This is a genomic window from Cereibacter azotoformans (assembly GCF_021391315.1).
Lineage (GTDB): Bacteria > Pseudomonadota > Alphaproteobacteria > Rhodobacterales > Rhodobacteraceae > Cereibacter_A > Cereibacter_A azotoformans.
Genome location: NZ_CP090021.1, coordinates 1,326,762 through 1,438,142, shown reverse-complemented (window position 1 = coordinate 1,438,142; position 111,381 = coordinate 1,326,762). Strand labels below are relative to the sequence as shown.

The window sequence follows — 111,381 nt, the reverse complement described above, 5'->3', positions numbered from 1 at the left end:
GACGACACCGCCCGCGGGGCCATCGCGCATCAGGTGCGGCGGCTGGTCGCCATGACGGAAAAGCTCAGGGGCTGAAGCCTTTGGCATGCGCCACGAACCGGAGGGCTCAGCCCTCCCGCCGCGCGAGCCTGTAGCTGCCTTCGGGAAGGTTCAGCGCCGCCGCGAGGTCGCGCACCTGCCCCATCGACAGGGTGAGCCGGACCACCTCGTCCCGGCGCGGATCGACCTGCTCAAGAGTCACCACATCCTCGAAGGCCGAGATTGTGACATCCTCCTGCAGGTAGGATCCGCCCTCGTCGATGAGGGTGATGACGGTCGCATCGAAATCGTGCTCGATGGTGAACATGGGTCGATGGTAGGCCAGCCGGCCGCGGACCTCAAGGGCCGCCGCCCGCGGCCGGCGAGAGGCTGCACCTTTGCGTGACAGCCTCTTCCTCCCGCCCTCGGTTCTGCTAAGGTCCGCCCCGGAAACGAGAGGGGTAAGGAATGCTGCGGTTCGCTTTTGCCGCCGTTCTACTGGTTCTGGCGGGCTGCGCCGCGCCGATGGGGCCGCAGGCGACGGGTGGTCTGCCGGCCTTTCCGTCGGCGCCCGATCCGGGGCCGTTCCTGACCGAAGGGGATGCGCAGCGCGCCTTTCCGGCGGTGCTGGCCCGGGTCGAGCCTGTGGCGGAAGCCATCTGCCTCGAGCGCACGCGCGGCGTGCCGTGCGACTTCCAGATCACCGTGGACGCGCGGCCGGGCCTTGACCCCAACGCCTTCCAGACGCTCGACGCGCAGGGCAGGCCGGTGATCGGCCTCACGCTCTCGCTGATCAGCAGCGCGCGCAACGTGGACGAGCTGGCCTTTGTCGTCGGCCATGAAGCCGCGCACCATATCCTCGGCCATATCCCGCGCCAGCGCGAGACGGCGTTGACGGGGGCGGTGCTGGCCGGTGTGCTGGCGCAGATGGGCGGGGCCGACGAGCAGACGATCCGTTCGGTGCAGCAGTTCGGCGCGAACGTGGGCGCGCGCAGCTATTCCAAGAATTTCGAGCTTGAGGCCGACGGTCTGGGCACCGAGATCGCGATCCGTGCGGGATACGACCCGGTTCATGGCGCGCAGTTCTTCACCCGGCTGCCCGATCCGGGCGACCGCTTCCTGGGCAGCCATCCTCCGAACGCGCAGCGCATCGCCCTCGTGCGCCGGGCCGCCGAGAGCTTCGGATATGTCAGCACCCGCTGACGCTTGATCTGCGTCATGGTGAGACAGTGGCCGAAGCCGGATGTTCGGCGCACAATCGTTCCTGAGGAGGATCGCATGATCGGTTATGTCGAGGCGCCGCGGGCCTGGTCGCTTACGCGGGGCATGGCGCGGGTGGCGGGGGTGAACCTGCCCGACGCGGTGATCGAGGGCTGGCTGAGCCGGGCCGAACTCGCCGAGATGGTGGACCGCTGCCAGAGCTGCACCGCCTCGGAGGCCTGCACCGGCTGGTTGTCGCATTCCGGGCGCTCCACCGTGCTTCCGGCCTTCTGCCGCAACAAGGCCGAGATCGAGGCGTTGGCCTCCTGACGCGACCGGGCGGCAGGGAACATCCCCTGCCGCCGGTCGTTCCCTCCGGCACGGCTGCCCCCATCGGCAGCCCCGAAGGAGGACTTTCCATGACGCACCCCGCCACCAGCTCGAGCAGCATGGTCTCGAGCGCCGACGTGAATGGAACCGCCGTCTACAGCCCCAACGGCGAGCATCTGGGCCATATCGACCATCTGATGATCGACAAGGAGTCGGGTGTGATCGCCTATGCCATCATGGGCTTCGGCGGCTTTCTCGGAATGGCGGAGGATCATCATCCGATCCCCTGGAAGAAGCTGAACTACGATCCGTCGCTGGGCGGCTTCGTGACGGACATCACCCGCGAGCAGCTGGAGGGCGCGCCCGCCCGCGACGAGAACTGGCGCGACGACCGCAACTGGGGGGCCGCGACCTACAACTATTACGGCATCCCGCCCTACTGGATGTGAGCGCCCATCTTGCTGCCGGCGGGAAGCCGAGGCGGCCCGCCGGCCGTTTGGGCGGGTCCGGTAATCATTCGAGATCGGGGGCGATGGGCACCAGAAGGCGCCCGCGCACCTGACCTGCAAGGAATTTCGGCGCCGTCTCGATCACCTCGGAGAAGGGCAGTTCCACCGTCAGTGCCTCGAGCTTGTCGCGGTCCATCTCGGCGGCGAGCCGCCGCCAGGCCTCGCGCCGCCGCTCCTGCGGGCACATCACGCTGTCCACTCCGACGAGGCTGACCCCGCGCAGGATGAAGGGCGCCACATTTGCCGGCAGATCGAGCCCCGCCGCAAGCCCGCAGGCGGCGACGGTGCCGCCGTAGCGGATCATCGACAGAAGGTTCGCCAGAACCGATCCGCCGGCCACGTCGATGGCCCCCGCCCATCTCTCGCGCGCCAGAGGTCTCGGCTTGCCCGTCAGTTCGGCCCGATCAACGAGGCTGGAGGCGCCGAGGCTCTTCAGGAACTCTGCCTCCTCCATCCGGCCGGTCACGGCGGCCACGCTGTAACCCCGGCCAGCCAGCAAGGCGGTGGCGATCGAGCCGACGCCCCCGGCGGCGCCCGTGACCGCCACCTCGCCCGAGCCCGGCCGCACGCCGTTGCGCTCCAGCGCCATCACGCAGAGCATGGCGGAATATCCCGCCGTCCCGAGCGCCATCGCATGGCGCAGCGACATCCCCTCGGGCAGCGGCACGAGCCAGTCCGCGCGGACACGGGCGCGTCCGGCCAGGCCGCCCCAGTGCGTCTCGCCGACGCCCCATCCGTTCAGCACCACCCGGTCGCCGGGGCTGTAGCGCGGATCGCTGCTCTCGGCGACGATGCCCGAGAAGTCGATCCCCGGCACCATCGGAAACGACCGCACCACCGGCGCCTTCCCGGTCAGCGCCAGCGCGTCCTTGTAGTTGAGGGTCGAGTAGGCGATCTCCACCAGCACCTCGCCCGCGGGCAGCCGGTCAGCCGGGATCCGGCAGCGGGAGACACGCTGGCCCTCGCCGTCCTTCTCGATCAGGATTGCCTCGAACATGGGACCTCCGCAGGGCTGGGGAGGGCACGGCCTCCCGGCAGTGACGCAGCTTGACCTCCGGGGCCACCGTTCGGCCGCCCCGGAGCGGGTCTCAGAGCGACCCGGTCGCGGGTTCGGCGGCCGGTGCCGTGGCCGCGTCCGCCGGGGGCGGCAGGATGGGCGCGTCGGGAAGCGGGACGGGCTCTGGCGCGGGCACCGCCAGAGGTTCTTCCGCGAGCGGCTCGGCCGGCGCGGGCTGCGCCTCGGTTGCGGGCCCCTCGGCGGGAGGCGTCGTCTCCTCCCCGGCGGAGGGCGTCACCGCGGGCGTCACCGCAGCGGGCGCCCCGTAGGGCGAGAGCATCGGCAGGTTCGTCAGGCCCGACGGGATGGCCGGCGCCGGCCGCGCGGGTGCCGCGGCCATCGTCACGGGCTTGGCCTTCTTCGGCGGCGGAGGGGGCAGGGTGAGGCCGGTCGGCATCTTGCCGTCCTGCGTCATCACCACGACCTTCGCCCCGTCCGGCACGCGCTCGAACAGGTCGATCACGTCCTGATTGATCATGCGGATGCAGCCCGACGAGGCGTTGTGCCCGATCGAGTTCCATTCCGGCGTGCCGTGGATGCGATAGCCGTAGTCGCGCCCGTTGGTCTCGAGGTACAGCGCGCGGGCGCCGAGCGGATTGGTCGGGCCCCCGGGCTGTCCCTTCTCCCACCGGGCCAGTTCCGGCTTGCGCTCGATCATCTCCGGCGGGGGTGTCCAGGTCGGCCAGTGGCGGCGGTTGGCCACGACGGCCGTGCCGGACCACTGGAAGCCCTCCTTGCCCACCGCGATCCCGTAACGGATCGCCGTGTCCTCGCCGGTGATGAAATAGAGCACCCGCTCCCTGGGATTGATGACGATCGTGCCGGGCGGCTCGTTGCTGGTGTAGGCGACCGACTGGCGCTGATACTGGACAGGCACCCGCTCGGTCGGGATCGCGGGCAGCTGGTACTTGCCGTCCGCCCGGGCCGCGTAGGCACCCTCGAAGAGCTTGGGCTGCGGCGCAGGCTCCTCGATCCTTGTGTTCACCGTGGCTGCGTCGGGCACGCAGCCTCCCAACATACCCGCCGCGATCACCGCGGCTGCAAGTTTCCGTCCGATCAGTTCCATTCCACCGTCCTGCCCCGCGCCCGCCTTTTCCGGCAGGCCGTCTGTCGGCGAGGGTAAACCACTCAGGCGCAATGGTCAAAGTCCGACAGCGGAAGACGGCCGTCGGGCCCGGCCGCCGCTGCGCCCTCCTTACGCTCGGACAGGGCGCGCCGGCCTTGTGGGATCGCGTGCGCGCCCCGAAGTCCCTGCGACGGGTCATCCTGCCTTGCGGGCGGCAGCGCCGGCGCCGGGGGTTCGATGCCCCCGGCGCCGGCACCTCCGCACCGTCCTGCCGGGTTCAGGTGACGGCCGCCCTCTGCCGATAGTCCTCGCGGTCCCAGAGCCGCCCCTCCATCACCTCCGACAGGATCGCGGCGGCGCGCACCACCTCGGCCGGCCCGATGTAGAGCGGGGTGAAGCCGAAGCGCAGGATGTCGGGCGCGCGAAAATCGCCGATCACGCCGCGGGCGATCAGCGCCTGCATGATCGGATAGCCCTCGGGGTGGCGGAAGCTGACCTGCGAGCCGCGGCGCGCATGATCGCGTGGGGTGGCGAGTGCAAGTTCGGGGCAGCGCGTCTCGACTTCGGCGATGAAGAGGTCCGTCAGCTCCAGCGAGCGGGTGCGCAGGCGGGCGAGATCCACGCCGTCCCAGACATCGAGCGCGGCGTCGAGCGCCGCCATCTGGATCACGGGCGGCGTGCCCACGCGCATCCGCTCGACCCCGCGGCCGGGGCGGTAGGCCAGGTCGAAGGCAAAGGGCGCCGCGTGGCCGAGCCAGCCCGACAGCGCCGGCACCGCCCGTTCGCCGTGACGGGGCGCCACATAGATGAAGGCCGGCCCGCCGGGGCCGGAATTCAGATACTTGTAGGTGCAGCCCACCGCAAAATCGGCGCCGTCCTCGGCCACCCGCACCGGCAGCGCGCCCGCGGAATGGGCGAGATCCCAGATGGCGAGCGCGCCCGCCGCATGAGCCTTCGCGGTGATCGCCGCCATGTCGTGCCGCCGCCCCGTGCGATAGTCCACCTCGGTCACCATCACGGCCGCCACCTCGTCGGTAATCGCACCCTCGACCTCCTCGGGCGCGACGAGCCGCAATTCGCGGTCGCCGAGCATCCGGCAGAGTCCCTCTGCCATGTAGAGGTCCGAGGGAAAGTTGCCGCTGTCCGACAGGATCACCCGCCGGCCCGGGCGCATCTCGCAGGCCGCGGCCAGCGCCTGGAAGACCTTGATCGAGAGCGTGTCGCCCAGCACCACCGTTCCGGGCTCGGCGCCGATCAGCCGGCCGATCCGGTCGCCGAGCCGGCGCGGCATCTCCATCCAGCCGGCCCGGTTCCAGCCCGTCACCAGCATCCCGCCCCATTCCTCGGTGACGCAGGCCGCCACGCGCGCCGCCGCGGCGCGGGGCAGCGGGCCAAGCGAGTTGCCGTCGAGATAGATCACGCCCTCGGGCAGGTCGAACATCGCCCGCGTCGCCTCGAAATCGGTCATCGCGCCCTCCATGATTGCGCGACGAGGTAGCGGCAAAAGGCGCAGGCTCGCAAGCCGCCTCTGCTCTTTGCGCGGCCGCCCGGCCGTGGCATGAGGGGCGCGACCCCAAGGAGACCGCATGAAGCACCTCGACCTGCCGCCGGCCTGGCTTCTACTCTGCGTGCTCGCCGCGCTCACGCTCGACTGGCTGGTGCCGTTCGGGATCTTCGGCCTGCCGGGGCGCGTGGCCGGGGTGGGGCTGGGAATTGCGGCGCTCGTGATCGCGGGGCTGGCCGCCCGGCGGATGCGGCGCGCCGGGACGACCGTCATGCCGCACAGCGCACCGTCCGCCCTCGTGACCGACGGTGTCTTCTCCTTCAGCCGCAATCCGATCTATCTCGCCGACGTGCTGATCCTGCTTGCGGTGCTGCTCTGGATCGACGCACCTCTCGGCCTGCCGCTCGTGCCCGTCTTCATGTGGGTCCTGACGCGGCGCTTCATCGAACCCGAGGAGGCGCGTCTGGCCGCCGCCTTCGGTCCGGATTACGAGGCCTGGACGGGCCGCACACGGCGCTGGCTGTGACGCAGCGGCAACGGGTCCGATGGACAAAAACTGCAACTTGCTGCAAGGCGGCAAGCGCCTTGCGCAATTTTCTTGCGCAATGTTAAACAGGCGGGCCGGCGAACGCCCGCCGGAGCCGCGAATAGGGGGATAATCGGTGAAGATCGGAGCACCCAGGGAAACATTCGAGGGTGAGGCCCGCGTCGCGATGACGCCGGACTCGGCCCTCCAGCTGCAAAAGCTCGGGCATCACTGCGTGATCGAGACTGGCGCGGGCATGAAGGCGGGCTTCTCCGACGAAGCCTATGCCGCCGCCGGTGTCGAGGTGCTGCCCTCGGCCCGTGCGCTCTTCGAGGCGGCGGACATCGTCGTCAAGGTGCGGGGCCCGGAACGGCCCGAGGCCGAGATGCTGCGCCGCGGCCAGACGCTGATCTCGTTCTTCTGGCCCGCCCAGAACGCCGAGCTGCTCGAGCTCTGCAAGGACAAGGGCGCCACCGTCGTCGCGATGGACATGGTGCCGCGGATCAGCCGCGCGCAGAAGATGGACGCGCTGTCGTCGATGGCCAACATCTCGGGCTATCGCGCGGTGATCGAGGCGGGCAACAACTTCGGCCGCTTCTTCACCGGACAGGTGACGGCGGCGGGCAAGGTGCCCCCGGCCAAGGTGCTGGTGGTGGGGGCGGGCGTCGCGGGCCTGGCCGCGATCGGCACGGCCGTGAGCCTCGGCGCCATCACCTATGCCTTCGACGTGCGCCCCGAAGTGGCCGAGCAGATCGAATCGATGGGCGCGGAATTCGTCTTCCTTGAATTCGAGGAGGCGCAGGACGGCGCGGCAACCGGCGGCTACGCGGCCCCCTCGTCCCCCGAGTTCCGCGAGAAGCAGCTGGCCAAGTTCCGCGAACTGGCCCCCGAGGTGGATATCGTCATCACGACGGCCCTGATCCCGGGCCGCCCGGCGCCGAAGCTCTGGACCGAGGACATGGTCTCGGCGATGAAGCGCGGCTCGGTCATCGTGGACCTTGCGGCCGAGCGGGGCGGCAACTGCGACCTGACGGTGCCCGACCAGAAGATCGTCTCGCCCAACGGCGTGACCATCGTGGGCTACACGGACTTCCCCAGCCGGATGGCGGCCCAGGCCTCGACGCTTTATTCGACCAACATCCGCCACATGCTGACGGACCTCACGCCGAAGAAGGACGGCGTCATCGACCACAACATGGAAGATGACGTCATCCGCGGCGCGACCGTCACCCATGCCGGCGCGATCACCTTCCCGCCGCCGCCGCCGAAGGTGGCCGCGATCGCGGCCGCGAAGCCGCGGGAGAAGGTGAAGGAGCTGACGCCGGAAGAGAAGCGCGCGGCCGAGCACAAGGCCTTCCGCAAGCAGACCATCAGCCAGGTCACGATGCTGACCGTGGGCACGGCGCTGCTGCTCTTCGTGGGCAACTACGCGCCGCCCTCGTTCATGGCGCATTTCATCGTCTTCGCGCTGGCCTGCTTCGTGGGCTTCCAGGTGATCTGGAACGTCTCGCACAGCCTGCACACGCCGCTGATGGCCGTCACCAACGCCATTTCCGGCATCGTGATCCTGGGCGCGCTGTTGCAGATCGGCTCGAGCAACTGGCTGGTGGTCATTCTGGCCGCCATCTCGGTGCTGATCGCCACCATCAACATCGTTGGCGGCTTCCTGGTCACGCGCCGGATGCTTGCCATGTTCCAGAAGTCGTAAGGAGCCCCCGATGAGCATCGGACTGACATCCGCCGCCTACATCGCCGCGGCCATCCTCTTCATCCTCTCGCTCGGCGGCCTCTCGGGGCAGGAGAGCGCGAAGCGCGCCGTCTGGTACGGCATCGTCGGCATGGCGCTGGCGGTCGGCGCCACCGTCTTCGGGCCGGGCGTGGGCCATTACGTCGTGATCGGTGTCATGGTGATCGCCGGCGCCGTCGCCGGCGCCTATGTGGCCAAGAAGGTCGAGATGACCGAGATGCCGCAGCTTGTGGCGGCGCTCCACTCCTTCGTCGGCCTTGCCGCGGTCTTCATCGGCCTGAACGCCCAGTTCGAACTGGCTTCGGTCGTGAACATGCAGCAGGCGGGCGCCGACACCGCGGTTCTTGCGGGCTTTGCCGAGGTTCTGGCCCACAAGACCCCCGTCGAGATCCTGATCCTGAAGGTCGAGGTCTTCCTCGGCATCTTCATCGGGGCCGTGACCTTCACCGGCTCGGTCGTGGCCTTCGGCAAGCTCGCCGGCAAGATCGACGGCAAGCCGGCGAAGCTGCCGGGCGGACACGTGATCAACGCCGCGACCATCGTCGCCTCGATCGCGCTGCTGGTGGTCTATTTCAACGCTCCGGCCGGCACGGCGGCCTGGACGCTGCTGCTGGTGGCGCTGATCGCGGGCTTCCTCGGCTGGCACCTGATCATGGGCATCGGCGGCGCCGACATGCCGGTGGTCGTGTCGATGCTGAACAGCTACTCGGGCTGGGCCGCGGCCGCCATCGGCTTCACGCTGGGCAATGACCTGCTGATCGTCACCGGCGCGCTGGTGGGTTCCTCGGGTGCGATCCTGTCCTACATCATGTGCAAGGCGATGAACCGCTCGTTCATCTCGGTGATCCTCGGCGGCTTCGGCGGCACGTCGGGCCCCGCGCAGGAGATCGCGGGCGAGATGATCGCCATCGACGCCGATGGCGTCGCGGCGGCGCTGAACGACGCCGACAGCGTGATCATCGTGCCGGGCTATGGCATGGCGGTGGCGCAGGCGCAGGGTTCGGTCTCGGAGCTGACCCGCAAGCTGCGCGCGCGCGGCAAGTCGGTGCGCTTTGCGATCCATCCGGTCGCGGGCCGTCTGCCGGGGCACATGAACGTGCTCTTGGCCGAGGCCAAGGTTCCCTACGACATCGTGCTCGAGATGGACGAGATCAACGAGGACTTCCCCTCGACCGACGTGGCCATCGTCATCGGCTCGAACGACATCGTGAACCCGGCCGCGCAGGAAGATCCGAACTCGCCCATCGCCGGGATGCCGGTGCTGGAGGTCTGGAAGGCCAAGCAGGTGTTCGTCTCGAAACGGGGGCAGGGCACGGGCTATTCCGGCATCGAGAACCCGCTGTTCTACAAGGAGAACACGCGGATGTTCTACGGCGACGCCAAGAAGAGCCTCGACGCACTGCTGCCGCTGGTCGAGTGACCCCTTCGGCCGAAAGGTCCGCGCGCGCTCCGCTCTGGCGGGGCGCGCTGCTTTTTTGGGCAACCCCCGCCCGGCGGACAGGCTGGCCGGAGCGGCGGCGGCGCCCTTTCGTACCCGTGACACGGCAGCCCCTTCCTGAACGCGCCTTGCCCGCCTAGCTTCTCCTTCGCCGACCAGCCGGAGCCCGTCATGTCCCCCATTGCCGATCATCCGCTGCGCTACGCGCTCGCCAACGAGTTGCACGCGCGGCCCTATCCGGCGCTCGAGGCACCCTGCCATGTCGTCTTCATGGCCTTCAAGGAGCCGCTGGATGCGGCCAATCGCGATCGGGGCCGCGACCGGGCGCACCTGTTCGAGATCCTCGACCGCCACGGCACCGCCCACCCCGCGCCGGATTCGACGCATTTCTCGGCGCCGATCGGCCGGGCCGAACTGCGCTGGGAGAGCCATACGGAGTTCGTCACCTACACGGCCTTCGTGCCGGGTCTGCACGAGCGTCCCTTCGATCCGGCCAAGGCCGAGATCTTTCCCGAGGACTGGATCGAGCGGGCGCCCGGCCGGCGGCTTGTCTCGCTCCTGATCCGCATCGAGGAGATGCCCTCCGACGAAGAGGCCACGATCGATCGGTTCGAGGAGTGGTTCGTGCCCGACAGCCTCGCCTGTTCGCGCATCGTGGATGGCGCGGCGGTGGTGGCCGGGGATTTCCGAATCGATCCGGCGGGCCACATGCGCTTTTCGGTCTTCGTCCGGCCCGGCACCGGGCCGCGCCGGATCGGACGGATCGTGACGCGCCTTTGCGAGATCGAGACCTACCGCGCCATGTCGATGCTGGGGCTGATGCGGGCCCGGACCCTGAACGGGCGGCTGAATGCGCTCGACCCCAAGCTGTCGGCGCTCGTCTCGGGGCTGGACGAGATCGAGCATTCGCCGGACGAGGCGCTGCACGAGCTTCTGAAGATCAACGCCGAGATGGAGAGCCTTGCGGTGCAGTTCACCTTCCGCTTCGGCGCGACCGCGGCCTACGAGGCGATCGTGCACGACCGGATCCTGGCGCTGCGCGAAGAGCGGATCAGCGGCCGGCAGACCTTTGCCGAATTCATGGCCCGGCGCTACGATCCGGCCATGCGAACGGTGAAATCGGCCGAGGCGCGGTTGCGTTCGATGGCCGAGCGGGCGCAACGGGCGGCGGAGCTGTTGCGCACGCGGGTGGATGTCGAACGTTCGGCGCAGAACCAGAAGCTGCTCGAAAGCATGGACCAGCGCGCCGACCTCCAACTGCGGCTGCAGCGGACCGTCGAGGGCCTGTCGGTCGTGGCGATCAGCTATTATGCGGTGAGCCTGCTGGCCTATTCGGTCGCTCCGCTGGCGGAGCCGCTGGGCGTGAGCAAGGGTGTGGCGACCGCGGTGCTGACGCCGCTCGTGGTGGTGGCGGTCTGGCTTACGCTGCGGCGGATCCAGCGCAAGATGCATTGACGGATTGCCCTCGGCCACTGGCCCGGGGGCTTCGCGCCCCCGGACCCCCGCGGGATATTTGGGCAGAGTGAACGACGCGCGGGGGGCGCAGGCGGGGGCATCCGCGCGGGGCTTGACCTTGGCTGCCGCCGGGGCCACGCTCGCCGTCTCAGCAGGAGACGACCATGCCCAGCCCGCTCACGCCGCGCCAGATCCTCGAGCGCCTGGTCGCCTTTCCCACCGTGAGCCGGGACAGCAACCTGGCGCTGGTGGACTGGGTCGAGGAATTTCTCGACGAGCGCGGGATTGCGGCCCATCGGGTCTGGAACGCGGACCGCACGAAGGCCGCGCTCTATGCCCATGTGGGGCCCGAGGTCGAGGGGGCGGTCGTGCTCTCGGGGCACAGCGACGTGGTGCCGGTCGAGGGACAGGACTGGAGTTCGGATCCCTGGACGCTGACCGAGCGGGACGGCCGGCTCTACGGGCGCGGCACCTGCGACATGAAGGGGTTCGATGCGCTGGCCCTGGCCGCGCTGGCGCTGGCGCAGGAGCGGGGTGTGAAGCGGCCGCTGCAGCTTGCGCTGTCGTTCGACGAGGAGGTGGGCTGTCTCGGCGCGCCGGCCATGATCGAGGAGATGGCGCGCTGTCTGCCAAAGGGGCGCGCGGTGATCGTGGGCGAGCCCTCGCGGATGCGGGTGGTGACGGGGCACAAGGGCGGGGGCGGGCTTCTGTGCCATGTGCAGGGGCACGAGGTCCATTCCTCGATCATGCACCGGGGCGTCAATGCGATCATGTCGGCGGCGCGGCTGATCGACTGGGCCAACCGGCGCAATGCGGAGGGGGCTGCGGGGCCGCCGTCAGAGGTGGCGGCGCTCTTCGATCCGCCCTGGACGACGGTCCATGTCGGCACGATCCGGGGCGGAACGGCGGGCAACATCACCGCGCGCGACTGCCGCTTCGACGTGGGGTTCCGCGCCGTGCCGGGAGAGACGGTCGAGGACTGGGCCGCGGCCTTCGAGGCGGAGGCGCGGTCGGTCGAGGCGGAGATGAAGGCGATCCACCCCGAGGCCGCGATCTCCATTGGCCGGCTTTTCGGCTATCCGCCGCTCCGGCCGGAGGAGGGGGGCGAGGCCGAAGCGCTGGCGCGGCGTCTGACCGGCGACAACGGCTCGATGGTTGTCAGCTACGGCACCGAGGCGGGGCAGTTCCAGGCCGCGGGCTATTCGGCGGTGGTCTGCGGGCCGGGCGACATCGCCCAGGCGCACCAGCCAGACGAATATCTCGAGGTGGCGCAGTTCGAGGACGGCTGGTCCTTCATGCGGCGTCTGGTCGAGGAGTGCGCAGGGTGATGCATTTTCCGATCTCGATGGCGCTGCCTGCGCGCTTCGCCGGGCCGCTGCCGGAGAGGTGCGACGTCGTGGTGATCGGCGGTGGCGTGATCGGCGTGATGACCGCCTGGTTTCTCGCCGAGCGGGGGCTGCGCGTGGTGGTCTGCGAGAAGGGCCGGGTGGCGGGCGAGCAGTCGAGCCGGAACTGGGGCTGGATCCGCCAGCAGGGGCGCGACCCGGCCGAACTGCCGATCATGATCGAGAGCCTGCGGCTGTGGCAGGGGCTGGCGCAGAGCCTGCGCAACCCGTTCTCCTTCCGCCAGACCGGCGTGCTCTATCTCGCCAATCGCGAGGAGTCGCTGGCGCGTTACGAGGACTGGCTGTGCCATGCCCGCGACCAAGGGCTCGACAGCCGGATGCTGGGCCGGCGCGAGCTGGCCGAGCGGCTGCCGGGGGCGGCGGACCTCTGGCAGGGGGCGCTCTTCACCGCCTCGGACGCGCAGGCGGAGCCCTGGGCGGCGGTGCCGGCGCTGGCGGCCGGTGCGGTGGAGCGGGGTGTCACGATCATCGAGGACTGCGCGGTGCGGGCGATCGACCTCGAGGCGGGGCGCGTGGTGGGGGTTGCCACCGAGCGCGGGCGCATCCGGGCGCCGGAGGTGGTGCTGGCGGGCGGGGCCTGGTCCTCGATCTTTGCGCGGGCGCATGGGGTGGATCTGCCCCAGCTGTCGGTGCTGGCCTCGGTGGCGCAGACCGATCCGCTGCCGGAGGTGCATCCGGGCGCCGCGGCCGACGACGAGTTCGCCTTTCGGCGCCGCGAGGACGGCGGCTATACGATCGCCGGTGGCTCGGAACATGATTTCTTCATCGGTCCCGACGCGTTCCGCCACTTCTTCAAGTATCGCAAGGCGGTGAAGAAGGATTTCCTGAACACGCACTACCGCTGGCTTGCGCCGCGCAACTATCCCGATGCCTGGAACACGCCGCGCACCTGGTCGAAGGGCGCGCCCACGCCCTTCGAGGCGATCCGCGTGCTGAACCCGTCGCCGAACCTGGCCACCCTGTCACGGGCGGCGGCGGCTTTCGGCCGGGCCTTTCCGGGCGTCGGGCGGCCCCGCATCCGCGCCACCTGGGCCGGGATGATCGACACGATGCCCGATGTGGTGCCGGTGATCGACCGGGCGCCGAGGCTGCCGGGCCTGACGATCGCCACGGGCATGAGCGGGCACGGATTCGGGATCGGACCGGGTGTGGGCCGCGTCGTGGCCGATCTCGTCTGCGGCCGCGAGGTCGGGCATGATCTCACGCGCTTCCGCCTGTCGCGCTTTTCGGACGGTTCCGAGATCGTGCTGGGCCCCTCGCTCTGAGGGTCAGCCGCCGGTGTGGCTCATGTGGCGGGACATCTGGCCCGAGACGGTGCGGCGCGAATAGTCGAAGTCATGGCCGCGCGGCTTGCGCGCGATGGCGGCCCGGATCGCCTCTTCGAGCGCCGCATCGTCCGGTGACCGTCGGAGCGGCTGGCGCAGGTCGGCGCGGTCTTCCTGCCCGAGGCACATGAACAGCTCGCCCGTGCAGGTCAGCCGCACGCGGTTGCAGCTTTCGCAGAAATTGTGGGTGAGGGGCGTGATGAAGCCCAGCCTCTGCCCGGTCTGGGCAAGGCGGATGTAGCGGGCGGGGCCGCCGGTGCGGTCCGACAGTTCGATCAGGCTGTAGCGTTCGGCGAGGGTCGCGCGCAGGTCGTTCAGCGACCAGTACTGGTGCAGGCGGGTGTCCTCGCCCATCTCGCCCATCGGCATGACCTCGATGAAGGTCAGGTCGTGGCCCTCGCCGCCGCACCATTCGACCAGCCGGAACAGCTCGTCCTCGTTGAAGCCGCGCAGAGCGACGGCGTTGATCTTGACGCGCAGGCCCGCGGCCCGCGCCGCGCGGATCCCGTCGAGAACCTGGTTCAGGCGGCCCCAGCGGGTGATCCGGGCGAACTTCTCGGGGTCGAGCGTGTCGAGCGACACATTCACCCGCCGGACCCCGCAGGCCGCCAGTTCCTCGGCGTGACGGGCGAGCTGCGAGCCGTTCGTGGTGAGCGTCAGTTCCCTGAGGGAGCGGGTCTCCAGATGGCGCGACATGGCCCGGAAGAAGGTCATGATGCCGCGCCGGACGAGGGGCTCGCCGCCGGTGATCCGCAGCTTTTCCACGCCCAGCCGCACGAAGGTCGAACACAGCCGGTCCAGCTCTTCCAGCGAGAGAAGCTCGGCCTTCGGCAGGAAGGTCATGTTCTCGGCCATGCAGTAGGTGCAGCGGAAATCGCAGCGGTCGGTCACCGAAACCCGGAGGTAGGAGATCGGTCGGGCGAACGGATCGACGAGTGCCGGATTTGTGGGCGCGGGAATCATGTTTGTGAAGGTAGGGCTGCGACGACCTGTCCACAAGCGCCGGCCAGAACGGTTGACGGCATTTCGCCCCAGACTATCGTCGTAGGCATGAACATCCTTGTCCCCGCCTCTGCCGCCCTTCTTCTGCTGGTTGCCTGCGACCCCGTGCGCGAGGCGGCATCTCCGGCGCCCTCGCCGATGGCGCGGCTGGCGGCGGGGGGCGGGGCACTGGGGGGGCAGGGCGTGGCGCCCGCAAGCCTCGACCGCACCACCGAGGCCGAGCGCCGGGCGGCCCTGGCGCCCGCGGCGGCGGGTCGGCCGCTCGGGACGGTGACGGCGGGTCTGGGCGCGCCGACCGAGCCCGGCTTCTGGCTGCGCAGCGCGCTCGTTGCGGCCGAGCAGCCGGGTCGGGTCGAGCTGGAAGGCGGCCGCTCGGTGGCGGTGACGCTCCGTCCGGGCAGCGGGGCGGCGCAGCTGTCGCTGCCGGCCTTCCGGGCGTTGGGGCTGGGGCTGACCGACCTGCCGCTGGTCACCGTCTATGGCGGCTGATGCGACGGCGCGGCGGAGCCCTGTTCAGGGACGCTGATGGCTGCCCAGCACGCGGATGATCTCGGCCGAGATGCGGTCCGGCGTCACGGGCTTGGCCACATACCCCGTCAGGCCGGCCGCGACATAGGCGGCGCGGTGCTCGTCGCCGGCATCGGCCGTCATGGCCACGACCGGGAGGCTGGCACTGGGTCCGGGAAGGGCGCGGATGCGGCGGAAGGTCTCGAGCCCGTTCATCTCGGGCATGTTCATGTCAAGCAGGACCAGATCGACCGTCTCGCGCTGCAGCAGCGCGAGAGCCTCGGGCCCGCTCGTGGCCTCGAGCGTGCGCACGCCGAACAGCTGCAGATAGGCGGCCGCCACAAGCCGGTTGGTCGCGATGTCATCCACCACCAGCACCGAGCGACCGGCAAGGCTGCCCGTGGGCTGCGGCGGGATCGGCTCGCTCGCCTCCACCGGCTGGATCGAGAGCGTCAGGGCAAAGCGCGCGCCCTGGCCCGACTGAGGCAGAAGCCGCAGGTCGCCGCCCATCTGGCGGGCGAGCGCGCGGCTGATCGACAGACCCAGCCCGTTGCCCGGCGTGCGCGCCGAGGGCTGCGAGGGGCTGCGGGGTGCGGTGAAGGGTTCGAAGATCGTCTCGGCCTCGTCGGGTCGGATCCCGTCGCCGGTGTCGCTGACCTCGACCCGCAGCATCGGCCAGACCGAGGAGGAGAGTTCCATCCGCGCCTCGACGCGGATGCGGCCGCTGCGGGTGTGTTTCAGCGCGTTGGACAGAAGGTTCGACAGGCACTGCCGCAGCCGCTGGGGATCGAGCCGGGCCCGCGTCGGCAGATCGCCCGTCACCAGTTGCAGCGCCAGCCCGGCCTCCTCGATCAGCGGACGGAAAAGCTCGACGCTGGTGACGATCTCTTCGCGCGGGTTGACGGTCCGCGGGCGGATCGGCATGCGGCCCTGCTGAGCGGCCGACATGTCGAGGATATCGTCAAGGATCGTCGAGAGCCCCTCGGCCGAGCGGATCAGCACGCCCAGCCGCTCGCGCGTCACCGGGTCCATCGCGCGCCGCAGCTCGGCATGGCCGATTCCGAGGATGGCGTTCAGCGGGGTGCGCAGCTCGTGGCTCATCTGGGCGAGAAACCGGTCCTTCGTGGCATTGGCCGCGATGGCCTCGGCCCGGCCCGCCGCCGTTTCCCGGTGCAGCCGGTTTGCAGCGAGGATCGCGCCGAACGAATATCCCAGCGCGACCAGTGCGCAGAGCGTCGTCAGCGCAAGCGCGGGCAGGTCGTTCTTCGGCAGCCAGTAGAGCGTGTTCGAGACCAGCGTGACGAGGGAAATGGCGGCTGCTCCTGCAAGGCCCATGGGCAGGTGGATGGAACGCACGGTCGCGATATGCAGCATCGTGCAGACCATGAGCCCGACGGCATAGGCCTTCACGAACTGGTCCTCGACATGCCAGAGCAGAGCGGCCGGCATGGCAAAGGCCATCTGCAGCAGGAAGGCCGAGACGATGTAGATCGGGTGCCGCCAGCCGTCCGTGATCCGGTCCGGCCGGGCGTCGATCCGATTGAGGATCAGCTCTCCCAGCACCGTGGCCAGCGCGCAGCTCCCGACGATCCACTCCGGCAGAAAGAGCAGCGACACCGCGAGGGCGAGGGCTATGGCCGGGAAGCGCACCGGAGCCTCGCGCCGCAGGATCGAGGCCTGGCGGGCAATCTCCTGTTCCAGCTCGATCGTCGGAAGGGTTCGCGTCCAGTGCAGGCGCATGGGGCACTCCGGCATGGGTGAGGGCCGGGGCCGCTGGCCCCCGCCGGGGCGTCAGGGCGCAGCGGGGACGAGCCGCACTTCCTGCCGCAGGCGGCCGTCGGTCTCGAAGATCAGGAGGCGGCCGTCCTCCGTCACCACCCCCAGCCAGTCGCGGCCACGGGTGAAGGCTTCGGCCCGTGTGCCCTCGGGCAGTGTCAGCTCTTCGGGCAGGGTGAGGGGCGTCGGCGTCAGGCTTGTCGGCATCCGGGTGACAATCACCGTCACGACCGTTATGACGCCTCCGATCATGGTGAGTGTCAGGATGATGACGAGCCATTTGAGAAACCCGAGGCTGGGCGGAAGTCGCCCTTCCGGTTCCGGAGCCTGCTGCATGGCCATCCTTCCGCCCCACGGGGGCACACTGAGCATCACGATCGGAGAGGATCCTCCCGAACGCCTTGATAAGGCGCTGGCGCGCGAGGCGCCAGAGGAGGCGGCACTGTCGCGCTCGCGGCTGATGAAGCTGATCGCCGAAGGGGCGGTGCGGCTCAAGGGCGTGCCCGTGACCGATCCGAAGGCCAGGGTCCTCGAGGGGCAGGTCTATGAGATCGTGACGGGCGCGGCGGCCGAGGTCGAGGCTCTGCCCGAGGCGATCCCGCTCTCGGTGGTGTGGGAGGATGCCGATCTCGTCGTCATCGACAAGCCGGTGGGGATGGTGGTCCATCCGGCCCCCGGACAGTGGACGGGGACGCTGGTCAACGCGCTCCTCCATCATTGCGGGGCGAGCCTCTCGGGGATCGGGGGCGAGAAGCGGCCGGGGATCGTCCACCGGATCGACAAGGACACGTCGGGGCTTCTGGTGGTGGCCAAGACCGACCGCGCCCATCAGGGTCTTGCCGCCCAGTTCGAGGCCCACACGGTCGAGCGCCGCTATCTTGCTCTGGTTCATGGCGTGCCCGAGCCGTCGGATCCGCGGCTGCGCGGCATCCGGGGCGTCAGTTTCGAGCCGGGCGGCGTGCTGCGCATCGCGACCGGCATCGCGCGCCACCGGACCGACCGGCAACGGCAGGCGGTGACCTTCGAGGGCGGGCGCCACGCCATCACACGGGCGCGCCTGCTCGAGCGGTTCGGCACTCCGCCCGCGGCGGCGCTGTTGGAATGCCGGCTCGAGACGGGGCGCACTCACCAGATCCGGGTTCACATGTCCCACGTGGGGCACGGGCTGATCGGCGACCAGACCTACGGCGGGCGCCGGAAGCTGTCAGCCAAGGCCGTGGGCGCCGAGGCGGCGCAGGCGGCAGAGGCCTTTCCGCGGCAGGCGCTCCATGCCGCGACGCTGGGCTTCTGCCATCCCGTGACCGGAGAGGATCTGTCCTTCGAGAGCCCGTTGCCCGCCGACATGGCGGCGCTTTTGGCACTGTTTCCGCGGATGCAAGGGTAACGCGGGATTACATTCGCGTGATTTTCGGCAACAAAGCTGGTGCGGCGACGGTTCCTTGAACATCTCTCGTTAAAACGTCTGTGGTAGCGCAATCGGTGCTGCCGGGATGGAACGGAACGTGCACCTCCCGGCTGGCCGGGCGGCGCCAGAGGGGGTCATTTGAATGAGCAGCTACACCAGTCTTCCCGCTCCGAGTCCTGAACAGGGCCTCAACCGCTACATGCAGGAGATCCGCAAGTTTCCCCTGCTGGAGCCGGAAGAGGAATATATGCTGGCCAAGCGCTGGGTCGATCATCAGGACAACCGCGCCGCGCACAGGCTCGTCACCTCGCACCTGCGTCTCGCGGCCAAGATCGCGATGGGCTACCGCGGCTACGGGCTGCCGCAGGCCGAGGTGATCTCGGAGGCGAACGTGGGCCTCATGCAGGCGGTCAAGCGGTTCGACCCCGAAAAGGGCTTTCGCCTTGCGACCTACGCGATGTGGTGGATTCGCGCCTCGATCCAGGAGTACATCCTGCGGTCCTGGAGCCTCGTGAAGCTCGGCACGACCTCGGCGCAGAAGAAGCTGTTCTTCAACCTGCGCAAGGCCAAGGCGAAGCTCGGCGCGCTGGAGGAAGGCGACCTGCGGCCCGAGAACGTGGCCCAGATCGCCAAGGATCTCAGCGTGACCGAGGCCGAGGTCATCGACATGAACCGCCGCCTGTCCGCCTCGGATGCCTCGCTCAACGCGACCATCGGCTCGGACGGTGACGGAGCCACGCAGTGGCAGGACTGGCTCGAGGATGAGGACAGCGACCAGGCGTCCGATTACGCCGAGCGCGACGAGCTGGAGATCCGGCGCGAACTGCTGGCGCAGGCGATGTCGGTACTCAACGACCGCGAGAAGGACATTCTCGTGCAGCGCCGCCTGACGGATGATCCGGTCACGCTCGAGGAGCTGTCGGACGGCTATGGCGTCAGCCGCGAGCGTATCCGTCAGATCGAGGTGCGCGCCTTTGAAAAGCTGCAGGCCAGGATGCGGGAGCTTGCCCGCGGCAAGGGCATGACGATCCCCGCCTGAACGGAGACAGGCGCAGAACAAAAATGGCCGGGAGAGATCCCGGCCGTTTCTGTTTCGGCGCCGTCATGGTCCCGGCCGGAGCGCGCGCCGCGGCACGCGGGCCACGCCAGCCGGCGGAGTGTCAGTCCGGCGCGCCGAGCAGGAAGCTCACCTGCAGGCTCGAGTTCAGCCGGTTGAAGGCCGCCCGGTCCTTGAGATCCGAAGCGATCAGCCGCTCCGAGAGCTTGCGCCCGGTCTCGGGATGCAGAACGCCCATCACCAGCGCCGCCTTGCCCATGCGGAAGGGCGCCACGCAGTTGATGAGGTAGAACCGCTCGGCCAGTTCGCGCTTGAGATCCTCGGTCACCGGATGGTCCGGGGACGTGTCGGTCCGGAACGGACGGTCGATCGAGCGCAGGAGCCGCGTCACCCCGCCGCCGTCGGCCGGATCGGTCGTCACCATCCGGCCCTCGATGGCGAGCTTCTTCAGCAGCCGGTCGAGGAGGGGCCCGCGATCCTCCAGCCGGTGCAGGACCGAATGGAGGTAGATCACGTCATAGCCCGTGTCGCGGAAGGCGCCGGACATCACGTCCGCGTCGATCAGCCGCGCGTTCCTGCGCTCGCCGAGCTGGGCCTGCAGCGCCTCGATCCGCGCCGGGTCGTCCGAGACCGCGTGATAGGTGCGCGCCGTCTCGGCCAGCCACGGCGTCAGGGGCGAGCCCCCGCCCACCTCCAGCACCTTCTTGCCCGAAAGGTCGCCCAGCCACTCCTTGTGCACCTCGTAAAGCTGCGCCTCGGCCGCGGGCGAGATGGCCGAGAGGGCGCGGGTCCGGATCCGCAGCCAGAGTTCGGAGGCAAGGGCCGCCCCCTTCTCCAGAGCGCCGCCTACCGGGCCGCTCGCCGGTCCGTTGGGCTTGAGGACGTCGCGCTGCTTGTCTGGCATGGCGGAATGACCCATCAAAAACTCCGAAACGAAAGATGTGCAGGGGGCAAACCCCCGCACGGGATGGTAAAACGAGCGATCGGGACGTCAACCGTCCATGGCTTCCAGCTCGTCGATGAAGCCTGCGATCATGCTCAGGCCCTTGTCCCAGAAGGTCGGGTCGCTCGCATCGAGGCCGAAGGGCGCCAGAAGCTCCTTGTGGTGCTTGGAGCCGCCCGCCGCGAGCATCTCGAAATACTTGTCCTCGAAGCCTTCGCCCCCCTCGGCATAGACGGCATAGAGCGCATTCACCAGACCGTCGCCAAAGGCATAGGCATAGACGTAGAAGGGCGAATGGACGAAATGGGGGATGTAGGACCAGAAGGTCTCGTAGCCCTCCATGAACTCGAACGCATCGCCGAGGCTTTGGGCCTGCACGCTCATCCAGAGGGCGTTGATGTCCTCGGGCGTCAGCTCGCCCTGCCGGCGCGCCTCGTGCAGCTTGCATTCGAAGTCATAGAAGGCGATCTGGCGCACGACCGTGTTGATCATGTCCTCGACCTTGCCGGCCAGCAGCGTCTTGCGCTCGGCCGGGGTCTTGGCGGCATCGAGGAGCTTGCGGAAGGTCAGCATCTCGCCGAAGACGCTGGCCGTTTCGGCGAGGGTGAGGGGCGTGGAGGAGAGCAGCTCTCCCTGTCCCGCCGCCAGCACCTGATGGACGCCGTGGCCCAGCTCATGCGCCAGCGTCATCACGTCGCGCGGCTTGCCGAGATAGTTCAGCATCACGTAGGGATGGACGGTGGTCACGGTCGGGTGGGCAAAGGCGCCGGGGGCCTTGCCGGGCTTCACGCCCGCGTCGATCCAGCCCTTGTCGAAGAAGGGCTGCGCGATCTCGGCCATCCTCGGATCGAAGGCCGAATAGGCCTCGAGCACCGTGGCCTGCGCCTCTGTCCAGTCCACGAGGCGCGGGGTCTCGATCGGCAGCGGGGCGTTGCGGTCCCAGACCTGCAGCTTGTCGAGCCCCATCCATTTCGCCTTCAGCCGGTAATAGCGGTGCGAGAGCTTGGGGTAGGCCGCGACCACGGCGTTGCGCAGCGCCTCGACCACCTCGGGCTCGACATGGTTGGCGAGGTGCCGGCCAGATTGCGGGGTGGGCATCTTGCGCCAGCGGTCGTGGATCTCCTTTTCCTTGGCCAGCGTGTTGTGCACGCGGGCAAAGAGCTTGATGTGGCCGCCAAAGACATCGGCCAGCGCGCGGGCGGCGGCCTCGCGGCGCGACCGCTCGGGGTCGGTCAGCAGGTTGAGGGTGGATTCGAGGTTCAGCTCCTCGCCCTCGATCGTGAAGGTGAGCCCCGCCATCGTCTCGTCGAAGAGCCGGTTCCACGCGGCGGCGCCCACGGTGGACTGGTCGTGGAGGAACCGTTCCAGCTCGTCCGACAGCTGGTGCGGGCGCATGGCGCGCATCCGGTCGAAGACGGGCCGGTAGCGGGCAAGGGCGGGGCTTTCCGCCAGCCGCGACTCGAGGTGAGCGTCGTCGAGCCGGTTGAACTCGAGGCTGAAGAAGACGAGCGCGGTGGTGTAGTCCGTCACCTTGTCCTGCGCGTCGGCCATGAACTTGGCGCGCTCGCTGTCCATCGTGTTCTGGTAGTAGCGCAGCCCGGCGTAGGACATCAGCCGCCCGGCGGTGATGTCGATCTTCTCGTAGGTCTCGACGCAGGCCAGCAGGCCCGCCGCGTCGAGGCTTGCCAGCTTGCCTTCGTAGGTGGCGGCGAAGTCGGCGCAGGCGGACTTGAGCCAGGCCATGTCCCGGCCGAACTCGGCCGCGTCGGGCGCGGGATAGAGGTCGCGCAGATCCCATTCGGGCAGGTTCCCAAGGCCCCCGGCGCTGGCGTTGGCGTCATGGACCGGGCGAGGCAGGGGCAGCGTCATGGGAACTCCTTACGTTCTTTGACTGGGAAGGTGGCGTGGCGCGGGCGGAAGTTCAACCCGAAGCGCACGAGACGGGCGGTCGGGCAGGGTGCCCGCGCGCGACGGCCGGCCAGAGCCGGACCTCATGGCGTGGCGCCGGTGGTGGCGAGGAGCGCGCGCAGGCTCTCCAGCGTGTCGATCTCGGCCGCGGGCTTGTCCTTCCGCCAGCGCACCATGCGCGGAAAGCGCAAGGCAATGCCCGACTTGTGGCGGGGGCTGGCCTGGATGCCCTCGAAGGCCAGTTCGAACACAAGCTCGGGCGGCACGCGGCGCACGGGGCCGAACCGCTCCAGCGTATTCTTGCGCACCCAGTCGGTGATCTGCCGGAACTCGGCGTCGGTCAGGCCCGAATAGGCCTTGGTGAAGGGCACCAGATCGTCGCCATCGCGCACCCCGAAGGTGAAGTCGGTAAAGAGAGTCGCCCGCCGCCCGGCCCCTTGCTGGGCATAGAGCATCACCGCATCGACCGTGTAGGGGTCGAGCTTCCATTTCCACCAGTCGCCGCGCTTGCGGCCGACGAAATAGGGCGAGGAGGCCCGCTTCAGCATCAGCCCCTCGGCGATCCTGGCGCGGGCGGTGGCGCGGATCTGGCCCAGCGTCTCCCAGTCATCGAAGGACACCAGCGGCGAGGGGGCGATGGGCAGGCCCGGCGGGAGGGCGGCCAGAACCGCCTCGAGCCGCGCGCGCCGGTGCGCGAGCGGGGCGGCGCGCATATCCTCGCCGTTCTCTTCCAGCAGGTCGTAGGCCAGAAGATGCGCGGGCGCCTCGGCGAGGAGCTTCTTCGGGACCGTGAGCCGGCCGATCCGCTTCTGGAGCGCGGCAAAGGGCAGGGGAGCCTCGCCGCCCCAGGCCAGCACCTCGGCGTCGATCACGAGGCCGGGGGGCAGGAAGTCGCGCAGGGGGGTGAGGTCGGGAAAACGGTCCGTGACCAGCTCTTCGCCGCGCGACCAGAGCGCGAAGGCGCCCGCGCGATTCACGAGCTGGCCGCGGATGCCGTCCCATTTCCATTCCGCAAGCCAGTCGGAGGGCGGCCCCAGCGCCGCCACATCCTCGACCGGCGAAGCAAGGGCGAACGGGTAGGGTTTCGAGGCATCCGCCTCGGGGTCATGCGCGCCGATCAGCGTCTCGAACCGGATCCGCGCGGGGTTCCAGTCGCCCATCAGACGATGCGCCAGCACCGCCTCGTCAACGCCCGTGGCCTGCGCAAGGGCGCGCGTCATCAGCCCCTGGCTCACGCCCATGCGGAAGCCGCCGGTGATGAGCTTGTTGAAGAGAAACCGCTCGGGCGTAGTCAGCCGGTCCCAGGCGTCGAGGATCGCCGCACGCCGATCCTCGGCGGGGCGGCCGGTGAGCGCGATCAGCATCCGCATCCAGTCGTCGAGCGTCCGGTCGCTGGCCCGCGTGGGTTCCGGCAGGATGAGCGAGATGGTCTCGGCGAGGTCGCCCACGATCGGATGCACCTCCTCGGCCAGCCAGACGGGCAGGCCCGCGGCCTCGGCGGCCCAGCTGCGCAGTTCGGTCGCGTTCACGGCGCGCTTCGGCCGGCGGCCCGAAAGAAGCGCGATCGTCCAGACCCGGTCCTCCTCGGGTGCGTCGCGGAAATAGTCGGCCAGAGCCGCCACCTTGCCGGAGGTGCGTGTGGTGCGGTCGAGCAGGTCGAACAGGGTTGCGAAGCGCTTCATCCGGGCGCATCCCCGCCCTGCACGGCCCCTGCCTCTTCCTCTCCACCCGCCTCGATCAGCGGGCCCGGTTCGGCCTCGGCGGCATCAAGGCTTTCGCCCTCGTATTCGGTGGCGACGATTCCGGCCTCGTATCCCTGATCCTCGAGCCAGCGCCGGAAGATCGCGGTGTAGCCGTGGGTCACGAAGATCCGCTCGGCCCCGGTGGCGCGGATCGCGGTGTTGAGGCCCTCCCAGTCGGCGTGATCGGACATGACGAAGCCCTGCGCGAGGCCCCGGCGTCGGCGCACGCCCCTGAGCGCCATCCAGCCCGAGGCGAAGGCTTCGGCCGCGGGGCCGATGCGGTGGGCCCACGCCGTCCCGAGCGCCGAGGGCGGAGCGATCACCAGCGCCCCCGGATGGGTCTTGCCGTCGATGCCGGGGGTGACGTGGGTGGTGGCGGGCAGCGCCAGCCCCTGCGCCCGCAGGACGGCCGTGGTGGCCTCGACCGCGCCATGGGTGAGGATCGGCCCGATCGAGGGATCGGCCGAGGCCATCAGCCGCTGCGCCTTGCCGAGCGCATAGGCGCCCACGATCGAGACGCGCCCCTCGGCCGCATTGGCGGCCCACCAGCGGTTGAGGTCCGCCGCAAGCTCGGCCTGAGGCTTCCAGCGGAAGACCGGCAACCCGAAGGTGCATTCCGAGATGAAGCAGTGGCAGGCGACCGGCTCGAACGGCTCCGACAGACCGTCGCCCGCCACCTTGTAGTCGCCCGACACCACCCAGACCTCGCCCGCCCGCTCGACCCGGATCTGGGCCGACCCCGGCACATGGCCCGCGGGATGGAATGAGACGGTCACCCCGCCGATCCGCCGACGCTCGCCATAGGCGATCGTTCCGAGCCGGATGTCACCCAGCCGGTAGCGGATCACCGGGGCGGACCCCTCGGTCGCCAGATAGGCGCCGTGGCCCGGACGGGCGTGGTCGGAATGGCCATGCGTGATCAGCGCCCGTGGCACCGGGCGCCAGGGGTCGATGTGAAAGTCGCCCTCGGGGCAGCAGATCCCGCGGTCGGTGAAGGTCAGGAGGGGCTGGCGCGGCATGGGCCTGAGGATAGCGCGCCACGGTGCGCCCGCCAGCGGGACAGATTGCGTAATTTTTGGGCGCTTGTCGCGGCGACGGGCGCGCGCGCGCGGTGCCCTCTTCCCGGTGCCGAATCCCGCTGATTAAACTCGAGGCAGGACGGCGCAAGAACGGTCGGGAGGCGAGGGGACGTGGCGGTGACCACCTGTTTCAACGAAATGTACGAAAAGGGCCGGGTGCGGCCGCCCTACCGCCAGCTCGAGGACTGGACGCGCGCCATGCCGGCCGAGCTGCGCGAGATGAAGCAGGCCGAGGCCGAGGCTCTCTTCCGCCGCATCGGCATCACCTTCGCGGTCTATGGCGAGGGCGGCGACCCCGACCGGCTGATCCCGTTCGACATGTTCCCCCGCGTCTTCACCGCGCGCGAGTGGGCGCGGCTCGAACGGGGGATCAAGCAGCGGGCCCGCGCGCTCAACGCCTTTCTCGCGGATGTCTATGGGCGGGGTGAGATCGTGCGCGCAGGCCGCATCCCCGGCCGGCTCGTCCACCGCAACGCGGCCTACGAGAAGTCGGTGGTGGGCTTCACCCCACCCAAGGGGGTCTATTCGCATGTGGTGGGCATCGACCTCGTGCGGACCGGGCCCGACGAGTTCTTCGTGCTGGAGGACAACTGCCGCACGCCCTCGGGCGTTTCCTACATGCTCGAGAACCGCGAGATCATGATGCGGATGTTCCCCGAACTGTTCCGCGAGAACCGGATCGAGCCGGTGGACAGCTACCCCGAGAAGCTCCGCCGGACGCTGGCCTCGGTCGCGCCCCTCAAGTGCGAGCGCGAGCCCACGGTGGTGCTGCTGACGCCCGGCCATTTCAACGCCGCCTATTATGAACATTCCTTCCTCGCCGACCTCATGGGGGTGGAACTGGTGGAAGGGGCCGATCTCTTCGTCGAGGGTGAGTTCCTCTACATGCGCACGACCGAAGGCCCCAAGCGGGTGGATGTGATCTACCGCCGGATCGACGATGCGTATGTCGACCCGCTCTGCTTCCGCCCCGACTCGATGCTGGGCGTGCCGGGGCTGATGGATGTCTATCGCTCGGGCGGGGTGACGATCTGCTCGGCGCCGGGGGCGGGGGTGGCCGACGACAAGGCGGTCTATACCTTCGTGCCCGAGATGATCCGCTTCTATCTGGGCGAGGAGCCGCTTCTGAACAACGTGCCGACCTGGCAATGCGGCAAGGAGGCGGACCTTTCCCATGTCCTCGCCCATCTGCCCGAACTGGTGGTGAAGGAGGTCCACGGCTCGGGCGGCTATGGGATGCTGGTGGGGCCGAAGTCCACCCGCGAGCAGATCGAGGCCTTCCGCGCGCGGATCGAGGCTGACCCCGACAATTACATCGCGCAGCCGACGCTGGCGCTTTCGACCACGCCCACCTTCGTCAACGAGGGGATCGCGCCGCGCCATGTGGACCTGCGCCCCTACTGCCTCGTGGGCGAGCGGATCGAGCTGGTGCCGGGCGGGCTGACGCGCGTCGCGCTGACCGAAGGGTCGCTGGTGGTGAACTCGTCGCAGGGGGGCGGGGTCAAGGATACATGGGTTCTGGCGGAGTGATCGCGACATGCTGAGCCGGACCGCCGACAACCTCTACTGGATCGCCCGCTACATGGAGCGGGCCGAGACGATGGCGCGCCTTCTGGAAGTGGGCGCGCGCATGTCGCTGCTGCCGTCCGCCCACGGCTACCGCAACGAATGGGACAGCCTGCTGCAGGCCTCGGGCACCGCCGGGGGCTATGCGCAGAAATACGGGCAGGCGCACCAGCGCGACATCGAGAGCTACCTGTTCTTCGACCTCGACAATCCGTCGTCGGTCGCCTCCTGCATCGGAAAGGCGCGCGAGAATGCGCGCATCGTGCGCACCGCGCTGACCGCGCAGGTCTGGGACGCGATCAACACCGCCTATCAGGAGTTGCGCGCGCTGGAGAAATCCCCCCGCGACAAGCTGGAGCTGTCCCGTCTGATCGACTGGACGATGAACAAGGCCGCCATCATCCGCGGCTCGATCGACACGACGCAGCTTCGCAACGACGGGTGGGATTTCCTGAACCTCGGCTACTATCTCGAGCGGTCGGACAACACCGCCCGGCTGATGGATGTGAAATACTACGTCCTGCTGCCGCGGGTCGAGTTCGTGGGCTCGGGGATGGACAACTACCAGTGGGCGACCCTGCTGCGGGCCACATCGGCGCACAGGGCCTTTCACTGGGCCTATGGCGGCGAGGTGACGGCGCGCAAGATCGCCGACTTCCTGATCCTGAACGGGCAATGCCCGCGCTCGCTGACGAACTGTATCGAGGGGGTCTGCACCCATCTCAAGCGGCTTGAGAAGGCGTATGGGCGGCCCTCGCGCCCGAGCGAGGTGGCCGAGACGATCGCGGCCGAGTTGGCGGCTCTCAGCGTCGAGGAGATCATCGAGGAGGGGCTGCACGAGTTTCTCAGCCGCTTCATCCTCGAGGCCGCGAACCTGTCGGGCGTGATCTTTGAAACTTATCTGTCGGGGGATGTGCGATGAGCGGTGCGGTTCTGTCGGAGGCCACGCCATGATTCTGACGGTCGATCATGTGACCTGCTATCGCTACAACCGGCCTGCGCGGGCGCTGGTGCAGAGCCACCGGCTGATGCCCTCGAACTGCGCGGGGCAGAGGGTGCTGAACTGGACGGTGACGGTCACGGACGGGATTGCCGGAGGCACGTTCCGCGACGGGGCGGGCGACTGGATCCAGGGCTGGACCGTGCCCGGGCCGGTCAGCGAGGTGACGGTTGCCGTACGGGGCGCGGTCGAGACATCGGATCAGGCCGGCGTGCTGCGCGGGCACCGGGAACTCACACCGCCCGACTGCTACCTCCGCTCCACCCCCGTGACGCGGGCCGATGCGGCGCTGACGGCGCTTGCGGCCGAGGCCGGGGGCGCCGGCGAGGCGCTCGACCGGGCGCACCGGCTGGCCGATCTGGTCGCCGACGCGATCGCCTACGAGCCCGGGGTGACCGAGGCCCACACCACCGCGGCCGAGGCGCTGAAGCTGGGCCGCGGGGTCTGCCAGGATCACGCCCATGCGCTGATCGCCGTGGCCCGCGCGGCGGGGCTGCCCGCCCGCTACGTCTCGGGCTATCTCTTCACCGAGGCCGGGCGCGACCATGAGGCGGCCCACGCCTGGGCGGAAGTCTGGGTTCATGGCCTCGGCTGGGTGGGCTTCGACGCCGCCAACCGCTGCTGCCCCGACGATCGCTACATCCGTCTGGGCTCGGGCCTCGATGCGGCCGATGCCGCCCCGATCCGGGGAATCGCCCGCGGCCATGGGATCGAACGACTGGAAGTGCAGGTTGCAGTGCAGGCGGTGCAGCAATAGGGTCGCCGCCAAAACCAACGGACAAGGCTGTCATGACCTATTGTGTGGGCCTGCTGCTCAATGAGGGGATGGTTCTCCTGTCGGATACGCGCACCAACGCGGGCTTCGACAATATCGCCATCTACAAGAAGATGTTCGTCTTCGAGGACCCCGGCGAGCGCGTGGTGGCGATCCTGACCGCGGGCAGCCTCTCGGTGACGCAGACCACCATTGCCCGCGTGAAGGAGGCAATGCACGACCCCGACGCCACCGAAGAGACCTCGATCCTCAAGGCCCCGACCATGCTGAACGTGGCCGAGATCATCGGCAACATGCTGGCGCGCGTGCGGCTCGACATCGACGAGAAGCTCTCGGCGATGAAGCAGAGCGCCTCGGCCAGCCTGATCGTCGCCGGTCAGCGCAAGGGCGGCGAGATGCGGATGTTCCTCATCTATCCCGAGGGCAATTTCATCGAGGCGACCGAGGACACGCCCTTCCTGCAGATCGGCGAACACAAGTACGGCAAGCCGATCCTCGACCGGGTGGTCAAGCCCGAGACCTCGCTGGCCGATGCGCAGAAGGCGGTGCTGCTGTCGATGGACTCGACGCTGCGCTCGAACCTGTCGGTGGGGATGCCGCTCGACCTGGCGGTGATCGAGCGCGACGCCTGCCGCATCAGCTCGCGCCGGCGGATCGAGGCGGGGGACGACAATTTCCGCGCCATGTCCGAGGCCTGGTCGCGCGCGCTGCGCGAGGGGTTCACGCAGATCCGGATCTGAGCGGGGCGGCCTCGGCCGCCCGGTCGAAGAGGGCGGTCGCGGCGTCGAAGAAGGCGTCGCGGACCTCGGGGCGGTCCATCATCACCTCATGCTCGGCCCCGGGCACGATCTGCAGCTCTCCGCCCCGCCAGCCGTCCATCCGGCGCCGGATCTCGTCCAGATCGACGACCTTCTCGGCCGAACCCACGATGCAGAGCGCGGGAAGCGGGGGTGAGGGCAGATGCGAAAGGCGATGAGTCTCGGCAAAGGCCGCGCGCAGCCAGTCGAGGCTGGGGCCGGCCAGCCCCAGTTCGGGCACGCGCGCAAGCTGGTCCTGCATCCAGGCGAACATCTCGCGGTCGCGCGTGAGCACGTTCGATTCGAAGGCGGTGGCGACCACATAGCTGCGCGTGCCGGTGCCGGGGACATAGCGATGGCCGAGCCCCGTCCTGCGGGCAAGCGCCCCCAGGGCGGCCGCCACGACCCGCAGCGCCGCATGGACCCGGATGCCCCACATCGGCGCCGAGAAGGAGGCCGAGCGCACCTCAAGCCCCTCCTGCAGCGCGCGCAGGCCGATGCAGCCCCCCATCGAATGGGCCAGCAGGTGATAGGGCTCCGGCAGGCCCTGCGCCCGGACATGCGCGACGAACGCCGCAACATCCTGCTGATATTCGGCAAAGTCGCCGATATGCCCCACCAGAGGGTCGCGCAGCGAGCGGTCAGACAGGCCCTGTCCGCGCCAGTCGAGCGTGGCCGAGGCATAGCCGCGGCGGCGCAGCTGGTCGGCCGCGGGCCCGTATTTCTCGGCATATTCGGTGCGGCCCGAAAAGAGCAGCACGGTGCCCCTGCCGCCCTCGGGCCAGATCACGCTGCGCAGCCGCACGCCGTCCTGGGCGCTGATCCACTGCGCACGGACGCCGTCGGGCCCGCGCGCGATCTCGGTGTGGAAGGGCGCCGCGCTCAACTGAGGGCCGCGCCCACCTTCATCGCCATGGGGATCGACCCCTCGATGGCGAGACGGCCCGACATGAAGGCCATGGTCGGGTTGAGATCGCCCTCCAGGATCTGCTGGAACACGTCCGCCGATGCGGTCATCGTGACGTCAGCCTCGCCATCGCCTGCGCGCACGCCGGCCTCGTCCATCATGATCACCCCCTCATCGGCGATGATGAACTTGGCACTGCCGTCGAAGCTGGACACCTTGCGGCCGAGCGCTTCCACTGCGGCGTCGATCACCTTGCTCATTCCCGGCTGTCTCCATTCTCTGTTTCTTGAGCCCGTGCCTCTGGCGTTTGGCCCGCGGCACGCTACATTCGGACTATGAAAGCGCGGCGACCGTTTCACAACGCTATCGTGGCGGCAATTCTGCCGATTGTCCTCGGATGGACCGCGGCCGATGCCCAGACGGCCGGCGCAGGCGGGGGGCTGGACGAGTTGTTCACCCGGCTGAAGGAGGCCGACGCGGCCTCGGCGCGGCGAATCGAGCGGCAGATCTTCACCGAATGGTCCAGGTCGGGCTCGCCTTCGGCCGATCTCCTGCTCCAGCGGGGGCGCGAGGCCATGTCGGCCGGCAAAAGCACGGTCGCCATCGAGCATCTGACGGCGCTGGTCGATCACGCCCCCGACTTCGCCGAGGGCTGGAACGCCCGCGCGACCGCCTATTTCCGCGCCGGAATGTTCGGACCCTCGATGGCCGACATCGGCCGCGTCCTCACCCTCAACCCGCGCCATTTCGGCGCGCTGGCCGGGCTGGGCACCATGCTCGAGCAGATGGAGCGCCCCGAGAGGGCGCTCGAGGTCTATCGGGCCGCGCTTGCTATACATCCGCACCTCGAAGGGGTAGAGCAGGCGGTGAAACGGCTGGAAGCCAAGGCGGCCGGTCAGGAACTCTGAGGCAGGCCCATGCGCGCGACCGCGAGGGTGACGGCGGTCCTCGGACCGACCAACACCGGCAAGACCCACTATGCGATCGAGCGGATGCTGGGCCACAGGACGGGCGTGATCGGCCTGCCGCTGCGGCTGCTGGCGCGCGAGGTCTATGACCGGATCGTGGCGCAGCGCGGGCCCTCGGTCGTGGCGCTGGTCACCGGCGAGGAGCGCATCGTTCCCGACCGCACGCAATACTGGGTCTGCACCGTCGAGGCGATGCCGATGGAGATCGGCGCGGATTTCGTCGCGGTGGACGAGATCCAGCTCTGCGGCGATCCCGAGCGCGGCCATGTCTTCACCGACCGGCTTTTGCGGGCGCGCGGGCTGGTCGAGACCATGTTCCTCGGCTCGGACGTGATGCGGGGCGCGATCGCCGCGCTGGTGCCGCATGTGACCTTCCTGCGGCGCGAGCGGCTCTCGACCCTCTCTTACGCGGGATCCAAGAAGATCAGCCGGATGCCGCCGCGCAGCGCCATCGTCGGCTTCTCGGTCGATAACGTCTATGCCATCGCGGAACTCATCCGCCGCCAGAAGGGCGGCTGCGCGGTGGTGATGGGGGCGCTGTCCCCCCGGACGCGGAACGCGCAGGTCGCGCTCTACCAGAACGGCGACGTGGATTACCTCGTGGCGACCGATGCCATCGGGATGGGGCTCAACCTCGATATCCATCATGTCGCCTTTTCCTCGACGGTGAAGTTCGACGGGCGGCGGATGCGCCACCTGTTCCCGCACGAGCTGGGCCAGATCGCGGGCCGCGCCGGACGCCATACCGAGAACGGCACCTTCGGCGTGACGGGCGAGGCCGAGCCGCTCGACGAAGGCGTGGTCGATGCGATCGAGAACCACCGCTTCGCCCCGATCCAGCGCCTGCACTGGCGCAACGACCGGCTCGAGTTCGGAACGGTCGAGCGGCTGATCGCCTCGCTGGAAGAGCCGACCTCGAACGAATGGCTCACGCGGGCGCGGGAGTCGGACGACCTCCATGCCCTGAAGGCGCTCTCGGAGGAGCCCGAGGTGCGCGACCGGCTGCGCTCGCCCCATCAGGTGCGCCTTCTGTGGGACGTCTGCCGGATTCCCGACTTCCGCAGCATCTCCTCGACCGAGCATGTGACTCTTCTTGCCCGGATTTTCGGCTTCCTGTGCGAAGGAAAGGTTCCAAACGACTGGTTGGCGCGCGCCATCGCCCGGATCGACCGCCCGTCGGGAGATATCGACACACTCTCGAAACGGCTCGCGTATATTCGGACCTGGACCTATGTGGCGCAGAGACGCGGCTGGGTTGAGGATGAAAGTCATTGGCGCGACGAGACTCGCGCGGTAGAAGACCGCCTGTCGGACGCGCTGCACGGCGCGCTGACTCAGAGATTTGTCGATCGGCGCACTTCCGTGCTCATGCGCCGGTTGAAGCAGAAGGAGAGCCTTGTGGCTGAGGTCAATGACAAGGGTGAGGTGACGGTGGAAGGCGAGTTCGTCGGCCGTCTCGAAGGGTTCCGCTTCCGGCAGGATGCGTCGAACTCGCCCGACGAGGCGCGCACCCTGCGGCAGGCCGCCATCCAGGCGCTGCGGCCGGAATTCCACCTCCGGGCGGACCGCTTCTACAATTCGCCCGACACGGAGATGGATTTCACCGAACAGGGCGGCCTCATGTGGGGCGAGCAGGCGGTGGGCAAGCTCGTGGCCGGCCCCGAGCCGATGCGCCCGCAGGTCGAGCCCTTCGTGGATGAGGACGCCGGGGCCGAGGTCGCCGAGAAGGTGCGCCGCAGGCTCCAGCATTTCATCGACCGCAAGGTGGCGGCGCAGTTCGAGCCGCTTCTGGCCATGAGCCGTGACGAGACGCTGACGGGCCTCGCCCGCGGCTTCGCCTTCCGGCTGGTGGAAAGCCTCGGGGTGATCCCGCGCGAGCAGGTGGCCGAGGATGTCAAGGCGCTCGACCAGGAGGCGCGCTCGGCGCTGCGCAAGCATGGCGTGCGCTTCGGGCAGTTCACGATCTTCCTGCCGCTCCTGCTGAAACCGGCGCCGACGCGGCTGCGGCTCGTGCTCTGGTCGCTGGCGAACGGTCTGCAGGAGTTCCCCGAGAGCCCGCCGCCCGGCCTCGTCACCATCCCGCACATCGCCGACGTGCCGCGGATGCACTACACCCTGGCCGGCTATCATCCGGCGGGCCAGCGGGCCATCCGCATCGACATGCTCGAGCGTCTGGCCGACCTGCTGCGCGCCAAGGACAGCCGTGCGGGCTTCGAGGCCACGCCCGACATGCTCTCGATCACCGGCATGACGCTGGATCAGTTCGCGGGCCTGATGCAGGGCCTCGGCTACCGCGCCGAGCCGGGTGAACGGCCGAAGGTCAAGGCTGCCGCCCCGGTCGCGACGCCCGTTCCCGAAGGCGAGGCCGCGCCCGAGCCGGCCGCCGAAGCCGTCGAAGAGGTGGCGGTTGACGCCGCCGCGGAAGAACACGCCGTCGTCGAGACCGAGCATTTCTACACCTTCACCTGGGCTCCGCGCCGGCAGGATCGCGGACCGCGCCGGCAGGACCGGGGGCAGGGCGAGGGTCGCGGCGGCCGCGCTCCGCGCGCGGCGTCGGGCGAGGCGGCGCCGGCCGAGGGCGCGTCTGACGCACGCCCGCCGCGCGGCGATCGTCCCGAGCGTCAGGGCCATCCGCGCCCGAAGGGCAAGGGCGGCAAACCCGACCGCAAGGGCGGCGAGCGCAACCAGCCGAAATCCTTCGAGTCACGTCCCGCGCGGTCCGACAAGATCGACCCGGACAACCCCTTCGCCGTTCTGGCCGCGCTGCGCGACCGGACCTGATCCGGTTGGCCGCAGCCGACAGAGCCACGATCCGCCTCGACAAGTGGCTGGTGCAGGCGCGCTTCTTCAAGACGCGCGCCCTCGCCTCCGCCCTGGTCGAGGCGGGACGGGTCCGCCTGAACGGCCAGCATGTCGCCAAGCCCGCGCAGCCGGTCGGCGAGGGTGACATGCTCACCTTTCCCCAGGGCGGGCGGATCCGCCTCATCCGGGTGGTCGCCGTGGGCGCCCGGCGCGGCCCGGCCAGCGAGGCGCGCGGCCTTTACGACGACCTGGATACCCCCCCTGCGGCCGCTTCGCCGCTTGAATGATCGGCGCTGCTGCTTTAACAGACCCCGCAAAGACAAGAGAGCAAGGTTCCGTCCATGGCCTACGTGGTGACCGACAACTGCATCGCCTGCAAATACACCGACTGTGTGGAAGTCTGCCCGGTGGACTGCTTCTACGAGGGCGAGAACATGCTCGTCATCCACCCGGACGAGTGCATCGACTGCGGTGTGTGCGAACCGGAATGCCCGGCCGACGCGATCCGTCCCGACACCGAGCCGGACATGGAATCCTGGCTTGAACTGAACCGCAAATATGCCGAGATCTGGCCGGTCATCGTGACCAAGAAGGACCCGCTGCCCGAAGCCGCCGATCTCGACGGCCAGACCGGCAAGCTCGCCACCCACTTCTCGGAGAAGCCGGGCGAAGGGGGCTGAAGCCTGCGGCGCTTCGTCTCAGCTGCGGCTGGCGCCCGCCTGCAAGGCGGGATGATAACGATTTCGTGGAACCCGCTGTGCTCGGCAGAGTTGGAATCGGCCGCTTTTTGTGATACAAGGGTTTCATAAACAAGCACGGAAGCCCGCCAACCATCTCAGAGCTCTTTGCCTGGGGTGGAATTTCTAGCGACAATCCCACTTGCATCGCCCGGACCGGAAGATCCGGGCGTTGGTGTGTCTGTCGCGAGGACGTGAGCTGCCGCATCGAGGAAGCGACTGGATGACCAAGACCAAGAAGCCCGAGTTTCGTCCCAACGAGTTCGTTGTCTATCCGGCGCACGGCGTCGGCCGGATCATCTCGATCGAGGAGCAGGAGATCGCCGGAATCCGCCTCGAACTGTTCGTGATCTCCTTCGAGAAGGACAAGATGACGCTGCGCGTGCCGACCCACAAGGCGACCGAGGTGGGCATGCGCTCGCTCTCGACGCCCGACGTGGTGACGAAGGCGCTCGATACGCTCAAGGGCAAGGCCCGCGTGAAGCGCGCGATGTGGTCGCGCCGGGCGCAGGAATATGAGCAGAAGATCAACTCCGGCGATCTGATGTCGATCGCCGAGGTGGTGCGCGACCTGCACCGGACGGACGATCAGCGCGAGCAGTCCTATTCCGAGCGTCAGCTCTACGAGGCGGCTCTCGAGCGTCTGACCCGCGAAGTGGCGGCCGTTTCGGGCGTGGACGAAGCGGGTGCGCAGAAGGCGGTGGACGCGGTCCTCGTCTCGCGCGCAGCCTGATCTTCTTCGGATGAAGATAAAGAACCGCGGCGCAAGCCGCGGTTTTTTCGTGCTCGACGATCGGGCACTTGGGATCTGTCGGAGGTGGCGCTCCGGATCGCCGGGACGGAAGGTCGCCCGGCGGTGCCGCCGGATCCGTGGGCGATCCTGCCCGGCCCGTCAGTCGGGCAGCGATCCGGTCGTCACCACGAACTCGAGCGAGCTGAGGATGTCGGCGGACAGCGCCTGCCGCGCGCCCTCGGGATCCCGCCGCGTCAGGGCTGCCACGAGCGCCGCATGGTGCTTCTCGGCCGCGCCGGTCGAAAAACGCCGGGCCGCGCGCAGGTCGAGGTTGAAGATCGGCCCGACCTTCAGCCAGAGCCCCTCGATGATCGACAGCAGCACCGGCGAGCCGGCCGCCTCGTAGATAGCGAAATGCAGCTCCTTGTTCAGCCGCAGCGAGTCGTCGCTTCCGCCTTCGGGGGCGAGCGTCGCCTGCCGGAAGGCCGCGTCGAGCCGGCCGATGGCGGCCAGCTGCCCGGCGGTGCAGCGGGTGGCGGCCTCGGCCACGGCATAGCCCTCGATCTCGATCCGGATCCGTGTCAGCTCGCGCAGCTTCGCCACCGTCATCAGCGGCACGGTGATCGCCCGGTTGGCATGGACCGTCAGCGCGCCATCGGCGACCAGCCGCGCCACCGCCTCGCGGACAGGCATCATCGAAACGCCCAGCGCCTCGGCCACGGTGCGCAGCGACAGGCGCTCGCCCGGCTGCAGCTTGCCCGCGATCAAGAGCTGGCACAGTTCGTTGTAGATGCGCTCTCCCATGGTGACGCGCTCGATCTGGCCGATGCTCATGATCGGAGAGTGCTGACCCTGTGACTTCCGCCCCGCCACGTCCTGTCCTCGCGCCAGTGGTGATCCCGCATCGCATCGCCTTGGGGCCAGTTCAAGCGGAAGTGGCGCGGCGGCCTGACGCTCATTCCCGCTTGAACCCGGCGTCAACTCGTGCAACCGTGATCACGGATCGCAGTTATCCTGCACCATTGCATGACCCACCCGAGGAACTCAATGTCCAAGATCATGTCGGCGACAGATGCCATCGCGCTGATTCCCGACGGATGCACGCTGGGCGTGACCGGGACGGGACCGGCGCTTGAGCCGGATCTTCTGCTGGCCACGCTCGAGCAGCGCTTCCTGACCGAGGGCCGGCCGGGCGCGCTCTCGCTCTTCCTGCCGATGCTGCCGGGGGACCGGAAGGGCGAGGGCGGCCTGAACAGCTTTGCCCACAAGGGCATGATGCGGCAGGTCATGGGCGCCTCGTTCAGCCGCGCGCGCCATCCGGCCTTCCTCGACATCATGGAGACCGGCGAGGTCGAAGGCTACATCACCGGCATGGGCACGATGATCCAGATCCTGACCGCGACCGGATCGGGCAAGCCGGGGGTGGTGACGAAGGTGGGGCTGGGCACCTTCATCGATCCCCGCCACGGCGGCGGCGCGATGAACGCGGCCTCGGTCAGCCCGCCGGTGCGGCTGATCGAGATCGAGGGCGAGGAGATGCTGTTCTATCCCGCCCAGAAGATCGACGTGGCGCTGATCCGCGGCACCACCGCCGACGAGAACGGCTATGTCAGCTTCGAGGAAGAGACGAACACGCTGGGCGCGGTCGAGATGGCGCTGGCCTGCAAGGCCTCGGGCGGGACGGTCATCGTGCAGGTGAAAAGGGTGGCGCGGGCCGGCAGTCTCGATCCCCGCACGGTGCGGATCCCGGGGCCGCTGATCGACGCCATCGTGGTGCATCCGGCGCAGACGCAGCTGTCGCCGATGATGGCCGATCCCGCGCATGGCTGGAATCCCTTCCTGGCCGGTGCGCTGAAGCGCCCGCTCGACGACATCCGGCCGCTGCCGCTGTCGGCGGAAAAGGCGCTGCTGCGCCGCGCCGCGCTGGAGCTGCGCGAGGGCGACGTGATCAACCTTGGGGCGGGCGTGGCCACGCGTCTGCCGATCGTCGCGCTCGAGGAGGGCATCCTCGACCGCGTCACCTTCACCAACGAGCACGGCATCTTTGGCGGGCTGATGGCTACGGCCGTCGGCGGCTCCTTCGTGCCCGCCTTCAACGCCGATGCGATCATGGATTCGGTCTTCCAGTTCAACTTCTACGACGGGGGCGGGCTCGACGTCACCTTCCTCGGGATCGGGCAGGTCGATGGCTCGGGCAACCTCAACGTCAGCCGCTTCGGCGCCGAGGTGAACGGGCCGGGCGGCTTCATCAACATCACCTCGAAGACCCGGCGCATCGTCTTCTGCGGCACGCTGACCAGCGGCGGCCTGCGCAGCCGGATCGACGAGGGCCGGCTTCGGATCGAGCAGGAGGGCCGCTTTGGCAAGTTCGTCCCCCGCGTCGAGGAGGTGACCTTCAACGCGGCCGAGGCGAGGGCGCGCGGGCAGGAGGTGCTTTACATCACCGATCGCGCGGTCTTCCGCCTGGGCGAGACCGGCCCCGAGCTGATCGAGATCGCGCCCGGGATCGACCTCGACCGCGACATCCGCAGCCGCGTGGGCTTCGAGCTTGCCGTGTCGCCGCGGCTCTCGGTCATGGCGGAGGCGCTGTTCCGCGAGCCGCTGCTGGGCCTTGCCTCGAGCCTGCCGAAAGGAGACCGCGCGTGAAGATCTTCGACCTTGCGGGGAAGACCGCGATCGTCACCGGCGGGAATGGCGGCATCGGGCTTGCGATGGCGCGCGGGCTGGCCGAGGCCGGGGCGCAGGTCGTCCTGATGGGGCGCGACGGCGCCAAGGGCGCGGCGGCGGTCGGCGCGCTCGAAAAGGACGGTCTGGCGGCCCATTTCGTCGAGGTGGATGTCACGGCCGAAGACCGGGTGGCGGCGGCGGTCGAGGAGGCCGCGCGGATCGGCGGGCGGATCGACATCCTGGTGAACAATGCCGGCATCGCGATCCGCAAGCTGCCGCAGGACTACACGCTCGAGGACTGGCACAAGGTGCTGGACACGAACCTCACCAGCGCCTTCCTCATGTCGCAGGCGGTCTATCCGGCGCTCTGCAGGGCGGGGGGTGGCAAGATCATCAACATCGCCTCGGTGCTCGCCCTGCTGGGGGCGCCCTTCTCGGTGGCCTATTCGGCCAGCAAGGGGGGCCTCGTGCAGTTCACCCGCGCGCTCGCGACGGCCTGGGCGCCGGACAACATCCAGGTGAACGCGATCCTGCCCGGCTGGATCGAGACCGAGCTGACCGTGCAGGCGCGCGCGCAGGTGCCGGGGCTGAACGATAACGTCCTGTCGCGGACGCCCGCGCGGCGCTGGGGCGCGCCCGGCGACTTTGCCGGCCCCGCCGTCTTCCTGGCCTCCTCCGCGTCGGATTTCGTGACCGGCGCGTCTCTGGTCGTGGACGGTGGCTTCACCGTCCAGGGCTGACGCCGCGGCGTCCCCGCCGATGCGAGGGGCGACCATCGGCTCGGTCAGCAGGGCGCTCCGCACGCCCGCGATACCGAGGCTGGTTCTGGCCTTCGACACCGGGACGGCGGCGGTGAAGCTGACGCGCGTTTCACGCCCGACGCTCCGGCGGGCCATGAGGCGGCCGCGGCACGCCTGCCCGACGCCGATTGCCGGGGCGCAGGATCCCTTTGCCTGTCGAGGAGAGACCCATGAACGACCATGCGCCCCCCGAGGTGCTGACCGAGGAGGAGCTGCGCGCGACCTGCCTGCGCCTGCGCAACTGGGGCCGCTGGGGTCCCGAGGATCAGCGCGGCACGGTCAACCATGTGACGCCCGAGATGGTGTTCGCGGCCAGCCGGCTCGTCCGCACCGGGCAGAGCTTCTCGCTCGCCATGCCCTTCGACCAGAACGGGCCGCAGACCGGGCGGCGCGGACGGCACAATCCGGTCCACTACATGATCCAGTCCGGCACGGACGCCCATTCCGGCTGCCAGGACGCCGACGGGCTGCGCTATGCCGACGATGCGGTGCTCATGCCGACGCAATGCGGCACGCAATGGGACGCGCTGAGCCACGTCTTTTATGACGAGCACATGTACAACGGCTTCGACCTGCGGCTGGTCAGCTCGCGCGGCGCCGAGCGCTGCGGGATCGAGCATGTCAGCGACCGCATGGCCGGGCGGGGCGTGCTGCTGGACGTGGCGGGGCATCTGGGCGTCGCGGCGCTCGAGGACGGCTTTCCGATCCGCGCCGCCCTGCTTGAGGCGGTGGCCGAGGCGCAGGGAACCGTCGTGGGGGCGGGGGATTTCCTGCTGGTCCGCACGGGGCAGCTCGGGCGGTGTCTGGACAGCGGCGACTGGGGCACCTTTGCGGGCGGCGCCGCTCCGGGGCTTGCCTTCGACACGCTGGACTGGATCCAGGAGAGGTGCCTCGCCGCCGTCTGCAGCGACACCTTCGCCGTCGAGGTCCGCCCCGAGGCGACGCGGACCATCCGCCGGCCCTGGCACTGGGTCGCGATCCCGAACATGGGCCTCTCGGTCGGCGAGATCTTCGTGCTCGATCCGCTGGCCGAGGCCTGCCGCGCCGACGGGCACTTCGATTTCCTCTTCGTCGCGCCGCCGCTGCCGATCACGGGCGCGGTGGGCTCGCCCGTCAACCCGATGGCGCTGCGCTGATCAGAAGCCCACGATCCGGTCCGGCAGCCAGGTCGCGGTGCCGGGCAGGGCGGCGACGATGGCCAGCACCACGAGTTGGCAGAGGATGAAGGGCAGCACGCCGCGATACATGTGCGCATAGCCCATCTCGGGCGGCGCGATGGAGCGCAGGTAGAAGATCGCCGGCGCCATCGGCGGGGTCAGATAGGAGGTCTGGATCACCACGATGGCCATGACCCCGAACCACAGCGGATCGATGCCGAACTGGGTCAGGATCGGCAGGAAGATCGGAATGGTGATCAGCACCACCGACACCCAGTCGAGCAGCGCGCCGAGGATGAAGATCAGCAGAAGCAGGAAGGCCGTGACCAGCGCCGGCGACATGTCCGAGGATTGCACGATGCCGGTGATCAGCTGCTGCCCGCCGAGCACCCGGAAGATGCTGGTGAACATCGTCCCCCCGGCCACGATCAGCAGCACCATGCAGTTGATCCCGACCGTCTGGCGCAGGGCCTCGTAGAAGCGCCGCCAGGTGAAGGTGCGATAGGCCAGCGCCAGAAGCACCGTGCCGAGCGCGCCGATGCCCGCGGCCTCGGTCGGCGAGGCGATGCCGGCAAGGATCGCGCCGATGGTCGAGACGACGAGCAGGATCGGCGGGATCAGCGCGGCGAGCGTCATGCGCAGAAGCGCGAGCCCGCCCGGCTCCTGCCCGGTCACCCTGCGCGGCGGGGCGCTCTCGGGCCGCAGCCGCGCGCGCAGGTAGATGTAGCCCAGAAACAGCATGACCATCAGCGCGCCGGGCAGGATGATCCCCGCCATCACCTTGCCGATCGAAAGATTGGCCGAATTGGCGTAGATCACCACCACGATCGAGGGCGGAATGATCGTGCCGAGCGATCCGCCGGCGCAGATCGTGCCGGCGATCAACCCCTTGTCGTAGCCCGCCCGCATCATGGCCGGGATGGCCATCAGCCCCACCAGCGCCTCGACCGCACCCACGATGCCCGTCCCCGCAGCAAAGAGCGCGCACATCGCGACCGTGGCCAGCGCGAGGCCCCCGCGCACCCGGCGGAACAGGAGCGACATGACCTCGTAGAGCCGCTCGGCCACGCTCGACCGTTCCAGCATCGCGCCCATGAAGATGAACATCGGGATCGCGGCCAGCGTGTAGTTCGTGGTGATGCTGTCGAGAAACCTGAAGGCCTGCGAGGCAATCGTCGGGCCGAAGAAGAGATAGCCGAAGCCGAACGAGACGACGATCAGGCTGAAGGCGACCGGCAGGCCGAGAAAGATCAACAGGAACAGCGCCGGAAACATCAGGGCGGACAGGATCGGATCACCCATCGCGCCGCACTCCGGGGGCGGTCATCGCATCGGTCGGCATGGAGGTTCCTTTGTCGGAGGGGCAGGGTCAAAGCCGGTAGAAGCGGACCGCGTTGTCGTGGAACAGCGCCTGCTGCTCGGGCAGCGGGCGCGGCGCGAGGATCTCGAGGAAGGCGTCGAAGAGGGTGGCGAGGCTGCTCTTGAGGCCATCGACCGGGAAGTTGCTGGCGAACATGCAGCGGTCAGGGCCGAAGATCCCGATGGCCTCGTTCACGATCGGGCGGAGGCTCTCGACCGTCCAATGATGATCGACCATGCCGAGACCCGAGATCTTCAGATGCACATGCGGCAGCGCCGCCAGCGCCGCCATCCCGTCGCGCCAGCGCGCGAGGCCGCCGCTCTCGCGCTCGATGGGCATTCCGCAATGGTCGATGACAAGCGGCACCTCGGGCACCTCGGCCGCGATGCGGGCAAGCTCGGGCATCTGATGAGGATAAAGCTGGGCGTCGAACGACAGGCCCTGACGCGCCAGCGCCTCGTAGCCGCGCCGCCATGCGGGATCCGTCAGATAGTCGCCGCGCGGCGCCCATTGATAGGCAGGCGTATCGTGATGGCTGAGCAACATGCGGATGCCGCGCATGTTCGGGCTTGCGCAGTGGCGTTTCAGCTCGTCCTCGACCCCCGGCGCGTCCAGGTCGGAATGGGCGACGATGCCATGGGGAAAGCCCTCGGGCTGCGCATCCGCCACGGCCTGCGCGTAGCGCGTCTCGCCCACCGGATCGGCGGGGTTCCAGCCGCATTGCAGATAGACCGATTTCTCGACCCGGAAGGGCGCCACATCGGCCAGGTAATCCTCGATCCGGTAGTTGCGCCGCAGAGGTGCCGAATTGCCATAAACCCGCTGCCGCGGCGGCCCCTCCTGCAGCCAGGGATAGCTGTGGGCATCGAGATCCCAGATGTGGTGATGCGCATCGACCTTGGGAAAGGCCCGGCGGCGCTCTTCGGTCGTCATGTCGGTCCTCCTCCCGAGCAGGTGGAGGCTAGCAGATTCGTCTTCCGCAACGCAATCGGTTGCGTGGCGGATCTGCCGATTTTCGCGCGCCGCTGGTGAACGCCTCGAAGAGCGCAGGCTTAAGGTATTTGAAATAAGGATATAAAAGTCCACTCAATGCGGCAGGGACGAAAGTGCTCTCGGGGTCTGTTCAGGTGGATTGGGTCGTGCTAGCGTATCAATGCAAACGGTTGCGTAGCCGTTGCAGGGAGGAACACAGATGACAGGTTTCACGAAGTGGCACAAAGCCACGCCGGTGGCCGCGGCCATCCTGCTGCTGGCGGGACCGGCTTCGGCGCAGGATCCGGTGACGTGGCGCATGACCCATGCCTTTGCCGAGACATCCACCTTCTACCAGCTTTTCGCCTTGCCCTTCGCCGAGCGCGTCGCCCAACTGACGGACGGGCAGGTGGTGATCCAGCCCTATCCGGCGGGCGTCATCGCGCCCTCGTTCGAGGCCTATGACGCCGTTCTCGACGGGGCGGCGGATGCGGTGCAGTCCTCGGCCGTCAACATCGTGAACCGCGATCCGGCGAATGCGCTGTTCAGCACCTTTCCCGGCGGCATGGGGCCCGAGGCGCTCTGGCAGTGGATGTGGTATGGCGGCGGCAGGGAGCTCCTGGCCGAACACCGGCGCGAGACGATGGACCTGCACGCGCTGCCCTGCGGGATGGGCGCGACCGAGCTTTTTGCGCAGTCCCACAAGCCGCTGAAGACGCTCGCCGGTTTCCAGGGCGTAAAGTTCCGCACCGTCGGCTCCTTCGCCGATGTGCTGACCGCCATCGGGGCCGCGCCCACGGTGGTGCCGGGCGACGAGGTCTATACGATGCTCGAACGCGGCGCCATCGACGCGGCCGAATGGGGCAGCCCCTCCGAGAACCTCAAGGCGGGGCTTCACGAGACCGCGAAATACATCATCTATCCGGGCGTCCATACCAACGCCTTCTTCCAGGAGTTCGCCGTCCGGGCCGAGCTGTGGGACGCGCTCTCGCCCGAGCTGCAGGGCAAGGTGACGGCCGCCTGCGAGCTGTCGTCGATGGACACGCTGGCCGCCTTCGACGCGCTCGACCGCAAGGCGTGGGCCGAGTTGAAGCAGGGCAACAACGAGATCGTCCGGCTCGATGACGAGGTCGTGGAGCGCATCCGCGAAGAGGGCCGCAAGTGGATCTATGCCCGCGCCGACGAGGGCGATGCCTCCGGCAATCCCTGGGTGCGCAAGGTCGCGGAGTCCTACTTTGCCTTCTACGACGACTGGATCGGGAACACCTCGTTCCGCGCCGTCGATCATCGCGCCGAGCCTTCGGCGGACTAGGCCCGGGACGCACCGGGGAGGATGTCATGACGGGATTTTTCACCATCGCGGACCGTCTTGCCGGCCTCCTGGTCGCGGTCGCCACGGTCATGCTGGCGGCCCTGATCTGCGTCAGCCTCTACGAGGTCTTTGCGCGCTACGTCCTGGCGGCGCCGACGGTCTGGGCCTTCTACGTCCCGATCGCGCTCGGCCTCTGGGCGCTCTGGCTGCAGTGCCTCGCCACCTGCCTGCGTCTCGGCCTGCAGGTCGCCCGTCCGGCCTGAGGCGGCACGCGCCCCCTTCCGCGCGCCACTCAGGCCCGCACCGGCCCCCTTGTGGGTGGCCGCTCTCCCCGCGCGGCCCTGTCCGCGACCGATCAGGATCCGCAAGACCAAGGAATGAAGATGCATATCCACCTGCCCGAAGACATCGTCCAGCTGCGCGATACGGTCCGGCGCTTTGTCGATACCGAGGTCGAGCCGCGCGCCGCAGAGATCGACCGCACCAACACGATCCCGACCGGAATCTTCGACACGGCACGCGAACTGGGGCTGTTCGGCCTGTCGATCCCCGAGGAGTTCGGCGGACTCGGCGAATGCGAGCTTGCCAGCTGCGTGGCGCTCGAGACGCTCAGCCGCGGCCCGGGGGGCGTGACCTTCTATGTCGCGCCGAACGCGCCCGCGGCCGCGATCCGCCACGCCGGGACGCCAAAGCAGAAGGCGGACTATCTCGAGCCGCTGGCCGAGGGGCGCAAGTTCGCCGCCTTCTGCCTGACCGAGGAGGGCGCCGGATCGGACGCCGCCGGGATCCGCACGCGGGCGGTGAAGCGCGGCGACACATGGGTGATCAATGGCACCAAGATGTGGGTCAGCCGCGCCGCCGACGCCGAGGTCTTCCTCGTCTCGGCCGTGACCGATCCCGAGCGCAAGCCCAAGCCCGGCATCACCATCTTCCTGATCGGGCGCAGGCCCGGTCTCAGCACCGGCGCGCCGGACGTGCAGATGGGCGGCCGCGGGTCGGGCAGCGCCGAGGTCCGGTTCGAGGATGTGGAAGCGGGCGAGGACGAGATCCTGGGCGAGCTTCATGACGGCTTCGGCGGGCTGAAGTTCGTCCTGGGTCGCGCCCGGCTCTGGGCCGCGGCGCGCGCCGTGGGCGTGATCGGCAAGGCCGCCGAGCTGAGCATCGACCATTCCCGGACGCGCCGGCAGTTCGGCCAGCCGATCGGCGAGTTCCAGATGGTCAAGGAAAAGATCGCCAACATGGTGGCCGATCTCTACGCCGCGCGGCTGCAGCTCTATCAGGCGGCGAGCCTTTTCGATCAGGGGATCGATGCGGCGCAGGAGGCCGCCTACGCCAAGCTCTTTGCCAGCGAGGCGGCGGGCCGGGCGACGGACGCCTGCGTGCAGATTCACGGCGCGATGGGCGTGGCGGTGGGCTTTGCCGCCGAGCGGCTCTATCGCGACTGCCGCTCCTACCGCATCCTCGACGGAACCTCGGACATCCAGCGGCTGATGATCGCGAGCCGCGTGCAGAAACGTGGACTGGGCGAGAGCATCGCTCCGGGAGGTGTGGCATGAGCCTGGCGCTGGACAGGGCGGAGACGCGCGAGACCGACGTTCTGGTGATCGGCGCGGGGGCCGCGGGGCTGAGGGCGGCGCTGGCCGCGCGCGAGGCCGGGGCGCGGGTGCTCCTGGCCAACAAGGGGCGGATCGGCGTCTCGGGGGCGACGGCGGTGGGGCTCGCCTCGTCGGCGGGCTTTGCCATCCCCGACGGCGCCGGCGATCCGCTGGACAATCCCGATGTGCATTACGACGACATCATGACGGCGGCTCAGGGCTGCGCCGATCCGCGCCTCGTGCGGATCCTGGTGGACGAGGCGGCCTCGGCCGGGGCCGATCTCGACCGCTGGCGCGTGCCCTTCATCACCGATCAGGCGACGGGCCGGCCGCTGATCGCGCAGGGTGACTTCGCCTCGCGCCCGCGCAACCGCAAGATCTATCACCACGGCAAGCCCATCGCCGTCGCCCTGCGCCGGGAATGCGCGAAGGCCGGGGTCGAGTTCATCGAACATGCGATGGTGCTGACGCTTCACACCTCGGACGAAGGGGCCGAGGGCGCGCTGCTGATGACCAAGGACGGCACTCTGGTCGACATCCGCGCGCGGGTCGTCGTGGTGACGACCGGCGGGGCGGGGCAGCTCTTCCGCTACAGCCTGATGCCCGCCGACATCACCGGCGACGGCTATGCGCTCGGCTATCGCGCGGGCGCGCGCATGTCGAACATGGAGTTCATGCAGGCGGGCTTCGGCACGATCAAGCCGGCGCTGAACATCATCATGGCCTGGTTCTGGGCGGTCAATCCGCGATTCACCGACCGTTTCGGCAATGACGTGATCGAGCCCCACCTGCCGCCGGGCGTCTCCTTCGCCGATGCGGTCAAGGACAAGGCGCGCCACTATCCGTTCAGCGCCTCGGACCGCTCGCGCTGGATCGAGATCGCGGCGCGCCTGGCCATCGATGCGGGCCGGGCGACCGACCTCGACGGCTTTTACCTCGACCTGCGCCATGTGGACGGCTCGAAGCTGACCGAGAAGGGCTACAGCCAACTCTGGGCGGTCTCGCGCCAGTGGCTGCTGCGCAAGAACATGGACATCACGAAAGAGCCCCTGCACGTCGGCCTGATGGGTCACGCCATCAACGGCGGCATGATCATCGACGAGGGGGCGCGGACCACCGTGCCGGGCCTGCTGGCCGCCGGCGAAGCGGCGACCGGGCCCTATGGCGCCGACCGGCTGGGCGGCAACATGCTGCTGAATTGCCTCGTCTTCGGCAATCGCGCGGGCCTTGCCGCGGCCGAGGCCGCGCGCGCGCGCGCTGGTGGCCGGGGGGCGGAGGCGCGGCTTGCCGATGCGCTGGCCGGCCTCAGGCGGCGCAGCGAAGGGCAGGGAGCCCCGATCCGCCGCTCGCACGAGGCGATCAAGAAGACCATGTCCGACAATGCGCTGATCATCCGCACCGAACAGGGGCTGAAGATGGCCGAAGAGGTCCTGATGGCCGAACACGAACGACTGGACGCCGGCGCCTACGCCGCGCGCACGGTGCGCGACCTCTGGCGGGTCTATGAGGCGGAAAACCTCGTCGATGTCGGGTTGATGATGGTGACGGCGGCGGCGATGCGCGACGAGACGCGCGGCAGCCACTACCGGGCCGATGCGCCCGAGAAGAAGCCGCACTGGGACCGCTCCATCGTGATCGACCGGCGGGACGGCCTGCCCGCGCTCAGCGTCGAGAAGCTCGGCCCGGCCGAGGCGGCATGAGCACGATCCGCCTCCATTGGCCGTCCGAGGGCGTGGCGCTGATCGAACTGGCGCGGCCGGAGGTGTTGAACGCGCTCGATGCGGCCGCGAACCGCGCGCTGCTCGGCCATCTCGAGCAGCTCGAGGAGGCGGGCGAGGTCCGCGTTGTGGTGCTGGCCGGCGAAGGGCGGGCCTTCTCGGCCGGGGCGGATCTGGGGCACATGCGCGGCCTGTCAGGGCCGGCGCTGCGCCGCTTCATCGAGGCGAGCCGGCGGCCCGCCGACCGGCTGGCGTGCTCGCCGCTGATATCGGTCGCGGCGCTGCACGGCCATGTGCTGGGTGGGGGCGCGGAGCTGGCGCTCGGCTGCGACATCCGCATCGCCGCGCCCTCACTCTCGTTCGGCTTTCCCGAGATGGGTTTGGGAAGCCTGCCCGGATCGGGCGGGATGCAGCGCCTGCCGCAGATCGTGGGACATGCGCGGGCGCTGGAGCTTGTGGCACTCGGGCAGAGGCTCGGCGCGGAGGAGGCGCTGGATCTCGGGCTCGTCACGCGGCTGGCAAGCGCGGACGGCAGCCTGCGGGATGAGGCGCTGGCCCTCGCCGCGGCGATTGCCGCCCGCCCGGCCGAGTCGCTCCGCTATGCCAAGGCCGCCATGACGCTCGCCGGGCTCCCGGAAGCGGCCGGAGCCTTCCACGGGCTCGTGAGCGCCACGCGGCAGGCGGACCCCGCCTATCGCAGCAAAACCGCAGCGTTCGATCGGGAGGACGGACAAGGCACATGAAGGGATTTTCCAAAGGTCTGAGCGTGCTGGAGGCCCTCTTGTCGCGGGTCATCCTCGGCTTCTACGCTCTCGTCGTCTGCGTCGTCGTCTTTCAGGTCGTGAACCGCTTCTGGTTGCACCTGCCAATCATCTGGCTGTCCGACCTTGCCATCATCAGCTTCATCTGGCTCGGGTTCCTGACAGCCGCGCTGGCGGTGCGGCGCGGCGGGCATTTCCGCATGGCACTCATGCTCGACCTCGCGGGCGAGGGGCGGATGCGCCGCGGGCTCGAGCTGTTCTCGCACCTCGTCGGGCTTGCCATGTTCGGGCTGCTGGCCGTCACCGGCTGGCAGATGGCGGTGCGTGGCCTGCGCGAGATCTCGCCCGGCCTGCAGATCCCGATGAGCTGGGCCTATGCCTCGGTCGTGGTCGCGGGCCTGCTGGCGGTGCTGTTCCTTCTCGAGGCCATCGCGCTCGAGCTGGCCGGCAAGGCCCGCGCGGCCGGCCCTGATCCCGAACGGGAGGAGTGATCTTGGACCCGATTACCCTCGTTTTCGGCAGCCTCGTGGTGTTTCTGCTCTTCGGCGTGCCGGTGGCCTATGCGCTTGGAATGTCCTCGCTTCTGGTCATCGTCTGGGCCGACCTGCCGCTCTCGATCTTCGCGCAGCGCGCCTACCAGTCGCTCGACAGCTTCGTGATGCTGGCGGTGCCCTTCTTCCTGCTCGTGGGCCTGCTTATGAACAGCGCCGGCATCTCGGCGCGGATGCTGGAGCTGGCCGGGGCGATGTTCGGCCGGACGCGCGGGGCGCTGGCCAAGGTCAATGTCGCCGTCAGCATGTTGTTCGCGGGCCTTTCCGGCTCGTCGGTGGCGGATGTGGCGGGGATGGGGTCGGTGCTGATCCCGGCGATGATCCGCGAGGGCTATCCCCGCGCCTTTGCCGTGGCCGTGACCGCGGCCTCGTCCACCATCGGCATCATCATCCCGCCGAGCATCTTCATGGTGGTCTATGGCGCGGTGGGTGATGTCTCGATCGGCGCGCTCTTTCTGGCCGGCGCCCTTCCGGGGCTCCTGATCGGTGTCACGCAGATCACCTTCTGCCACCTGCTCGCGATCCGCCAGAACCATCCGGTCGGCCAGCCCTTCTCGCTCGCCCGGCTGGGCCGGGCGGCGCAGCGGGGCGTGCTGCCCTTCGGCGTCACGGTGGTCATCATCGGAGGCATCATCGGCGGCATCTTCACCGCGACCGAGGCCGCTGCCGTCGCCGTCATCTACACGCTGCTGCTGGGGATCTTCTACCGGACGCTGAAGCTGCGCGGCCTGATCGACTCGTTCCACGGGGCTGCGGTCCATCTGGGGCCCACGCTGCTCTGCGTGGCCACCGGCAGCGTCTTTGCATGGGTGCTGGCCTTCCTGCAGGTGCCGAACGAGGTTTCGCGGATGGTGGCCTACCTCGATCCCTCGCCCTCGATGGTGCTCATGTTCATCATGGTGCTCTTCGTCATCGTCGGCACCTTCGAGAGCGGCGTGGCCTCGATCATCATCTTCCTGCCCATCGTGCAGCCCATCGCCGCGGCGGCGGGGCTCGATCCGGTGCATGTGGGGGTGATCGTCTGCATGACGCTGGCGCTGGGGCTGATCACGCCGCCCTACGGCCTCTGCCTGTTCGTCGCGGCCAGGATCGGCGGCATCTCGGTCGAACGCTCGTTCGTGGCGGTGCTGCCCTGGATCGGCCTGTTCCTGGTCGTCGACGTGATCTGCGTGCTGCTGCCCGATCTGGTGCTGTTCCTGCCCCGACTTCTGGTGCCGCAGTTCATGGGGATGCCGCAGTAGCGCCGCAACCGAAGACGACCGGCGCTCCGGGGAGGGGGCGTCGCATCACACGGGAGGAAGAACGATGAAGACATGGAAGCTCTGCGCGACCGCCCTGATGCTGGCGCTTGCGCCCATCGGGATGGCGCAGGCGCAGGTGGTGCTGAAGCTCGCCTCGAACGCGGTGCGCAGCGACCCGCCGCGGGTGGGCGACCAGATCGCCTTCGAATGGCTGCAGTCGGAACTCGAGAGCCGGACGAACGGCGAGGTGACGCTCGAGATCTACTGGGGCGGCGCGCTCGGCGCCGAGGCGCAGCTTGTCCAGTCGCTGGAGACCGGGGTGATCGACATCCTGCCGAATTCCGGCTCGAACGCCGCCTCGACCCTGCCGGAGGCGGGGCTCTTCAGCACGAGCTACCTGTTCCGCGACTTCGACCATTACCGCGCGGTGGCCAACGATCCCGCCTTTTTCGACCGGCTGGCCGAGCTTCAGGCGGCCCGCAACGCGGGCTACCGGCTGGTGGGGCTGGGGGCGACGGGCTCGCGCAACCTCTACAACCGCACCCGTCCGGTGGCGACACCCGAGGAGGCGGCCGGGTTGAAGATGCGTGTCCAGTCCAGCCCGATCGAGTTCCGCATCTGGCAGACGCTGGGCCTGATCCCGACCGCCATCCCCTCGACCGAGATCTACCTGTCGCTGCAGACCGGCGTGGTCGATGCCTCGGAAAGCTCGATCCCCTTCATCATGTCGAACAAGTATTACGAGGTGGCGCCCTACATCACGCTGACCAATCACCAGATCAGCACGCATCTCTATTTCCTGAACGACGCCTCGCTTCAACGCGTGCCCGAGGAGCATCGGCAGGTGCTGCTCGGCCTGCTGCGCGAGACCGGGAACCGGCACATCGATGCGACGGCAGACCTCAGCGAGACGATGCTCGAGGAGCTGCGCGCCCAACCCGGCGTGACCGTCACCGAGGCCGACACCAAGGCCTTCGCGAACCGTCTGGTGGAGCTTCAGGACGAGGTGGCGGCCGAGCTGGGCGTGACGGACCTGCTCGCCACCATCCGCGCGCATTGACCAGCCAAGGGAGGAGACTGACATGAAAATCCTGCGTCGAACCATCACGGGCGCCGCGACCGGGCTGCTTCTGGCCCTGCCGGGCGTGGCCCTCGCCGGGACAACCCTGCGGGTGGCCAGCGAGGAGGCCTTCGCCACACCGGCCAAGGTTGCGGCCCAGTCCGCGCTGGAACATGTCGAGAAGACCCTGCCGGATGCGACCGGCGGCGCGGTGAGCGTGCAGCTCTATCCGGGCGGCGCGCTTGGCAGCGAGAAGGAGCTGATCAAGGCGCTGGCCGATGGCACGGTCGATGCGATGGTGCTCTCGCCCGGGAACGCGGCCGGCATCGTGCCCGAGGTGCAGCTGTTCAGCGCGAGCTATCTCTTTGAAAGCTATGACCATGCCCGCGCCGTCATCAAGGACGATGCGTTCTTCGAGGCGCTGGCGCAGATCATCGCCGAAAAGCAGGCGGGCTTCCAGCTGGCCGGGATCGGCCTGACCGGCACGCGCAACTACTACAGCCGCAGCCGGGCGGTCGAGACGATCGAGGATCTCTCGGGCGTCAAGATGCGCGTCATGTCCTCTCCGACCGAGTTCAAGGTCTGGAGCGAGCTGGGCACGCTGCCCACCACGATCCCGGCGCCCGAGATCTACACGTCGCTGCAGACCGGCGTGGTCGATGCCGCCGAAAGCAGCCTGCCGGCCATCTCGGGAAGCAAGTATTACGAGGTCGCCCCCTACATCTCGCTGACCCAGCACCAGTTCAACCTGCATCTCTTCCTCGTCTCGGACATTGCGATGTCGCGGCTGTCCGAGGGTCAGCAGGCGGCGGTTCTGCAGGCGTTCCGCGAGGCGGGGCATATCGAGATCGACGAGGCGATCCGGCTGAGCGACGAGGTGCTGGCCTTCCTGCGCGAGCGGCCCGGCGTGACGGTGACCGAGGTCGATACCGCGCCTTTCGCGCAGAAGCTGCGCGCCGTGCAGGATGAGGTGGCCACCGGCCTCGGCGTCGAGCCGCTGCTCGAGATCATTCGCAGCCACGGGACCCAGGGATGATCGCTGCCGGGGATCAGGGCGACAAGGTGATGCCGGCCGAGCGGGCCATCGCGATGGTCCGCCCGGGCTCCACGCTCGGCGTCGGCGGGGCGGGTGGGGTGCAGGAGCCCGACCTGCTGATCGAGACGCTCGCCCGCCGCTTTCGCGAAACGGGCGAGCCGGGCCGCCTGACCGAGTTCCACGCCATCCGCTGCGGCGAGATCGACGGGCGCGGCACGAGCCTCTTTGGCGCCGAGGGTTTCGTGAGCCGCATGTATGGCGGCTCGTTCTGGCCCGCCGGCACGCCCGCGCTGGTCCGGCAGATCCACGAGAACCGGATGGCCGCGTGGAACTTCTCGATCGGGGTCATGTATGGCCTGCTCGAGGCGGCGGCGGCGGGCCGGCCGGGCCTCTTGACCGAGGTGGGGCTCGATACCTTCGTCGATCCGTTGCAGTCGGGCGGGGCCCTGAACGAGGCCGCCGCGCGCGAGCCGGCCGTCGAGCGGGTGACGGTGGGCGGGCGGCCGATGCTCTTCTACCGGACGGTGCCGATCGACGTGGCCTTCATCCGCGGCACGACCGCCGATCCCTGCGGCAACGTCACGATGGAGGAGGAGCCGGCCAACTGCGGCGCGCTGGCCCTTGCGCAGGCGGCGAAGGCGAACGGCGGACGCGTCGTCGTGCAGGTCAAGCGCCTCGCCCCGCGCGGCGCGCTCGATCCGCATCTCGTCCGGGTTCCCGGCATCCTTGTCGATGCCGTCGTGCTCAGCCCCGGCCAGCGGCAGACGACCCATGTGGAGTTCGACCCGACGCTGGTGGGTGCTGCCCGCCTGCCGCTCGAGGCGGTGCCGATCCCGCCGATGTCGGCCGACAAGGTCATCCTGCGGCGCGCGCTCCTGGAGGCGCGGCCGGGCGAGACGCTGGCCATCGGCTTCGGCGCGCCGGGCTTCATACCCGCCATCGCCGTCGAGGAGGGCGTCTTCGACCGCGTGACCTTCTCGGTCGAGCATGGGGTGATCGGCGGGATCAACGGCTATGCCTGCGGCGGGCGCACCTTCCCCTGCGCCCACAACCCCGAAGCGATCATCGACGCGGCCGACCAACTGCGCTTCTTCGCGGGCGGCGGGCTCGACCGGGCCTTCCTCGGCGTGGGCGAGGTGGACGGGCAGGGCAACGTGAACGTCAGCCGCTTCGGCGACCGCATCCCCGGCGCGGGCGGCTTCATCGACATGACGCAGGGCACGCGGGATGTGGTGTTCTGCATCCGCCTCGGCGACCGGGGCCGGCGCAAGTTCGTGCCGCGGGTCGAGCAGATCACCTTCAGCGGCCCGCGCGCCCTGCGCGAGGGGCAGAACATCCTCTACATCACCGAGAAGGCGGTGTTCCGCCTCCGCCCCGAGGGGCTCGTGCTCACCGAGATCCGCGAGGGGCTCGATCCGCGCCGTGACGTGCTGGACCAGATCGGCGCCGAGGTGCGCGTGGCCAGCGACCTGATCCCCATGCCCGACATCTGCTTCCGCGACGCCCCAATGGGCCTCGCCGATCTCTGGACGACCGAAGAAAAGGAAAAGACGTGACGCGACCCTTCAAGCAGAGACTGCGCGGCAAGGAACCGCTCGTGGGCTGTTTCGTGATGGCGGCCTCGCCCACCCTCGCCGAGATGTGCGGCTATGCGGGCTTCGACTTCGTGATCCTCGATCAGGAGCACGGGCCCGCGGATGCCGAGACGCTCGAGAACCAGATCCGCGCCGCCGAGGCGAGCGGCATCGCGGCGCTCGTCCGCGTGCCGTGGGGCTCGCGCTGGCTGATCCAGCGCGCGCTCGATGCGGGCGCCGAGGGGATCGTGGTGCCCCATGTCACCACCGCCGCCGAGGCCGAGGAGATCGTGCGCTTCTCGCACTACCCCGGTCGCGGGGTGCGGGGGCTGGCCACCACCGCTCGCGCGGGGCGTCACGGCAACGTGAGCGTGGCCGATCACCTGCCGCAGAGCCTGCAGCGGACCTGCGTGATCCTGCAGATCGAGGATGCCGAGGCCCTGTCCGAGGTCTCGGCCATCGCGGGCGTGGATGGGGTGGATTCGATCTTCATCGGGCCGGCGGACCTCTCGGCCTCGCTGGGCCACCCCGGCCAGCCGGGCCATCCCGAGGTCGCCGCCGCCATCGAGGGCGTCATCCGCGACACCGAAGCCGTGGGTGGACCCGTGGTCTCGAGCTTCATCCGCGACGCCGAGGACGCGCGATTCTGGCGCGAGAACCGCGGGGTGCAGGTGCTGTGCCTGTCCACCGTCGCGATCTTCACCACGGCGCTCAGGGGTCTGGCGCAGGCCCTTGTCGTGCCGCATGAGACCAGAGAGGAGGCGCAGGCATGAGCGTGACCGGCCATTTCGAACCCGTGGTGCTCGGCTGCTGGTTCGAGGATTTCTCGGAAGAGGTCGAGCGCCTGAGCCCCGGGCGGACGATCACCGAATCCGACCTGATGGCCTTTTCGGGTCTGACCGGCGACTACAGCCAGGTCCACACCGACGAGGAATTCTGCCGCAACACCGAATTCGGCACGCGGATCGGCCACGGGCTGCTGGGTCTGTCCATCGCGCAGGGGCTGATGTGGCGCACGAACTACACGCAGGGCACGGGCGTCGCCTCGCTCGGCTGGACGAACTGGAGCTTCCGGAGGCCGATCTTCATCGGCGATACGGTCCGGGTGCGCTGGAGGCTCACCTCGAAGCGCGAAAGCGGCAGCAAGCCCGGCATGGGGATCATCCATGAATGGTGCCGCCTGATGAACCAGAAGGACGAGGTCCTGCAGGAGGGCGAGCACATCACCCTGATCCGGAGGCGCCCGGCATGAGCGATCATCAGTTCGTCCGGATCGCCCGCGAGGGGGCGGTCGGAACCCTCACGCTGAACCGGCCGGAGGTGCTGAACGCCTGCAACCCGGCCACCCACCGCGAGATCCAGCGGGCCATCGACGAGTTGGAAGCCTGCGACGAGGTGCGCGTCCTTGTGCTGCGCGGCGCGGGGCGGGCCTTCTGCTCGGGCTCCGACCTGCGCGAGGTGGGCGTCATGAAGGGGCGCGAGGCGCAGGCCTACATCCGCCTCGACTTCTCGACCAAGACGCGGATCGCCACCTGCGCCAAGCCGGTGATCGCCAGCCTGCAGGGCCATGTCGCGGGCGGCGGCTTCGAGATGGCGCTGGCCTGCGACATGCGCCTCGTGGCCGATGACGTGCAGTTCTCGCTGCCCGAGATCCGGCTGGGCACGATCCCCGGCTCGGGCGGGTTGCAGCGCCTGCCGCAGATCGTGGGCCTTGGCATCGCGAAGGAATGGGCGATGACCGGGCGCCGCATCGGTGCCGAGGAGGCCCATCTGCGGGGTCTGGCCAACGCCGTTCATCCGCCGGCAGAGCTGCAGGAGCGCACGATGGCCTTCGCGCAGGAACTGGCCCAGCGGAGCGCCACGGCGCTTGCGCTCTGCAAGGTGGCGCTCGATCCCGCGCCGCCCTCGCCGGACGGGCTGGTGGGCATCTATCATCGTCTCGCCTCGCAAGCCTGTCACGAGGATCCGGGCTATCACCGCGAGGCGAGGCGCTTCCGCAAGGGCGCCGTCCCATGAGCTGCCGGCCGGAGCCGGGCAAGGGATCAGTTGAACCGTGACCTGTCGAAAGCTATGCGGGCCGAAGGACGGGGTAGAAATGCAGTAAGAGGAAGCGGACGGCATGAAAGTCGTGGGAGGCCCTTCGGCCGGACGGATCGCCGAGATCGCAGGAGTGTCGAAATCCACCGTGTCCCGCGCGCTCTCCGGGCATCCCAGCATCTCGGAGGGCACGCGCAAGCGGATCCTGAAGATCGCCCACGAGATCGGCTACGAGCCGAACGCGATGGCCAGCAGCCTCGTCACCGCCCGCAGCGGGGTGATCGGCTTCGTCATCGGCGAGATGGAGAACCCGTTCTACCAGGAGCATATCGAGAAGGTCGCGCGGATCTCGGCCGCCGCCGGCACGCAGCTCATGCTGTTCCAGGTGCCGCAGGACGGCGAGCTGGCCGATGTGGTTCCGGCGATGGCGCGCTACCGGCTGGAGGGCTGCATCGTCATCGCCTCCGTCCGTACGAACGCGAAGTCGCTGACCGCCTGCCGGCTGCACGGCATTCCGGTCGTGCTGATCAACCGGGTCGTGCACGACGGCTCGGCCTCGTCGGTCCTGTGCCACAACGAGGCGGGCGGGCACGAGCTGGGCCGCTTCCTGCTGGCCGGCGGCCACCGGCGCATCGCGATCATCTCGGGGCGCGCCGATTCGATCGTGAACCGCGACCGACTGACCGGCTTTCGCGCGGCCCTCGCCGAAGCGGGGGTGCGCGAGGTGGCCGAAGTGAACGGCGATTTCCGCTTCGAGGCCGCCTATCAGGCCGCGCGCGAGCTGCTGTCCGCGGAGCCGCGCTGCGACGCCATCTTTGCCGTCAGCGACCTGATGGCCTGTGGCGCGATCGACGCCGCCCGCGATCTTGCCGTCCGGGTGCCGGACGATCTGTCGATCGTCGGATTCGACGGCATCCGCACCGCGGCCTGGCCCGCCTACCGCCTCACCACGGTGGCGCAGCCGGCCGATGCGATCCTCTCGCGGGCCGTGGCGCTCATCGCCGCGCGCGATCCGAACCGCGCGCCCGAGATTTCCTACATCAACGGGCTCTTGAAGGTGCGCCGCTCGGCCAGGGTGCCCGCGGGCTACGCGCCCGAGCCGGAATATCTCTGATCCGCTGCGGGCTCAGGCGCTCAGGCGGGCCGGGGAACGGCAGTCGGCCCATGCGCGGACGGCGTCCCCGAACGCGCTGAACAGCGGGCGCGAGACCGGATCCGCCGCGGCATTCCATTCCGGGTGCCATTGCACCGAGAGGGTGAAGCCCGGCGCGCCCTCGACATAGATCGCCTCGGGCGTCCCGTCGGGGGCGGTGCCGTCGATCACGATCCTGCGCCCCGGCCGCGCGATCCCCTGGCCGTGGAGCGTGTTGGTCATGACCTCCTTCGCGCCCATCAGCCGGTGAAAAACTCCCCCGGCCGTGAAGCGCACCGGATGGCGCAGCGCGAATTTCTCCTCGATCGTGCCGTCCGGGGGCATCCGGTGGTTCATCCGGCCGGGCAGGTCGCGGATCTCGGGATGCAGGGTGCCGCCCATCGCCACATTCACCTCCTGAAACCCGCGGCAGATGCCGAGGAACGGCTGGCCACGCTCGACGCAGGCCCGCACCAGCGGCAGGGTGATCGCGTCGCGCGCCCGCTCGAACAGCCCGTGGGCGGGCGTCTCGTCCTCGCCATATTCCGAAGGATGCACGTTCGGCCGCGCCCCCGTCAGCAGGAAGCCGTCGCACAGATCCAGCAGCTCCTCGACCGTCACGAAGTTCGGGTCTGTCGGGATGATCAGCGGAAGACAGCCCGACACGAGCGCCACCGCCTCGCTGTTCATCGTCCCCCCGGCATGAACGGGGTAGCTCTCGTTCAGGAGCGAGGAGTTGCCGATGATGCCCACGACCGGGCGGCGGCCGGCAGGACGGGGCATGGCGGTGCCGAGGATCTGAGTGTCGGGGATCTGGGGTCGCATGAGGAAAAAGATAAGGCGCACGGTCGCGATGGTGAAGGGCCGGACCGCCCGGAACCCCCGCATCCATGCACAGAACGCCGCGCTCTTGTGCGGCCTGTGCTTGCGCTGCCTCCGAACCGGCCCTTCGGGTCACGGGCTCGTGACTTGCGTTCCTGCGGGGGAAGACGGGTTCATCGGATCCTTCACAAGGAGGATTCCATGCGCTCACTGATCCTGATCGCCCTTGTTGCCGCCGGACCGGCCTTCGCCCAGATGGACCATTCCGCCCACGGCCCGTCGGCCGGGTCGGGCTCCAGCCTGGCCTATGAAGAGGCGAACCGGGCGATGCACGAGGCCATGAGTGTCCCGCTGACGGGCGATGCGGATGTGGACTTCATGCGCTCGATGATCCCGCACCACGAAGGCGCGGTGGCCATGGCGCGGGTCGCGCTCGAGCACGGGTCGGACCCGGAGGTGCGCAAGCTCGCCGAAGAGGTCATCCAGGCGCAGGAGGCCGAGATCGCCTTCATGAAGGACTGGCTGACCCGTCACGGGCACTAGCCCGCCCACGGACGCGGACGGGGCACTTCCGTCCGCGCCCTTCTCGCGGTCAGAGGCCGGGCGCCGCCCGAACTGGCCTGTTCTGCGCCGCCCGCAGCCTCGCGGGCGCGCACCATCAGTCCGGGACGGCGCCATGGCTGCCCGGCGTCGCGCGGACCGTCAGGGCAGGGGCTGGATCAGCCGCGCCTCGGCGATCAGCGCAATCAGAACCTCGACATGATGGGTGACCGAGTAGGTGGCGTCCCCCGCCTGCCGACGCGCCTCGAGCCTCCGCTCCTCCTGCAAGAGCGCCGTCACCGCCCGTTCGGGTCGCTGGTCCTCGACCAGTCGGCGCAGGTCGCGCTCGCGCCGGTAGTCCGCCAGACCCAGCCGCGCGGCGCGCATCAGGAGTCGGGGACGGCGGATCTCGGCAAGGAGGCTGCGGATTTCGGTCATGGGATTCTCCTCTGTCTCTGTCGGGGGATCGACAGATTGAGTCAGTGCAACTCTGCGTTGCGCCCGCGACCGATTCAGCGTGCGGAGGTTTCTCGAATGTTTAGGAATTAGAAAGAATTATCAACAACACCGCAGTTGTTAACGAACAGGTAACCAATGCCCCTGACGGTTGCAAAAGTCCAAGGCCGGATACTGCCATCACGCCGGCGCCACGGGATGGAATGATGCAGACCGATCTTCGCTTGTCACCGACGCTGCCCGCCTGGCTTCCCGAGCCGGTGCGGCTCTATCTCGATCACACCGAGGAAGGCCTTTCGCTGCGCGCGCTGGCGCGCCGCGAGGGCTGTCACGCCTCGACGGTGATGCGCCATGTGCGCCGCTGCGAGAACCGGCGCGACGATCCTCTGGTGGACGAGGCGCTGGCAGCGTTCGGGCGATCTCTGGGGCGCGGAGCCTTCCCAGCCAGAAAGGACAGACCCGACATGACGGCACCGATCCGCCCCGAAGCCTCGCCTGCGCTCCGGCCGGCGCTGCTTGACGAGACGACCATCGCGCGCGAGGCCCGACGCATCCTGCGCCGCCTGGCCGAACCGCAGACCGTTCTCGCGGTGGCGCCCGACATGGAGAAGGCGGCGGTCCTGCGCTCGCTGCCCGACGGGAGCACGGCCCGCACCGCCGTGATGGACCGGGCCGTGGCGCAGGCCTTCGCGCTCAAGGACTGGATCACCTGCCGCAAGCCCGGCCGGATCGCCACCTACGAGATCACCGCCACGGGCCGCGCCGCACTGAGGCGCCTGGTCGAGTGCGACGAGGCGGGACGCGGCGGTGGACTGGCCGAGGCGGCGCAGCCCTTCGCCGCCCAGCACCGCGACTGGGCCGAGCGCGAGATCCGCGACGAGGACGGCCCGCGCCGTGTCCGCTACAACGCCGCCGAAAGCCCCGTGGCCGTGCTCGGGCGGCGGCGGGACAAGGACGGGCAGCCCTTTCTCGCGGCCGAACTGGTCGAGGCGGCCGAACGGCTGCGCGAGGATTTCGAGCTGGCACAGATGGGCCCGCGCGTCGCGCAGAACTGGGACCGCTTCCTGACCGGCGCCGACCGGGGCAGCTTTCGCAGCGACTCGGGCGGCGCCGAGGGTCCGCGTCAGGCGCGCGAGCGGGTGGCGGCGGCGCTGCGCGACCTCGGGCCCGGCCTCGGCGACATGGTTCTGCGCTGCTGCTGCTTTCTCGAGGGGCTCGAGGCGGCCGAGCGGCGGATGGGCTGGTCCGCGCGCTCGGGCAAGATCGTGCTCCGCATCGCGCTCCAGCGGCTGCGGCGGCACTATGACGAGACCTACGGCCGGTCGCGCCCGCTGATCGGCTGAGCGTCGAGCGGGCGGACCTTCAGCTTCATGATCCGGTTGTCGCGCTTGGTCAGCACCTCGAAGCGGAAGCCGTGGAAGCTGAAGGCCTGCCCCTCGTTCGGGATCATCTGCGCCTCGTGGATCACGAGGCCGGCGACGGTGTTGGCCTCCTCGTCGGGCAGTTGCCAGTCCATCATCCGGTTCAGGTCGCGGATCGTCATGGAACCGTCCACCAGATAGTCGCCCGTATCGGACCGCTTCAGCGTCATCTCGAGGGCCACGTCGAACTCGTCGTTGATCTCGCCCACGATCTCTTCGATGATGTCTTCCAGCGTGATCAGGCCCTTGAGCGCGCCATATTCATCCACCACCAGCGCGAAATGCGTGTGCCGCTTCAGGAACTGGCGCATCTGCTCGTCGAGGGGCGTCGTCTCGGGCACGAAGTAGGGTTTCATCGCCACCGAAAGGATGTCGAGTTCGTCCAGTGCTCCGGTGCTGCCCGTCCGCATCAGCCGCGACACTTCGCGCAGCAGATCCTTGGCGTGGATGATCCCGAGGATGTTCTCGTGATCGCCCCGATAGAGCGGGATCCGCGTGTGGGGCGAGGAGAGCACCTGCGCGATGACCTCGGCCGCGGGCTTGTCGGCGTCGATCATCTCGATCTGGCTGCGGTGGCGCATGATCTCCTCGACCGTCCGTTCCGACAGGTCGAGCGCGCCCAGCAGCCGGTCGCGGTCCTCCTTTTCCACCGCACCCTGCGAATGGCCGAGCGCAATGGCCCCGGCGATCTCGTCCCGGATCGCGAGCATGTGGTCGCCCGGATCGATCCGCACACCCACGAGCCGCAGAAGGCCCCGCACCAGCACCCGCACCACCGCCACGATGGGCGAGAACAGGACGATCAGCACCCGGATGATCGGCGCCACCACCGAGGCAAAGCTCTCGGGTCGGCTGATGGCCAGCGTCTTGGGCAGCACCTCGCCGAAGATCAGCACCAGCAGCGTCATGACCAGCGTCGCCACCGCCACACCGCCATCCCCGAACAGCCGGGTCAGCAGCGCCGTCGCCAGCGAGGCTGACAGGATGTTCACCACGTTGTTGCCCAGAAGCAACGCGCCGATCATCCGCTCGTTGTCTCCGGTGATCTCGAACGCCCGCTCGGCCCCGCGCGAGCCCTTGTCGGCCTTCGCGCGGAGCTTCGCGCGCGACGAGGCGGTGAGGGCCGTCTCCGAACCGGAGAAGAAGGCGGACAGCACAAGAAGACCCAGAATGGCAACGGCCGTAAGCAGCGTTGCCGGATCAAGGTTCGAGAGGTTCATGACGGGTTACAATCCTTCGGGAACGGCAGGCGCCTAATGTGGAGCGGGCGGTGCCGCCCGACAAGCCTTCTTGCGCAGGCCCGACGTGCAGGCGCCCGCTTGGCGGGGCTTGACTGCGATCGGCAGCGGCCGGCAGCCTCATCGGCGCCGGTTCGTTTGATCGGGCGGACGGCCCTCATTCGCGTGCAAGCGGATGGTGCCTGAGCACGAGGTCCTTCAGATGCTCGTCGAGCACATGGGTGTAGATCTCGGTGGTGGAGAGGTCGGCATGACCGAGCAGGGTCTGGATCACCCGCAGGTCGGCCCCTCCCGCCAGCAGATGCGTGGCGAAGGCGTGGCGCAGCGTGTGGGGCGTGACCTTCGAGGGATCGACTCCCGCCAGCACCGCGATCTGCTTGATCAGGACGTAGAAATATTCGCGCGTCAGATGGCCCGCGGCACCGGAACCCGGAAACAGGAAGCGCGAGGGGACGCGCCCCGCCTTCTGCCCCGCGGCCTCGGCCTCGTCGCGCACCCGCAGCCAGTCCGCCAGCGCCTCGCGTGCGGGCGGAGAGAGTGGCACCATCCGCTCCTTGCCGCCCTTGCCGCGCACGAGGATCATCTGCGGATTGCCCCGCGCCGCCGCGACCGGCAGGCCCACCATCTCCGACACCCGCATCCCCGTGGCGTAGAGCAGTTCAAGCAGGCAGCGGTTGCGGACCTGATCGGCCGCGCGCCGCCCCTTGTCCCGGGCGGCGTCCAGCAGCCGGTCCACCTCCTCGATCTCGAGCGTCTTCGGCAAGCGGCGGGCGCGCCCCGGCCCGCGGAGGCGGATGGCGGGGTTGTCGGCGCGCCATCCCTCTTCATGGGCAAAGCGGTACAGCTGCCGGATCGACGAGAGCCGCCGCGCGCGGGTGGCGGGCGACAGGCCCTGCGCCTCGCAGAAGACGAGGTAGGCCTCGACCGCCGCGCGGTCGGCAGTGGCGAACTCCTCGGACCGGCGCGCGAGCCAGCCGGCAAAGTCCTTCAGATCGCGCCCGTAGGCCAGGCGCGTGTTGCGCGCGGCATCCAGCTCGGCCGCCTGCGCCTCGAGGAAGGCCGAGATCCACCGCTCCATCCCCGCAGGCGCCATCAGCCGCGTCGCTCCAGCAGCATCAGTTCGAGCGCGGTGCGCCGCGCGACCTTCTCGAGCCCGAGCGTGCGAAGGAGCGCGAGGCCCTGCGCGACGCCCGTGGTGTCGCCGTCCATGCCCCGCGTCACCTCTTCGAGGGCGAGCAGCAACGCCTCTCCGGGGCGGTCCTGATCCAGATAGTCCTTCGCCGTCTCGGAGGGTCCGGCCGTGCCGAAGCCCGCCGCGACCGCGCGGCCCATCAGGTCCATCGGCGCGGCGGCGCGCGCCGGATCGCCCGCGGCCAGCGCCACAAGAAAGCCCTCGGCCGCATCCCTGGGCTTGCGGGCGCGGGCGACGGCCTCGGCGTCGGGCGAGAGCAGGCCGACCCGGAAGGCCAGGGCATCCGCCTCGGGCGGCAGCGCCAGCCCCTCCAGCCGACCGGCGAGAAGCCGGGCCAGCGTCACCTCGAGTTCGACTTCCGACATCCGCTCATAGGCCAGCAGCAGAGCGGGACCGGCCGCCGCCGCATCGCCCGCCGTCAGCGCCTCATCAAGCGCCTGAAAGGCGCGCACCCGGTCCCAGACCCCGCCCGAGGCCGCGGCCTTGCGCGCGGTATAGAGGCCGAGCAGCAGGTTCGGCTCCAGCGCGCCCGACCGCGACAGCCGCTCGGCCGCCTCGATCTGGGCCTTCCAGCCGGCGGTCTCGCGCAGCTCGGCATGGGCGAAGGCGATCGGCAGCGACTGGGTGGGCAGCGTCTCGCCCACCGCTTCGAGCAGACGCCAGTCGAGCGGCGTGACGCGCGCGGGATGCGTGAGCGGGCCCTCATCCTCGTAAAGGTCGGGATCAAGGAACCGCGAGAGCAGCGCATCCTGCGCATCGTCCACATATCCCAGCGCCTGCGCCGTGCGCAGCGTCAGGGCGGCGGCGTTCCAGTCGCCGGAGCGGGCCAGGCAGAAGATCCGCGCGGGGAAGGTGGGGGCCAGATCGGGCGACTTCTGCAATTCGGCGCAGGAGGTGTCCTCTTCCCCGGTCAGAAGCGCGATATCGAACTTGCGCCGGAAGATCTCGGCCCCGTTGTCGCTGGCCGCATCGATCAGGCTCGTGGCCGCCTCCAGCGCTCCGATCGCCAGCAGCTTGTCCACCCGCGCCAGCAGAAGCCGCCCCTTGCCCTCGGAATCGGCGGGCGGCTGAGCCTCGGCCAGCAGGATCGTGGTCAGGAGCGACTGCAGCGCGGGCAGGGTGCCCGTGGGTGCGATGGCGATCCGGTTGGCGATGTCGGTCGTCCGCCCCATCCCCCAGAGCGCGTGCGGCAACCCCGTCACCGCCGGCGGCAGAAGGCCCGCCGCATCGGGCGAGGGCCCGTCCAGCGGCGTGACCGCCACCTCGGCCGGCAGCGCGCCCTTGGTGATCCCCGGCTCGTCCGAAGGGGGCGCGACCTTGACCGGCGCCGCCACCGAGCGCGACAGCCAGTCGATCGCGGACAGCGGCTCCTGCGCCGCGGCGCCGGCCGAAAGGCCGATCAGCGCGCAGACGGCCGCGGCCCCGCGTCGCGCACCGGCACGGATCGGGCCGGCCGTTGCGTCATTGGGCATTCAGCATCACCGGCTTGGTCACATCCGTCTGCGGCGGCGAGAGATCGGCGAGATAGGCGTAGCCCGTCAACCCGATCAACCCCGCAACCACGAGCACCAGCAAGACCTTCAAGATGCGCCACATGCCTGTTTCCGACCCTCGTTCTGCCCCGGCTATTGTTGCCCCGGAGGCATGGATGATGCTTCACCGCCCCGGAGATCGTTCGCGTCGAATATATATGGCATTTCACCCGACTTCACGCCATTCAGGCAACAAAGTTGATGTCCGGGGCGGAAGTGCGCCGGCTGAGGGACGGGGACGGCCAGGAGTTCATGGCGCGGCTGAAGAAGACGGTTGTGATGGTGGGGATGATGGGCGCGGGCAAGACCGCGGTGGGCACGGCGCTCGCGCGGGCGCTGGCCGTGCCCTTCCTCGATTCGGACGAGGAGATCGAGCGCGCCGCCAACCGCACCATCGCCGAGATCTTCGCCCGCGACGGCGAGCCCTTCTTCCGCGAGAAGGAGAGCCAGGTGCTCTCGCGGCTCCTGAAGGGCACGCCGTGCGTGCTCTCGACCGGGGGCGGGGCCTTCATGTCCGAAGCCAACCGCCGGATGATCCGCGAGCAGGGGGTGTCGGTCTGGCTCAAGGCCGATCTCGAGGTGCTCTGGCAGCGGGTGCGGCACAAGGCGACCCGGCCGCTCCTGCGCACGCCCAACCCGCGCGAGACGCTGCGGGCGCTTCTCGAGGCGCGCGATCCGGTCTATGCGCAGGCGGACCTCGTGGTGGAAAGCGGCGAGGGAACGGTGGAACAGATGGCGGTGCGGGTGCGCGAGGCGCTGGCCACGCGCCCCGATGTACTGGAGACGGACGGATGACGGTCGATGCGGTGCGGGTGGAGCTGGGCGCGCGCGCCTATGAGGTGCGGATCGGCCCCGGCCTGATCGCGCGGGCGGGCGCCGAGATCGCGCCCCTCCTGCGCCGGCCGAAACTGGCGATCCTCACCGACGAGACGGTGGCGGGCCTGCATCTCGCGCCGTTCCAGGCGGCCCTGGCCGAGGCGGGCATCGCCTCCTCGGCGCTGGCGTTGCCCGCGGGCGAGGCCACCAAGGGCTGGGAGCAGTTCTCGCGCGCCGTGGAGTGGCTGCTGGAAGAGAAGGTCGAGCGGCGCGATGTGGTCGTGGCGCTCGGCGGCGGGGTGATCGGCGATCTGGCGGGCTTTGCGGCGGCGGTCCTGCGGCGCGGCGTGCGCTTCGTCCAGGTGCCGACGACGCTGCTGGCGCAGGTGGACAGTTCCGTCGGCGGCAAGACCGGGATCAACACCGCGCAGGGCAAGAACCTCGTCGGCGCCTTCCACCAGCCCTCGCTGGTGCTGGCCGACATCGGCGTGCTCGAGACGTTGCCCGCGCGGGATTTCCTGGCCGGCTACGGCGAGGTGGTGAAATACGGCCTGCTGGGGGACGCCGATTTCTTCGAATGGCTGGAAGGGGCGGCCCCGCGTCTCGCCTCCGATCCCGAGGCGCGGCAGCGCGCCGTGCGCCGCTCGGTCGAGATGAAGGCCGAGATCGTGGCGCGCGACGAGACCGAAGAGGGCGACCGCGCGCTGCTGAACCTCGGCCACACCTTCTGCCATGCGCTGGAGAAGGCCACCGGCTATTCCGACCGGCTGCTGCACGGCGAAGGCGTGGCGATCGGCTGCGCGCTGGCCTTCGAACTCAGCCAGCATATGGGCCTCTGCCCCCAGGAAGCGCCGAGCCGCCTGCGCGCGCATCTTCGCGCCATGGGCATGAAGGTCGATCTGCGCGACATTCCCGGCGATCTGCCGGATGCCGAGGGCCTGCTGCGGCTGATGGCGCAGGACAAGAAGGTGGTGGACGGCAAGCTGCGATTCATCCTGGCCCGTGGCATCGGCGCGGCGTTCGTGGCCGAGGACGTTCCGGGCGATCTTGTTCGCCGCATCCTTCAAGAGGCGCTGGCAACCCGCTGACGGAGCGATACTTCCGCGGCGTTCGTGGCCGAGGACGTTCCGGGGCCTTGTTCGCAGAATACCTCAAGAGATGCTGGCAACCCGCTGACAGGGCGACGGTTTTACTCCATCAGCGGCCAGGGTCCGGGATCAAAGCGAGCAGCCGGTCGGAAGCGGCGAATACCAGAATTCCAGCACCGGCTGGGGCATGACCAGGCCCAGGGCCTCGTAGGTCAGTCTCGGGACGGGAAACATCGCGGTTCTCCTTCTTGTGCCCGCAGGGGCTTCTTCTGCGGGTAAAACGCGCCAGAACCGGTCTGGTTCGCTCCGACCTTCGGCGGAGGCGGCCCCTCAGCCGCTTTCGCCTCGTGCCAGAAGGTAGATGTCCATGATCCAGCCGTGCCGCGCGCGAGCCGCCGCGCGGGTGGCAACGATGCGCGGGCCTGCCTCCGCAAGAGGGCCCGCCTCGAGGATCTGCTCCGTCATTCCCAGAAAGGCGCCCCACCAGATGCGCACCCCGTCGGGCGGCAGGTGGCGAAAGCTCGTCTCTCCGTCGAGCATGACGGCGAGGCGATCGACCCCTTCGGGCCAGCCGCCCTCGCGCAGCCGGCGCCCGGTGGTGATGAGGACCGGCGCCCCCACCTCGTTCAGGGGAATGGCGTGGGCGGCGCAGAGCGCCTGGATCGCGGTGATGCCGGGAACGACACGCACGCGCGGCGCGGGCTGCAGCCGGGCCGCGATCCGCAGGCTCGAATCATAGAGGGACGGGTCCCCCCAGATCAGGAGCGCCACCCGGGCCGCCTGTCCCGCCGCCTGAGCCCACGCCAGCGCGATCGCATCGTGCCAATCCTCGACGGCCTGCCGGTAGTCGGGGTGCGCCGCATCCCGCACCGGAAGGTCGAACTCGGCCACCGGCACATGCGGGGCGGCCTCCGCCAGGATCGCCAGCCGCAAACCGGCAAGGTCCGCCTTGTCCTCCCCCTTGCGCGGCACGAGGATCAGGTCGGCCTCGGCCATGGCGCGCCGCCCCTCGAGCGTCACATGATCGGGATTGCCGGTGCCGATGCCGATCAGGATCAGGTCCATCATGGAAAGGTTCCTTCCGCAGCCACCGGCGAGGCGCCGCGGCCTCTCTCGGCGTGGGTCATGTGGGCGGAATCGCTCATCCCTCCTCCTCGCCGGCCAGCGGTCCGTAGAGGATCAGCGCGGGGGCGTCGCCCGCCCGCGCCACCTCCTGCACCAGCCCCTCCAGCGTCCCGCGCCAGATCCTCTGCGCCGGGGTCGAGATCCCCTCGGCCAGCATGGCGGGCGTCTCGGTTGGCAGTCCGGCCGCGAAGAGCGCGTCGGCCAGCGTCGGGAAGGTGCGCTTGCCCATGAAGACCACCGTCGTCGCCGTCGGATCGGCCAGGGCGGCGAGGTTCTGTTCGGGCAGCCCGCCCGTCACATCCGCCCCGGTGAGGAACTGCACGCGACGCGCGGTCAGCCGCCGCGTGAGCGGAATGCCCGCCGCCGCCGCCGCCGCGCAGGCCGAGGGCACTCCCGGCACGATCTCGTAGCCGATGCCCGCCGCCTCGAGCGCGCCGATCTCTTCCTCGAGCCGGCCGAACAGCCCCGCATCGCCCGATTTCAGCCGCACCACCCGGACCCCCGTCCGGGCATAATCCACCAGAAGGCGGCTCACATGGTCCTGCTTCGGAGAGGCGCGGCCCGCGCGCTTGCCAACCCCCACGAGATCGGCCCCCTCGCGCGCATGGGCCAGGATCGGCCCCGACGAGAGGTCGTCGAAGAGCACCGCATCGGCGCGGCCCAGACGGTCCACGGCCTTGAGCGTCAGAAGCTCCGGGTCGCCGGGCCCGGACGAGACGAAGGAGACGAACCCCGTCATGCCTGTTCCGGGAAACGCGGATGGGTGCCCACGGGCCGGTAGCGGCGGTCGTAGTCGCCGGCATAGAGGCGGCTCTCGGCGAAATCCTCGGCCCCGAGGCTGCGCCCCACGAGGATCAGCGCCGTCCGCTCCAGCTCGGCGCCAAGGGCCGCCTGCAGCGTGCCCAGCGTCGCGCGGACCACCCGCTCGTCGGGCCAGCTGGCGCGCCAGACGACCGCCACCGGGCAATCGGCGCCGTAATGCGGCAGAAGATCCGCCATCACCCGGTCCAGCACATGCACCGAGAGATGGATCGCCAGCACCGCGCCGGTGGCGGCGAAGGCCGCAAGGCTCTCGCCTTCAGGCATCGGCGAGGCGCGCCCCGAGGTGCGGGTCAGCACCACCGACTGCGCGACGCCGGGCAAGGTGAGTTCCGCCCCGAGCGTCGCCGCGGCGGCGGCGAACGAGGGCACGCCCGGCGTCACGTCATAGGGGATGCCCAGCGCCCGCAGGCGGCGCAGCTGCTCGCCCATCGCCGACCAGACCGAAAGATCCCCCGAATGCAGCCGCGCCACATCCTTGCCCTCGGCATGGGCCGCGGCGATCTCGTCGATGATCGCATCGAGGCTGAGCGGCGCCGTGTTCACGATCCGGCAGCCGGGCGGGCAATGGGCCAGCACCCCCTCGGGCACCAGCGAGCCCGCATAGAGGCAGACCGGCGAGGCCGCGATCAGGTCGCGCCCGCGCAGCGTGATGAGGTCGGGCGCTCCGGGGCCCGCTCCGATGAAATGCACGGTCATGCCGTGGCTCCCTTGCTGTCAGATTCCGCGGCCGCTCGGGCCACGGCGATGGTCACGGGCCCCGCGATCTGGCGGGGCCGGGTCAGGAGTGCGCCGGGGCCCGCGGCCACCAGCGCCGCCGCCTCGGCGACCGATCCGGTGCCGAACCGCTGCTCGATCCGCGCCGAGCGGGTGGGGGTGGCGATGCCGGCCAGCGCGGCCTCCGGCAGCCCCACCACCGGCAGCCCGAGCCCGCGGGCCAGCGCCGTCAGCGCCGGCAGCCCCGCGCGCGCGTCCAGCGTGGCCAGCACCTCGGGCATCTCGCCCAGCAGCGTAAGGGCCGCGGCAAGATCCTCTTCGGTCGCGCTCGCGCGGAAACCCAGCCCGGCCACGATCATGGCCGAAGGCTCCATTGCACGACCGGCCGCGCCGCGTCCCAGCCGCGCATCCGGCCCAGCGGCGTCGCGCGGGCGATCTCGATCCGCAGGAGGTCGCCGCCGTGCCGGGCATGAAGCGCGGCCAGAAGGGCCTCGGTCTCGAGCGTCACGGCGTTGACGACGAGCCGCGCGGTGCGGGGCAGCGCCGCGAAGAGCGCCTCATCGAAGCCGCCGCCCACGAAGATCGCATCCGGTGCTGGCAGGGAGGCCAAGGCGTCGTGCGTGCGGCCCTCGACCACCTCGAGCGGCAGGGCAAAGCGCGCGGCGTTGGCGCGGATGTTGGCCACGCGCTCGGGCCGGCACTCGACCGACACCGCCCGTCCGCCCGCAAGGCACCATTCGACCGAGACAGAGCCCGAGCCTGCGCCGAGATCCCACAAAAGCTCGCCCCGCCGCGGGGCCAGCGCCGCGAGCGTCAGCGCCCGGACCGGCGCCTTGGTGATCTGCCCGTCATGGGCGAAGAGGGTGTCGGGCCGGCCGGGGCTGCGGGGCAGGGCAGTCCCGCCCCGCGCCTCGATCGCCACCGTGACCGGGGCGGCCACATCCGTCAGGGCAAAGCCGCAGGCGGTGGCCTCGCGCACGCGCTCACGCGGGCCGCCCAGCGATTCCAGCACCCACAGGCGGCTGTCTCCCCAGCCTTCGGCGGCAAGGAAGGCCGCGAGCGCCCCGGCCGCGGGCCCGTCGCGCAGCGTGCAGATGGCGCGGCGGCCGGGGGCCAACTCGGGCAGCAGCCGCTCCACGGGCGCGGCATGAAGGCCCAGGCTCAGCACCTCCTCCTGCCGCCAGCCAAGCCGCGCCGCAGCCAGCGCCACCACGCCCGGAGCGGGATAGGCGCACCATTCGCCCGCCTCGAGCGCGGCCGCGAGGCTGCCGCCCGCGCCGTGCCAGAACGGATCGCCGGAGGCGAGCACCGCCACCGGCCGGCCCCGCAGCGCCAGCACCGGCGCGAGATCAAAGGGCACCGGCCATTCCAGACCCCGCGCGCCCGCCTCGACGAGCGCCAGATGCCGCGGCCCGCCCACGACGACCTCGGCCGCCTCCAGCGCGGCGCGGCTTGCATCCGTCAGGCCCGCCGGTCCATCTTCGCCCAGACCGATGATCGAAAGCCAGGGATCAGCCATGCGCATCCTCCTTCTGGGCGGAACGACCGAAGCCAGCCGCATGGCCCGCGCCCTGGCCGAGGCGGGCCTTCCGTCCGTGTTCTCCTACGCAGGCCGCACCGCCGCGCCCGTGGCGCAGCCATTGCCCGTGCGGGTGGGCGGCTTTGGCGGCGTCGAGGGCCTGGCCGCCTACATCCGGGCGGAAGGCATCACCCATGTCATTGATGCAACCCATCCGTTCGCCACGCAGATGAGCCGGAACGCGGTCGAGGCCTGTGACGCCACCGGCACGGCGCTGGTGGCGCTCGAACGCGCGCCCTGGGTGGCGGGGCCGGGCGACCGCTGGATCCGCGTCCCCTCGATCGAGGCCGCCGCCGAGGCGCTGCCCGAGGCACCGGCGCGCGTGTTCCTCGCCATCGGCCGCCTGCATCTCGCGGCCTTCGCGGGCCGGCCGCAGCACCATTACCTGCTGCGTCTCGTCGATCCACCCGAAGGGCTGCCCTTGCCTCACGCCGAGGCGATTATTGCCCGCGGCCCGTTCACGCTGGCCGAAGACCTCGACCTCCTGCGCAGCCACGCAACCCAGTGGATCGTGGCCAAGAACGCGGGCGGCGAGGGCGCGCGCGCCAAGCTCGATGCCGCGCGCGAGCTGGGCCTGCCGGTCGTTCTGATCGACCGGCCCGCGATCCTGCCGCGCCCGCGCGCCGAGACGCCCGAGGCGGTGCTGGCCTGGCTCGCTCATCCGGCCGACCTCGGCGTATAGACCCAGCGGCCCACGCGGCGCGTGGCCGAATTGCCGAGGATCACCACCGTCCGCATGTCGGCCATCTCGGGCGTGGCCTCGGCCAGCGTCACCGTTCGCAGATGCTGCTCGGGCGTCGAGACCGCGCGGGCGAAGGTCACGAGCCGGTCCGGCCCGCAGGCCGCGCGCAGGATTTCCAGAGCGCGGACAAATCCTTCGGGGCGGGACTTCGAGCGGGGATTGTAGAAGGCCATCGCCAGATCCGCCTCGGCGGCGAGCCGCAACCGCTTCTCGATCAGCGCCCAGGGCTTGAGATTGTCCGACAGGTTGATCGCGCAGAAATCGTGCCCGAGCGGCGCTCCGGCGGCGGCGGCGGCGGCCAGCATCGCGGTGATGCCGGGCAGGATGCGGATGTCGAGCGCCTGCCACTCAGGCCGCGCCTCCAGCGCCTCGAACAAGGCCGAGGCCATGGCGAAGACCCCTGGATCGCCCGAGGAGACCACGACCACCCGCCGCCCCTCGGCCGCCATCAGAAGCGCATGGGCCGCGCGCTCGACCTCCACCCGGTTGTCGGATGCGTGGAGCGTCAGGCCCGGCCGTTCGGCCACGCGGGCGACGTAAGGGATGTAGCCCACCACGTCGGTGGCCTCGGCCAGAGCGGCCGAGACCTCGGGCGTGACGAGATGTTCGGCGCCGGGCCCGAGACCCGCCACCACGAGCCAGCCGCTCATTCCGCAAGCTCCGGGCGGCGCCCGCGTCCGGGGACGAGCACGATGGCGAAATAGGGGCAGTCCGCGCCCTCGACCTCGGCCAGCCGCGCGACCCGCTGGCCCGGCATCGTCCCGCGCTCGACGAGCCAGGCCTCCTCGAGCCGCCCCGCGGCCGCCAGCGCCCGGCGCACCTTGGGCAGGTTGCGCCCGGTCTTCATCACCACCACCGCATCGGCCGCCGCCGCGTGCCGCGCCAGATCCTCTTCCGGGAGAGTGCCCGCCAGCACCGAGAGCACATCGTCGCCCCAGGTGATCGGCAGGCCGGCCGCGTTCCAGCAGCCCGCCATGCCGGGGATGCCCGGCACGATCTCGACCTCGGAGCGGCCCTGAAGCCGGCTGTGCAGATGCATGAACGAGCCGTAGAACAGCGGATCGCCCTCGCAGAGCACCACCACCTCCTCGGTTTGCGCCAGCTCCGCCAGCCGGTCGGCCCAGAGGCCGTAGAACTCGGCCAGCATCCGGTTGTAGTCGGGATGATCGAAGCGGATCTCGGTCGTGACCGGATAATCCATCGGATATTCGACAGCGTCGGGGCGCAGCATCCCCTCGACGATGCGGCGGGCCTGTCCCGCGCGGCCCGCCTTGCGGAAATAGGCCACATGGCGCGCCTGCCGGATCAGCCGGTCGGACTTGACGCTCAGAAGCTCGGGATCGCCGGGGCCGAGGCCCGCGCAGATGATGCGGCCCATCATTCCACCCGACAGGCAAGCGCGTTGACAGCCGCAACCGTGATCGCCGACCCGCCGAGGCGGCCTTCGACGATCAGCGACGGGCAGGGCAGGTCTTCCATCAGCGCCTCCTTCGATTCCGCGGCTCCGACAAAGCCCACAGGGCAGCCGATGATGGCCGCGGGCCGCGGGCAGGCCGGATCCTCGAGCATGTTCAGCAGGTGAAAGAGCGCGGTCGGCGCGTTGCCGATCGCCACCACGGCACCCGCGAGATGCGGCCGCCACAGCTCCAGCGCCGCGGCCGATCGGGTGGTGCCCATGGCCCTCGCAAGCTCCGGCACCTCCGCGTCCTGCAGCGTGCAGACCACGCGGTTCCCGGCCGGAAGGCGTGGGCGGGTGATGCCCTCGCTCACCATCCGCGCGTCGCAGAGGATGGGCGCCCCCGCCTCGAGCGCCGCCCGCGCCGCAACCGCCATGCCGGGCGAGAAGCGGACATGCGCCTCGAGCCCCACCATGCCGGCGGCGTGGATCATGCGGACCACCACCACCTCCTCCTCGGGCGTGAAGCGCGCGAGCGCCGCCTCGCTGCGGATCGTGGCAAAGGACTGGCGGTAGATGGCCGCCCCGTCGGTTTCATAGAGATGCGGCATCAGTCTGTCTCCGTGGGAACGCAGGCGAGGAGGGCTGCGATGGAATTGCGGCGCGGCTGCCAGAGGCCGGCCTCGGCCAGCGCGCGGAACCGGTCGCGGAGGGCGGCGAGGGCGGCGGGGTTCTCGCGCGCCATGAAAGCCACCAGATCCTCGCGCATCAGCGTCGCCTCGAAGCAGAGGTCGAAGAGCCCGTCCGGCACCGCGCGGGTGAGATTGGCAAAGCTCGCCAGATGATCGACCGAGGCCGCGATCTCGGCCGCCCCCCGGAAGCCGTGGCGCATCATGCCATCGGCCCAGGCGGGATCGGCGATGCGCGACCGCACGATCCGGGACAGCTCTTCCGTCAGGCTGCGCGCGCGGGGCCGGTCGGGCCGCGTGGCATCAAGGTGATAGAGCGCGGCCTCGCGCCCGAGCCGGGCCAGCGCCGCCGCGAATCCGCCCTCGTGTGCGGCATGATCGTGCGCCATCAGAAGGTCGCTCTCGGCCAGATCCTGCACATGGGCGAAGGCGTCGGCCGCGCGCAGCCGCTCCTCGAGCGCGCCGCGCGCGGGCGTGGCCGCACCATCCGCCCCGATGGCCCAGGACGAGCCCTCGATCCAGGCCTCGCCAGCACTGAGCCGCCCCTCGGGGCTGTAATCGTCGGACCGCACGCCCACGCCGTAAAGGCCGGGCTTCGGCCCGAAGACCCGCGGGCTGCGGCGGAGATAGGGGTTGTCCTCGGGCGCCTCCTCGCGGGCGGCGAGCGCTTCGGCGCCGGTCTCGAAGAGTTGGGCCAGTGTGGGGAAGATGTCGCGGAAGAGGCCCGAGACCCGCAGCGTGACGTCGATGCGCGGCCGCCCGAGCAGCGCAAGCGGCAGGATCTCGACGCCCGAGACCCGCTCGGAGCCCTCGTCCCAGCGGGGGGAGAGGCCCGCCAGATGCAGCGCCATGGCGAATTCCTCGCCCGCCGTCCGCATCGAGGCCGAGCCCCAGAGGTCGATCACCAGCCCCTTCGGCCAGTCGCCCTGATCCTGCAGGTGGCGGCGGAGCAGTTCCTCGGCGAGCTTCACCCCCTGCGCGTGCGCCGCGCGCGAGGGCACGGCGCGCGGATCGACGGAATAGAGGTTGCGGCCCGTGGGCAGCACATCCGTCCGTCCGCGGTGCGGCGAGCCGGAGGGGCCGGCGGCCACCCGGCGCCCGTCGAGGGCGGCCAGAAGCCCCCCGGTCTCGCCCGGTGCCGCGCCATAGAGATGCAGCCCTTCGCCGTAGCGGCTTTCCTTCAGGTCGCAGACGAAGCGGTCGATGCGGGTGATGGCCTCGGCCGGGGTGGCGTCGGGGGGAAGGCCCAGATCCTCCTCGACGCCCGCGGCGCGCGCTTCGTCACGGATGGCGCCGATGAGGCGCCCGCGCCGGGCCGGGTCGAGCCCGTCGGCGGTGGAATATTCGTCGAGAAGCCGTTCCAGACGCACGAGATTGTCGGGCAGCGCACTGTCGCGCAGGGGCGGCGGCATATGGCCGAGAGTCAGTGCCCCGAGCCTGCGCCGTGCCTGCGCCGCCTCGCCCGGATCGTTCACGATGAAGGGATAGATCACCGGCAGCGCGCCGGTCAGCGCCTCGGGCCAGCAGGCGTCCGACAGCGCCACGGCCTTGCCCGGCAGCCATTCGAGCGTGCCATGCGCGCCCATGTGGATCAGCGCATGCACGCCTTCCGCGCGCAGCCAGAGGTAGAAGGCCACATAGGCATGGCGCGGCACACGGGCGAGATCGTGGTAATCGGAATCCCGCGCGGCCAGCTCGCCCCGCTCGGGTTGCAGCGCGAGCAGGAGGTGCCCGCGGCGCAGGGCCGCGAAGCGGAAGGCGCCGTCGCGGCAGTCGGGATCGGTCTCGGGCGCGCCCCACGCTCCCCGAAGCGCGCGTTGCAGGGGTTCCGGCAGGGTCGCGAGCGCGGCCTCGTAGGCGGCGAGCGGCCAGACCTGCCGTTCGGTCAGAAGCCCCTCGGCGAGGTCCGCGCCGGGGGCCGTGGCATAGCCCGCCGCGGCCAGCGCGCCCGCCAGCGCCTCGGCCGAGGCCAGCGCATCGAGGCCCACGGCATGGGCGATCTGGTCGGGCCGGCCGGGATAGGTCGAGAGGACAAGGGCCAGGCGCCGCTCGGGTGCGGGCGTTCGGGCCAGCCGGTGCCAGGCCGCCACCCGGTCGGCCACGGCCGCCACGCGGGCGGGATCGGCGCGGTGGGCGAAACGGGAATATTGAAGGTCCGGGCAGCGTTTGCCGGGCGACTTGAAACTGACGGCGCCCGCGAAGATCCGCCCGTCCACCTCGGGCAGCACCACATGCATCGCGAGATCGGCGGGCGAGAGGCCACGCTCGGCCGCCGCCCAGTCGCGCCGCCGCGCGGTCGAGAGAGCGACCTGAAACACCGGGCAGCCGGGGCCGTCGAGCGGCGAGCCCTCGGAGCCCTTGGCCGAGAAGGCGGTGGCGTTGACGATGGCCGCGGGACCGAGGCGGGCAAGTGCGGCGGCAATCCAGTCGGGCGCGCCCGGCGCCTTCAGCGAAGGCGCGAAGAGGCCGAAGGCGCGGAAGCCCCGTTCGCGAAGCGCGAAAATCAGCGCGTCCACCGGGCCCGTGTCGGCGGCCGTCAGGTAACTGCGGTAGAAGGTGACGACGACGACCGGCGCGCTGTCCGCCTCGGGCTCGGGGATCACGCCGCGGGCGGGGTCATACCAGCCCATGTCGGGCATCCGCTTCTCGCCCGGCACCGGGCCCGCATAGAGCCCCGCCGCCAGCGCCAGTTGCGCCAGCGCCGCCTGCGCCGCCACCGCGCCGCCTGCATCGCAGAGCGCCGACAGCCGCCGCAGCGTCGAGACCGGCAGCGTCGAGAGCGCATCGAGCGCCGGATCCTCGCGCCCGTCCGCGGGCAGGACCGCCAGCGCGATCCCGCGGCGCCGGCAGAGATCCTGCACCTCGGCCAGCCCGTAGCTCCAGTAGCTCTCGCCGCCGATCAGCCGGATCAGGATCGCCTTGGCATGGGCCAGCACCGTCTCGGCGTAGGTGTCGATGGAGAGCGGATGGCGCAGCGCCACGAGGTTCAGAAGCCGGGTCGCGGGCAGGCCGCCCTTCGCCCGGTGCCAGCCCGCCGCGAAGGCCCCGAGATCGCTGTCGGAGAAGGACAGGACCACCAGATCCGCGGGCGTCTGGCCGGGATCGAACGGGGTCGCAGTCTCCTCGAGCCCGTGGCTTTCGCGGAAGACGACATGCATGGCTCAGCCGATCCGTGCCAGAAGATCCTGCCGGATCGCGGCCTCGTCCAGATCGCCGCGCTCGGCGATGACGACGAGGCGGCTTTGCCGCGCGCCGCTCCAGGGCCGGTCGAACTGGTGGCGGACGCGCGCACCCACCGCCTGCACGAGAAGCCGCATCGGCTTGCCCTGAACCGCCACATGGCCCTTCACGCGGAGGACGTTGCGCTCGGTCGCGAGCGCCCGGATCGCCTCGGCCAGACGCTCGGGATCGGCGATCTCGGGCAGATCGACCACGGTCGAGGCGAAATCGTCGTGCTCGTGATCGTCGGCCCCGTCATGGTGCGACGGGCGGGCGGCGAGATCGTCCTCGGCCGCGGCCTCGATCCCGAGGATCACCTGCGGATCGACCGCGCCCTCGGTCACGGCGAGGATCGGGATCGGCCGCGGCGATTCCGCCTCGACCACCGCGCGCGCGGCGGCAAGGCCCGCCTCGCCCGCGAGATCGGCCTTGGTCAGAAGCACGAGGTCGGCACAGGCGAGCTGATCCTCGAACACTTCCGAGAGCGGGGTCTCGTGATCAGCGCCCTCGGCCTGGGCCTGCGCGGCCACGGCGTCGGCATCGGGGGCAAAGCGGCCCGCGGCGACGGCCTCGGCATCGGCCAGAGCGATCACGCCATCGACCGTGATGCGCGAGCGGATGGCGGGCCAGTCGAAGGCCTTCAGGAGCGGCTTCGGCAGCGCAAGGCCCGAGGTCTCGATCAGGATGTGATCGGGGCGCCTGGGCAGCGCCATCAGCGCCTCGATGGTGGGGATGAACTCGTCGGCCACGGTGCAGCAGAGGCAGCCGTTCGCCAGCTCCACGATCGCCTCGTCGGGGCAGTTCTCGTCGGCGCAGGCGCGGATCAGGTCGCCATCGACGCCCACGGTGCCGAACTCGTTGACCAGGACCGCAAGGCGGCGCCCGCCCGGGTTCTGCATCAGGTGCCGGATCAGCGTGGTCTTTCCGGCGCCGAGGAAGCCCGTGATCACCGTGACGGGGATCTTGGCAAGGTCGGTCATGGCATCTCTCCGATGGGGGGAAGGCGGGCAAGCGACTGCTTGCGGAAGATCTCGGGCCGCTCGCGCCAGGGCACGATGCCGTCGGAGGCGCCCGCATAGGCGGCGGCGCCTTCGAGGATCGCGGGTGCGTCGGCCTCTTCGAGGCGACCATAGACATAGCTCCAGCGGCCGGGCGCCGACAAAGCCACGGCGCAGCCCTGCGAACACGCGGACAGGCATTCGACGGGCCGGACGGTGACGCCCTCGGGGGCATCGGCGGCGAGCGCGGCATGAAGCCGCAGGCCCGGCGTGGCATCGCCCTCGGCCACGGGCTGTCCCGCGCGGCAGGTGGTGCAGACGTGAAGCGTCACGGTCATCGGCCGTCCCTTGTCCTGCGGCGGAAAAGGGGCCCGATCCAGGGGAGGGAGGCGGCACAAGGCGGCACCTCGGTCCACCGGCCGCGGAACACCCCGTCCGCCCGTAAGTCTCAGCGCTGGCAGGTCTCCCGGCTTGCGGATGTGGGGCCTTGCGGTCCCGCGGCGGTCCGCCTTCCCGGCCTTTCGGCCAGTGGCATGGACAACCTCTCCGGTCACGGTCGCGGGGGCGGCTGCCTCTGGGGCATTCCCTCTTCGCCTGTCGCTTGCGGACAGGAACCAGCGCGGCGGCAGTGGTGAGCGAAAGGGCCGCCCTTGTCAAGCCGACGCGGAGGGCCGGGACGAGAGGACGCGGGACGGCTTCACAAGCCGCGCCGGTCGCGGCAGAAGGGCGGACGTAAAGGACGCACCCATGACGCGACTGCATGATCTCTGGCTGGCGCCGCACCGGCCGCTCTTTCTGGGCGCGGGGCTCTGGGCGCTTGCGGCGCTGGTCTGGTGGCAGTGGGGAGAGGCTCTGGGCCTTGCCGCGCCGGTTCTGGGCACATGGGGCCTCTGGCACGGGCATGAGATGCTCTTCGGGCTCGGCTCGGCGGCGGTCGGCGGCTATTTCCTGACCGCGGCGCAAGGATGGCGCGGGTCGGACCCGCTGTCGGGGCGGCCGCTGATGGCGCTGGTCGCGCTCTGGCTGCTGGCGCGGGTGGCGCTGGTGCTGGCGGGACTTTGGCCCGCGGCGCCGATCTGGCTGATCCAGCCCGCGGCTTGCGCCTATTTCCTTGCGCTGGCCGGGATGCTGCTGCGCGAGGCGCTGCTGGCCAGGCGCTGGACCAAGATCGGCTTCGGGGCAGGGGTCCTGGCCTACGGGCTGGCCGAGACGCTCTATCTGCGGGCCGCGCTCACGGATGGTTTGCCCGACGCGGCCACCATGGTGCGCGTGGGCTGGATGTTCTTCGCGCTCAAGATCTCGATCATCGGCGGGCGGATGGTGCCGGCCTTCACGCTGAACTGGCTGCGGCAGGTTCAAAGCCCGGCGCCCGACCCCGCACCGCGACCCGTCCTTGGCTGGTGCGCGCTGGGGTTGCTCTGGCTTGCGCTGGCGCTGGCCTTCCTGGGCGAGGAGACGGTCTCGGCCCTCTGCCTCGTCGGCGCGGGGATCGCGCAGGGCCTGCGCCTTGCGGGCTGGCGCGGCTGGCGGGTGCGGGCGAACCGGCTTCTGCTGCTCCTCCACATCACCTTTGGCTGGCTGGCGGCGGGGCTCGTCCTCGTGGGACTCGCGCGGCTGAACCTGGTGCCCATCGCCGAGATGGACGCGCTTCACGCATTGACCATGGGGGCGATGTCGGGAATGATCCTCTCGCTGGCCTCGCGGGCCGCAGCCCCCCGCGACGGAGGCCCGCTGCGGGCGCGGCCGACGATGCTTCTGGCTTTCGCGCTGGTCTGGTCGGCCGCGCTCCTGCGCCTTTCGGCGCCCGTGATCGCCGGCTTCGATGCTGTCCCTGTAGCCGCGATGCTCTGGTGCGCGGGCTGGATATCCTTCCTCGCGGGCTACCTGCCCACCGTCGTCGGGCCCCTTGCCCGACCCGTCTTCTCCGGCCCGCGCGCGGCAGCGCCGCAGGTCGTCCAGATCAGGATGCCAAGATGACCGACATGAACCAGCGCCACGCCGAGAAGAAGGCCCGCATCAAGGAAGCGCGCGACCGGATGATGGCCGCCAAGACAGGCGAGAAGGGCCTGATCATCGTCCATACCGGGACGGGCAAGGGCAAATCCTCGGCCGGATTCGGAATGATCCTGCGCTGCATCGCCCACGGGATGCCCTGCGCGGTGGTCCAGTTCATCAAGGGCGCGTGGGACACGGGCGAGCGGCGGCTGCTGACGACGCACTTTGGCGACCTCTGCCAGTTCCATGCGATGGGCGAGGGCTTCACCTGGGAGACGCAGGACCGCGAGCGCGACATCGCCGCGGCCCGTGCCGGCTGGGACAAGGCGAGGGAGCTGATCCGGGATCCGTCCATCCGCATGGTGCTGCTCGACGAGATCAACATCGCGCTGCGCTACGACTATCTCGACCTGGCCGAGGTGCTGGCCTTCCTGGCCGAGGACAAGCCGCCGATGACCCATGTCGTCCTGACCGGGCGGAACGCGAAGCCCGACCTGATCGAGGCGGCCGATCTCGTGACCGAGATGGAGATGGTCAAGCATCCGTTCCGGGCCGGGATCAAGGGGCAGCCGGGCGTCGAGTTCTAGGCGACGGGCGGGGGACAGGCGCCTTGCGTCTCCCGCATCCTCCAAAGCCCGGATCAGGACGAGGGGCGGGCGCAGGTCGCGCCGAATGTCGGTCTGAACGGAGATGAATTGGCTGGGGCGGCTGGATTCGAACCAACGAATGGCGGTACCAAAAACCGCTGCCTTACCACTTGGCGACGCCCCAACTGTGCGGCCGGTTTAACAAAGGCTGCTCTGGGCCGCAAGAGCAACCGGCCCTCCGCACCGGGGGCCTGCGGCCTCCGAGTGACGAAGTGGCTGGGGCGGCTGGATTCGAACCAACGAATGGCGGTACCAAAAACCGCTGCCTTACCACTTGGCGACGCCCCAACTGCGGCGGTGTTTAGCGAAGCCTCCGGACCTCCGCAAGGGGCAGGTCGAAGATTTCTCGCATTGTCCCGAAGATCGGTGCAAGTTATGGAGACGCATGGAAAAAACCGACGTCTTGATCCTTGGGGCAGGGGCCGCGGGCATGTTCTGCGCCATTGAGGCGGGCCGGCGCGGACGCCGCACGCTGGTGCTGGATCACGCCCGCGCCCCCGGCGAGAAGATCCGCATCTCGGGGGGCGGGCGGTGCAACTTCACCAACCTCGGCATTGCGCCCGAGCGGTTCCTGTCGCGCAACCCGCGCTTTGCGCTCTCGGCCCTCAAGCGGTTCACCCAGTGGGACTTCATCGCCCGGCTGGATGCCGAGGGCATCGCCTGGCACGAGAAGACGCTGGGCCAGCTCTTCTGCGACGGGCCGGCGACGCAGATCGTGGACATGCTGGTGCGCCAGATGCGCGAGGCAGGGGTCGAGCTGCGGCTGGGAGTGGAACCCGGCGAGATCCGGGCCGTGCCGGACGGATTCGAGGTGGCAACCTCGCGCGGGCCGGTGCGGGCGGCGTCGGTCGTGGTGGCGACAGGCGGCAAGTCGATCCCGAAGATGGGGGCCACGGGCTATGCCTACCGCGTGGCCGAGAGCTTTGGCCTGCCGGTGGTCGAGACGCGGCCGGGCCTCGTGCCGCTCACCTTCGCCGCGCAGGAACTCGAGCGGTTGAAGGAGCTTGCCGGTCTTTCCGTTCCCGCGCGGATCACCGCTGACGGGGTGTGCTTCGAGGAGGCGCTGCTCTTCACCCACAGGGGTCTCTCGGGGCCCGCGATCCTGCAGGCGAGTTCCTACTGGCGCGAGGGGATGCCGATTGCCGTAAACCTCACGCCCGGCGCCGATCTGTCGGCTGCGCTGCGCGCTGCGCGGGACGCGGGGCCGAAAAGCGCCGTGCGCACCGTCCTGGCCCGGCATCTTCCCGAGCGTCTTGCGCGGCACATGGAGAGCGTGACGGGCATTGAGGGGCCGATCGGGGCCCAGTCGAACGCCACCCTCGAGCGCCTCTCGCAACTTCTGCGGCAGTGGGAATTGCGGCCCGTGGGCACCGAAGGCTACCGCACGGCCGAGGTCACCCTCGGCGGCGTCAGCACCGATCACCTTGATGCACGCACCCTTGTGGCACGGTCCGTCCCGGGCCTGCATTTCATCGGCGAGGCCGTCGATGTCACCGGCTGGCTCGGCGGCTACAATTTCCAGTGGGCCTGGTCCTCGGGATGGGCCGCCGGCCAGGCCGTCTAGGCGGACGGGCGATCCGGTCCGAGACCCGGCGGGAGCCTCGGAAAAGGCTGTCGGGTGGCGGCCCCGACACCGATACGGCTGATTCTGATAATCAACGTTATGTAATATATGCGGTGAGACTTAAGAGTGCCTTGAAGCGGCCCGCCGCCTTGGGCTAAGCGGTCCTTACCCTGTAGGAGCGTTGCCATGTCCTTCGATCGCCGTATCAAGATCGCCCCCTCGATCCTGTCCGCAGATTTCGCAAACTTCGGTGCCGAGTGCCGCGCCATTGAGGCTCAGGGCTGCGACTGGGTGCATGTCGACGTGATGGACGGACATTTCGTGCCCAACCTGACCTTCGGGCCGGCCATGTGCGCGGCGATCCGGCCGCATATCAAGGGCACGATGGACGTCCACCTGATGATTGCGCCGGTCGATCCCTACATCGACGCCTTCGCCAGCGCCGGCGCCGATGTCATCACCGCCCATCTCGAAGCCGGTCCGCACATTCACCGCACCCTTCAGGCCATCCGCGGCGCAGGCTGCAAGGCCGGTCTCGCGCTGAACCCCGGCACCGGCCTCGACGCGGTGGCGCATCTGCTCGACCTGCTCGACCTGGTCTGCGTCATGACCGTCAACCCCGGCTTCGGCGGGCAGAAATTCATCGAGAGCCAGGTGGCCAAGGTGCGCGATCTGCGCGCGCTGATCGGGGATCGGCCGATCCATATCGAGATCGACGGCGGCGTGACGCCCGAGACCGCGCCTCGGGTGGCGGCCGCGGGCGCGGACGTTCTGGTGGCGGGCTCGGCCGTGTTCAAGGGAGGCTCGGTCGACAATCCCGCACCGTACGGCGCCAACATCCGCGCGATCCGCGAAGCGGCCGAAGGCGCCCTCGCCCAGACAGTCGCCGCGAAATAACCCTTGGCGACAGAGGGTTGCCGCCCTCGGCTCAACCACCATCCGAAGTCAGCGAGCGGCCCCGGCCGCTCGTTTTCGTTTGGGCGGCTGGAACCGGAGTCTGGCGCCATGAGGATATGAAAAAGGCGCGACCCGAAGGCCGCGCCCCTGGAGCTTGATCAGAACCGGATCAGCCGGCGAGGGTCTTGGCGACCTCGGCGGCGAAATCCTCTTTCTCCTTCTCGATGCCCTCGCCCACGGCCATGCGGACAAAGCCCAGGATCTCGACGCCGGCCTGTTTCGCGGCTTCGGCCACGGTCACGTCCGGGTTGATCACGAACTTCTGGCCGAGCAGCGTGTTCTCTTCGAGGAACTTCTTCATCCGCCCCGGGATGATGTTGTTCTCGATCACCGAATCCGGCTTCGGCTTGGCCGAGGCGGCGTTCTCTTCCAGCGCCTTCTGGGTCTGGACGGCCCGCTCACGCTCGACGAGGGTCGGGTCGAGGTCGGCTTCCGACAGCGCCATCGGCGAGGTCGCGGCGATGTGCATGGCGATCTGCTTGGCGATGCCGTTGTCGGCACCCTTCACGGCCACCAGAACGCCGATCTTGCCGAGGCCATCGGCCGCCGCGTTGTGGACATAGGCCGCAACCGAATCGCCCGAGATCTTGGCCATCCGGCGCAGGGTCATGTTCTCGCCGATGACGGCGATGGTTTCCTGCAGCGTGGTCTCGACCGTCTTGCCACCCATGTCGGCCGCCTTCAGCGCCTCGACATCATCGACCGACAGCGCGGCCTGGGTGAAGCCCGTCACCATCGTCTGGAAGTCGGCGTTCTTGGCCACGAAGTCGGTTTCCGAGTTCACCTCGACCGCGACGCCCGTGCCGCCCGAGACGGCGACGCCAACGAGGCCCTCGGCCGCGGTGCGGCCGGCCTTCTTGGCCGCCTTCGCCAGACCCTTGGTACGCAGCCAGTCCACGGCGGCTTCCATGTCGCCGTCGGTCTCGGTCAGCGCCTTCTTGGCGTCCATCATGCCTGCGCCGGTCGACTCGCGCAGTTCCTTCACCATCTGGGCGGTGATTGCCATTGCGGCTCTCCTCAGTGAATTGGAAAAACCCGGACGGGGTGTAACCCCCGCCCGGTAACGGGATTGCGACGAACGGCCGATCAGGCCTCGAGCGTCTCTTCCTCGGGGGCCACGTCGAGCGCGCCAAGGTCGATCCCGGCGGCACCCATCTGGGCGCTCATGCCGTCGAGGGCCGCACGCGACACGAGATCACAGTACAGAGCGATGGCGCGGGCCGCGTCATCATTGCCCGGGATGATGTAGTCCACGCCCTTGGGCGAGTTGTTGGTATCGACCACGGCCACGACCGGGATCCCCAGCTTCTGCGCTTCGGCGATGGCGAGGTCTTCCTTGCCCACGTCGATGATGAAGATCAGGTCCGGGGTGCCGCCCATCTCGCGGATGCCGCCGAGCGAGGCCTGCAGCTTCTGCTGCTCGCGCTCCATGTTCAGCCGCTCTTTCTTGGTCAGGCCCTCGGCGCCGTGGGCGAGCAGCTCGTCCAGGTTCTTCAGGCGCTGGATCGACTGCGAGACGGTCTTCCAGTTGGTGAGCGTGCCGCCCAGCCAGCGGTGGTTCATGTAGTGCTGCGCGCATTTCTCGGCGGCTTCGGCGATCGGCTTCTGGGCCTGACGCTTGGTGCCGACGAAGAGGATGCGGCCGCCCTTGGCGACGGTGTCGCGCACGACCTTGAGCGCCTGGTCCAGCATCGGGACCGTCTGCGTCAGGTCAACGATGTGGATGCCGTTGCGGTCGCCGTAGATGAACTCCGCCATCTTCGGGTTCCAGCGAGCGGTCTGGTGGCCGTAGTGAACGCCAGCTTCAAGCAGCTGACGCATGGAAAACTCGGGGAGCGCCATGTCCATGTCCTTTCCGGTTTGCGCCTCGGCGAAGCCTTGTAGAGGGTGTTCCCCCAACCGGTGGACCAACGGGGATGTCTCCCCCGCGAGCCCGGGCTCCGCCTGTGAAGTGCGCGCGCTTTAGCCCTCCCGTGCGGGGATTGCAAGCCCCGCGACCTTCCGGCGAGGCGAGACGCTTGCCCGCGGGCGCCGGAGCGGGCATCAAGCCGGTATGAGCCTGCCCGACATCCTCTGCATCGGTTCCGCCCACTGGGATCTGATCGGCCACACGGCCCATGCACTTCCGGCGGGCGCCGACGTGCCGGGAACCGTGTCGCGGATGCCGGGGGGCGTGGCCTTCAACATCGCCCGCGCCCTCGCCCGCGAGGGGCTTTCGGTGGCGCTGTTGGCCGCGGTGGGGGCGGATGCCGAGGGCGAAGGGCTGGCACGGGCCGGCGCGACGGCCGGGATCGACATGCGCTTCCTCCACCGCGGCACGGCCACCGACCTCTATCTCGCGCTCGAGTCGCAGGGCGCGCTGGCGGCTGCGGTGGCGGATGCCCGCGCGCTGGAAGAGGCGGGCGAGGCGGTGCTGGCGCCGCTTCTCGACGGGCGCCTTGCCACGCCCGCCCTGCCCTTCGGCGGTCCGCTGGTGATCGACGCGAACCTGCCCGAGGCGGTTCTGGACCGGCTCGCAGCCTCCGTCCGCGCCTGCGCGAGCCTGCGGCTGGCGCCCGCCAGCCCCGCCAAGGCGCCGCGCCTCGCGCCGCTCATGGGCCATCCCCGTGCCGTGCTTCACCTCAACCGCGCCGAGGCAGGCATGATCTGCGGCGCCACCTTTCCGACCTCGCTGGCCGCCGCCGAGGCGCTTCTGGAGGCGGGCGTGCGCCGGGCGATCGTGACCGACGGCGCCCTGCCCGCCACCGACGGCTGCGCCCTGCGCGGCCTGCTGCAGGCCTGCCCGCCCGCCATTGTCGGCCGCCGGGCCACCGGGGCCGGCGATGCCTTCCTCGCCGCCCATCTTGCCGCCGAACATCGCGGCGCCGGACGTGAGGCCGCGCTCGCCGCCGCCCTTGCCGCCGCCGCATCCCTTGTCTCAGGAGATCTCAGCCCATGACCGCACCGCTTGCCCTTCATCCCGAGGTCGCCGAGGCGCTGCACGCAGGACAGCCCGTCGTGGCGCTGGAATCGACCATCATCACCCACGGCATGCCCTATCCGCAGAACGTCGAGACCGCGCGCGAGGTCGAGGCCGAGGTCCGCGCGGCCGGCGCCGTTCCCGCCACCATCGCGGTGATGGAGGGCCGGATCCGCGTGGGCCTCGCCGAGGCCGAGCTGGAGCGGCTGGCGCTGGCCGAAGAGGTGATGAAGCTCTCGCGGGCCGATCTCGCCGTCTGCCTCGCAACAGGGGCGACCGGCTCGACCACGGTCGCGGCCACCATGATCGCCGCCCGGCTGGCCGGGATTGCGGTCTTTGCCACCGGCGGCATCGGTGGCGCACATCGCGGCGCCGAAGAGAGCTTCGACATCTCGGCGGACCTGCACGAACTTGCCCAGACCGCCGTGACGGTCGTCTCGGCGGGCGCCAAGGCCATCCTCGACCTGCCCAAGACCTTCGAGCTGCTTGAGACGCTGGGCGTGCCGGTCATCGCCGTGGGGCAGGACGAGATCCCAGCCTTCTGGTCGCGCCAGTCCGGGCTGCGCGCGCCGATCCGCCTCGACAGCGCCGAGGAGATCGCCGCCGCCCACCTCATGCGCGCGCGGCTGGGCCTGCCCGGGGGACAGCTGGTGACGAACCCGATCCCCGCCGAAGCCGAGATCCCCCTCGCCGAGATCGAGGCGGTGGTGGCGCGCGCCATCGCCACCGCCGAGGCGCAGGGCGTCGCCGCCAAGGCGGTCACGCCCTTCCTGCTCGACCTGATCTTCGACCTGACCGACGGCCGTTCGCTGGCCGCCAACCGGGCCCTCGTCCTGTCGAACGCTCGCCTCGCCGCCTCCATCGCCCGCGCCCTGACGAAAGGCTGAAACCGCGGCCCCTTCATTCTGGCTCAAATATCCGCGGGGGTCCGGGGGCAGCCGCCCCCGGCCGCGGCCGGCCCTCAGAGCGCCGTCCAGCCGCCGTCCACCGAGATCGTGGTGCCGGTGATCTGCTCCGCCGCCGCCGTGCAGAGGAACACGACCGTGCCGCCGATCTGCGCCGTCGTCGCGAACTGCCGCGAGGGCTGGCGCTGCAGCATGACCTCGCGGATCACCGTCTCGCGGTCCATGTCATGCGCCTTCATCTGGTCGGGGATCTGGGCCTCGACGAGCGGCGTCAGCACATAGCCGGGGCAGATCGCGTTGCAGGTGATCCCCTTGCCCGCGGTCTCCAGCGCGGTGACCTTGGTGAATCCCACCACCCCGTGCTTGGCCGCCACATAGGCCGACTTGTAGGGGCTCGCCGTCAGGCCATGCGCCGAGGCGATGTTGACGATCCGCCCCCAGCCCGCCGCGCGCATCCCCGGCAGGGCGGCCGCCGTGGTGTGGAAGGCCGACGAGAGGTTGATCGCCAGGATCGCGTCCCACTTCCCGGCCGGGAACTCCTCGATCGAGGCGACATGCTGGATGCCCGCATTGTTCACGAGAATGTCGCAGCCGCCCGCCCTCTCGACCAGCGCCCGGCACTCCTCGCCCTTCGACATGTCGGCGGCGATGTAGCGGCACGGGACGCCATGTTCGCGGCCGATCTTCTCGGCAAGGGCATGATCCTCGCAGCGGTCGGTGAAGGAGTTGATGATCACCTCGGCCCCTGCCCGCGCCAGCTCCTCGGCGCAGCCAAGACCGATGCCCGAGTTCGAGCCGGTGACGATGGCCCTCTTGCCTTTCAGATCCATGATCCTGCCTCCCGTCGTTTCCACCTGCGCCAGAACTAGCCGGGCGCCGCCGCAATGGCGAGACGGAACGGGCGCGATCGGGCCCCTGTCATTCGCGAAGCGCGAAAAAAAAACGCCGGCACGAAGCCGGCGTTCAGTCGTTGAGGCAGGTTTCATACAGGCAAGAAACCTATCGAGCAGTAGGATACTTATACGACCTTCTCCGCCGGTGTCCAAGGTAAAAGTTTGAAAAGGTTACCGCCCGCCGCTAAATCTGGCGCCCTGCGGACCGGCCATCGAGGAGTTGTTGCCCGAATGATACAGGATTATCGGCCCGCCCTCAGGGGTCTCATGGCAGCCGCGGGCCTTGCAGTCTGGGGATTCGCAGCCGCCTCGGAACCGCGCCACGGCATAGCTATGTATGGCGAACCTGCGCTTCCACCGGATTTTGTGTCCCTGCCATATGCCAATCCCGACGCCCCCAGGGGCGGGCGGATCGTGCTGGGCGAGACGGGCGGATTCGATTCCCTCAACCCCTATATCGTGAAGGGCCGCGCGCCCTACTCGCTCGCCCCGCTCGCCGTCGAGAGCCTCATGGGGCGCTCGATCGACGAGCCCTTCACCCTCTACGGCCTTCTTGCCGAATCGGTAGAGACCGACCCGGAGCGGACCTGGGTCGAGTTCACCCTGCGCGAGGGCGCGCGATTCTCGGACGGATCGCCCGTGACGGTCGAGGATGTCCTGTGGTCGTTCGAGGAACTGGGCACCCGCGGCATGCCGCGCTACTGGATCGCCTGGCAGAAGATCGCCTCGGCCGAGCAGACCGGACCGCGCTCCGTCCGCTTCACCTTCACCGAACAGGACCGCGAACTGCCGCTGGTGCTGGGCCTGCGTCCCGTCCTGAAGAAGGCCCAGTGGGAGGGGCGCGACTTCGCGGCCTCGGGGTTCGAGGCGCCGATCGGCTCGGGGCCCTACATCCTCGAGAGCTTCGAGCCGGGGCGCTCACTGCGCTACCGGCGCAACCCCGACTGGTGGGGGCAGGACCTGCCCTTCAACCGCGGCCTTCACAATTTCGACGAGGTGACGGTCGAATATTTCGGCGACAGCAGCGTCGCGTTCGAGGCCTTCAAGGCCGGCGCCCTCTCGGTCTTCCGCGAGACCAGCGCGGCCAAATGGGCGACGCATTACGACTTTCCCGCCGTGCGAAGCGGCGCGATCGTCCGGTCCGAGATCCCGCACGGGCGCCCGTCGGGCATGGAGGGGCTGGTGATGAACACGCGCCGGCCGATCTTCGCCGACTGGCGCGTGCGCGAGGCGCTGATCCAGGCCTTCAACTTCGAACTGATCAACCGCACCCTCACCGGCGGGGCCGAGCCGCGCATCGCCTCCTACTTCTCGAACTCCGACCTCGGGATGGCGGTCGGCGCGCCGGCCGAGGGGCGCGAACGCGCGCTGCTCGAACCCTACGCGGCCGATCTGCTGCCCGGCACGCTCGAGGGCTACGCGCTGCCGGTCTCGGACGGCGGCGAAGCCAACCGGCAGGGCTTGAGGGTCGCGACGCGGCTTCTCGCCGAGGCGGGATGGCGGGTCGAAGACGGGGTGCTGACAGGGGCCGACGGGCGGCCCTTCCGGTTCGAGATCCTGCTGCCGCAGGGGGCCGATGCAATGATCTCGGCCGCCAACATCTACCGGCAGGCGCTGGCGCGGCTCGGGATCTCGGTCAGCATCGCGGCGGTGGATCCGGCGCAATACAAGCAGCGGGTGGACAACCAGCAGTTCGACATGACGAGCTTCCTGCGCTCGCTCTCGCTCTCGCCCGGCAACGAGCAGATGCTCTACTGGTCGGCGGAGGGCAAGGACGCCCCCGGCTCGCGCAACCTGATGGGGATGGAGAGCCCGGCGGCCGAGGCGATGATCCGCGGGATGCTGGCCACCGATGACCCGGCCGAGTTTCAAGCCTCCGTGAGGGCGCTCGACCGGATCCTGACGGCCGGTAGATATGTCATTCCGATGTGGTATCCTCGGGTTTCGCGGCTGGCGCATGACAGGCACCTGCGCTATCCGGCGACCACACCCATCTATGGCGACTGGCCGGGGTTCCTGCCGGACGTCTGGTGGCAAGAAAACTGAGAGCGAGCGGACAAGATGAAGAAACTGGTGGTTCTGGCGGCCGTCGCGGCCGTCCTGCAGGGCTGCAACACGGTGGCGGGCGTCGGTCAGGACATCACGGGCGGCGCGAACCGCGTCGGCAACTGGATCCTCGGCCCCGGTTACTGACCAGCCCGCGGTCGCCGCCCTACTGGGCGACGAAGATGCGGCGCGGCGCCTTTTCGAGGTCGGCCACACGCACCTGCAGCGCCTCGAGATCGGCCTCGCGCGCGGCCAGCCGTTCCGCCAGTTCTTCGGCGGTGGGCGGCTCGGGCTCGTGCTCGCGCGCACCGGCGATCCCGCTGAAGAGCCGGGCGATCAGCCGTGAGAGATCGTCCATGATCAGGAAGAACGAGGGCACGATCACGAGGCTCAGGATCGTCGAGACGATGATCCCGCCGATCACCGCCGTGGCCATCGGCGCCCGGAACGGCCCGCCCTCGCCCACACCCAGCGCCGAGGGCAGCATCCCCGCCGACATGGCGATCGAGGTCATCACGATCGGCCGCGCCCGCTTGTGACCGGCCTCCATGATCGCGGAGAAGCGGTCCATCCCGCGCGCCCGCATCTCGACCGCGAAATCCACCAGCAGGATCGCGTTCTTGGTCACGATCCCCATCAGCATCAGGATCCCGATCAGCACCGGCATCGACAGGGCCGAGCCGGTCAGGATCAGCGCCGCGGCCACGCCGCCGATGGCCAGCGGCAGCGACAGCAGGATGGTGAAGGGCTGCAGCACCGAGCGGAAGAGCAGGATCAGCACCGTCAGCACGAGCATCAGCCCGAGGATCATGGCATTGCCGAAGCTGGTCATCAGCTCCTGCTGCACCTCGGCGTCGCCCGCCTCCTGGATGCGGACGGTGGGCGGCAGCTCGGTGCTCTCGGTGATCTCCTTGAAGCGCGCCGACGCGGTCCCCAGCGCCACGCCCACCGGAAGGTTCGCCCCGATGGTCGCGCGCCGCTCGCGGTTGAGGCGGTCCACCACGCTCGGCCCTTCCGCGATGCGCAGATCCGCCACGGCCGAGAGCGGCACCTGCACGCCCGACGCCGTCGTGACCTTGAGCGCCGCGATCCGAGCCAGATCGCCCCGCGCCGAGGTGGCAAGCTGCACCCGGACCGGGATCTGCCGGCCATCGAGCGATATTTTGGCAAGGCTCGCGTCGATGTCGCCGATGGTGGCCACCCGCAGGATCTCGGCGATCTGCGCGGTGGTGACACCCAGCCGGGCCGCCTCGTCGGTGCGGGGGGTGATCTGCAGTTCGGGCCGGGGCAGCGCGCCTTCCGAGGCCACGTCGGCCAGAAGCGGATCGCCGCGCAGCGCCGATTCCAGCCGCGCCACGGCTTCGTTCAGGTCCGCCTCGTTGGTCGATAGGATCGAGAAGCTCAGGTCCCGCTCGCCCCGGTCGTTCAGCTTGAAGGCCCGCACGTCGGGAAGGTCGGACAGCAGCCGGAAGATCTCGGCCTCGATCTCGTTCTGCGGCCGGACCCGGCCCACAGGATCCAGTTGCGGCACGAAGGGTCCCACCAGAGGCAGCCGGCCCGCCAGCGAGACGATCCGGTAGCTCAGCCGGTGGTCGAGCTTTTCCAGGAGCACCGTCACCGCCGCGCGGCGGATGTCGCGCTCGCCCGTGGGCGAGGCGCCGCCCAGCACGAAGACATTCTCGACGCCCTCGACTCCCCGGATCCGTTCCAGCATCGCCAGCGTGGTGCGGTCGGTCTCGTCGAGCGAGGTGCCCGGTGCAAGCTCGACGCTGAGCGGTATGCGGCTCACGTCCTCGGGCGGGATGAAGCTGCCGGGAATGCGCAGCATGAAGAACATCGACAGCGCGAAGACGGCGATGGCCGCCACAAGCGTCAGGTAGCGCATCCGCAGCGTCTGCTTCACCAGCGCCAGATAGCCGCGCATGAGGATGCCATCCTGATGCGGCTTCTCGTCGGCGTCCTTCGGGCGCATCAGGTAGGCGGCCATCATCGGCGTGATGAGCCGCGCCACCATCAGCGAGAACAGCACCGAAATCGCCACCGTCAGCCCGAACTGCGCGAAATACTGCCCCGGTATGCCCGGCATGAACGAGACCGGCACGAAGACCGCGACGATGGTGAGCGAGGTGGCGATGACCGCCATGCCGATCTCGTCGGCGGCATCTATGGCGGCCCGGAAGGGTGACTTGCCCATGCGGATGTGCCGCGCGATGTTCTCGATCTCGACGATGGCATCGTCCACGAGGATCCCGGTGGCCAGCGTGATCGCAAGGAAGCTCACGAGGTTCAGCGAGAAGCCGAGCAGGTCCATCACGAAGAAGGTGGGCACCGCCGAAAGCGGCAGGGCCAGCGCCGCGATGAAGGTCGCGCGCCAGTTCCGCAGGAAGGCGAGCACCACGAGCGTCGCCAGCAGCGCCCCCTCGAGCAGCGTGTGAAGGGCCGCCTCGTAGTTGCCGTAGGTGTAGAAGACCGTGTCATCGACCAGCTCGGTCCGCACCTCGGGATGGGCGGCGGCGAGATCGGCCAGCACGGAATTGACCGTCTCGGCCACCGAGACCTCGCTGGCCCCCTTGGCGCGGAAGACCGCGAAGGTCACCACGGGCTCGCCGTTGAAGCGCGAGAAGGAGCGCGGCTCCTCGTAGCTGTCCACGACCGTGCCCAGATCCGACAGCCGCACGAAGCGCCCCGAGGGCAGCGCGATCGTGGTCAGGGCCAGCCGGTCCGCCGTGGCCGCATCACCCAGAACCCGGATCGCCTGCTCGCCCTGCCCCAGTTCCGCCCGGCCCGAGCCGAGGTTGGCGTTCGTCGCGCGCAGTTGGGCGTTCACCTGAGGCGCGGTGATGCCGAAACTGTCCAGCTTCACCGGATCAAGCTCGACCCGGATCTCGCGCTCGGCCCCGCCGTAGCGGTCCACCCGGCCGATTCCGGGCCTGCCCTGCAGGGAGCGCGTGATCGTGTCGTCCACGAACCACGACAGCTCTTCGATGGTCATGTTCGGCGAGGAGACGGCAAAGGTCATGATCGCCTGACCCTCGACGTCGATCCGGGTCACGATGGGCGCCTCGATGTCGCCCGGCAGGTCGCCCCGGATCTGGTCGATCGCATCCTTGGTGTCCTGCACCGCCTTGTCGGTCGGCACCTCCATGCGGAACTCGGCCACCGTGGTCGAGCGGCCGTCCACCACGGTCGAGGTGATGTTCTTCACCCCCGTGATGCCCGCCACGGCGTCCTCGATCTCCTTGGTGACCTGCGTCTCCATCTCGGCGGGCGCCGCGCCCGCCTGATCGACCGTCACCGCCACCAGCGGCACGTCGATGTTGGGAAAGCGCGTGATCGGCAGGGTGTTGAAGGACTGCCAGCCCAGCACCATCAGCAGCACGAAGCCGAGGATCGGCGCGACCGGATTGCGGATCGACCAGGCGGAGAAGTTCATCGCGCGCGCCTCAGTTCACGGGTTCCGCCGGAACCGGGTTCACCCGGTCGCCGGGACGGACGAAGGCGCCGGCCTTCGTCACCACGAGATCGTTGGAAAAGAGCCCTTCCACGACCTCGACCATGCCGCCGTCGCGGATGCCGGTCACGATCGGGGTCCGCTCGACCGTGCCGCCCTGACGGACGCGCAGCACCGTCGCGCCCTCGGCCCCGCCGCTGACCGCCGTGACCGGCACCGCCAGCGACTCGCGCTCGGTCACGAGGATCTCGGCCTCGGCGAACATGCCCGAGCGCACCGCCTCGATCCGGTCGATGGCGATCCGGGCCCGCCCGAGGCGCGTCGCCGTGTCAATGGCGGGCTCCACCAGCCGGACCGAGCCGGGGATCGGCTCGGCCGCGCCCAGCGTGCGGATCTTGACCGACTGCCCCGGCCGGAGCCGCAGCAGATCCTGCTCGGCCACATCGGCGAAAAGCTCAAGCCGCCCGTCGCGCAGCAGCGTGAACATGGGCTCGCCCTGCGCCGAGGCGATGGCGCCCACCTTGGCATTGCGCGAGACGATCTCTCCCGCCACCGGCGCCACGACCGAGGTGCGCTTCAGCTGCAGCTCGACATTGGCCAGCTGCGCCTCGGCCAGCGCCACCTGCGCGCGGGCCGCCTCGAGCGTCTGGCGGGCCACCATCACCCGCGCATTGGCCGAGACGGAGGAGGCCTGCGCCGTGTCGGCGGCCGCCTGCGAGGCGGCCCCCTGCTCGCGCAGCTGCGCCGTCCGGCGGTTCACCCGCTCGGCCTCGTCCGCCGAGGACTGCGCTTCCAGCACCTGCGCCTCGGCCTGCGCGATCGTGGCCCGTGCCGAGGCCAGCGAGGCGGTGAACTGGCTCTTCTGCAGCTCCAGCGTCGAGACCGACAGCCGTGCCAGCACCTGCCCCTCGGCCACCAAGTCGCCCACATCCGCCTCGAGCGCCTCGATCGGCTGGCCCTCGATCAACGGCTGGACCTGCACCAGCTCCACCGCGCCGATCAGCCCCGAGGCGATGACCCGGTCGCGCATCGGCCGGCGCACCACCGTCGAGACCGTGATCGCGGGCAGCGCCTGCGCGGCCTGTCCGGGCTTCGGCCCCGTCTCCTGCGCAAGCACCACCTGGGGCAGCAGACCGGCAAGAAGGGCAATCGTCATCAAGCGCCGCATGGCAGACCTTTCGCTCATGGGAGACGGTTCGCGTCGCATCGGGCCACCTCGTCGAGGGTCGTGTCGATGGTACGCAGCAGAAGGGATTTCAGTTCAAGCGCCCCGGCCCTTTTCTGCGGCCAGTCGAGCGCCCATGCCCGCACGAGCATCACGAGGAAGGCGGCGTGGGCAGCGAAGCGGCGTTCCGCCTCCGCAGGCGGCAGACCCGTGACGCGGGCGAAGATGCCGAGGAAGGCCGCGCGGATCTCGGCTTCCATCCGGTCGCAGACCGCCCCGATCTCGGGGTTGCGATGCGCCATGGCCGTGATCTCGGCCCAGAGCGGCGCATCCTCCTCGCAGAGCTTCACCTCGATCCGGTAGCGCAGGATCTCGCGCAGGCGGGCCATCGGGTTCTCGGACGAGACCACCGCCGCAAAGTCGCGCTCGACGCTTTCCAGGTCGCGGCGGACGATGGCTTCGACGATGGCGCCCTTGGAGGGAAAGTAGCGGTAGAAGTTGCCGACACTCATGCCCGCCGCGCGGGCAAGATCCTGCATCGACGCGCCGTCGAACCCCTTTTCGGCAAAGGTGCCCCGGATCTGGTCGAGGATCTCGTCCCCCCGCGGCACGGGGGCGAAGCTGTCGGGCATGGGACCTCGGACGGAGGGCGAATGAACGTTCATTCGCACATAGGCGCCGGCCCGGCAAGATCAAGAGCCCAAGAGAGCCCGACGCTTGCATCGTCCGCCGGGCAGGCGTAGCACGAGGCGGCGCATCGCCGCAGGCCGCCGGTGCCCCCACTTCCCACCACCGAAGGAGCGGCCATGATCCGTCTCGACATCTTTTCGGACCCGATCTGCCCCTGGTGCTACATCGGCAAGGCCCTGCTCGATCGCGCCCTCGGAACGCGGCCCGATCATCCGTTCGCGATCGAGTGGCATCCGTTCCAGCTCAATCCCGAGATGCCCCCCGAGGGCATGGACCGGCGCACCTATCTCGAGACGAAGTTCGGCAGCCGGCAGGCCGCCGCCGAAGCCTACACCCGTGTCCAGGGCGCCGCCGAGGCCGCCGGCCTCGAGATAGATCTGGCCGCGATCCAGCGCACGCCGAACACGCTCGACGCGCACAGGCTGATCCACTGGGCGGGGCTCGAGGGGCGCCAGACGCCGGTGGTCTCGGCCCTCTTCCGCAGCTATTTCCGCGAAGGGCTGGACATCGGCGACCCCGAGGTGCTGGCCGACATCGCCGGCCGCTGCGGCATGGACCGGGCGCTGACGCTGCGGCTGCTGGCCTCCGACTCCGACCGCGAGGATCTGGCCGCGCGCGATGCCGACGCGCGCGCCAAGGGCGTGCGGGCGGTGCCGACCTTCCTCGTCGCGCGCCGCCATGCGGTGCCGGGGGCGCAGCCGGTCGAGCTGTGGCAGCAGGTCATCGACGAACTGGCCGGCCAGGATGGGGCGGACGCATGACCTCGACCACCGACATCCCCGAGAGCGGCCGGCTCTCGCGGCCCGAGTTCGTGGGCATGATCGCGATGCTCTTCGCGACCGTCGCCTTTTCCATCGACTCGATGCTGCCCGCCCTGCCCGAGATCGCCGCCGAACTCAGTCCCGCCGACCCGAACCGGGCGCAGCTGATCCTGACGAGCTTCGTGCTCGGCATGGGGATCGGCACCTTCGTGGCGGGCCCGCTCTCGGACCGGTTCGGCCGCAAGCGCGTGATCATGGGCGGGGCGGTGCTCTACTGCCTCGCCGCCCTCTGCGCCTGGGCGGCCCCGACGCTCGAGCTTCTGCTGATCGCCCGCGTGGTGGGCGGGCTCGGCGCCTCGGCCCCGCGAGTCGTGTCGCTGGCCCTCGTCCGCGACCTCTACCGCGGGCGCGAGATGGCGCGGATCATGAGCTTTGCCATGCTGATCTTCACGCTGGTGCCGGCCGTGGCGCCGCTCATGGGAACGGTGATCATCGACGCCCTCGGCTGGCGGGGCATCTTCCTGTCGTTCCTGGCCTTTTCGGCCGTGTCGATCCTTTGGCTCTCGATCCGCCAGCCCGAGACGCTGCCACCGCACGCGCGGCGCCCCGTCTCGGTCGCGGGGCTCGGCTCGGCCTTCCGCGAGGTGCTCTCGCATCGCGTGATCCTGACGGCCATCGGCGTGCAGACTCTGGTCTTCGGCGCGCTCTTCGGCACGCTCTCCTCGACCCAGCAGGTGTTCGACGTGACCTGGGGGCGCGGAGAGAGCTTTCCGCTGTGGTTTGCGGTCATCGCCCTGATGGCGGGCACGGCGAGCCTCGTCAATGCGGCCCTCGTCATGCGGCTCGGGATGCGCTTTCTCGTGACGGTGGCGCTCGGGGTGCAGTTCCTGCTGTCGCTCGGCATGTGGGGGATGACGGCGAACGACCTCTGGCCCGCGGCGCTGGCCTTTCCAGCCTATGTCCTCTGGACGACCGGGGTCTTCTTCATGGCGGGCCTGACGCTTGGCAACCTTAACGCGATGGCGATGGAGCCGGTGGGCCACATCGCGGGCATGGCGGCCTCGGTGATCGGCTCCATCGCGACGGTGCTCGCGGTGGCCCTCGCGGCGCCTCTTGGTCTCGCCTTCGACGGCACTCCGCTGCCCCTGATGCTCGGGGTGGCGTCCTTTGCCGGTGTGGGCTTCCTGCTGATCCGGTCCCTGCCGAGGACCTGATCCGGCCTTTGATGAAAGGCGGCGTGAACCGTTTTTCCGCTTGCCGCCTCAGGCGGAGGGTGCCTTGGCCTTGGCCTTTTCGGGCTTCACCAGCTTTTCGGCCAGATCGCGTGCGATGGCAAACGCGCCCTTGATCCGGTCACCTTCCGTCTTCCAGTCCCGCGCAAGCACGATCTTGTTGTCCTTCACCCGCGCCGTGTCCCCCTGCGCCTTGATGAAATCCACAAGCCCCACCGGATTGGCGAACTTGTCGTTGTGGAACTGGACCGTGGCCCCCCGAGGCCCGGTTTCCAGCCGAGAGATCCCGGCGCGCTTGCACATGGCCTTGATGCGAACAACGAGGAGCAAGGTGTTGACCTCCTTGGGCAATGGGCCAAAGCGGTCGATCAGCTCGGCGGCGAAGCCCTCCAGCTCGACCTTGGTCGTCAGCCCCGAGAGCCGGCGGTAAAGCCCCAGCCGCACGTCGAGATCCGTCACGAACTCCTCGGGGATCAGCACCGGCACCCCGAGGTTGATCTGCGGCGCCCATTGCTCGTCCTGCTCGGTCAGGCCCTGCAACTCGCCCGAGCGCAGCTTCTGGATCGTCTCCTCCAGCATCTGCTGGTAAAGCTCGTAGCCCACTTCCTTGATATGGCCCGACTGTTCCTCGCCCAGCAGGTTCCCCGCGCCCCGCAGGTCGAGGTCGTGGCTGGCCAGGTTGAAGCCCGCGCCGAGACTGTCGAGACTGGCCAGCAGCCGCAGCCGCTTGATCGCCTGCGGCGTCAAGGGCGCGCGAGGCTTGGTGGTCAGGTAGCAGTAGGCCCGCGTCTTGGCCCGGCCCACCCGGCCGCGGATCTGGTAAAGCTGGCTGAGGCCGAACATGTCGGCGCGATGCACGATCATCGTGTTGGCGGTGGGAATGTCGAGACCGGACTCAACGATCGTCGTGGCAAGAAGCACGTCGAACTTGCCGTCATAAAAGGCGTTCATCCGTTCGTCGAGGTCGCCCGCCGCCAGTTGGCCGTGGGCCACGACATAGGTCACCTCGGGCACATGCTCGCGCAGGAAGGTCTCCATGTCGGGCAGGTCCGACAGGCGCGGCACGACGAAGAAGCTCTGCCCGCCCCGGTAGCGTTCGCGCAGAAGCGCCTCGCGGATCGTCACCGTGTCGAACTCGGACACATAGGTGCGGATGGCCAGCCGGTCCACCGGGGGCGTCGCAATGATCGACAGATCCCGCACGCCCGTAAGCGACAGTTGCAGCGTCCGCGGGATCGGCGTCGCGGTCAGGGTCAGCACATGCACCTCCGAGCGCATCTCCTTCAGCCGCTCCTTGTGCGAGACGCCGAAATGCTGCTCCTCGTCGATGATGAGAAGGCCGAGGCTCTTCAGCTTCACGCCTTTGGCCAGAAGCGCGTGGGTGCCGATGCAGATATCCACCGTCCCGTCGGCCAGCCCCGCCCGCGTCTCGGCCGCTTCCCTCGCGGACACGAAGCGCGAAAGTTGACGCACCTTCATCGGAAAGCCGCGGAAGCGCTCGGAAAAGCTGCGGAAATGCTGCCGCGCGAGCAGCGTCGTCGGGCAGATCACCGCGACCTGCATCCCGGCCAAAGCCGCCACGAAGGCCGCGCGCATCGCGACTTCGGTCTTGCCGAAGCCCACGTCGCCCACCACCAGCCGGTCCATCGGGCTGCCGGATTCCAGGTCCTTGATGACATCCGCGATGGCCGACAGCTGATCGTCGGTTTCCTGGTAGGGAAAGCGGGCCGAGAAGGCCTCCCACAGCGAATGAGGCGCCTCGAGGATCGGCGCATGGCGCAGGTGACGCTCGGCCGCGATCCGCATCAGCCGCTCGGCGATCTCGCGGATGCGCTCCTTCAGGCGGGCCTTCTTCGCCTGCCACGCCCCGCCGCCGAGCTTGTCGAGAAGCCCCTCCTCATGCCCGTAACGGCTGAGAAGCTCAATGTTCTCCACCGGCAGGTAGAGCTTCGCCTCCTCCGCATAGACGAGATGCAGGTAGTCGTGCGGCGGCCCCGGCTTGTTCGAGGGCGGCTGCGGCACGCGCAGCGTCTCGAGCCCCATGTAGCGGCCCACGCCATGTTCGACATGGACGACGAGATCGCCGGGCGTCAGGGTGTCGTGCTCGCGCAGGAAGTTCTCGGCCTTGCGGCGCTTCTTCGGCTTCGAGATCAGCCGGTCGCCCAGCACGTCCTGTTCCGAGATCACCGCAAGGCCCGGCGCGGTAAAGCCCTGCTCCAGCGACCAGACCATCAGATGCGTGCCGCCGCGCCCCTCGGGGACGTCGCGGATGTCGCGGACGAACTTCGCGCCCTGCAGCCCCGCATCCTCCAGAAGCCCCTTCAGACGTTCGCGCGCGCCTTCGGACCAGCTGGCGATCACCACCTGACCCTGTTCGCGCAACGTGCGAACATGATCGACCAAGGCACCGAAAAGGCTGATATTTTCCGCCTGACGCTCCGGCGCGAAGTTGCGGCCCATGCGACCGCCGGCATCCAGCACACCCGGTCCCGGACTCTGGGCCAGCGGCGACAGCTGGATGACCCGGTGCCCCACCACCGCCGCGTGCCAGGCGGCTTCGTCCAGATAGAGAAGCTCGGGCGCCGAGGGCTTGTACACCGTATCGAGACGACCCTTCGCCGTCATCGCCTCGCGCCGGGCATCATACTGGTCGGCAATCCCCTCCCAGCGCGAAATCCGGGCGGGTGTCACCTGGTCGTCGAGCATCACGCTCGCCTCGGGCAGGTAGTCGAACAGCGTCTCCAGCCGCTCGTGGAAGAAGGGCAGCCAGTGCTCCATCCCCTGATGCTTGCGCCCCGCACTGACCGCCTCGTAGAGCGGGTCATCGGTGCCCGCCGCGCCGAACTCGATCCGGTAGTTCTGGCGGAAGCGGGTGATCGACCCCTCGTCCAGCATCACCTCGGACACCGGAGCCAGCTCGACAAGGTCGAGCTTCTCGACCGTCCGCTGGGTCTCGGGGTCGAAGCGGCGCGCGCCGTCCAGCACGTCGCCGAAGAAGTCGAGCCGCACCGGCCCCGCCACACCCGGCGGGAAGATGTCCACGATGCCTCCGCGGATCGCGTAGTCACCGGGTTCCGTCACCGTATCGGTCAGTGAAAAACCCATGCGGGACAGGTAGGTTCGAAGCCGTCCTTCATCCACCCGGTCACCCACGCGGGCCGTGAAGGAGGCCGCGCGCAGCAGATCCCGCGCCGGGATGCGCTGCGTGGCCGCGTTCAGCGTCGTCAGCAGCACGAACGGCCCCGGCATCCCGTGCGCGAGCGCGGCCAGCGTCGCCATCCGGCGCGAGGAGATCTCGGGGTTGGGCGAGACCCGATCGTAGGGCAGACAGTCCCAGGCGGGCAGCTCCAGCACGACGGCCTGCGGCGCCATGATGGCCAGGGCCGCGCGCATCGCCTCGAGCCGCTTGTCGTCGCGCGCGACATGGATGACAGGGGCACCGCGGTCGAGCTCTTTGGCGACCAGGCGGGCGTCGTAGCCCTCGGGCGCACCGCCGAGGAGGATCCGCGTTCCATTCTGCATGAGGCTCACTTAACAGGGCGCACCGCGGCGTCAACGGCCTCTGCGCCGCCTCCAGCGCCGAAGCGGTCAGAGCACGCCGATGCGCAGGTTCTGATACATGCCCCACAGGGCGGTCACGAAGATCGAGACCACGCCGAGCCCCTGCACCTGCCTGCGGTGCGCGGCAAGCGCGCGGTACAGCTCGCGGCCCGAGAGGTCCTCGATGCGGAAGGCGGTGCGCAGGCTGAGCCCGCCCACCAGCATCATGGGAAAGCCGAGGCAGAAGAGCGCCTGCGCGAACTCGATCCCGTAGCGAAATCCCAGAAGGCCGAGCGTGGTGAGAAGGAAGGCGCCGATGGCCACGATCCAGAGCCCGGCACTCGTGCCGATGTGGCGGAGCCGCCCGGCATAGATGCGCGACAGCTGGTTCACGTCCTCGCCCGCCGCGCCGCCCCGGCGCCGGGCGCGCTGCACGAGATCCCAGGGAACGCCGATCACCCAGTGACTCGCCGTGGACCACATGACCGCGAGCGCGATCCAGAACCACAGGTTGGAAAAGGACCGCAGATCGATCACTTCCGAAACACGGGCATAAAAATCCACGAGCACCTTCCTCTCGCCCGGACGGGTCATCCCACCGCCCTTGCGGCATTCCTACCCTTGAGATGAGGGTCTTTCCATGGCAGGCAGAAGGAAATTTTCCAAGCCCGCTCAGGCTCGCCGGGCCTGCGCCACTCGAGGACAGCCATGCGCCCGATCCAAGCCGCCTACCCCCACGCCCGTTTCCGCCGCGTCCGCCGCACCGACGCCCTGCGCCGGCTGACGCAGGAAAACACGCTGACGGCGGGCGATCTGATCTGGCCGCTGTTCGTTCGCGACGGGGAAAATGTCGAAGAGCCGATCCATTCGATGCCCGGCGTCGTGCGCCGCTCGGTGGACAATATCGTGAAGGCGGCGGAAGAGGCGGCGAGCCTCGGCATTCCGGCCGTCTGCCTCTTTCCCTACACCGACCCCTCGCTGAAGACGGAAGCCTGCGAGGAAGCCTGGAACCCCGACAACCTCGCGAACCGGGCGATCCGGGCGATCAAGGCGGCGGTGCCCGAGGTGGCGGTGATGACCGACGTGGCGCTCGATCCCTACAACGCCAACGGCCACGACGGGCTGGTGCGCGACGGGATCATCCTCAACGACGAGACCGTCGAGGCGCTGGTGAAGATGGCGCTGGTGCAGGCCGAGTGCGGCGCCGACATCCTCGGGCCGTCCGACATGATGGACGGCCGCATCGGCGCGATGCGCTCGGCGCTGGAAGCCGCGGGCCACAAGGATGTGGCGATCCTGAGCTATTCGGCGAAATACGCCTCGGCCTTCTACGGCCCGTTCCGCGATGCGGTGGGCGCCTCGGGCGCGCTGAAGGGTGACAAGAAGACCTACCAGATGGACCCGGGCAACAGCGACGAGGCGTTGCGTCTGATCGAGCGCGACCTGCGCGAGGGCGCCGACATGGTGATGGTCAAGCCCGGGATGCCCTATCTCGACATCTGCCGCCGGGTGAAGGACGCCTTCGGCGTGCCGACCTACGCCTATCAGGTCTCGGGCGAGTATGCGATGATCAAGGGCGCCGCCGAGCGCGGCTGGATCAAGGGCGAGGCCACCATGATGGAGAGCCTGCTCTGCTTCAAGCGCGCGGGTTGCGACGGCATCCTGACCTATTTCGCCCCCGAGGCCGCGCGGCTTCTGCGCGACGCCTGAGGCGCCGGCCCCTGAGTGAGCGTCCGGCCGCCATGGCCGGGCTGCTCCGGGCTGACAACGGGCGAAGAACGCTGTATAACGTCGTGTCAGGGGGGCGAAAGATCCCCGATCCACGGTTCGGGGCGGAAAGAGGGTTTCATGGCTGACTATTCGAGGCGGACATTTCTCGGTACCGCAGGCACGGCGGTTCTTCTGACGGCGGCCTGCGCCAACGGCGTCGGCAACAACAACGCGGCGGTGATCGACGCGCGGGTGGATGCCACGCGCGATTATCTCTTCGGGCGCTACCCCGGCACGCGCGACCTTGCACGCGACGCCAGGGGCGTTCTCTACATGCCGCTCGTGACCGAGGCGGGCTTCGGCGTCGGCGGCGCCTACGGGCGCGGGGCGCTGAGGATCAACGACATCACGGTGGATTACTATTCGGCCACCCGCGCGACCATCGGCTTCCAGATCGGCGCGCAGCAATATGCCCATGCGCTCTTCTTCATGACCGAACAGGCGCTGGCCGATTTCCGGGCGGGCTCGGGCTGGGCGGTGGGCGCGGACGTGCGCTACGCCACGCCCGATCAGGGCGCCAGCATCGGCAAGGAGACGACCGAGATCCAGCCCGTCGTGGCGCTGGTCTTCGGACAGTCGGGCCTGATCGCCGGGGCGACGCTGGGCGGCGTCAAATATTCGCGCATCATCCCGTGATCCGTCACGGACGGGCCCCGGGAGTCATCTCCCGGGGCCGGCCCGTCAGCGGGTCAGGCGCTTGATGAGCGCGGACGTGTCCCAGCGGCCGCCGCCCATCTGCTGAACCTCCTTGTAGAACTGGTCGACGAGGGCCGTGACGGGCAGGCTCGCCCCCACCTCGTCGGCGGTCCGCAGGCAGATCCCCAGATCCTTGCGCATCCAGTCCACGGCGAAGCCGAAGTCGAACCGGTCCTCGAGCATGGTCGCATGGCGGTTCGCCATCTGCCAGCTTCCGGCCGCCCCCTGGCTGATGACCTCGACCACGGCCTTGCCGTCCATGCCGGCCTTCTGGCCGAAGGCCAGCGCCTCGGCCAGCCCCTGCACCAGCCCCGCAATGCAGATCTGGTTCATCATCTTGGCGACCTGCCCCGAGCCGCTCTCGCCCAGCCGGTGGCAGACGCGGGCATAGGCCTCCATCACCGGCTCGGCCCGTGCATAATGCGCCTCCGAGCCGCCGCACATGATCGAGAGCGCCCCGTTCTCGGCCCCGGCCTGCCCGCCCGACACCGGCGCATCAACGAAGCCCAGGCCAAGCCCGTCCGCCTCGGCCGCCAGCTCGCGCGTGACCTGCGCCGAAACGGTGGTGTGATCGACGAAGATCGCGCCCCTCTCCATGCCCGCGAAGGCGCCCGTCTCGCCGCGGCAGATCGCGCGCAGATCGTCGTCATTGCCCACGCAGGCCATCACGAACTCGGCGCCCGCCGCCGCCTCGGCCGGCGTGGGCGCCGAGCGTCCGCCGTGCCGGGACACCCAGGCCTCGGCCTTGGCGCCGCTGCGGTTGAAGACCGTCACCTCGTGCCCCTTGGCGGCCAGATGCCCCGCCATCGGGAAGCCCATGACCCCCAGTCCCAGAAATGCCAGCTTGGCCATGATCTTCCTCCCGATTGCCGTCATGTTCCGGATCGACTAGGAACCATTCCGACCTCTCGCGTCAAGGACGGGCCCCATGATCGTCGTCTTCCGCTGGCTGCTGCGCATCTTCACCGGCCTCGTGGTTCTCGCGCTGGTGGCCGTGCTGATCACCTATTATTTCCTGTCGCGCTCGCTGCCCGACTACAACGAGAGCTTCCGGCTCGAGGGGGTGTCCGGGCCGGTCGAGATCGTGCGCAACGATTCCAACGTCCCGCACATCTTCGGCCCGACGGACGAGGACGTCTATTTCGCGCTCGGATTCGCCCATGCCCAGGACCGGCTCTGGCAGATGGTCACGATGCGGCGCACGGCGCAGGGCCGGCTGTCCGAGGTCTTTGGCGAGCGCACGCTGAAGATCGACGAGCTGATGCGCCGCTACGACCTCTACGGTCTGGCGCAGGCGTCGGTCGAGGTCCAGGACCCCGAGGTTCTGGCCGCGCTCGAGGCCTATTCCCGCGGCGTCAATGCCTGGATCGGGCAGGTCAACGCCGATGCCCGCGGCCGCGGCGCGCCCGAGTTCTTCCTCTTCTCGAACGAGATCGCGGTCTGGCGGCCGGCCGACAGCATCGCGCTGATCAAGCTGATGGCGTTGCAGCTGTCCTCGCATCTGCAATCCGAGGTTCTGCGGGCGCGGGTGTCGCTGCTTCTGCCCGACGCGCGGGTGTCCGACATCCTGCCCGACGCCCCGGGCGAGGGCGTCATCGCGCTGCCCTCCTATGCGAGCCTCGTGCCCGGTCCCTTCCCGGCGCTGCGCAAGGTGGGGCTGGGCGAGGATCCGCTCTCGCCCTTCCACCCCAAGGCCCTGTCGGGGGCGTCGAACGCCTGGGCGGCCGCTCCGTCCCGCTCGGCGGCGGGCGGCTCGCTTCTGGCCAATGATCCGCATCTGGCCTTCACCGCCCCCTCGATCTGGTATCTGGCGCGTCTGCAACTGGCCTCCGGCGGGGTGATCGGCGCCACGCTTCCGGGCATCCCGGCGGTGCTGCTCGGCCGCTCGAACCGGCTCGGCTGGGCGCTGACCTCGGCCTACATGGACGACCAGGATGTCCATATCGAGGAGCTGAACCCCGACAACCGCGAGGAATATCGCACCCCCGAGGGCTGGAAGCGGTTCGAGACCCGGCGCTCGATCATCAATGTGAAGGATGCGCGGCCGATCACGGTCACGCTGCGCTGGACGGACAACGGGCCGGTCCTGCCGGGCACGCATTACGACCTTGCCGCCATCACGCCGCCCGGCCATGTGGCCTCGCTGTCCTGGACGGCGCTTTCGGATCAGGACACCTCGATCAGCGCCGCCATGCGGCTGATGAAGGCCCGCACCGTCGAGGAGGCGATCGAGGCCGGGCGGCTCTTCGTGGCCCCGGCGCAGAATCTGATGCTGGCCGACGTGAACGGCGTCGCGATGCAGACGGTCGGCGCGATGCCAAGGCGCGACCCGGCCCACCAGTCCCGGGGGCGGATCCCCTCGCCCGGCTGGATCGCCGAGAACCTCTGGCAGGGCGTCTTTCCCTACGAGGACAATCCCCGGATGGTCGATCCCTCGACGGGGATCCTCGGCAACACGAACAACAAGACGGTGGACCAGCCCTTCCCCCGGCATGTCTCGTTCGACTGGGGCGACACGCAGCGCATCCAGCGCTGGCTTGCGCTGATGAAGAGCCGCGAGGTCCACACCCGCGAAAGCTTCATCGAGGCGCAGCTTGATACCGTTTCGCCCACGGCGCGCAACCTGCTGCCGCTGGTGGCGGCGGACCTGTGGTTCACCGGCGAGGCCGCGCCCGAAGGCACGCCCGAGCGGCTGCGCCAGCGGGCGCTGACGCTGCTCGCCGAATGGAACGGCGAGATGAACGAACACCTGCCCGAGCCGCTGATCTACATGGCCTGGATGCGGGCGCTGCAGGACCGGCTGATCCGGGACGAACTGGGCCCCCTCGCCGACGAGTTCAACCATCTCCAGCCGGATTTCGTCGAGCGTGTCTATCGCGACGTCGAGGGCGCGGCGGTCTGGTGCGACATCATCCAGTCGGCCGCCGTGGAAAGCTGCACCGACATCGCGCGCATGGCGCTTGACGATGCGCTGATCCGGCTGACCGAGGACCGCGGCCCCAATATTGAAAGCTGGCGCTGGGGCGACGCCCATCAGGCGACCCACGATCATCCGGCACTCGGAGAGGTGCCGCTGCTGCGCTATTTCGTGAACATCCGGCAATCGACCTCGGGGGGCGACCAGACGCTGATGCGCGGCATGACCCGCGGCACCGGGCGCAATCCCTACGAGAATGTGGCGGGCGCCGGCTACCGCGGGGTCTATGATTTCGCGGACCCCGATTCCTCGGTCTTCATCTCGTCAACCGGGCAGTCCGGCCACCCGCTCTCGCGGTTCTACGACAATCTCGGCGAGCTTTGGCGGAGGGGCGAATATATCCCGATGTCGCTTGATCCTGCGCTCGCCCGGGCCGCCGCGGTCGGGATCACGCGCCTCGACCCGCTGGACGACTGAACCTTTCGGGGGTGCGCCGCGGCCAGGGCCGCCGCGCGCCCCGGTCACAGGTCGCGATAGCGCTTTTCCTGCCGCGCGGTCCAACGGACCTCGATCCGGTGGCCCTCATCGGTCTCCGCCTCGGCCGTGACCACGCCCTCGGCATGAAGCCAGGCCCGGCGGCGGCCGTCGGCAAAGCCGAGGGTCAGGGTCCGGTCGGTCTTTTCCTCGTCGAACGCGGCGGAAACCGCCTCGAGCAGTTCGGGCAGGCCTTCGCCGGTGAGAGCGGAGAGGGCAAAAACCGTCTCCGACCGCTGGGCCTGCGCCACCAGCTGCTCGTGGGCCGACCCCTCCACGAGGTCGAGCTTGTTCCAGACCTCGTATTGCGGCGTCGCCCCCTTGACCCCGAGGCTCTGGAGGATCTCGGCCACGTCCGCGGCCTGCTCGGCCGTCTCGGGATGGGCAATGTCACGGACATGCAGGATCAGATCCGCCTCGAGAACCTCCTCGAGCGTGGCACGGAAGGCCGCCACAAGCTGCGTCGGCAGGTCCGAGATGAAGCCCACCGTGTCGCTCAGGATCACTTTGCGCCCCGAAGGCAGCGTGACGCCCCGCATCGTGGGGTCGAGCGTGGCAAAGAGCATGTCCTTGGCCAGAACCTCGGCGCCGGTCATGCGGTTGAAGAGCGTCGATTTTCCGGCGTTGGTATAGCCCACCAGCGCCACGATCGGGAACGGCACCTTGCGCCGGCTGGCGCGGTGCAACTCGCGCGTTCGGACCACCTTGTCGAGCTGGCGGCGGATGCGGATCACCTGCTCGTCGATGGCGCGGCGGTCGGCCTCGATCTGCGTCTCACCGGGGCCGCCCACGAAGCCGAAGCCGCCCCTCTGCCGCTCGAGGTGGGTCCAGGCGCGCACGAGCCGGGTGCGCTGGTAGGAGAGCGCGGCCAGCTCCACCTGCAGCACGCCCTCGCGGGTGCGGGCGCGGTCGGCAAAGATCTCGAGGATGAGCCCCGTCCGGTCGAGGAGCTTCACCCCCCATTCCTTTTCCAGGTTCCTCTGCTGGACCGGCGACACCGGCCCGTCCACCAGCACGAGACCGACCTCCAGCGCCTCGAAGCGGGTCTTCATTTCGGCGACCTTGCCGGTTCCGAACAGCAGCCCCGGCTGCGCCCGCGGAAGCCGCACGACCTCGTGGCCCACGATCTCCATGTCCGGCAGCGCAGCGGCAAGGGCCACCGCCTCGGCCAGACGATGCTCGGGCAGCCGGCGCGACCGCTCGCTGCGTATGTCGGGGTGAAGCACAAAGGCGCGCATCGGCTGCGACCGCGTCGCACCGCCGGAAGCCTCGGGCTGGCCTCCCTCGAAACCCTCGCGGCGGGGCTCCTCCTCCCCTTCCTCGGGATCGCTCAAATCAGTCGTCGCCCTCGTAGAGGTTGATCGGTTGGCCGGGCATGATGGTCGAAATCGCGTGCTTGTAGACCAGCTGCGACTGTCCATCCCGGCGCAGCAGGACGCAGAAATTGTCGAACCAGGTAATCACGCCCTGCAGTTTAACACCGTTGATGAGAAAAATCGTTACCGGAACCTTTGCCTTTCTGACGTGGTTCAGAAAGGCGTCCTGCAAGTTTTGTTTATCGGCAGCCATCCGTTATCTTGCCTTTATGGTTGAGACGCTTCCGTCTTTCCTCGTTCCCCCCGGCTGCAATCCGACGGTCAGAATCAAGTATGGGCAGGACTCGCGGGAGATTCCAGTCCCAATAACAGATCCTTAGTTGAGTGCGGCAGGCCTGCCGCTTTTCCGCTCAGCGCCGCCAGCTTGCGGGAGCGAGAAGCGCGAGGATGGCCAGCGTTTCCATCCGGCCAACAACCATGGCCGCGCCGGCGATGATCTTGGCCGCCGGCCCCAGTTCGGCCCAGCGGATCGGCGTCTCGACGGCGAGGTCGGCCAGCGGCCCGGTCGTGGTCAGGGCCGCGATGCCAAGCACCATCGACCGCTCGAAATCGAGCCCCGCGAGACTCAGCGCCGCCGTCACCACCGCAATGGAGAAGGCAAAGAGCATGAAGAAGATCCAGGCCACATAGGCCCCTTCGCGGCGCAACCGGCGGGCGACCACGCCCTGCCCGCCGATCGAGCTGGGATGGACGATCCTCTCAAGCTCGCGCTCGGCGTGGCGGTAGAGCGCATAGACCCTGAGAAGTTTCACGCCCCCCGCCGTTGTGGCCACGCCGCCCCCCACGATGGCAAGGCCGATCAGGATCAGGCCGGGCGTGCCCAGCCCCGACCAGGAGCGCGAGGCGACCCAGTCGCGGGATTCGTAGCCGGTCGTCGTCAGGAACGAGAGCGTGGTGAAGAGCCCGCCCCACATGGCGCGCGCGGCAGCCGAGATGTTCTGCGTGTCCTCGGTCTCGATCGCGCCGATCCAGTGGCGCAGGAACAGCACCACGGGCACACCGAGCAGGAAGAAGAAGGCCATCATCACCTCGGGGTCGCGGTGGATGGGGGTATCCCGGTCCACCATGGCCGTGCCGGGCATCAGGCGGCGGGTCACGGCAAGGAACAGGAACAGGAAGATCAGGAGCTCGCCGGTAAAGCCCGCGCCGCCCGCCGTCATGGTCTCGATCGGCGAGATCCCGCTGGTCGAGAGGGTGCCCATCGCATGACACAGCCCCACCAGTCCGCTCTCGCCCGCCAGAAGCAGCATGGCCCAGAGCGCCAGGGTCAGCCCCGCATAGGCCGGGAACAGCGCGAGCGACTGACGCACCAGCCGCTCGGTCGGGTCGGCGATGCGCGTGATCTGGCTGGCCTGTTCGCGCCCCGGCGCATGGCCCGAGATCACCTCCATCCCGCCCAGGCTCAGCGGCGCCAGCACCGCCATCGCCGCCGTCAGCACGAAGAAGCCGCCCAGCCAGCCCACCAGCGCCCGCCACAGATGAACCGAGGCCGGCAGGCGCCCCGGCGTGTCGTAGAGCGTGGCCCCCGTCGTGGTGAAGGACGAGAGCATCTCGAACCAGGCGTTGGTGAAGCTCGTGTCCGGCACCGCCATCAGGAACGGCAGCGCCAGCATGGGCGGAAGGACGAGATAGGCGCCCACCAGGGTCGTCAGATGCGCCCGCGCCGCACGCGGCGGCGGCCGGTTCCCCGTGGCGATCGCCACCATGGCAATCAGGATGAGCAGGAAGGTGCCGGCATAGAAGAAGGCGCGCGCGACATCGTGCTCGCGCACCACGAGCGCATGGGCCGCGGGCACATACATCGAGGCGGCCCCGCCCGCCATCAGAACGACGATCAAGGGAACCGAGCCCGCGCCGCGCATGTCAGAAGAAGTCGATCGAGACCTGCAGGAGGCGCTCGACCTCCGGCACGTCGGCCGTCATGCAGAAGAGCGCGATCACGTCGCCGTCGTCCACCCGCAGGTCGCCCGTCGGCTTCAGCACCCGGTCGCCCTTCATCACCGCGCCCACCAGCACCCCCTCGGGGAAGTCGATGTCGCGGATGTGCCGCCCGGCCAGCGGCGAGGTCGAGAGCACCTGCGCCTCGATCACCTCGGCCTCGGCGTCCCCGATGGAATAGATCGCCCGCACCCGTCCGTGGCGGACGTGGCGCAGGATCGACGACACGGTGGTGGCGCGCGGGTTGATGTAGGCGTCGATGTCGAGCGCCTGCATGATCGGCAGCAGCGTCGGATCGTTCACAAGGACGATCGCCATCGGGCAGCCCGCCTGCTTGGCGCGGATCGCGGCGAGGATGTTGGTCTTGTCGTCATCCGTCACCGCAAGCACGGCGTCGGCGCGGTCGATGTTGGCCTCCATCAGCAGGTCCATGTCGAGGCCGTCGCCGTTCAGCACGATGGTCCGCTCCAGCCCGTCGGCGGCGATCTCGGCCTTGGCGCGGTTGCGCTCGATCACCTTGACGCGCACCCGGTCGGCCCGCGCCTCGAGCGCCTTGGCCACCGCAAGTCCCACGTTGCCGCCGCCGATCACGATGATCCGCTCCTGCTTGCGCGAGGTCTTGCCGAAGATGTCGAGCGTGCGGGCCACATCCTCGGAATGGGCGAAGGCATAGACCTCGTCGCCCGCGAAAAGCTGGTCGCCCGGCTCGGGCACGAACAGCCGCCCCTCGCGCCGCACGCCCACCACGATGGCGCGGAGGTTGGTGAACAGCTCGTTGAGCTGCCTCAGCGGCGTGTTCAGCACCGGGCAGTCCTCGTCGAGCGCGACGCCCAGCAGCTGGGCCTTGCCCTCCATGAAACTCTCGGTGTCGAAGGTCGAGGGCGCGGCGAGGCGCTGAAGCGCGGCCTCGGCCACCTCCTTCTCGGGCGAGATCACCACGTCGATGGGCAGGTGGTCGCGGCGGTAGAGATCCGAATAGATCGCGTCGAGGTAGCTCTGCGCCCGCAGGCGCGCGATCTTGCGCGTGATGCCGAAGATCGAATGGGCCACCTGACAGGTGACCATGTTGACCTCGTCGGAATGGGTGGCCGCAATGATCATGTCGGCGTCGCGTGCGCCCGCCTTTTCCAGCACGTCGGGATAGGAGGCGAAGCCCACCACGCCCTGCACGTCGAGCGTGTCGGTGGCCCGCCGCACGAGATCGGCGTTCATGTCCACCACGGTCACGTCGTTCCGTTCGCCCGAGAGGTGTCGCGCGATCTGCCAGCCGACCTGGCCCCCGCCGCAGATGATCACCTTCATGTCACGGACTCCGCACTGTCAGGCCCACCTGCTTCGCAGAATGGCTGGCCGCGGTCAATCGGGCGCCCCGAGCGCCTCCTCCTCGTCCTCGAAATCATCCTCGATCCGCGCCAGCCGGCTGCCGCCCTTGGCGGTCGTGACCACGCCGAGGGACTTCAGCTTGCGATGCAGCGCCGAGCGCTCCATGCCGACGAAGGCCGCCGTCCGGCTGATGTTGCCGCCAAAACGGTTGATCTGGGTGAGAAGATACTCGCGCTCGAACAGCTCGCGCGCCTCGCGCAGCGGAAGGGTCGCCAGCGCCCCGCCGAGGATGAGCCGCCCCTCCTCGCCGGGGGCGTCGTTGCCCGGCAACTCGCGCGCCTCGATCGGCCCGGAGCCGTCGCCGAGGATCAGCACCCGCTCGATCACGTTGCGCAGCTGGCGCACGTTGCCCGGCCAGAGCATCGTCTGCAGCATCGCCTCGGCCTCGCCCGTCAGGCTGCGCAGGGGCAGGCCCTGACTGCGGTGGAACATCTCGATGAAATGCCGGGCCAGCATCGGGATGTCCTCGCGCCGGTCGGCCAGCGCCGGCACCTCGATCGGCACCACGTTCAGCCGGTCGTAAAGCTCTTGCCGGAAGCGGCCGGCGGCGATCTCCGCCCGCAGGTCGCGCGTGGTCGAGGAGATCACCCGCAGATCGACGCGCACCTTGTCGGTGCCCCCCTGCCGGGTGAACTGCTGTTCGGTCAGCACGCGCAGGATCTTGGACTGCGTGCCCGGCGGCATGTCGGCCACCTCGTCGAAATAGACGATCCCGCCATGCGCCTGCTCCAGCAGCCCCTGTTCGATCCCCCGATCCGGGGTCTCGCGGCCAAAGAGCACCTCCTCCATGCGGTCGGGCTGGACCGTGGCCGACGAGACCGAGACGAAGGGTCCACCCGCGCGGCCCGAGTTGGAATGGATGAAGCGGGCCGCCATCTCCTTGCCCGACCCCGCCGGCCCCGAGAGCATGACCCGCCCGTTCGATTTCGTGACCTTCTCGAGCTGCGACCGCAGCAGCCGGAAGGCGGGCGAGGCGCCGAGCATCTCGGCCGTGCTGGTGTCGCGGCGGCGCAGTTCGCTGTTCTCGCGGCGCAGACGCGCCGTTTCCATCGCGCGCTGCACCACCACCATCAGCTGGTCAATGTTGAACGGCTTTTCGATGAAGTCGTAGGCGCCCTGCTTGATCGCGGCGACCGCGATCTCGATGTTGCCGTGGCCCGAGATGATCACCACCGGCACGTCCGGGTTGTCGCGCTTCGTCCGCTTGAGGATGTCGATCCCGTCCATCCGGCTGTCCTTGAGCCAGATGTCCAGGATCATCAGCGCGGGCGGCTCGGCGTTGATCGCGGCCATGCATTCGTCCGAATTGGCCGCC

At 69.4% G+C, this 111,381-nt stretch carries 104 protein-coding genes, 2 tRNA genes and 1 riboswitch (2 of these 107 running past the window's edge); of the genes, 57 read left to right on the top strand and 49 right to left on the bottom strand.

The window, feature by feature from the left end; translation table 11 throughout:
• Positions 1-75, top strand: the end of a protein-coding gene (gene wrbA, locus LV780_RS07210; protein ID WP_108220221.1) for an NAD(P)H:quinone oxidoreductase type IV. Its footprint begins 519 nt before the window's first position; only the last 75 of its 594 coding nucleotides appear in the window; its start codon lies beyond the left edge, outside the window; the stop codon is at positions 73-75.
• A 31-nt stretch (positions 76-106) separates the two neighbouring features.
• On the opposite strand, the gene LV780_RS07205 is transcribed toward wrbA, so the two are convergent.
• Positions 107-346 carry a hypothetical protein gene (locus LV780_RS07205; protein WP_011908612.1) on the bottom strand — a complete coding sequence of 80 codons (240 nt, stop codon included), beginning with the start codon at positions 344-346 and terminating at the stop codon, positions 107-109.
• Between the two features lie 140 nt (positions 347-486).
• On the opposite strand from LV780_RS07205, the gene LV780_RS07200 reads away from it, so the two are divergent.
• The 3 genes from LV780_RS07200 (at position 487) to LV780_RS07190 (ending at position 1,997) form a co-directional block, all read left to right on the top strand.
• Entirely contained in the window at positions 487-1,221 is a 735-nt protein-coding gene (locus LV780_RS07200; RefSeq protein ID WP_108220220.1) for a M48 family metalloprotease, read from the top strand.
• Positions 1,222-1,296: 75 nt separating this feature from the next.
• Positions 1,297-1,548: a DUF6455 family protein gene (locus LV780_RS07195; protein ID WP_011908610.1), complete on the top strand. Its 252-nt coding sequence runs from the start codon at positions 1,297-1,299 to the stop codon at positions 1,546-1,548.
• Between the two features lie 89 nt (positions 1,549-1,637).
• Entirely contained in the window at positions 1,638-1,997 is a 360-nt protein-coding gene (locus LV780_RS07190) for a PRC-barrel domain-containing protein (RefSeq protein ID WP_011908609.1), read from the top strand.
• A gap of 64 nt (positions 1,998-2,061) precedes the next feature.
• Here LV780_RS07190 and acuI read toward each other — a convergent pair whose 3' ends face one another.
• The 3 genes from acuI to kynU form a co-directional block, all read right to left on the bottom strand.
• Positions 2,062-3,054 (bottom strand): acrylyl-CoA reductase (NADPH), encoded by a 993-nt coding sequence (acuI, locus tag LV780_RS07185; RefSeq protein WP_108220219.1) that lies wholly within the window; start codon positions 3,052-3,054, stop codon positions 2,062-2,064.
• A gap of 91 nt (positions 3,055-3,145) precedes the next feature.
• On the bottom strand, positions 3,146-4,180 hold the full coding sequence (locus LV780_RS07180; RefSeq protein ID WP_101341555.1) for a L,D-transpeptidase: 1,035 nt from the start codon (positions 4,178-4,180) through the stop codon (positions 3,146-3,148).
• A gap of 277 nt (positions 4,181-4,457) precedes the next feature.
• Positions 4,458-5,648, bottom strand: coding sequence for a kynureninase (gene kynU / locus LV780_RS07175; protein WP_101341556.1), 1,191 nt, complete (start codon positions 5,646-5,648; stop codon positions 4,458-4,460).
• Between the two features lie 118 nt (positions 5,649-5,766).
• Here kynU and LV780_RS07170 point away from each other — a divergent pair, with 118 nt between their 5' ends.
• From LV780_RS07170 to LV780_RS07145, 6 genes are all read left to right on the top strand, one after another.
• Positions 5,767-6,210 carry a methyltransferase family protein gene (locus LV780_RS07170; protein ID WP_108220218.1) on the top strand — a complete coding sequence of 148 codons (444 nt, stop codon included), beginning with the start codon at positions 5,767-5,769 and terminating at the stop codon, positions 6,208-6,210.
• A 136-nt stretch (positions 6,211-6,346) separates the two neighbouring features.
• On the top strand, positions 6,347-7,918 hold the full coding sequence (locus LV780_RS07165) for a Re/Si-specific NAD(P)(+) transhydrogenase subunit alpha (RefSeq protein ID WP_011908604.1): 1,572 nt from the start codon (positions 6,347-6,349) through the stop codon (positions 7,916-7,918).
• Positions 7,919-7,928: 10 nt separating this feature from the next.
• A complete protein-coding gene (locus LV780_RS07160) occupies positions 7,929-9,377 on the top strand; it encodes an NAD(P)(+) transhydrogenase (Re/Si-specific) subunit beta (RefSeq protein ID WP_108220217.1) in 1,449 nt (482 codons plus the stop codon).
• 189 nt (positions 9,378-9,566) lie between these two features.
• On the top strand, positions 9,567-10,850 hold the full coding sequence (locus LV780_RS07155) for a DUF3422 family protein (protein WP_101341559.1): 1,284 nt from the start codon (positions 9,567-9,569) through the stop codon (positions 10,848-10,850).
• A gap of 164 nt (positions 10,851-11,014) precedes the next feature.
• Complete coding sequence (gene argE, locus LV780_RS07150) at positions 11,015-12,178, top strand: acetylornithine deacetylase (protein WP_101341560.1); 1,164 nt, start codon at positions 11,015-11,017, stop codon at positions 12,176-12,178.
• On the top strand, positions 12,178-13,521 hold the full coding sequence (locus LV780_RS07145; protein ID WP_108220216.1) for an NAD(P)/FAD-dependent oxidoreductase: 1,344 nt from the start codon (positions 12,178-12,180) through the stop codon (positions 13,519-13,521). The genes argE and LV780_RS07145 overlap by 1 nt, the downstream gene beginning before the upstream one ends.
• Positions 13,522-13,524: 3 nt before the next feature.
• On the opposite strand, the gene moaA is transcribed toward LV780_RS07145, so the two are convergent.
• On the bottom strand, positions 13,525-14,544 hold the full coding sequence (gene moaA, locus LV780_RS07140; RefSeq protein ID WP_117344967.1) for a GTP 3',8-cyclase MoaA: 1,020 nt from the start codon (positions 14,542-14,544) through the stop codon (positions 13,525-13,527).
• 87 nt (positions 14,545-14,631) lie between these two features.
• Between moaA and LV780_RS07135 the strand changes: the two genes are divergently transcribed.
• Positions 14,632-15,072, top strand: coding sequence for a hypothetical protein (locus tag LV780_RS07135; RefSeq protein WP_117344966.1), 441 nt, complete (start codon positions 14,632-14,634; stop codon positions 15,070-15,072).
• A gap of 24 nt (positions 15,073-15,096) precedes the next feature.
• Here LV780_RS07135 and LV780_RS07130 read toward each other — a convergent pair whose 3' ends face one another.
• Positions 15,097-16,830, bottom strand: coding sequence for an ATP-binding protein (locus LV780_RS07130; protein WP_108220215.1), 1,734 nt, complete (start codon positions 16,828-16,830; stop codon positions 15,097-15,099).
• Positions 16,831-16,881: 51 nt separating this feature from the next.
• Complete coding sequence (locus tag LV780_RS07125) at positions 16,882-17,202, bottom strand: DUF6476 family protein (protein ID WP_011908596.1); 321 nt, start codon at positions 17,200-17,202, stop codon at positions 16,882-16,884.
• On the opposite strand from LV780_RS07125, the gene LV780_RS07120 reads away from it, so the two are divergent.
• Complete coding sequence (locus LV780_RS07120; RefSeq protein WP_117344965.1) at positions 17,201-18,250, top strand: RluA family pseudouridine synthase; 1,050 nt, start codon at positions 17,201-17,203, stop codon at positions 18,248-18,250. The genes LV780_RS07125 and LV780_RS07120 overlap by 2 nt on opposite strands.
• 163 nt (positions 18,251-18,413) lie before the next feature.
• Positions 18,414-19,310, top strand: a complete 897-nt coding sequence (rpoH, locus tag LV780_RS07115; protein WP_011908594.1) for an RNA polymerase sigma factor RpoH — start codon at positions 18,414-18,416, stop codon at positions 19,308-19,310.
• Positions 19,311-19,431: 121 nt separating this feature from the next.
• On the opposite strand, the gene LV780_RS07110 is transcribed toward rpoH, so the two are convergent.
• The 4 genes from LV780_RS07110 to LV780_RS07095 form a co-directional block, all read right to left on the bottom strand.
• A complete protein-coding gene (locus LV780_RS07110; protein ID WP_044248059.1) occupies positions 19,432-20,247 on the bottom strand; it encodes a class I SAM-dependent methyltransferase in 816 nt (271 codons plus the stop codon).
• A 72-nt stretch (positions 20,248-20,319) separates the two neighbouring features.
• Positions 20,320-22,140, bottom strand: a complete 1,821-nt coding sequence (locus tag LV780_RS07105; RefSeq protein ID WP_108220213.1) for a M3 family oligoendopeptidase — start codon at positions 22,138-22,140, stop codon at positions 20,320-20,322.
• A 122-nt stretch (positions 22,141-22,262) separates the two neighbouring features.
• Positions 22,263-23,861: an ATP-dependent DNA ligase gene (locus LV780_RS07100; RefSeq protein ID WP_108220212.1), complete on the bottom strand. Its 1,599-nt coding sequence runs from the start codon at positions 23,859-23,861 to the stop codon at positions 22,263-22,265.
• Positions 23,858-24,940 (bottom strand): ligase-associated DNA damage response exonuclease, encoded by a 1,083-nt coding sequence (locus LV780_RS07095; protein ID WP_108220211.1) that lies wholly within the window; start codon positions 24,938-24,940, stop codon positions 23,858-23,860. The genes LV780_RS07100 and LV780_RS07095 overlap by 4 nt, the downstream gene beginning before the upstream one ends.
• Positions 24,941-25,138: 198 nt before the next feature.
• On the opposite strand from LV780_RS07095, the gene LV780_RS07090 reads away from it, so the two are divergent.
• Genes LV780_RS07090 through LV780_RS07075 form a run of 4 tightly spaced genes read left to right on the top strand, consistent with a single transcriptional unit; the run spans position 25,139 to position 29,081 of the window.
• Entirely contained in the window at positions 25,139-26,530 is a 1,392-nt protein-coding gene (locus LV780_RS07090; RefSeq protein WP_180325194.1) for a circularly permuted type 2 ATP-grasp protein, read from the top strand.
• A gap of 7 nt (positions 26,531-26,537) precedes the next feature.
• On the top strand, positions 26,538-27,488 hold the full coding sequence (locus tag LV780_RS07085; protein WP_108220210.1) for an alpha-E domain-containing protein: 951 nt from the start codon (positions 26,538-26,540) through the stop codon (positions 27,486-27,488).
• Between the two features lie 28 nt (positions 27,489-27,516).
• Complete coding sequence (locus LV780_RS07080; RefSeq protein ID WP_101341570.1) at positions 27,517-28,323, top strand: transglutaminase family protein; 807 nt, start codon at positions 27,517-27,519, stop codon at positions 28,321-28,323.
• 32 nt (positions 28,324-28,355) lie between these two features.
• Positions 28,356-29,081 carry a proteasome-type protease gene (locus LV780_RS07075; RefSeq protein ID WP_108220209.1) on the top strand — a complete coding sequence of 242 codons (726 nt, stop codon included), beginning with the start codon at positions 28,356-28,358 and terminating at the stop codon, positions 29,079-29,081.
• On the opposite strand, the gene LV780_RS07070 is transcribed toward LV780_RS07075, so the two are convergent.
• Positions 29,062-30,024 carry an alpha/beta hydrolase gene (locus tag LV780_RS07070; RefSeq protein ID WP_108220208.1) on the bottom strand — a complete coding sequence of 321 codons (963 nt, stop codon included), beginning with the start codon at positions 30,022-30,024 and terminating at the stop codon, positions 29,062-29,064. The two genes, LV780_RS07075 and LV780_RS07070, sit on opposite strands and share 20 nt — an antisense overlap.
• Entirely contained in the window at positions 30,021-30,305 is a 285-nt protein-coding gene (locus LV780_RS07065) for an SCP2 sterol-binding domain-containing protein (RefSeq protein ID WP_011908584.1), read from the bottom strand. Before LV780_RS07065 ends, LV780_RS07070 begins: the two co-directional genes overlap by 4 nt.
• Positions 30,306-30,380: 75 nt before the next feature.
• On the opposite strand from LV780_RS07065, the gene LV780_RS07060 reads away from it, so the two are divergent.
• The 5 genes from LV780_RS07060 (at position 30,381) to LV780_RS07040 (ending at position 35,285) form a co-directional block, all read left to right on the top strand.
• Positions 30,381-30,953, top strand: coding sequence for a tetratricopeptide repeat protein (locus LV780_RS07060; protein ID WP_108220207.1), 573 nt, complete (start codon positions 30,381-30,383; stop codon positions 30,951-30,953).
• 9 nt (positions 30,954-30,962) lie between these two features.
• Positions 30,963-33,794 carry a helicase-related protein gene (locus tag LV780_RS07055; RefSeq protein WP_108220206.1) on the top strand — a complete coding sequence of 944 codons (2,832 nt, stop codon included), beginning with the start codon at positions 30,963-30,965 and terminating at the stop codon, positions 33,792-33,794.
• 5 nt (positions 33,795-33,799) lie between these two features.
• Positions 33,800-34,102, top strand: coding sequence for an RNA-binding S4 domain-containing protein (locus LV780_RS07050; RefSeq protein ID WP_101342304.1), 303 nt, complete (start codon positions 33,800-33,802; stop codon positions 34,100-34,102).
• 54 nt (positions 34,103-34,156) lie between these two features.
• Positions 34,157-34,495 carry a ferredoxin FdxA gene (gene fdxA / locus LV780_RS07045; RefSeq protein WP_011908581.1) on the top strand — a complete coding sequence of 113 codons (339 nt, stop codon included), beginning with the start codon at positions 34,157-34,159 and terminating at the stop codon, positions 34,493-34,495.
• A 280-nt stretch (positions 34,496-34,775) separates the two neighbouring features.
• Positions 34,776-35,285 carry a CarD family transcriptional regulator gene (locus LV780_RS07040; RefSeq protein WP_002719580.1) on the top strand — a complete coding sequence of 170 codons (510 nt, stop codon included), beginning with the start codon at positions 34,776-34,778 and terminating at the stop codon, positions 35,283-35,285.
• A 159-nt stretch (positions 35,286-35,444) separates the two neighbouring features.
• On the opposite strand, the gene LV780_RS07035 is transcribed toward LV780_RS07040, so the two are convergent.
• On the bottom strand, positions 35,445-36,119 hold the full coding sequence (locus LV780_RS07035; RefSeq protein ID WP_233863939.1) for a GntR family transcriptional regulator: 675 nt from the start codon (positions 36,117-36,119) through the stop codon (positions 35,445-35,447).
• A 213-nt stretch (positions 36,120-36,332) separates the two neighbouring features.
• Here LV780_RS07035 and LV780_RS07030 point away from each other — a divergent pair, with 213 nt between their 5' ends.
• The 3 genes from LV780_RS07030 (at position 36,333) to LV780_RS07020 (ending at position 39,888) form a co-directional block, all read left to right on the top strand.
• Entirely contained in the window at positions 36,333-37,931 is a 1,599-nt protein-coding gene (locus LV780_RS07030) for an acyl CoA:acetate/3-ketoacid CoA transferase (protein WP_181318447.1), read from the top strand.
• Positions 37,928-38,692, top strand: a complete 765-nt coding sequence (locus LV780_RS07025; RefSeq protein WP_108220203.1) for an SDR family NAD(P)-dependent oxidoreductase — start codon at positions 37,928-37,930, stop codon at positions 38,690-38,692. Before LV780_RS07030 ends, LV780_RS07025 begins: the two co-directional genes overlap by 4 nt.
• 230 nt (positions 38,693-38,922) lie before the next feature.
• On the top strand, positions 38,923-39,888 hold the full coding sequence (locus LV780_RS07020) for a cyclase family protein (RefSeq protein ID WP_101342146.1): 966 nt from the start codon (positions 38,923-38,925) through the stop codon (positions 39,886-39,888).
• Here LV780_RS07020 and LV780_RS07015 read toward each other — a convergent pair whose 3' ends face one another.
• On the bottom strand, positions 39,889-41,211 hold the full coding sequence (locus tag LV780_RS07015; protein WP_108220202.1) for a TRAP transporter large permease: 1,323 nt from the start codon (positions 41,209-41,211) through the stop codon (positions 39,889-39,891).
• A 67-nt stretch (positions 41,212-41,278) separates the two neighbouring features.
• On the bottom strand, positions 41,279-42,202 hold the full coding sequence (locus LV780_RS07010; RefSeq protein ID WP_108220201.1) for an amidohydrolase family protein: 924 nt from the start codon (positions 42,200-42,202) through the stop codon (positions 41,279-41,281).
• Positions 42,203-42,461: 259 nt separating this feature from the next.
• On the opposite strand from LV780_RS07010, the gene dctP reads away from it, so the two are divergent.
• The 14 genes from dctP to LV780_RS06940 all read left to right on the top strand — a co-directional run bounded on the left by dctP (position 42,462) and on the right by LV780_RS06940 (position 56,240).
• A complete protein-coding gene (gene dctP, locus LV780_RS07005) occupies positions 42,462-43,553 on the top strand; it encodes a TRAP transporter substrate-binding protein DctP (RefSeq protein ID WP_108220200.1) in 1,092 nt (363 codons plus the stop codon).
• Between the two features lie 26 nt (positions 43,554-43,579).
• The gene (locus LV780_RS07000) at positions 43,580-43,816 is read left to right on the top strand and encodes a hypothetical protein (protein WP_108220199.1); all 237 of its coding nucleotides are present in this window, start codon (positions 43,580-43,582) and stop codon (positions 43,814-43,816) included.
• 114 nt (positions 43,817-43,930) lie between these two features.
• Complete coding sequence (locus LV780_RS06995) at positions 43,931-45,109, top strand: acyl-CoA dehydrogenase family protein (protein WP_108220198.1); 1,179 nt, start codon at positions 43,931-43,933, stop codon at positions 45,107-45,109.
• Positions 45,106-46,848: an FAD-binding protein gene (locus LV780_RS06990; RefSeq protein ID WP_108220197.1), complete on the top strand. Its 1,743-nt coding sequence runs from the start codon at positions 45,106-45,108 to the stop codon at positions 46,846-46,848. The genes LV780_RS06995 and LV780_RS06990 overlap by 4 nt, the downstream gene beginning before the upstream one ends.
• Positions 46,845-47,609, top strand: a complete 765-nt coding sequence (locus tag LV780_RS06985; protein ID WP_108220196.1) for an enoyl-CoA hydratase/isomerase family protein — start codon at positions 46,845-46,847, stop codon at positions 47,607-47,609. The genes LV780_RS06990 and LV780_RS06985 overlap by 4 nt, the downstream gene beginning before the upstream one ends.
• Positions 47,606-48,118: a TRAP transporter small permease gene (locus LV780_RS06980; protein ID WP_011908569.1), complete on the top strand. Its 513-nt coding sequence runs from the start codon at positions 47,606-47,608 to the stop codon at positions 48,116-48,118. The genes LV780_RS06985 and LV780_RS06980 overlap by 4 nt, the downstream gene beginning before the upstream one ends.
• A gap of 2 nt (positions 48,119-48,120) precedes the next feature.
• Positions 48,121-49,419, top strand: a complete 1,299-nt coding sequence (locus tag LV780_RS06975; RefSeq protein WP_011908568.1) for a TRAP transporter large permease — start codon at positions 48,121-48,123, stop codon at positions 49,417-49,419.
• 64 nt (positions 49,420-49,483) lie between these two features.
• On the top strand, positions 49,484-50,479 hold the full coding sequence (locus LV780_RS06970; protein ID WP_108220195.1) for a TRAP transporter substrate-binding protein: 996 nt from the start codon (positions 49,484-49,486) through the stop codon (positions 50,477-50,479).
• A gap of 22 nt (positions 50,480-50,501) precedes the next feature.
• Positions 50,502-51,515 (top strand): TRAP transporter substrate-binding protein, encoded by a 1,014-nt coding sequence (locus LV780_RS06965; protein WP_108220194.1) that lies wholly within the window; start codon positions 50,502-50,504, stop codon positions 51,513-51,515.
• Positions 51,512-53,071, top strand: a complete 1,560-nt coding sequence (locus tag LV780_RS06960) for a CoA-transferase (RefSeq protein ID WP_108220193.1) — start codon at positions 51,512-51,514, stop codon at positions 53,069-53,071. Before LV780_RS06965 ends, LV780_RS06960 begins: the two co-directional genes overlap by 4 nt.
• Positions 53,068-53,862, top strand: coding sequence for an HpcH/HpaI aldolase family protein (locus LV780_RS06955; protein WP_108220192.1), 795 nt, complete (start codon positions 53,068-53,070; stop codon positions 53,860-53,862). The genes LV780_RS06960 and LV780_RS06955 overlap by 4 nt, the downstream gene beginning before the upstream one ends.
• A complete protein-coding gene (locus LV780_RS06950; protein ID WP_108220191.1) occupies positions 53,859-54,341 on the top strand; it encodes a MaoC/PaaZ C-terminal domain-containing protein in 483 nt (160 codons plus the stop codon). Before LV780_RS06955 ends, LV780_RS06950 begins: the two co-directional genes overlap by 4 nt.
• Entirely contained in the window at positions 54,338-55,105 is a 768-nt protein-coding gene (locus LV780_RS06945; protein WP_181318446.1) for an enoyl-CoA hydratase/isomerase family protein, read from the top strand. The genes LV780_RS06950 and LV780_RS06945 overlap by 4 nt, the downstream gene beginning before the upstream one ends.
• A 103-nt stretch (positions 55,106-55,208) precedes the next feature.
• Positions 55,209-56,240 (top strand): LacI family DNA-binding transcriptional regulator, encoded by a 1,032-nt coding sequence (locus LV780_RS06940; RefSeq protein ID WP_108220189.1) that lies wholly within the window; start codon positions 55,209-55,211, stop codon positions 56,238-56,240.
• 12 nt (positions 56,241-56,252) lie between these two features.
• Here the strand turns inward: LV780_RS06940 and LV780_RS06935 are convergent, their stop codons facing one another.
• Positions 56,253-57,041 (bottom strand): gamma-glutamyl-gamma-aminobutyrate hydrolase family protein, encoded by a 789-nt coding sequence (locus LV780_RS06935; RefSeq protein ID WP_181318445.1) that lies wholly within the window; start codon positions 57,039-57,041, stop codon positions 56,253-56,255.
• Between the two features lie 240 nt (positions 57,042-57,281).
• Between LV780_RS06935 and copM the strand changes: the two genes are divergently transcribed.
• A complete protein-coding gene (gene copM, locus LV780_RS06930; RefSeq protein WP_108220188.1) occupies positions 57,282-57,623 on the top strand; it encodes a CopM family metallochaperone in 342 nt (113 codons plus the stop codon).
• A gap of 159 nt (positions 57,624-57,782) precedes the next feature.
• On the opposite strand, the gene LV780_RS06925 is transcribed toward copM, so the two are convergent.
• Positions 57,783-58,058, bottom strand: coding sequence for a DUF6477 family protein (locus LV780_RS06925; RefSeq protein WP_011908558.1), 276 nt, complete (start codon positions 58,056-58,058; stop codon positions 57,783-57,785).
• Between the two features lie 224 nt (positions 58,059-58,282).
• Between LV780_RS06925 and LV780_RS06920 the strand changes: the two genes are divergently transcribed.
• Complete coding sequence (locus LV780_RS06920) at positions 58,283-59,419, top strand: DUF6456 domain-containing protein (protein ID WP_108220292.1); 1,137 nt, start codon at positions 58,283-58,285, stop codon at positions 59,417-59,419.
• Here LV780_RS06920 and LV780_RS06915 read toward each other — a convergent pair.
• From LV780_RS06915 to LV780_RS21930, 4 genes are all read right to left on the bottom strand, one after another.
• Positions 59,389-60,717 carry an HlyC/CorC family transporter gene (locus LV780_RS06915; protein ID WP_101342130.1) on the bottom strand — a complete coding sequence of 443 codons (1,329 nt, stop codon included), beginning with the start codon at positions 60,715-60,717 and terminating at the stop codon, positions 59,389-59,391. The genes LV780_RS06920 and LV780_RS06915 overlap by 31 nt on opposite strands.
• 175 nt (positions 60,718-60,892) lie before the next feature.
• Positions 60,893-61,828 carry a site-specific tyrosine recombinase XerD gene (locus LV780_RS06910; RefSeq protein WP_181318444.1) on the bottom strand — a complete coding sequence of 312 codons (936 nt, stop codon included), beginning with the start codon at positions 61,826-61,828 and terminating at the stop codon, positions 60,893-60,895.
• Positions 61,828-63,399, bottom strand: a complete 1,572-nt coding sequence (locus tag LV780_RS06905) for a hypothetical protein (RefSeq protein WP_108220187.1) — start codon at positions 63,397-63,399, stop codon at positions 61,828-61,830. The genes LV780_RS06910 and LV780_RS06905 overlap by 1 nt, the downstream gene beginning before the upstream one ends.
• The gene (locus LV780_RS21930; RefSeq protein WP_085996564.1) at positions 63,389-63,523 is read right to left on the bottom strand and encodes a hypothetical protein; all 135 of its coding nucleotides are present in this window, start codon (positions 63,521-63,523) and stop codon (positions 63,389-63,391) included. Before LV780_RS21930 ends, LV780_RS06905 begins: the two co-directional genes overlap by 11 nt.
• 188 nt (positions 63,524-63,711) lie before the next feature.
• On the opposite strand from LV780_RS21930, the gene LV780_RS06900 reads away from it, so the two are divergent.
• Complete coding sequence (locus LV780_RS06900; protein ID WP_181318456.1) at positions 63,712-64,254, top strand: shikimate kinase; 543 nt, start codon at positions 63,712-63,714, stop codon at positions 64,252-64,254.
• On the top strand, positions 64,251-65,363 hold the full coding sequence (gene aroB / locus LV780_RS06895; protein WP_108220185.1) for a 3-dehydroquinate synthase: 1,113 nt from the start codon (positions 64,251-64,253) through the stop codon (positions 65,361-65,363). The genes LV780_RS06900 and aroB overlap by 4 nt, the downstream gene beginning before the upstream one ends.
• Positions 65,364-65,693: 330 nt before the next feature.
• On the opposite strand, the gene cobF is transcribed toward aroB, so the two are convergent.
• The 5 genes from cobF to cbiE form a co-directional block, all read right to left on the bottom strand.
• Positions 65,694-66,431: a precorrin-6A synthase (deacetylating) gene (gene cobF, locus LV780_RS06890; protein WP_108220184.1), complete on the bottom strand. Its 738-nt coding sequence runs from the start codon at positions 66,429-66,431 to the stop codon at positions 65,694-65,696.
• A gap of 73 nt (positions 66,432-66,504) precedes the next feature.
• Positions 66,505-67,227, bottom strand: coding sequence for a uroporphyrinogen-III C-methyltransferase (gene cobA, locus LV780_RS06885; protein ID WP_108220183.1), 723 nt, complete (start codon positions 67,225-67,227; stop codon positions 66,505-66,507).
• On the bottom strand, positions 67,224-68,006 hold the full coding sequence (gene cobM / locus LV780_RS06880) for a precorrin-4 C(11)-methyltransferase (RefSeq protein WP_101340653.1): 783 nt from the start codon (positions 68,004-68,006) through the stop codon (positions 67,224-67,226). Before cobM ends, cobA begins: the two co-directional genes overlap by 4 nt.
• Complete coding sequence (locus tag LV780_RS06875) at positions 68,003-68,383, bottom strand: cobalamin biosynthesis protein (protein ID WP_108220290.1); 381 nt, start codon at positions 68,381-68,383, stop codon at positions 68,003-68,005. Before LV780_RS06875 ends, cobM begins: the two co-directional genes overlap by 4 nt.
• Positions 68,380-69,543 (bottom strand): precorrin-6y C5,15-methyltransferase (decarboxylating) subunit CbiE, encoded by a 1,164-nt coding sequence (gene cbiE / locus LV780_RS06870; protein WP_108220182.1) that lies wholly within the window; start codon positions 69,541-69,543, stop codon positions 68,380-68,382. Before cbiE ends, LV780_RS06875 begins: the two co-directional genes overlap by 4 nt.
• Between cbiE and LV780_RS06865 the strand changes: the two genes are divergently transcribed.
• On the top strand, positions 69,542-70,285 hold the full coding sequence (locus tag LV780_RS06865; RefSeq protein ID WP_108220181.1) for a cobalt-precorrin-6A reductase: 744 nt from the start codon (positions 69,542-69,544) through the stop codon (positions 70,283-70,285). The genes cbiE and LV780_RS06865 overlap by 2 nt on opposite strands.
• On the opposite strand, the gene cobJ is transcribed toward LV780_RS06865, so the two are convergent.
• From cobJ to LV780_RS06835, 6 genes are read right to left on the bottom strand one after another with little or no spacing between them, the layout of a single operon-like run.
• Positions 70,261-70,995: a precorrin-3B C(17)-methyltransferase gene (cobJ, locus tag LV780_RS06860; RefSeq protein ID WP_108220180.1), complete on the bottom strand. Its 735-nt coding sequence runs from the start codon at positions 70,993-70,995 to the stop codon at positions 70,261-70,263. The genes LV780_RS06865 and cobJ overlap by 25 nt on opposite strands.
• Positions 70,992-71,723 (bottom strand): precorrin-2 C(20)-methyltransferase, encoded by a 732-nt coding sequence (locus LV780_RS06855; RefSeq protein ID WP_180325144.1) that lies wholly within the window; start codon positions 71,721-71,723, stop codon positions 70,992-70,994. Before LV780_RS06855 ends, cobJ begins: the two co-directional genes overlap by 4 nt.
• Positions 71,723-72,352, bottom strand: a complete 630-nt coding sequence (locus tag LV780_RS06850; RefSeq protein ID WP_108220179.1) for a precorrin-8X methylmutase — start codon at positions 72,350-72,352, stop codon at positions 71,723-71,725. The genes LV780_RS06855 and LV780_RS06850 overlap by 1 nt, the downstream gene beginning before the upstream one ends.
• A complete protein-coding gene (cobN, locus tag LV780_RS06845) occupies positions 72,352-75,588 on the bottom strand; it encodes a cobaltochelatase subunit CobN (protein ID WP_117344964.1) in 3,237 nt (1,078 codons plus the stop codon). Before cobN ends, LV780_RS06850 begins: the two co-directional genes overlap by 1 nt.
• Positions 75,589-75,591: 3 nt before the next feature.
• Positions 75,592-76,629, bottom strand: a complete 1,038-nt coding sequence (cobW, locus tag LV780_RS06840) for a cobalamin biosynthesis protein CobW (RefSeq protein ID WP_117344963.1) — start codon at positions 76,627-76,629, stop codon at positions 75,592-75,594.
• Complete coding sequence (locus LV780_RS06835; RefSeq protein WP_011908540.1) at positions 76,626-76,985, bottom strand: DUF1636 family protein; 360 nt, start codon at positions 76,983-76,985, stop codon at positions 76,626-76,628. The genes cobW and LV780_RS06835 overlap by 4 nt, the downstream gene beginning before the upstream one ends.
• A gap of 101 nt (positions 76,986-77,086) precedes the next feature.
• Positions 77,087-77,281, bottom strand: a riboswitch (cobalamin riboswitch).
• A gap of 113 nt (positions 77,282-77,394) precedes the next feature.
• Here LV780_RS06835 and LV780_RS06830 point away from each other — a divergent pair.
• Positions 77,395-78,624: an NnrS family protein gene (locus LV780_RS06830; protein WP_117344962.1), complete on the top strand. Its 1,230-nt coding sequence runs from the start codon at positions 77,395-77,397 to the stop codon at positions 78,622-78,624.
• Positions 78,621-79,229, top strand: a complete 609-nt coding sequence (cobO, locus tag LV780_RS06825; RefSeq protein WP_011908538.1) for a cob(I)yrinic acid a,c-diamide adenosyltransferase — start codon at positions 78,621-78,623, stop codon at positions 79,227-79,229. Before LV780_RS06830 ends, cobO begins: the two co-directional genes overlap by 4 nt.
• Positions 79,230-79,338: 109 nt before the next feature.
• Here cobO and LV780_RS06820 read toward each other — a convergent pair.
• Both LV780_RS06820 and LV780_RS06815 read right to left on the bottom strand, forming a co-directional pair.
• Positions 79,339-79,413, bottom strand: a tRNA-Gln gene (locus LV780_RS06820).
• 89 nt (positions 79,414-79,502) lie between these two features.
• Positions 79,503-79,577, bottom strand: a tRNA-Gln gene (locus LV780_RS06815).
• A gap of 97 nt (positions 79,578-79,674) precedes the next feature.
• On the opposite strand from LV780_RS06815, the gene LV780_RS06810 reads away from it, so the two are divergent.
• Entirely contained in the window at positions 79,675-80,853 is a 1,179-nt protein-coding gene (locus tag LV780_RS06810; RefSeq protein ID WP_108220177.1) for a BaiN/RdsA family NAD(P)/FAD-dependent oxidoreductase, read from the top strand.
• 186 nt (positions 80,854-81,039) lie between these two features.
• Positions 81,040-81,750, top strand: a complete 711-nt coding sequence (gene rpe / locus LV780_RS06805) for a ribulose-phosphate 3-epimerase (protein ID WP_011908536.1) — start codon at positions 81,040-81,042, stop codon at positions 81,748-81,750.
• A gap of 169 nt (positions 81,751-81,919) precedes the next feature.
• Here the strand turns inward: rpe and tsf are convergent, their stop codons facing one another.
• Both tsf and rpsB read right to left on the bottom strand, forming a co-directional pair.
• Positions 81,920-82,816, bottom strand: coding sequence for a translation elongation factor Ts (tsf, locus tag LV780_RS06800; RefSeq protein WP_011908535.1), 897 nt, complete (start codon positions 82,814-82,816; stop codon positions 81,920-81,922).
• A gap of 80 nt (positions 82,817-82,896) precedes the next feature.
• Positions 82,897-83,658, bottom strand: coding sequence for a 30S ribosomal protein S2 (rpsB, locus tag LV780_RS06795; protein ID WP_044248041.1), 762 nt, complete (start codon positions 83,656-83,658; stop codon positions 82,897-82,899).
• Between the two features lie 205 nt (positions 83,659-83,863).
• Between rpsB and LV780_RS06790 the strand changes: the two genes are divergently transcribed.
• Together LV780_RS06790 and LV780_RS06785 are read left to right on the top strand one after the other, a co-directional pair.
• Positions 83,864-84,748, top strand: a complete 885-nt coding sequence (locus tag LV780_RS06790; protein WP_011908533.1) for a PfkB family carbohydrate kinase — start codon at positions 83,864-83,866, stop codon at positions 84,746-84,748.
• Positions 84,745-85,656, top strand: coding sequence for a pseudouridine-5'-phosphate glycosidase (locus LV780_RS06785; RefSeq protein ID WP_011908532.1), 912 nt, complete (start codon positions 84,745-84,747; stop codon positions 85,654-85,656). Before LV780_RS06790 ends, LV780_RS06785 begins: the two co-directional genes overlap by 4 nt.
• Positions 85,657-85,730: 74 nt before the next feature.
• On the opposite strand, the gene LV780_RS06780 is transcribed toward LV780_RS06785, so the two are convergent.
• Positions 85,731-86,504, bottom strand: a complete 774-nt coding sequence (locus LV780_RS06780; protein WP_117344961.1) for a 3-hydroxybutyrate dehydrogenase — start codon at positions 86,502-86,504, stop codon at positions 85,731-85,733.
• A 294-nt stretch (positions 86,505-86,798) separates the two neighbouring features.
• Between LV780_RS06780 and LV780_RS06775 the strand changes: the two genes are divergently transcribed.
• Both LV780_RS06775 and LV780_RS06770 read left to right on the top strand, forming a co-directional pair.
• Positions 86,799-88,613, top strand: coding sequence for an extracellular solute-binding protein (locus LV780_RS06775; RefSeq protein WP_108220176.1), 1,815 nt, complete (start codon positions 86,799-86,801; stop codon positions 88,611-88,613).
• Positions 88,614-88,628: 15 nt separating this feature from the next.
• On the top strand, positions 88,629-88,760 hold the full coding sequence (locus LV780_RS06770) for an entericidin (protein ID WP_044248039.1): 132 nt from the start codon (positions 88,629-88,631) through the stop codon (positions 88,758-88,760).
• Between the two features lie 19 nt (positions 88,761-88,779).
• Here the strand turns inward: LV780_RS06770 and LV780_RS06765 are convergent, their stop codons facing one another.
• Genes LV780_RS06765 through LV780_RS06755 form a run of 3 tightly spaced genes read right to left on the bottom strand, consistent with a single transcriptional unit; the run spans position 88,780 to position 93,861 of the window.
• Positions 88,780-92,046 (bottom strand): efflux RND transporter permease subunit, encoded by a 3,267-nt coding sequence (locus LV780_RS06765; protein WP_108220175.1) that lies wholly within the window; start codon positions 92,044-92,046, stop codon positions 88,780-88,782.
• 10 nt (positions 92,047-92,056) lie between these two features.
• The gene (locus LV780_RS06760; RefSeq protein WP_181969639.1) at positions 92,057-93,232 is read right to left on the bottom strand and encodes an efflux RND transporter periplasmic adaptor subunit; all 1,176 of its coding nucleotides are present in this window, start codon (positions 93,230-93,232) and stop codon (positions 92,057-92,059) included.
• 14 nt (positions 93,233-93,246) lie between these two features.
• Positions 93,247-93,861 (bottom strand): TetR/AcrR family transcriptional regulator, encoded by a 615-nt coding sequence (locus LV780_RS06755; RefSeq protein WP_108220174.1) that lies wholly within the window; start codon positions 93,859-93,861, stop codon positions 93,247-93,249.
• 174 nt (positions 93,862-94,035) lie between these two features.
• On the opposite strand from LV780_RS06755, the gene LV780_RS06750 reads away from it, so the two are divergent.
• Both LV780_RS06750 and LV780_RS06745 read left to right on the top strand, forming a co-directional pair.
• Positions 94,036-94,680 (top strand): DsbA family oxidoreductase, encoded by a 645-nt coding sequence (locus LV780_RS06750; protein WP_101340670.1) that lies wholly within the window; start codon positions 94,036-94,038, stop codon positions 94,678-94,680.
• Complete coding sequence (locus tag LV780_RS06745; protein WP_011908525.1) at positions 94,677-95,894, top strand: multidrug effflux MFS transporter; 1,218 nt, start codon at positions 94,677-94,679, stop codon at positions 95,892-95,894. Before LV780_RS06750 ends, LV780_RS06745 begins: the two co-directional genes overlap by 4 nt.
• A 48-nt stretch (positions 95,895-95,942) precedes the next feature.
• Here LV780_RS06745 and mfd read toward each other — a convergent pair whose 3' ends face one another.
• Both mfd and LV780_RS06735 read right to left on the bottom strand, forming a co-directional pair.
• The gene (gene mfd, locus LV780_RS06740) at positions 95,943-99,434 is read right to left on the bottom strand and encodes a transcription-repair coupling factor (protein ID WP_108220173.1); all 3,492 of its coding nucleotides are present in this window, start codon (positions 99,432-99,434) and stop codon (positions 95,943-95,945) included.
• 66 nt (positions 99,435-99,500) lie between these two features.
• Positions 99,501-100,016 (bottom strand): component of SufBCD complex, encoded by a 516-nt coding sequence (locus LV780_RS06735; RefSeq protein WP_101340712.1) that lies wholly within the window; start codon positions 100,014-100,016, stop codon positions 99,501-99,503.
• Between the two features lie 144 nt (positions 100,017-100,160).
• Between LV780_RS06735 and hemB the strand changes: the two genes are divergently transcribed.
• Together hemB and LV780_RS06725 are read left to right on the top strand one after the other, a co-directional pair.
• Positions 100,161-101,162, top strand: coding sequence for a porphobilinogen synthase (gene hemB, locus LV780_RS06730; RefSeq protein WP_011908522.1), 1,002 nt, complete (start codon positions 100,161-100,163; stop codon positions 101,160-101,162).
• A gap of 138 nt (positions 101,163-101,300) precedes the next feature.
• Positions 101,301-101,858, top strand: a complete 558-nt coding sequence (locus LV780_RS06725) for a lipid-binding SYLF domain-containing protein (protein WP_108220172.1) — start codon at positions 101,301-101,303, stop codon at positions 101,856-101,858.
• A 45-nt stretch (positions 101,859-101,903) separates the two neighbouring features.
• Here the strand turns inward: LV780_RS06725 and LV780_RS06720 are convergent, their stop codons facing one another.
• The gene (locus LV780_RS06720; protein WP_108220171.1) at positions 101,904-102,770 is read right to left on the bottom strand and encodes an NAD(P)-dependent oxidoreductase; all 867 of its coding nucleotides are present in this window, start codon (positions 102,768-102,770) and stop codon (positions 101,904-101,906) included.
• A 76-nt stretch (positions 102,771-102,846) separates the two neighbouring features.
• Between LV780_RS06720 and LV780_RS06715 the strand changes: the two genes are divergently transcribed.
• Entirely contained in the window at positions 102,847-105,312 is a 2,466-nt protein-coding gene (locus tag LV780_RS06715; RefSeq protein WP_108220170.1) for a penicillin acylase family protein, read from the top strand.
• Between the two features lie 44 nt (positions 105,313-105,356).
• Here the strand turns inward: LV780_RS06715 and hflX are convergent, their stop codons facing one another.
• From hflX to ntrX, 5 genes are all read right to left on the bottom strand, one after another.
• Entirely contained in the window at positions 105,357-106,703 is a 1,347-nt protein-coding gene (hflX, locus tag LV780_RS06710; protein ID WP_011908518.1) for a GTPase HflX, read from the bottom strand.
• A gap of 1 nt (position 106,704) precedes the next feature.
• Positions 106,705-106,938, bottom strand: coding sequence for an RNA chaperone Hfq (gene hfq, locus LV780_RS06705; RefSeq protein ID WP_002719962.1), 234 nt, complete (start codon positions 106,936-106,938; stop codon positions 106,705-106,707).
• Positions 106,939-107,095: 157 nt separating this feature from the next.
• A complete protein-coding gene (locus tag LV780_RS06700) occupies positions 107,096-108,607 on the bottom strand; it encodes a potassium transporter TrkG (protein ID WP_011908517.1) in 1,512 nt (503 codons plus the stop codon).
• A 1-nt stretch (position 108,608) separates the two neighbouring features.
• Positions 108,609-109,985, bottom strand: a complete 1,377-nt coding sequence (trkA, locus tag LV780_RS06695; RefSeq protein ID WP_011908516.1) for a Trk system potassium transporter TrkA — start codon at positions 109,983-109,985, stop codon at positions 108,609-108,611.
• Between the two features lie 54 nt (positions 109,986-110,039).
• Positions 110,040-111,381 carry the 3' portion of a nitrogen assimilation response regulator NtrX gene (gene ntrX / locus LV780_RS06690; protein ID WP_011908515.1) on the bottom strand. The gene runs 89 nt beyond the window's last position, so the window shows 1,342 of its 1,431 coding nt (coding positions 90-1,431); its start codon lies beyond the right edge, outside the window — the gene reads right to left on this strand; it ends in the stop codon at positions 110,040-110,042.

Excerpts from the sequence above, each read along its gene's own strand:
- LV780_RS07205 (WP_011908612.1), bottom strand. The coding sequence starts at position 346 with ATGTTCACCATCGAGCACGATTTCGATGCGACCGTCATCACCCTCATC.
- LV780_RS07200 (WP_108220220.1), top strand. The coding sequence starts at position 487 with ATGCTGCGGTTCGCTTTTGCCGCCGTTCTACTGGTTCTGGCGGGCTGC.
- LV780_RS07195 (WP_011908610.1), top strand. The coding sequence starts at position 1,297 with ATGATCGGTTATGTCGAGGCGCCGCGGGCCTGGTCGCTTACGCGGGGC.
- LV780_RS07190 (WP_011908609.1), top strand. The coding sequence starts at position 1,638 with ATGACGCACCCCGCCACCAGCTCGAGCAGCATGGTCTCGAGCGCCGAC.
- acuI (WP_108220219.1), bottom strand. The coding sequence starts at position 3,054 with ATGTTCGAGGCAATCCTGATCGAGAAGGACGGCGAGGGCCAGCGTGTC.
- LV780_RS07180 (WP_101341555.1), bottom strand. The coding sequence starts at position 4,180 with ATGGAACTGATCGGACGGAAACTTGCAGCCGCGGTGATCGCGGCGGGT.
- kynU (WP_101341556.1), bottom strand. The coding sequence starts at position 5,648 with ATGACCGATTTCGAGGCGACGCGGGCGATGTTCGACCTGCCCGAGGGC.
- LV780_RS07170 (WP_108220218.1), top strand. The coding sequence starts at position 5,767 with ATGAAGCACCTCGACCTGCCGCCGGCCTGGCTTCTACTCTGCGTGCTC.
- LV780_RS07160 (WP_108220217.1), top strand. The coding sequence starts at position 7,929 with ATGAGCATCGGACTGACATCCGCCGCCTACATCGCCGCGGCCATCCTC.
- LV780_RS07155 (WP_101341559.1), top strand. The coding sequence starts at position 9,567 with ATGTCCCCCATTGCCGATCATCCGCTGCGCTACGCGCTCGCCAACGAG.
- argE (WP_101341560.1), top strand. The coding sequence starts at position 11,015 with ATGCCCAGCCCGCTCACGCCGCGCCAGATCCTCGAGCGCCTGGTCGCC.
- LV780_RS07145 (WP_108220216.1), top strand. The coding sequence starts at position 12,178 with ATGCATTTTCCGATCTCGATGGCGCTGCCTGCGCGCTTCGCCGGGCCG.
- moaA (WP_117344967.1), bottom strand. The coding sequence starts at position 14,544 with ATGATTCCCGCGCCCACAAATCCGGCACTCGTCGATCCGTTCGCCCGA.
- LV780_RS07135 (WP_117344966.1), top strand. The coding sequence starts at position 14,632 with ATGAACATCCTTGTCCCCGCCTCTGCCGCCCTTCTTCTGCTGGTTGCC.
- LV780_RS07130 (WP_108220215.1), bottom strand. The coding sequence starts at position 16,830 with ATGCGCCTGCACTGGACGCGAACCCTTCCGACGATCGAGCTGGAACAG.
- LV780_RS07120 (WP_117344965.1), top strand. The coding sequence starts at position 17,201 with ATGGCCATCCTTCCGCCCCACGGGGGCACACTGAGCATCACGATCGGA.
- LV780_RS07125 (WP_011908596.1), bottom strand. The coding sequence starts at position 17,202 with ATGCAGCAGGCTCCGGAACCGGAAGGGCGACTTCCGCCCAGCCTCGGG.
- rpoH (WP_011908594.1), top strand. The coding sequence starts at position 18,414 with ATGAGCAGCTACACCAGTCTTCCCGCTCCGAGTCCTGAACAGGGCCTC.
- LV780_RS07110 (WP_044248059.1), bottom strand. The coding sequence starts at position 20,247 with ATGGGTCATTCCGCCATGCCAGACAAGCAGCGCGACGTCCTCAAGCCC.
- LV780_RS07105 (WP_108220213.1), bottom strand. The coding sequence starts at position 22,140 with ATGACGCTGCCCCTGCCTCGCCCGGTCCATGACGCCAACGCCAGCGCC.
- LV780_RS07100 (WP_108220212.1), bottom strand. The coding sequence starts at position 23,861 with ATGAAGCGCTTCGCAACCCTGTTCGACCTGCTCGACCGCACCACACGC.
- LV780_RS07095 (WP_108220211.1), bottom strand. The coding sequence starts at position 24,940 with ATGCCGCGCCAGCCCCTCCTGACCTTCACCGACCGCGGGATCTGCTGC.
- LV780_RS07090 (WP_180325194.1), top strand. The coding sequence starts at position 25,139 with ATGTACGAAAAGGGCCGGGTGCGGCCGCCCTACCGCCAGCTCGAGGAC.
- LV780_RS07085 (WP_108220210.1), top strand. The coding sequence starts at position 26,538 with ATGCTGAGCCGGACCGCCGACAACCTCTACTGGATCGCCCGCTACATG.
- LV780_RS07080 (WP_101341570.1), top strand. The coding sequence starts at position 27,517 with ATGATTCTGACGGTCGATCATGTGACCTGCTATCGCTACAACCGGCCT.
- LV780_RS07075 (WP_108220209.1), top strand. The coding sequence starts at position 28,356 with ATGACCTATTGTGTGGGCCTGCTGCTCAATGAGGGGATGGTTCTCCTG.
- LV780_RS07065 (WP_011908584.1), bottom strand. The coding sequence starts at position 30,305 with ATGAGCAAGGTGATCGACGCCGCAGTGGAAGCGCTCGGCCGCAAGGTG.
- LV780_RS07060 (WP_108220207.1), top strand. The coding sequence starts at position 30,381 with ATGAAAGCGCGGCGACCGTTTCACAACGCTATCGTGGCGGCAATTCTG.
- LV780_RS07055 (WP_108220206.1), top strand. The coding sequence starts at position 30,963 with ATGCGCGCGACCGCGAGGGTGACGGCGGTCCTCGGACCGACCAACACC.
- fdxA (WP_011908581.1), top strand. The coding sequence starts at position 34,157 with ATGGCCTACGTGGTGACCGACAACTGCATCGCCTGCAAATACACCGAC.
- LV780_RS07040 (WP_002719580.1), top strand. The coding sequence starts at position 34,776 with ATGACCAAGACCAAGAAGCCCGAGTTTCGTCCCAACGAGTTCGTTGTC.
- LV780_RS07035 (WP_233863939.1), bottom strand. The coding sequence starts at position 36,119 with ATGAGCATCGGCCAGATCGAGCGCGTCACCATGGGAGAGCGCATCTAC.
- LV780_RS07030 (WP_181318447.1), top strand. The coding sequence starts at position 36,333 with ATGTCCAAGATCATGTCGGCGACAGATGCCATCGCGCTGATTCCCGAC.
- LV780_RS07020 (WP_101342146.1), top strand. The coding sequence starts at position 38,923 with ATGAACGACCATGCGCCCCCCGAGGTGCTGACCGAGGAGGAGCTGCGC.
- LV780_RS07015 (WP_108220202.1), bottom strand. The coding sequence starts at position 41,211 with ATGGGTGATCCGATCCTGTCCGCCCTGATGTTTCCGGCGCTGTTCCTG.
- LV780_RS07010 (WP_108220201.1), bottom strand. The coding sequence starts at position 42,202 with ATGACGACCGAAGAGCGCCGCCGGGCCTTTCCCAAGGTCGATGCGCAT.
- dctP (WP_108220200.1), top strand. The coding sequence starts at position 42,462 with ATGACAGGTTTCACGAAGTGGCACAAAGCCACGCCGGTGGCCGCGGCC.
- LV780_RS07000 (WP_108220199.1), top strand. The coding sequence starts at position 43,580 with ATGACGGGATTTTTCACCATCGCGGACCGTCTTGCCGGCCTCCTGGTC.
- LV780_RS06995 (WP_108220198.1), top strand. The coding sequence starts at position 43,931 with ATGAAGATGCATATCCACCTGCCCGAAGACATCGTCCAGCTGCGCGAT.
- LV780_RS06990 (WP_108220197.1), top strand. The coding sequence starts at position 45,106 with ATGAGCCTGGCGCTGGACAGGGCGGAGACGCGCGAGACCGACGTTCTG.
- LV780_RS06985 (WP_108220196.1), top strand. The coding sequence starts at position 46,845 with ATGAGCACGATCCGCCTCCATTGGCCGTCCGAGGGCGTGGCGCTGATC.
- LV780_RS06980 (WP_011908569.1), top strand. The coding sequence starts at position 47,606 with ATGAAGGGATTTTCCAAAGGTCTGAGCGTGCTGGAGGCCCTCTTGTCG.
- LV780_RS06970 (WP_108220195.1), top strand. The coding sequence starts at position 49,484 with ATGAAGACATGGAAGCTCTGCGCGACCGCCCTGATGCTGGCGCTTGCG.
- LV780_RS06965 (WP_108220194.1), top strand. The coding sequence starts at position 50,502 with ATGAAAATCCTGCGTCGAACCATCACGGGCGCCGCGACCGGGCTGCTT.
- LV780_RS06960 (WP_108220193.1), top strand. The coding sequence starts at position 51,512 with ATGATCGCTGCCGGGGATCAGGGCGACAAGGTGATGCCGGCCGAGCGG.
- LV780_RS06950 (WP_108220191.1), top strand. The coding sequence starts at position 53,859 with ATGAGCGTGACCGGCCATTTCGAACCCGTGGTGCTCGGCTGCTGGTTC.
- LV780_RS06945 (WP_181318446.1), top strand. The coding sequence starts at position 54,338 with ATGAGCGATCATCAGTTCGTCCGGATCGCCCGCGAGGGGGCGGTCGGA.
- LV780_RS06940 (WP_108220189.1), top strand. The coding sequence starts at position 55,209 with ATGAAAGTCGTGGGAGGCCCTTCGGCCGGACGGATCGCCGAGATCGCA.
- LV780_RS06935 (WP_181318445.1), bottom strand. The coding sequence starts at position 57,041 with ATGCCCCGTCCTGCCGGCCGCCGCCCGGTCGTGGGCATCATCGGCAAC.
- copM (WP_108220188.1), top strand. The coding sequence starts at position 57,282 with ATGCGCTCACTGATCCTGATCGCCCTTGTTGCCGCCGGACCGGCCTTC.
- LV780_RS06925 (WP_011908558.1), bottom strand. The coding sequence starts at position 58,058 with ATGACCGAAATCCGCAGCCTCCTTGCCGAGATCCGCCGTCCCCGACTC.
- LV780_RS06920 (WP_108220292.1), top strand. The coding sequence starts at position 58,283 with ATGCAGACCGATCTTCGCTTGTCACCGACGCTGCCCGCCTGGCTTCCC.
- LV780_RS06915 (WP_101342130.1), bottom strand. The coding sequence starts at position 60,717 with ATGAACCTCTCGAACCTTGATCCGGCAACGCTGCTTACGGCCGTTGCC.
- LV780_RS06910 (WP_181318444.1), bottom strand. The coding sequence starts at position 61,828 with ATGGCGCCTGCGGGGATGGAGCGGTGGATCTCGGCCTTCCTCGAGGCG.
- LV780_RS06905 (WP_108220187.1), bottom strand. The coding sequence starts at position 63,399 with ATGCCCAATGACGCAACGGCCGGCCCGATCCGTGCCGGTGCGCGACGC.
- LV780_RS21930 (WP_085996564.1), bottom strand. The coding sequence starts at position 63,523 with ATGTGGCGCATCTTGAAGGTCTTGCTGGTGCTCGTGGTTGCGGGGTTG.
- LV780_RS06900 (WP_181318456.1), top strand. The coding sequence starts at position 63,712 with ATGGCGCGGCTGAAGAAGACGGTTGTGATGGTGGGGATGATGGGCGCG.
- aroB (WP_108220185.1), top strand. The coding sequence starts at position 64,251 with ATGACGGTCGATGCGGTGCGGGTGGAGCTGGGCGCGCGCGCCTATGAG.
- cobF (WP_108220184.1), bottom strand. The coding sequence starts at position 66,431 with ATGATGGACCTGATCCTGATCGGCATCGGCACCGGCAATCCCGATCAT.
- cobA (WP_108220183.1), bottom strand. The coding sequence starts at position 67,227 with ATGACGGGGTTCGTCTCCTTCGTCTCGTCCGGGCCCGGCGACCCGGAG.
- cobM (WP_101340653.1), bottom strand. The coding sequence starts at position 68,006 with ATGACCGTGCATTTCATCGGAGCGGGCCCCGGAGCGCCCGACCTCATC.
- LV780_RS06875 (WP_108220290.1), bottom strand. The coding sequence starts at position 68,383 with ATGATCGTGGCCGGGCTGGGTTTCCGCGCGAGCGCGACCGAAGAGGAT.
- LV780_RS06865 (WP_108220181.1), top strand. The coding sequence starts at position 69,542 with ATGCGCATCCTCCTTCTGGGCGGAACGACCGAAGCCAGCCGCATGGCC.
- cbiE (WP_108220182.1), bottom strand. The coding sequence starts at position 69,543 with ATGGCTGATCCCTGGCTTTCGATCATCGGTCTGGGCGAAGATGGACCG.
- cobJ (WP_108220180.1), bottom strand. The coding sequence starts at position 70,995 with ATGAGCGGCTGGCTCGTGGTGGCGGGTCTCGGGCCCGGCGCCGAACAT.
- LV780_RS06855 (WP_180325144.1), bottom strand. The coding sequence starts at position 71,723 with ATGGGCCGCATCATCTGCGCGGGCCTCGGCCCCGGCGATCCCGAGCTT.
- LV780_RS06850 (WP_108220179.1), bottom strand. The coding sequence starts at position 72,352 with ATGCCGCATCTCTATGAAACCGACGGGGCGGCCATCTACCGCCAGTCC.
- cobN (WP_117344964.1), bottom strand. The coding sequence starts at position 75,588 with ATGCATGTCGTCTTCCGCGAAAGCCACGGGCTCGAGGAGACTGCGACC.
- cobW (WP_117344963.1), bottom strand. The coding sequence starts at position 76,629 with ATGACCGACCTTGCCAAGATCCCCGTCACGGTGATCACGGGCTTCCTC.
- LV780_RS06835 (WP_011908540.1), bottom strand. The coding sequence starts at position 76,985 with ATGACCGTGACGCTTCACGTCTGCACCACCTGCCGCGCGGGACAGCCC.
- LV780_RS06830 (WP_117344962.1), top strand. The coding sequence starts at position 77,395 with ATGACGCGACTGCATGATCTCTGGCTGGCGCCGCACCGGCCGCTCTTT.
- cobO (WP_011908538.1), top strand. The coding sequence starts at position 78,621 with ATGACCGACATGAACCAGCGCCACGCCGAGAAGAAGGCCCGCATCAAG.
- LV780_RS06810 (WP_108220177.1), top strand. The coding sequence starts at position 79,675 with ATGGAAAAAACCGACGTCTTGATCCTTGGGGCAGGGGCCGCGGGCATG.
- rpe (WP_011908536.1), top strand. The coding sequence starts at position 81,040 with ATGTCCTTCGATCGCCGTATCAAGATCGCCCCCTCGATCCTGTCCGCA.
- tsf (WP_011908535.1), bottom strand. The coding sequence starts at position 82,816 with ATGGCAATCACCGCCCAGATGGTGAAGGAACTGCGCGAGTCGACCGGC.
- rpsB (WP_044248041.1), bottom strand. The coding sequence starts at position 83,658 with ATGGACATGGCGCTCCCCGAGTTTTCCATGCGTCAGCTGCTTGAAGCT.
- LV780_RS06790 (WP_011908533.1), top strand. The coding sequence starts at position 83,864 with ATGAGCCTGCCCGACATCCTCTGCATCGGTTCCGCCCACTGGGATCTG.
- LV780_RS06785 (WP_011908532.1), top strand. The coding sequence starts at position 84,745 with ATGACCGCACCGCTTGCCCTTCATCCCGAGGTCGCCGAGGCGCTGCAC.
- LV780_RS06780 (WP_117344961.1), bottom strand. The coding sequence starts at position 86,504 with ATGGATCTGAAAGGCAAGAGGGCCATCGTCACCGGCTCGAACTCGGGC.
- LV780_RS06775 (WP_108220176.1), top strand. The coding sequence starts at position 86,799 with ATGATACAGGATTATCGGCCCGCCCTCAGGGGTCTCATGGCAGCCGCG.
- LV780_RS06770 (WP_044248039.1), top strand. The coding sequence starts at position 88,629 with ATGAAGAAACTGGTGGTTCTGGCGGCCGTCGCGGCCGTCCTGCAGGGC.
- LV780_RS06765 (WP_108220175.1), bottom strand. The coding sequence starts at position 92,046 with ATGAACTTCTCCGCCTGGTCGATCCGCAATCCGGTCGCGCCGATCCTC.
- LV780_RS06760 (WP_181969639.1), bottom strand. The coding sequence starts at position 93,232 with ATGCGGCGCTTGATGACGATTGCCCTTCTTGCCGGTCTGCTGCCCCAG.
- LV780_RS06755 (WP_108220174.1), bottom strand. The coding sequence starts at position 93,861 with ATGCCCGACAGCTTCGCCCCCGTGCCGCGGGGGGACGAGATCCTCGAC.
- LV780_RS06750 (WP_101340670.1), top strand. The coding sequence starts at position 94,036 with ATGATCCGTCTCGACATCTTTTCGGACCCGATCTGCCCCTGGTGCTAC.
- LV780_RS06745 (WP_011908525.1), top strand. The coding sequence starts at position 94,677 with ATGACCTCGACCACCGACATCCCCGAGAGCGGCCGGCTCTCGCGGCCC.
- mfd (WP_108220173.1), bottom strand. The coding sequence starts at position 99,434 with ATGCAGAATGGAACGCGGATCCTCCTCGGCGGTGCGCCCGAGGGCTAC.
- hemB (WP_011908522.1), top strand. The coding sequence starts at position 100,161 with ATGCGCCCGATCCAAGCCGCCTACCCCCACGCCCGTTTCCGCCGCGTC.
- LV780_RS06725 (WP_108220172.1), top strand. The coding sequence starts at position 101,301 with ATGGCTGACTATTCGAGGCGGACATTTCTCGGTACCGCAGGCACGGCG.
- LV780_RS06720 (WP_108220171.1), bottom strand. The coding sequence starts at position 102,770 with ATGGCCAAGCTGGCATTTCTGGGACTGGGGGTCATGGGCTTCCCGATG.
- LV780_RS06715 (WP_108220170.1), top strand. The coding sequence starts at position 102,847 with ATGATCGTCGTCTTCCGCTGGCTGCTGCGCATCTTCACCGGCCTCGTG.
- hfq (WP_002719962.1), bottom strand. The coding sequence starts at position 106,938 with ATGGCTGCCGATAAACAAAACTTGCAGGACGCCTTTCTGAACCACGTC.
- LV780_RS06700 (WP_011908517.1), bottom strand. The coding sequence starts at position 108,607 with ATGCGCGGCGCGGGCTCGGTTCCCTTGATCGTCGTTCTGATGGCGGGC.
- trkA (WP_011908516.1), bottom strand. The coding sequence starts at position 109,985 with ATGAAGGTGATCATCTGCGGCGGGGGCCAGGTCGGCTGGCAGATCGCG.